Annotated in this window: 95 protein-coding genes, 1 tRNA gene and 4 pseudogenes (2 of these 100 only partly in view); 51 read left to right on the top strand and 49 right to left on the bottom strand. The window is 70.3% G+C overall.

Features of this window, described 5'->3' with window-relative positions; all coding sequences use genetic code 11:
- From ABIC30_RS12050 to ABIC30_RS12035, 4 genes are all read left to right on the top strand, one after another.
- A protein-coding gene (locus ABIC30_RS12050) for an ethylmalonyl-CoA mutase (protein WP_020092440.1) crosses the window boundary here: on the top strand, positions 1–844 show its 3' end. Its footprint begins 1,199 nt before the window's first position; the window shows 844 of its 2,043 coding nt (coding positions 1,200–2,043); its start codon lies beyond the left edge, outside the window; the stop codon is at positions 842–844.
- Positions 845–954: 110 nt separating this feature from the next.
- Positions 955–2,640, top strand: coding sequence for a methyl-accepting chemotaxis protein (locus tag ABIC30_RS12045; RefSeq protein WP_132368669.1), 1,686 nt, complete (start codon positions 955–957; stop codon positions 2,638–2,640).
- A gap of 40 nt (positions 2,641–2,680) precedes the next feature.
- Positions 2,681–3,775: an MraY family glycosyltransferase gene (locus ABIC30_RS12040; protein ID WP_354455174.1), complete on the top strand. Its 1,095-nt coding sequence runs from the start codon at positions 2,681–2,683 to the stop codon at positions 3,773–3,775.
- 16 nt (positions 3,776–3,791) lie between these two features.
- Positions 3,792–4,712, top strand: coding sequence for an NAD-dependent epimerase/dehydratase family protein (locus ABIC30_RS12035; protein WP_354455172.1), 921 nt, complete (start codon positions 3,792–3,794; stop codon positions 4,710–4,712).
- Positions 4,713–4,725: 13 nt separating this feature from the next.
- Here ABIC30_RS12035 and ABIC30_RS12030 read toward each other — a convergent pair whose 3' ends face one another.
- A complete protein-coding gene (locus ABIC30_RS12030; protein ID WP_020092444.1) occupies positions 4,726–5,649 on the bottom strand; it encodes a class I fructose-bisphosphate aldolase in 924 nt (307 codons plus the stop codon).
- Positions 5,650–5,863: 214 nt separating this feature from the next.
- On the opposite strand from ABIC30_RS12030, the gene ABIC30_RS12025 reads away from it, so the two are divergent.
- Positions 5,864–6,388 carry a SixA phosphatase family protein gene (locus tag ABIC30_RS12025; RefSeq protein ID WP_042674733.1) on the top strand — a complete coding sequence of 175 codons (525 nt, stop codon included), beginning with the start codon at positions 5,864–5,866 and terminating at the stop codon, positions 6,386–6,388.
- Positions 6,389–6,392: 4 nt separating this feature from the next.
- Here the strand turns inward: ABIC30_RS12025 and ABIC30_RS12020 are convergent, their stop codons facing one another.
- Positions 6,393–7,427: an alpha/beta fold hydrolase gene (locus tag ABIC30_RS12020; RefSeq protein WP_056523499.1), complete on the bottom strand. Its 1,035-nt coding sequence runs from the start codon at positions 7,425–7,427 to the stop codon at positions 6,393–6,395.
- 217 nt (positions 7,428–7,644) lie between these two features.
- Between ABIC30_RS12020 and ABIC30_RS12015 the strand changes: the two genes are divergently transcribed.
- Entirely contained in the window at positions 7,645–8,127 is a 483-nt protein-coding gene (locus ABIC30_RS12015) for an Hsp20 family protein (RefSeq protein WP_042673074.1), read from the top strand.
- Between the two features lie 172 nt (positions 8,128–8,299).
- Complete coding sequence (olsB, locus tag ABIC30_RS12010; protein WP_205833855.1) at positions 8,300–9,298, top strand: l-ornithine N(alpha)-acyltransferase; 999 nt, start codon at positions 8,300–8,302, stop codon at positions 9,296–9,298.
- Positions 9,299–9,434: 136 nt separating this feature from the next.
- On the opposite strand, the gene ABIC30_RS12005 is transcribed toward olsB, so the two are convergent.
- Positions 9,435–9,884: an RNA polymerase subunit sigma-70 gene (locus tag ABIC30_RS12005; RefSeq protein WP_100252838.1), complete on the bottom strand. Its 450-nt coding sequence runs from the start codon at positions 9,882–9,884 to the stop codon at positions 9,435–9,437.
- Positions 9,885–10,090: 206 nt separating this feature from the next.
- Between ABIC30_RS12005 and ABIC30_RS31810 the strand changes: the two are divergent.
- From ABIC30_RS31810 to ABIC30_RS11985, 5 genes and pseudogenes are all read left to right on the top strand, one after another.
- A pseudogene (locus ABIC30_RS31810) lies at positions 10,091–10,285 on the top strand (Kdo hydroxylase family protein); the annotation flags it as partial.
- Positions 10,286–10,379: 94 nt separating this feature from the next.
- Positions 10,380–10,511 carry a Kdo hydroxylase family protein gene (locus ABIC30_RS31805; RefSeq protein ID WP_502915839.1) on the top strand — a complete coding sequence of 44 codons (132 nt, stop codon included), beginning with the start codon at positions 10,380–10,382 and terminating at the stop codon, positions 10,509–10,511.
- 16 nt (positions 10,512–10,527) lie between these two features.
- Entirely contained in the window at positions 10,528–10,827 is a 300-nt protein-coding gene (locus tag ABIC30_RS11995; protein ID WP_042673072.1) for an antibiotic biosynthesis monooxygenase family protein, read from the top strand.
- A gap of 126 nt (positions 10,828–10,953) precedes the next feature.
- The gene (locus tag ABIC30_RS11990; protein WP_354455168.1) at positions 10,954–16,260 is read left to right on the top strand and encodes an alpha-2-macroglobulin family protein; all 5,307 of its coding nucleotides are present in this window, start codon (positions 10,954–10,956) and stop codon (positions 16,258–16,260) included.
- Between the two features lie 286 nt (positions 16,261–16,546).
- On the top strand, positions 16,547–17,671 hold the full coding sequence (locus ABIC30_RS11985) for a mechanosensitive ion channel family protein (protein WP_354455166.1): 1,125 nt from the start codon (positions 16,547–16,549) through the stop codon (positions 17,669–17,671).
- Between the two features lie 103 nt (positions 17,672–17,774).
- Here the strand turns inward: ABIC30_RS11985 and rlmN are convergent, their stop codons facing one another.
- Positions 17,775–19,049, bottom strand: a complete 1,275-nt coding sequence (gene rlmN, locus ABIC30_RS11980; protein WP_041372269.1) for a dual-specificity RNA methyltransferase RlmN — start codon at positions 19,047–19,049, stop codon at positions 17,775–17,777.
- A gap of 98 nt (positions 19,050–19,147) precedes the next feature.
- Here rlmN and ABIC30_RS11975 point away from each other — a divergent pair, with 98 nt between their 5' ends.
- Positions 19,148–19,804, top strand: a complete 657-nt coding sequence (locus ABIC30_RS11975; protein ID WP_100252835.1) for a class I SAM-dependent methyltransferase — start codon at positions 19,148–19,150, stop codon at positions 19,802–19,804.
- Between the two features lie 156 nt (positions 19,805–19,960).
- Here ABIC30_RS11975 and grxD read toward each other — a convergent pair whose 3' ends face one another.
- The 5 genes from grxD to recQ form a co-directional block, all read right to left on the bottom strand.
- Positions 19,961–20,299 (bottom strand): Grx4 family monothiol glutaredoxin, encoded by a 339-nt coding sequence (gene grxD, locus ABIC30_RS11970; RefSeq protein ID WP_012318124.1) that lies wholly within the window; start codon positions 20,297–20,299, stop codon positions 19,961–19,963.
- A 39-nt stretch (positions 20,300–20,338) separates the two neighbouring features.
- Positions 20,339–20,833 (bottom strand): DUF29 domain-containing protein, encoded by a 495-nt coding sequence (locus ABIC30_RS11965; RefSeq protein ID WP_354455164.1) that lies wholly within the window; start codon positions 20,831–20,833, stop codon positions 20,339–20,341.
- A gap of 23 nt (positions 20,834–20,856) precedes the next feature.
- Positions 20,857–21,093 carry a BolA family protein gene (locus ABIC30_RS11960; RefSeq protein WP_007568343.1) on the bottom strand — a complete coding sequence of 79 codons (237 nt, stop codon included), beginning with the start codon at positions 21,091–21,093 and terminating at the stop codon, positions 20,857–20,859.
- Between the two features lie 26 nt (positions 21,094–21,119).
- Positions 21,120–23,345, bottom strand: a complete 2,226-nt coding sequence (gene purL / locus ABIC30_RS11955; RefSeq protein ID WP_354455162.1) for a phosphoribosylformylglycinamidine synthase subunit PurL — start codon at positions 23,343–23,345, stop codon at positions 21,120–21,122.
- Positions 23,346–23,499: 154 nt separating this feature from the next.
- Positions 23,500–25,341 carry a DNA helicase RecQ gene (gene recQ, locus ABIC30_RS11950; protein WP_091927279.1) on the bottom strand — a complete coding sequence of 614 codons (1,842 nt, stop codon included), beginning with the start codon at positions 25,339–25,341 and terminating at the stop codon, positions 23,500–23,502.
- A gap of 83 nt (positions 25,342–25,424) precedes the next feature.
- Here recQ and ABIC30_RS11945 point away from each other — a divergent pair, with 83 nt between their 5' ends.
- Both ABIC30_RS11945 and ABIC30_RS11940 read left to right on the top strand, forming a co-directional pair.
- The gene (locus tag ABIC30_RS11945) at positions 25,425–25,652 is read left to right on the top strand and encodes a type II toxin-antitoxin system VapB family antitoxin (RefSeq protein WP_354455160.1); all 228 of its coding nucleotides are present in this window, start codon (positions 25,425–25,427) and stop codon (positions 25,650–25,652) included.
- Positions 25,652–26,053 carry a type II toxin-antitoxin system VapC family toxin gene (locus tag ABIC30_RS11940; RefSeq protein ID WP_354455158.1) on the top strand — a complete coding sequence of 134 codons (402 nt, stop codon included), beginning with the start codon at positions 25,652–25,654 and terminating at the stop codon, positions 26,051–26,053. Before ABIC30_RS11945 ends, ABIC30_RS11940 begins: the two co-directional genes overlap by 1 nt.
- A 4-nt stretch (positions 26,054–26,057) precedes the next feature.
- Here ABIC30_RS11940 and denD read toward each other — a convergent pair whose 3' ends face one another.
- The 5 genes from denD to ABIC30_RS11915 all read right to left on the bottom strand — a co-directional run bounded on the left by denD (position 26,058) and on the right by ABIC30_RS11915 (position 31,465).
- On the bottom strand, positions 26,058–27,035 hold the full coding sequence (gene denD / locus ABIC30_RS11935; protein ID WP_354455156.1) for a D-erythronate dehydrogenase: 978 nt from the start codon (positions 27,033–27,035) through the stop codon (positions 26,058–26,060).
- A 26-nt stretch (positions 27,036–27,061) separates the two neighbouring features.
- Positions 27,062–28,336 carry a 3-oxo-tetronate kinase gene (gene otnK, locus ABIC30_RS11930; RefSeq protein ID WP_354455154.1) on the bottom strand — a complete coding sequence of 425 codons (1,275 nt, stop codon included), beginning with the start codon at positions 28,334–28,336 and terminating at the stop codon, positions 27,062–27,064.
- Positions 28,333–29,115 (bottom strand): 2-oxo-tetronate isomerase, encoded by a 783-nt coding sequence (gene otnI, locus ABIC30_RS11925; RefSeq protein ID WP_354455152.1) that lies wholly within the window; start codon positions 29,113–29,115, stop codon positions 28,333–28,335. The genes otnK and otnI overlap by 4 nt, the downstream gene beginning before the upstream one ends.
- A gap of 12 nt (positions 29,116–29,127) precedes the next feature.
- Complete coding sequence (ltnD, locus tag ABIC30_RS11920; RefSeq protein WP_020092463.1) at positions 29,128–30,036, bottom strand: L-threonate dehydrogenase; 909 nt, start codon at positions 30,034–30,036, stop codon at positions 29,128–29,130.
- A gap of 106 nt (positions 30,037–30,142) precedes the next feature.
- A complete protein-coding gene (locus ABIC30_RS11915; protein WP_354455149.1) occupies positions 30,143–31,465 on the bottom strand; it encodes an MFS transporter in 1,323 nt (440 codons plus the stop codon).
- A 306-nt stretch (positions 31,466–31,771) separates the two neighbouring features.
- On the opposite strand from ABIC30_RS11915, the gene ABIC30_RS11910 reads away from it, so the two are divergent.
- Both ABIC30_RS11910 and otnC read left to right on the top strand, forming a co-directional pair.
- Entirely contained in the window at positions 31,772–32,779 is a 1,008-nt protein-coding gene (locus ABIC30_RS11910; protein WP_056523531.1) for a LacI family DNA-binding transcriptional regulator, read from the top strand.
- Positions 32,776–33,456: a 3-oxo-tetronate 4-phosphate decarboxylase gene (gene otnC / locus ABIC30_RS11905; RefSeq protein ID WP_091927287.1), complete on the top strand. Its 681-nt coding sequence runs from the start codon at positions 32,776–32,778 to the stop codon at positions 33,454–33,456. Before ABIC30_RS11910 ends, otnC begins: the two co-directional genes overlap by 4 nt.
- Positions 33,457–33,628: 172 nt before the next feature.
- Here otnC and glyS read toward each other — a convergent pair whose 3' ends face one another.
- The 3 genes from glyS to ABIC30_RS11890 form a co-directional block, all read right to left on the bottom strand.
- On the bottom strand, positions 33,629–35,728 hold the full coding sequence (glyS, locus tag ABIC30_RS11900; protein WP_354455147.1) for a glycine--tRNA ligase subunit beta: 2,100 nt from the start codon (positions 35,726–35,728) through the stop codon (positions 33,629–33,631).
- Positions 35,729–35,780: 52 nt separating this feature from the next.
- Positions 35,781–36,224: a DUF3828 domain-containing protein gene (locus ABIC30_RS11895; protein ID WP_042671538.1), complete on the bottom strand. Its 444-nt coding sequence runs from the start codon at positions 36,222–36,224 to the stop codon at positions 35,781–35,783.
- 253 nt (positions 36,225–36,477) lie between these two features.
- Positions 36,478–37,386 (bottom strand): glycine--tRNA ligase subunit alpha, encoded by a 909-nt coding sequence (locus tag ABIC30_RS11890; protein ID WP_042671539.1) that lies wholly within the window; start codon positions 37,384–37,386, stop codon positions 36,478–36,480.
- A 176-nt stretch (positions 37,387–37,562) separates the two neighbouring features.
- On the opposite strand from ABIC30_RS11890, the gene ABIC30_RS11885 reads away from it, so the two are divergent.
- Positions 37,563–38,012 (top strand): GNAT family N-acetyltransferase, encoded by a 450-nt coding sequence (locus ABIC30_RS11885; RefSeq protein ID WP_354455144.1) that lies wholly within the window; start codon positions 37,563–37,565, stop codon positions 38,010–38,012.
- Positions 38,013–38,161: 149 nt separating this feature from the next.
- A complete protein-coding gene (locus tag ABIC30_RS11880) occupies positions 38,162–38,440 on the top strand; it encodes a hypothetical protein (protein ID WP_042671541.1) in 279 nt (92 codons plus the stop codon).
- Between the two features lie 15 nt (positions 38,441–38,455).
- Here the strand turns inward: ABIC30_RS11880 and ABIC30_RS11875 are convergent, their stop codons facing one another.
- A complete protein-coding gene (locus ABIC30_RS11875) occupies positions 38,456–40,060 on the bottom strand; it encodes a Na+/H+ antiporter (RefSeq protein WP_354455142.1) in 1,605 nt (534 codons plus the stop codon).
- Positions 40,061–40,251: 191 nt separating this feature from the next.
- On the opposite strand from ABIC30_RS11875, the gene ABIC30_RS11870 reads away from it, so the two are divergent.
- A protein-coding gene (locus ABIC30_RS11870) for an IS5 family transposase (protein WP_354455140.1) occupies positions 40,252–41,006 on the top strand; the annotation gives its coding sequence in 2 pieces (ribosomal slippage) (positions 40,252–40,576 and positions 40,576–41,006; 756 coding nt in all).
- A 12-nt stretch (positions 41,007–41,018) separates the two neighbouring features.
- Here ABIC30_RS11870 and ABIC30_RS11865 read toward each other — a convergent pair.
- The 3 genes from ABIC30_RS11865 to ABIC30_RS11855 form a co-directional block, all read right to left on the bottom strand.
- On the bottom strand, positions 41,019–41,531 hold the full coding sequence (locus ABIC30_RS11865) for an MmcB family DNA repair protein (RefSeq protein ID WP_354455138.1): 513 nt from the start codon (positions 41,529–41,531) through the stop codon (positions 41,019–41,021).
- A 115-nt stretch (positions 41,532–41,646) separates the two neighbouring features.
- On the bottom strand, positions 41,647–42,423 hold the full coding sequence (locus tag ABIC30_RS11860) for a cobalamin-binding protein (RefSeq protein ID WP_354455136.1): 777 nt from the start codon (positions 42,421–42,423) through the stop codon (positions 41,647–41,649).
- A gap of 16 nt (positions 42,424–42,439) precedes the next feature.
- A complete protein-coding gene (locus ABIC30_RS11855) occupies positions 42,440–42,961 on the bottom strand; it encodes a DedA family protein (protein ID WP_056523547.1) in 522 nt (173 codons plus the stop codon).
- A gap of 136 nt (positions 42,962–43,097) precedes the next feature.
- On the opposite strand from ABIC30_RS11855, the gene pdxY reads away from it, so the two are divergent.
- From pdxY to ABIC30_RS11825, 6 genes are all read left to right on the top strand, one after another.
- Positions 43,098–43,946: a pyridoxal kinase PdxY gene (gene pdxY / locus ABIC30_RS11850; protein ID WP_354455133.1), complete on the top strand. Its 849-nt coding sequence runs from the start codon at positions 43,098–43,100 to the stop codon at positions 43,944–43,946.
- Positions 43,947–44,003: 57 nt separating this feature from the next.
- Positions 44,004–44,888, top strand: a complete 885-nt coding sequence (locus ABIC30_RS11845) for a PhzF family phenazine biosynthesis protein (RefSeq protein WP_354455131.1) — start codon at positions 44,004–44,006, stop codon at positions 44,886–44,888.
- The gene (locus tag ABIC30_RS11840; protein WP_354455129.1) at positions 44,881–45,615 is read left to right on the top strand and encodes an NUDIX hydrolase; all 735 of its coding nucleotides are present in this window, start codon (positions 44,881–44,883) and stop codon (positions 45,613–45,615) included. The genes ABIC30_RS11845 and ABIC30_RS11840 overlap by 8 nt, the downstream gene beginning before the upstream one ends.
- A 180-nt stretch (positions 45,616–45,795) precedes the next feature.
- Positions 45,796–46,794, top strand: coding sequence for an ABC transporter substrate-binding protein (locus ABIC30_RS11835; RefSeq protein ID WP_354455127.1), 999 nt, complete (start codon positions 45,796–45,798; stop codon positions 46,792–46,794).
- Positions 46,795–46,918: 124 nt separating this feature from the next.
- Positions 46,919–49,189 (top strand): glycogen debranching protein GlgX, encoded by a 2,271-nt coding sequence (gene glgX / locus ABIC30_RS11830; protein WP_354455125.1) that lies wholly within the window; start codon positions 46,919–46,921, stop codon positions 49,187–49,189.
- 141 nt (positions 49,190–49,330) lie between these two features.
- Positions 49,331–49,420 (top strand) — tRNA-Ser (locus tag ABIC30_RS11825).
- Between the two features lie 202 nt (positions 49,421–49,622).
- Here the strand turns inward: ABIC30_RS11825 and ABIC30_RS11820 are convergent.
- Positions 49,623–50,799, bottom strand: a pseudogene (locus ABIC30_RS11820) (IS3 family transposase).
- A 253-nt stretch (positions 50,800–51,052) separates the two neighbouring features.
- Here ABIC30_RS11820 and ABIC30_RS11815 point away from each other — a divergent pair.
- Positions 51,053–51,235, top strand: coding sequence for a hypothetical protein (locus ABIC30_RS11815; RefSeq protein ID WP_100253569.1), 183 nt, complete (start codon positions 51,053–51,055; stop codon positions 51,233–51,235).
- 401 nt (positions 51,236–51,636) lie between these two features.
- On the top strand, positions 51,637–52,002 hold the full coding sequence (locus ABIC30_RS11810) for a c-type cytochrome (protein ID WP_209650099.1): 366 nt from the start codon (positions 51,637–51,639) through the stop codon (positions 52,000–52,002).
- Between the two features lie 257 nt (positions 52,003–52,259).
- Here the strand turns inward: ABIC30_RS11810 and ABIC30_RS11805 are convergent, their stop codons facing one another.
- The 3 genes from ABIC30_RS11805 to ABIC30_RS11795 form a co-directional block, all read right to left on the bottom strand.
- The gene (locus ABIC30_RS11805; protein WP_244492064.1) at positions 52,260–52,613 is read right to left on the bottom strand and encodes a hypothetical protein; all 354 of its coding nucleotides are present in this window, start codon (positions 52,611–52,613) and stop codon (positions 52,260–52,262) included.
- 127 nt (positions 52,614–52,740) lie between these two features.
- The gene (locus tag ABIC30_RS11800; RefSeq protein ID WP_354455122.1) at positions 52,741–52,875 is read right to left on the bottom strand and encodes a hypothetical protein; all 135 of its coding nucleotides are present in this window, start codon (positions 52,873–52,875) and stop codon (positions 52,741–52,743) included.
- A gap of 69 nt (positions 52,876–52,944) precedes the next feature.
- Positions 52,945–53,211: a hypothetical protein gene (locus ABIC30_RS11795; RefSeq protein ID WP_091981712.1), complete on the bottom strand. Its 267-nt coding sequence runs from the start codon at positions 53,209–53,211 to the stop codon at positions 52,945–52,947.
- A gap of 220 nt (positions 53,212–53,431) precedes the next feature.
- On the opposite strand from ABIC30_RS11795, the gene ABIC30_RS11790 reads away from it, so the two are divergent.
- From ABIC30_RS11790 to ABIC30_RS11755, 8 genes are all read left to right on the top strand, one after another.
- On the top strand, positions 53,432–54,703 hold the full coding sequence (locus tag ABIC30_RS11790; protein WP_354455304.1) for a nucleotide sugar dehydrogenase: 1,272 nt from the start codon (positions 53,432–53,434) through the stop codon (positions 54,701–54,703).
- A gap of 115 nt (positions 54,704–54,818) precedes the next feature.
- On the top strand, positions 54,819–55,448 hold the full coding sequence (locus tag ABIC30_RS11785) for a CoA-binding protein (protein ID WP_354455120.1): 630 nt from the start codon (positions 54,819–54,821) through the stop codon (positions 55,446–55,448).
- 210 nt (positions 55,449–55,658) lie between these two features.
- The gene (rplM, locus tag ABIC30_RS11780; RefSeq protein ID WP_012318175.1) at positions 55,659–56,120 is read left to right on the top strand and encodes a 50S ribosomal protein L13; all 462 of its coding nucleotides are present in this window, start codon (positions 55,659–55,661) and stop codon (positions 56,118–56,120) included.
- A gap of 2 nt (positions 56,121–56,122) precedes the next feature.
- Positions 56,123–56,608, top strand: coding sequence for a 30S ribosomal protein S9 (gene rpsI / locus ABIC30_RS11775; RefSeq protein WP_273562947.1), 486 nt, complete (start codon positions 56,123–56,125; stop codon positions 56,606–56,608).
- Between the two features lie 170 nt (positions 56,609–56,778).
- Positions 56,779–57,729 carry an N-acetyl-gamma-glutamyl-phosphate reductase gene (gene argC / locus ABIC30_RS11770; protein ID WP_056529666.1) on the top strand — a complete coding sequence of 317 codons (951 nt, stop codon included), beginning with the start codon at positions 56,779–56,781 and terminating at the stop codon, positions 57,727–57,729.
- A gap of 133 nt (positions 57,730–57,862) precedes the next feature.
- A complete protein-coding gene (locus tag ABIC30_RS11765; RefSeq protein ID WP_354455117.1) occupies positions 57,863–59,197 on the top strand; it encodes a coagulation factor 5 8 type domain-containing protein in 1,335 nt (444 codons plus the stop codon).
- A 78-nt stretch (positions 59,198–59,275) separates the two neighbouring features.
- On the top strand, positions 59,276–60,520 hold the full coding sequence (locus ABIC30_RS11760) for a hypothetical protein (RefSeq protein WP_354455115.1): 1,245 nt from the start codon (positions 59,276–59,278) through the stop codon (positions 60,518–60,520).
- A gap of 22 nt (positions 60,521–60,542) precedes the next feature.
- A complete protein-coding gene (locus ABIC30_RS11755) occupies positions 60,543–62,201 on the top strand; it encodes an SGNH/GDSL hydrolase family protein (protein ID WP_354455113.1) in 1,659 nt (552 codons plus the stop codon).
- Positions 62,202–62,250: 49 nt separating this feature from the next.
- On the opposite strand, the gene ABIC30_RS11750 is transcribed toward ABIC30_RS11755, so the two are convergent.
- From ABIC30_RS11750 to ABIC30_RS11730, 5 genes and pseudogenes are all read right to left on the bottom strand, one after another.
- Positions 62,251–64,656, bottom strand: coding sequence for a glycosyltransferase family 2 protein (locus tag ABIC30_RS11750; RefSeq protein WP_354455111.1), 2,406 nt, complete (start codon positions 64,654–64,656; stop codon positions 62,251–62,253).
- 197 nt (positions 64,657–64,853) lie between these two features.
- Positions 64,854–65,270, bottom strand: coding sequence for a hypothetical protein (locus tag ABIC30_RS11745; RefSeq protein ID WP_354455109.1), 417 nt, complete (start codon positions 65,268–65,270; stop codon positions 64,854–64,856).
- A gap of 597 nt (positions 65,271–65,867) precedes the next feature.
- Positions 65,868–66,503, bottom strand: a pseudogene (locus tag ABIC30_RS11740) (DedA family protein); the annotation flags it as partial.
- A gap of 79 nt (positions 66,504–66,582) precedes the next feature.
- The gene (locus tag ABIC30_RS11735; protein WP_354455107.1) at positions 66,583–67,587 is read right to left on the bottom strand and encodes an NAD-dependent epimerase/dehydratase family protein; all 1,005 of its coding nucleotides are present in this window, start codon (positions 67,585–67,587) and stop codon (positions 66,583–66,585) included.
- Positions 67,584–68,345 (bottom strand): hypothetical protein, encoded by a 762-nt coding sequence (locus ABIC30_RS11730; protein WP_354455105.1) that lies wholly within the window; start codon positions 68,343–68,345, stop codon positions 67,584–67,586. The genes ABIC30_RS11735 and ABIC30_RS11730 overlap by 4 nt, the downstream gene beginning before the upstream one ends.
- A 230-nt stretch (positions 68,346–68,575) precedes the next feature.
- Here ABIC30_RS11730 and ABIC30_RS11725 point away from each other — a divergent pair, with 230 nt between their 5' ends.
- The 6 genes from ABIC30_RS11725 (at position 68,576) to ABIC30_RS11700 (ending at position 74,770) form a co-directional block, all read left to right on the top strand.
- Positions 68,576–70,447 carry a glycosyltransferase family 61 protein gene (locus ABIC30_RS11725; RefSeq protein ID WP_354455103.1) on the top strand — a complete coding sequence of 624 codons (1,872 nt, stop codon included), beginning with the start codon at positions 68,576–68,578 and terminating at the stop codon, positions 70,445–70,447.
- A gap of 190 nt (positions 70,448–70,637) precedes the next feature.
- Positions 70,638–71,042: a sugar 3,4-ketoisomerase gene (locus ABIC30_RS11720; RefSeq protein WP_056529697.1), complete on the top strand. Its 405-nt coding sequence runs from the start codon at positions 70,638–70,640 to the stop codon at positions 71,040–71,042.
- Positions 71,043–71,054: 12 nt separating this feature from the next.
- Complete coding sequence (locus ABIC30_RS11715) at positions 71,055–72,176, top strand: DegT/DnrJ/EryC1/StrS family aminotransferase (protein ID WP_354455101.1); 1,122 nt, start codon at positions 71,055–71,057, stop codon at positions 72,174–72,176.
- A gap of 153 nt (positions 72,177–72,329) precedes the next feature.
- On the top strand, positions 72,330–73,163 hold the full coding sequence (locus ABIC30_RS11710; protein WP_354455099.1) for a class I SAM-dependent methyltransferase: 834 nt from the start codon (positions 72,330–72,332) through the stop codon (positions 73,161–73,163).
- Between the two features lie 3 nt (positions 73,164–73,166).
- Positions 73,167–73,832 (top strand): acetyltransferase, encoded by a 666-nt coding sequence (locus tag ABIC30_RS11705; RefSeq protein WP_354455097.1) that lies wholly within the window; start codon positions 73,167–73,169, stop codon positions 73,830–73,832.
- Positions 73,833–73,834: 2 nt separating this feature from the next.
- Positions 73,835–74,770, top strand: coding sequence for a GNAT family N-acetyltransferase (locus tag ABIC30_RS11700; RefSeq protein ID WP_354455095.1), 936 nt, complete (start codon positions 73,835–73,837; stop codon positions 74,768–74,770).
- 162 nt (positions 74,771–74,932) lie between these two features.
- Here the strand turns inward: ABIC30_RS11700 and ABIC30_RS11695 are convergent, their stop codons facing one another.
- The 11 genes from ABIC30_RS11695 to ABIC30_RS11645 all read right to left on the bottom strand — a co-directional run bounded on the left by ABIC30_RS11695 (position 74,933) and on the right by ABIC30_RS11645 (position 85,805).
- A complete protein-coding gene (locus ABIC30_RS11695; protein ID WP_354455093.1) occupies positions 74,933–75,883 on the bottom strand; it encodes a hypothetical protein in 951 nt (316 codons plus the stop codon).
- 53 nt (positions 75,884–75,936) lie between these two features.
- On the bottom strand, positions 75,937–77,460 hold the full coding sequence (locus ABIC30_RS11690; protein WP_354455091.1) for a glycosyltransferase family 61 protein: 1,524 nt from the start codon (positions 77,458–77,460) through the stop codon (positions 75,937–75,939).
- An 82-nt stretch (positions 77,461–77,542) separates the two neighbouring features.
- Positions 77,543–78,136: a GNAT family N-acetyltransferase gene (locus ABIC30_RS11685; RefSeq protein WP_354455089.1), complete on the bottom strand. Its 594-nt coding sequence runs from the start codon at positions 78,134–78,136 to the stop codon at positions 77,543–77,545.
- 239 nt (positions 78,137–78,375) lie between these two features.
- Entirely contained in the window at positions 78,376–79,929 is a 1,554-nt protein-coding gene (locus ABIC30_RS11680; protein WP_354455087.1) for a glycosyltransferase family 61 protein, read from the bottom strand.
- A 72-nt stretch (positions 79,930–80,001) separates the two neighbouring features.
- The gene (locus ABIC30_RS11675) at positions 80,002–81,168 is read right to left on the bottom strand and encodes a DegT/DnrJ/EryC1/StrS family aminotransferase (protein ID WP_354455085.1); all 1,167 of its coding nucleotides are present in this window, start codon (positions 81,166–81,168) and stop codon (positions 80,002–80,004) included.
- Between the two features lie 99 nt (positions 81,169–81,267).
- The gene (locus ABIC30_RS11670) at positions 81,268–81,918 is read right to left on the bottom strand and encodes an LbetaH domain-containing protein (protein WP_354455083.1); all 651 of its coding nucleotides are present in this window, start codon (positions 81,916–81,918) and stop codon (positions 81,268–81,270) included.
- Positions 81,915–82,640, bottom strand: a complete 726-nt coding sequence (locus tag ABIC30_RS11665) for an SDR family NAD(P)-dependent oxidoreductase (protein ID WP_354455081.1) — start codon at positions 82,638–82,640, stop codon at positions 81,915–81,917. The genes ABIC30_RS11670 and ABIC30_RS11665 overlap by 4 nt, the downstream gene beginning before the upstream one ends.
- A 17-nt stretch (positions 82,641–82,657) precedes the next feature.
- Entirely contained in the window at positions 82,658–82,885 is a 228-nt protein-coding gene (locus ABIC30_RS11660; protein WP_010685059.1) for a hypothetical protein, read from the bottom strand.
- Positions 82,882–83,922 carry a ketoacyl-ACP synthase III gene (locus ABIC30_RS11655; protein WP_354455079.1) on the bottom strand — a complete coding sequence of 347 codons (1,041 nt, stop codon included), beginning with the start codon at positions 83,920–83,922 and terminating at the stop codon, positions 82,882–82,884. The genes ABIC30_RS11660 and ABIC30_RS11655 overlap by 4 nt, the downstream gene beginning before the upstream one ends.
- Positions 83,915–84,232 (bottom strand): hypothetical protein, encoded by a 318-nt coding sequence (locus ABIC30_RS11650; RefSeq protein ID WP_012318195.1) that lies wholly within the window; start codon positions 84,230–84,232, stop codon positions 83,915–83,917. Before ABIC30_RS11650 ends, ABIC30_RS11655 begins: the two co-directional genes overlap by 8 nt.
- Positions 84,198–85,805, bottom strand: coding sequence for an HAD-IIIC family phosphatase (locus tag ABIC30_RS11645; RefSeq protein WP_354455077.1), 1,608 nt, complete (start codon positions 85,803–85,805; stop codon positions 84,198–84,200). Before ABIC30_RS11645 ends, ABIC30_RS11650 begins: the two co-directional genes overlap by 35 nt.
- 190 nt (positions 85,806–85,995) lie before the next feature.
- Between ABIC30_RS11645 and ABIC30_RS11640 the strand changes: the two genes are divergently transcribed.
- On the top strand, positions 85,996–87,429 hold the full coding sequence (locus tag ABIC30_RS11640; RefSeq protein WP_354455076.1) for an SDR family NAD(P)-dependent oxidoreductase: 1,434 nt from the start codon (positions 85,996–85,998) through the stop codon (positions 87,427–87,429).
- Between the two features lie 61 nt (positions 87,430–87,490).
- On the opposite strand, the gene ABIC30_RS11635 is transcribed toward ABIC30_RS11640, so the two are convergent.
- Positions 87,491–88,021, bottom strand: coding sequence for a hypothetical protein (locus ABIC30_RS11635; protein ID WP_354455074.1), 531 nt, complete (start codon positions 88,019–88,021; stop codon positions 87,491–87,493).
- Between the two features lie 481 nt (positions 88,022–88,502).
- Between ABIC30_RS11635 and ABIC30_RS11630 the strand changes: the two genes are divergently transcribed.
- The 4 genes from ABIC30_RS11630 to ABIC30_RS11615 all read left to right on the top strand — a co-directional run bounded on the left by ABIC30_RS11630 (position 88,503) and on the right by ABIC30_RS11615 (position 95,322).
- A complete protein-coding gene (locus tag ABIC30_RS11630) occupies positions 88,503–88,976 on the top strand; it encodes an acyltransferase (protein WP_273562990.1) in 474 nt (157 codons plus the stop codon).
- Positions 88,977–89,213: 237 nt separating this feature from the next.
- Entirely contained in the window at positions 89,214–93,185 is a 3,972-nt protein-coding gene (locus ABIC30_RS11625; RefSeq protein WP_354455072.1) for a glycosyltransferase, read from the top strand.
- A gap of 81 nt (positions 93,186–93,266) precedes the next feature.
- Entirely contained in the window at positions 93,267–94,061 is a 795-nt protein-coding gene (locus ABIC30_RS11620) for an ABC transporter permease (RefSeq protein WP_354455070.1), read from the top strand.
- A gap of 607 nt (positions 94,062–94,668) precedes the next feature.
- A complete protein-coding gene (locus tag ABIC30_RS11615; protein ID WP_354455068.1) occupies positions 94,669–95,322 on the top strand; it encodes a hypothetical protein in 654 nt (217 codons plus the stop codon).
- Between the two features lie 302 nt (positions 95,323–95,624).
- Here the strand turns inward: ABIC30_RS11615 and ABIC30_RS11610 are convergent, their stop codons facing one another.
- The 3 genes and pseudogenes from ABIC30_RS11610 to ABIC30_RS31800 form a co-directional block, all read right to left on the bottom strand.
- On the bottom strand, positions 95,625–96,437 hold the full coding sequence (locus tag ABIC30_RS11610; RefSeq protein ID WP_354455066.1) for a hypothetical protein: 813 nt from the start codon (positions 96,435–96,437) through the stop codon (positions 95,625–95,627).
- A gap of 56 nt (positions 96,438–96,493) precedes the next feature.
- Complete coding sequence (locus ABIC30_RS11605) at positions 96,494–99,760, bottom strand: glycosyltransferase (RefSeq protein WP_354455064.1); 3,267 nt, start codon at positions 99,758–99,760, stop codon at positions 96,494–96,496.
- A gap of 317 nt (positions 99,761–100,077) precedes the next feature.
- A pseudogene (locus ABIC30_RS31800) lies at positions 100,078–101,257 on the bottom strand (IS3 family transposase); the annotation flags it as partial.
- Between the two features lie 348 nt (positions 101,258–101,605).
- Between ABIC30_RS31800 and ABIC30_RS11600 the strand changes: the two are divergent.
- Genes ABIC30_RS11600 through ABIC30_RS11585 form a run of 4 tightly spaced genes read left to right on the top strand, consistent with a single transcriptional unit; the run spans position 101,606 to position 107,124 of the window.
- The gene (locus ABIC30_RS11600; protein ID WP_354455062.1) at positions 101,606–102,295 is read left to right on the top strand and encodes a hypothetical protein; all 690 of its coding nucleotides are present in this window, start codon (positions 101,606–101,608) and stop codon (positions 102,293–102,295) included.
- 4 nt (positions 102,296–102,299) lie between these two features.
- Positions 102,300–104,207 carry a glycosyltransferase gene (locus tag ABIC30_RS11595; protein ID WP_354455060.1) on the top strand — a complete coding sequence of 636 codons (1,908 nt, stop codon included), beginning with the start codon at positions 102,300–102,302 and terminating at the stop codon, positions 104,205–104,207.
- Positions 104,207–106,252: a glycosyltransferase gene (locus tag ABIC30_RS11590; RefSeq protein WP_354455058.1), complete on the top strand. Its 2,046-nt coding sequence runs from the start codon at positions 104,207–104,209 to the stop codon at positions 106,250–106,252. The genes ABIC30_RS11595 and ABIC30_RS11590 overlap by 1 nt, the downstream gene beginning before the upstream one ends.
- On the top strand, positions 106,249–107,124 hold the full coding sequence (locus ABIC30_RS11585) for a hypothetical protein (RefSeq protein ID WP_354455056.1): 876 nt from the start codon (positions 106,249–106,251) through the stop codon (positions 107,122–107,124). Before ABIC30_RS11590 ends, ABIC30_RS11585 begins: the two co-directional genes overlap by 4 nt.
- Before the next feature lie 126 nt (positions 107,125–107,250).
- Here ABIC30_RS11585 and ABIC30_RS11580 read toward each other — a convergent pair whose 3' ends face one another.
- The 4 genes from ABIC30_RS11580 to ABIC30_RS11565 all read right to left on the bottom strand — a co-directional run.
- Positions 107,251–111,405: a glycosyltransferase gene (locus ABIC30_RS11580; protein ID WP_354455054.1), complete on the bottom strand. Its 4,155-nt coding sequence runs from the start codon at positions 111,403–111,405 to the stop codon at positions 107,251–107,253.
- A 132-nt stretch (positions 111,406–111,537) separates the two neighbouring features.
- Complete coding sequence (locus ABIC30_RS11575) at positions 111,538–112,308, bottom strand: SGNH/GDSL hydrolase family protein (RefSeq protein ID WP_354455052.1); 771 nt, start codon at positions 112,306–112,308, stop codon at positions 111,538–111,540.
- Positions 112,309–112,345: 37 nt separating this feature from the next.
- Positions 112,346–113,272 carry an NAD-dependent epimerase/dehydratase family protein gene (locus tag ABIC30_RS11570; RefSeq protein ID WP_354455050.1) on the bottom strand — a complete coding sequence of 309 codons (927 nt, stop codon included), beginning with the start codon at positions 113,270–113,272 and terminating at the stop codon, positions 112,346–112,348.
- Positions 113,259–113,902: the 3' portion of an NAD-dependent epimerase/dehydratase family protein gene (locus tag ABIC30_RS11565; protein ID WP_354455048.1), read on the bottom strand. It continues 310 nt past the right edge of the window; 644 of the gene's 954 nt are visible here — the last part of the coding sequence; its start codon lies beyond the right edge, outside the window; the stop codon is at positions 113,259–113,261. The genes ABIC30_RS11570 and ABIC30_RS11565 overlap by 14 nt, the downstream gene beginning before the upstream one ends.

Raw genomic sequence — 113,902 nt, 5'->3', positions numbered from 1 at the left:
CGAGGCCGGCGATCAGATCGTGGTCGGCGTCAACAAGTGGCAGCAGGGGGAGCCGTCGCCGCTCACGGCCGGGGAGGGGGCGATCTTCTCCGTCTCCGAGACCGTCGAGATGGAGGCGCAGAGCCGGATCCGCGAGTGGCGCGGCCGCCGCGACGAGAACGCCGTGGGCCAAGCCCTCGACGCCCTGGAGCAGGCGGCGCGCTCCGGCGCCAACATCATGCCGCCCTCGATCGAGGCGGCCAGGGCCGGCGTTACGACCGGCGAGTGGGGCGCGCGCCTGCGCGCGGTGTTCGGCGAGTACCGGGCGCCCACCGGCGTCACCGTGGAGACGGTCTCCAGCGGCGCGGCCGAGGAGGCCAAGCTCCTGATCGCCGATCTCGGCGAGCGGCTCGGCGAGACGCCGAAGCTCGTGGTCGGCAAGCCCGGCCTCGACGGCCACTCCAACGGCGCCGAGCAGATCGCGCTCCGTGCCCGCGACGTCGGCTTCGACGTCACCTACGACGGCATCCGCCAGACGCCGGCCGAGATCGTCGCGAAGGCCAAGGAGACCGGCGCCCACGTGGTCGGCCTGTCGATCCTGTCCGGCTCCCACGTGCCGCTGGTGCGGGAGGTCCGCGCCAAGATGCGCGAGGCCGGGCTCGACCACATCCCGGTGGTGGTCGGCGGCATCATCTCGCCGGAGGACGAGCTGGTCCTCAAGAACATGGGCGTGCGCGCCGTCTACACGCCGAAGGACTACGCCATCGACCAGATCATGGTCGGGCTCGCCAAGGTCGTGGAGAAGGGTCTTGATCGACGGGACGGCCCGGCGGATCCGCCGCGCGCCGAGGCCCAGGTCTACTAGCGGACCGAGCCTGCCCGGACCGCGCGCGGTCCGGGCAGGACCAAACAACCTTAATATTTCTCAGACAAGCATAGGCCCCGGTCCCACGTGCGGGACCGGGGACGAATCCTATGCGCGCCGGTATCTCCATCGCGGCCAAGCTCGGCCTGTGTCTCGCGGCCCTGGTACTGCTGATCGCCGCCACGAGCGGCCTCTCGCTGGCCGAGCTCGGCCGCATCGAGTCCGCCGCCGCGCAGCTGCGCGACACGCGCATCCCGGCCACCGACGCCCTCGGCCGGATCGGCATCAACTTCATGCGGCAGCGGGTCAACGCCGTCCGCCTGATCACCGCCGACACGCCCGCGCTGCGCGCCGAGGTCGCCGACCAGATCGCCAAGCGCGACGCGCTGCTCGCCGCCCAGTATGCCCGGTACGAGGCCCTGCCGCTGACCCAGCCCGAGCGCGAGGCCTACGCGGCCTTCCGCCAGCACGTGGCCACCTACGCCGAGCAGCAGCGGGAGGCGGTGGCCAAGGCCGAGGCGGGCGACGTCGCCGGCGGGCAGCGGATCTACAACACGACGATGTCGGACAGCATCCGCGCCATCATGGCCGACTGGGAGAAGCTCGTCGCCCTGAACGGCGACGGGTCGCAGGCGAGCGGCACGCTGATCGCGCAGACCTACGACGCCGCCAAGCGGAACGTGCTGGCGCTCGCCGGCCTCGCCCTCCTGGTGGCCCTCGGGGCCTTCGTGCTGGTGACCCGCGGCGTCAGCGGGCCGCTCCGCAAGATCGCCGCCGTCACGCAGCGCCTCGCGGCGGGCGACGCCGAGGTGGCGATCTCCGGGCAGGAGCGCCGCGACGAGATCGGGGCGCTCGCGGGCTCCGTGGTGGTGTTCCGCGACAACCTCGTCCGCGCGCGCGCCCTGGAGGCCGAGACGGCGCTGGCCCGCGCCGATGCCGAGACGCAGCGCCGGGCCGCGACCCGGGCCATGGCCGACGCCTTCGAGCAGGCGGTGGGCGGCATCGTCGGCGGCGTGTCGGCGGCCGCGACCGAGCTGGAGGCCACCGCCCGGACCCTGACCGGCAGCGCGACCGAGGCCGCCGGGCAGTCCGGCACCGTCGCGGGCGCCGCGAGCGACGCCGCCGCCAACGTCAACACCGTCGCGGCCGCCGCCGAGGAGCTCGGCTCCTCGGTGCAGGAGATCGGCCGGCAGGTCAGCAGCTCGGCGGAGCTCGCGCGGGTCGCCGTCGCCGAGGCGACCAACACGGTGGCGCTGGTCCAGGACCTGAGCGGCGCGGCCGCGAAGGTCGGCGACGTGGTGGCGCTGATCTCCGGGATCGCCGCCCAGACCAACCTGCTGGCGCTCAACGCCACGATCGAGGCGGCGCGCGCCGGCGCCGCGGGCCGCGGCTTCGCGGTGGTGGCCTCGGAGGTCAAGGCGCTCGCCGAGCAGACCGCCCGGGCCACCGAGGAGATCACCGGCCAGATCGGCCGGATCCAGTCCTCCACCGGGCAGGCCGCGTCGGCGATCGACGGGATCGGCCGGCGCATCCGCGAGATCGACGGCGTGGCCTCCAGCATCGCGGCCGCCGTGGAGCAGCAGGGCGCGGCCACGCAGGAGATCGTCCGCAACGTCGCCGAGGCGGCCGCCGGCACCGGCGCGGTCACCGGCACCATCGCGAGCCTCGCCCAGTCCGCCGAGGAGACCGGCGCCGCCGCCGCCCAGGTGCTCGGGGCCGCGAGCGAGATGTCGCGCCAGTCCGAGCATCTCGGGGCCGAGGTCGCGCGCTTCCTCGCCACGGTGCGGGCGGCGTAGCCCCCTCACGGTCGGGTGGCGGATCGCGTAGGACGGCGCCATGCCGCCCAACTTGCCGCCCGACGCGCCGCCCGCCCTGTCCGCCCTCCCGTCCGGCCTGCCGTCCGCCCTGACCGCGATCCTGCTCCTGGCGGTGCCCCTCGCCGCCGCGCTCTCGGCGGGCCTGATCCTGCGCCTGCGCCCGCTGCTGCAGCGCTACGCCCTGGCCCGGCCGAACGCCCGCTCCAGCCACACCGTGCCGACCCCGCAGGGGGGCGGGATCGCCGTGGTGACGGCGCTGGTCACGATCTCGGGCCTGCTGATCGCGGCGCCGGAGATCGGCGGCCGGCCGGACTGGATCTGGCTCGCCGGCGGCGCCCTGGCCCTGGCGGTCCTCGGCGCCGTGGACGACGTCCGGCCGCTGCCGGCCGCCCTGCGGCTCGCCGCGCAGGCCGTCGTGGTCGGCCTGCTGGTCTGGCACCTGGACGGGCGCCTGCTGCCCGGCCTGCCGCTCTGGCTGGAGCGCGGCCTCGCGCTGCTGGCGGGCCTGTGGTTCGTCAACCTGACGAACTTCATGGACGGGCTCGACTGGATGACGGTCGCGGAGATCGTCCCGGTGGCGGGCGCGCTCCTGCTCATCGGCCTCGCCGGGCACCTGCCGCCGCTGCCGACCCTGGTGGCGGCGAGCCTGCTGGGCGCGGTGCTGGGCTTCGCGCCGTTCAACCGGCCGGTCGCGCGGCTCTTCCTCGGGGATGTCGGCTCGCTGCCGGTCGGGCTCGTCACCGCGTGGCTGCTGTGCCAGCTCGCCCTGGCGGGCGGGCTCGCCGCCGCCCTGCTGCTGCCGCTCGTCTACCTCGCCGATGCCAGCCTGACCCTCGCCGCGCGGGCGGCGCGGGGCGAGCGGGTCTGGGAGGCGCATCGCGGGCACTATTACCAGCGGGCCACCGTCAACGGGCTCACCGTGCCCGGCGTGGTCGGACGGGTGTTCGCGGCCAATCTCGCCCTGGCGGCGCTCGCCGCCGCGACCTTGTTTTGGCCGTCCTGGCCGGTCACGCTCGCCGCATCGGTCGCCGGGCTCGCCCTGGTCGCCGCCCTGCTCCGCCGCTTCGCCCGCGCCCCGGCGCCGGCCCCCGCCGAAGGTGCCGCCCAGCCGTGACAGAGGCCGCCCAGCCGTGACCGGACTCATCGCGCTTACCGGGGCGACCGGCTTCATCGGCCGCCACCTGCTCGCCGACCTCACCGCGCGCGGCTACCGGGTCCGCGTGCTGCTGCGCCGGCCCACGACCGTGCCGGAGGGCGCGGCGAGCGCGGTCGTCGGCGACCTGACCCGCCCGATCAACATGGCGGCGGCCCTCAGCGGCGTCGACGCGGTGGTGCACTCGGCCGGCCTCGCCCATGCTATGTCGGGGGCACCGGAGGACGACTACCGCACGCTCAACACCGAGGCGACGCGCCGGCTGGCGGAGGCCGCGGCGCGTGCGAAGGTGCGCCGCTTCGTGTTCCTGTCGTCGATCCGCGCGCAGGTCGGGGCGAGCGCGCCGGGCGTGGTCGGGGAGGGCGATCCGCCCCGGCCCACCGACGCCTACGGCCGCTCCAAGCTGGAGGCCGAGGCGGCGCTCGCCGAGACCGGCCTGGACTGGGTCGCGCTGCGTCCGGTCCTCGTCTACGGCGCCGGCGTGAAGGGCAACATGGCCGCGCTCCTGCGGCTGGCGCGCAGTCCCTACCCGCTGCCGCTGGGCGGCCTCGCGGCGCGGCGCTCGCTGATCTCGCTGGAGAGCCTGTCGGGTGCCGTGGACGCGGTGCTGGCGGCGCCCGCCCCCCTGAACCGCGCCCTCGTGGCGGCCGATCCGGACCCGCTCAGCCTGCCCGAGATGATCGCGGCCCTCCGACAGGGTCTCGGCCGCGGCCCGGGCCTCGTCCCGGTCCCGGCTGGGCTCCTCCGGCTGGCCTGCCGGCTGACCGGCCGGGACGCGCAGTTCGCCCGCGTCGCCGAGGGTCTCGTCGCCCGCGCCGACGGGCTCGCGTCCCTCGGATGGCGACCGGCCGGGCCGACCCGCGACGGGCTCGCCCGGCTGGCCCGCGACGGCGGCTGAACGCAGGGCTGCCTCAGCGGCCCGCGTAGATGTCGGTGATCTTGCCGAGCAGCGACAGGGCGTCCGCCTTCGAGCGCTGGAACGCGTTGCGGCCCACGATCGAGCCGAAGCCGCCGCCCGCCTGGATGGCGCGGATCTCGTCGAGGAAGCTGGCCTCCTCGGCTTGGGCGCCGCCGGAGAAGATCACGATCCGCCGGCCGTTGAAGGCGCACTGCACCACGTGGCGGACGCGCTCGGCCGCCGTGCCGATCGGGATGCCGGTCGATTCGTAGACCTTCTTCGCCGCCGGCTGCTCGATATGGGCCGAGGGCAGCTTCACCTTGATGATGTGGGCGCCGAGCTGCGCGGCGATCTGGGCCGCGTAGCCGATCACGTCGATGGCGGTCTCGCCCTCCTTCGACAGGGCCGAGCCGCGGGCGTAGGACCAGATCACCACGGCGAGGCCGACGCTCTTGGCCTCCTCGGCGATCGCGCGGATCTGCCCGTACATGGCGTTGCGGTGGGCGGAGCCCGGGTAGATCGTGAAGCCGATGGCGCAGGCGCCGAGCCGCAGGGCGTCGGCCACCGAGCCGGTGATCGCCTGCTCGGGATCCTCCTCGTCGGCCAGGAGGTCGTGATCGTTGAGCTTCAGGATGAGCGGGATGCGCCCGGCATAGTCGCGCGCGCCCGCCTCCAGGAAGCCGAGCGGCGCCGCGTAGGCGTTGCACCCCGCCGCCAGGGCCAGCTCGAAATGGTAGTGCGGGTCGTAGGCCGGCGGGTTCGGGCCGAAGCTGCGGGCGGGCCCGTGCTCGAAGCCCTGGTCGACGGGCAGGATCAGCATCTTGCCGGTGCCGCCGAGCTTGCCGTGCTCCAGCATCCGGGCGAGGTTGGTGAGGGTCCCGGGGCTGTCGGCCCCGTACCACGACAGGATCTCGGTGACGCGGGCGGATCGGTCCATCGGGCAGCCTCCTGGCCAGAGACCGTCGCGCCGCGGATCGGGCCGCGGGCCGTGCTGCGGACGGCTCCCGGTCGGAACGGTGCGGGCAAAGCCGAGGTTCCCGCACGCGGCGCTTTCGGCTAACCGGGCGGGAGCGGGCGCCGCCCGGTCCGGCCGCGCGCGCCCGGACCGGCAGCCCCGAGACCGGCCCACGAGACGCGTCAGAGGTTCGCTCATGCGCAGGCTGATCCTGCTGCGGCACGCCAAGTCCGACCGTCCGCCGGGCGTGGCGGACCACGAGCGCCCGCTCAACGCGCGCGGGAAACGGGCCGCCCCGGCGGTGGGCGCCCACCTCGCGCGGGAGGGCCTGTGCCCGGACCTCGCCCTGGTCTCCACCGCCGCGCGGACCCGCGAGACCTGGGCCGCGATGGAGGCGGCCCTCGGCAGCCCCGAGACGCGCTGGCATTCCGAGATCTACGAGGCGCCGGCGGACCGGATCCTCGGGGTGATCCGGCAGGCGCCCGACGCGGCCGCCACGCTGATCGTCGTCGGCCACAATCCGGGCCTCGGCGACCTCGCCGCAATCCTCGCGGGCTCGGGACCGCGGGCGGCCCGGGACCGGCTGGCCCTGGAATTCCCGACCGCGGCCTTCGTGGTGATCGACTTCGACGGCGACCGCTGGGCGGAGATCGCGCCGGACCGCGGGCACCTCGACCGGTACGGGCGCCCGCGGGACATCGACCCGGATCTCGGCGGCTGACGCCTCAGGCGACCGGCACCGCGACGGCGTGCGCCTCGACCTCCGCGTGGGTCGGCAGGGGCGAGCCCGGCACGAAGGCTTCGAAGGCCGCCCAGAAATCCTGCCGGATCGCGTCGCGCTCGGTCAGGATCTCGTGCCGGGAATCCGGCAGGACCAGGATATGGCCGGCCTTCAGCCGGGCGGCGAAGCGCTCGGTTTCCGCCGTGCCGCAGACCGGGTCGGCGCCCGCCGCGACGATCAGGGTCGGCAGCCCGATCCGCGGCGCCGCCCGCGGGTCGCGCAGCCGCGCCATCGCGCGGAACGCCTCGGCGAGCCACGCGATCGTCGGGTCGCCGACCGCGCCGGCGCCGACCTGCCGCGCCGCCGCGGCGTTGCGGGCGTAGCGGATGGGATCGCGCGACAGGCGGTTGCCGGCGTACGGGTTGGTGGCGATCGAGACCGGCTTGCCGAACGGGATGTAGCGGCTCCCGAGGCCGAGCCGCTGCAGGCCCCGCGACAGGATCGCGGCGCCGGCCGGCCAGCGGACCATCCGGATCGAAAGCATCGGCGCCAGGGTCACCAGCCGCCGGAACGGCAGCGCGCCGTCGAGGGCCGCGAGGAGCGCGACGCATCCGCCCATGGAATGCGCGAGGCCGACATGGGGCTCGGGCATCAGCGGCACCAAGATCGTCTCGGCCACCGCCCGCAGGTCGAGCCGGTAATCGTCGAACCGGGCGACGTGGCCCTTGTGGGGGTCGTCGACCCGGCGGTCCGATTCGCCCTGGCCGCGCCAGTCGAACGCCACGACGGCGAAGCCCCGGGCGCGCAGCTCGTGGATCGTCTCGTAGTATTTCTCGATGAACTCGGCCCGGCCCTGGAGCAGGCAGACGGTGCCCCGGCAGGTGCGCGCCGTGGTCTGCCAGTAGGCCGCCCGCAGGGTGCAGTCGTCGCGCGTGCCGACGGCGATCAGCGTGCCGCCCGGCGGGACCGGGTTGTCGGGCGTGCTGCGCAGCGTCAGGAGCGGCGGCTCGCGCCCGGTGTCACCGTCGAAGCGTCTCACTGGCCTCACCTCAGCGCCTCCGCGCATCGTCCGATACACGCCCGGATGCACTCTGCGACCGTAGCGAAAAAATCTCGTTTCCGACCCTCGCCGGGGGTCTTGAAGCGCGATTTTCCCCCTCCGATATCTCGTCTGTGCCGGCCGTCAGGCGGCACGAGAGACGGGTCCGGCCCATCGGGCGGACCGGAATTGCATGTTGCTCAGACGAGGATATGTCATGCGTCAGTTCGATCTCGCTCCCCTGTACCGCTCCACCGTCGGCTTCGACCGCCTGTTCTCCGCCCTCGACCAGTTCGCGAGCGCCGAGGCGGCCCCGACCTACCCGCCCTACAACATCGAGCGGACCGGCGAGAACGCCTACCGCATCACCGTCGCGGTCGCCGGCTTCACCGAGTCCGACCTGTCGATCGAGGTGCGGGAGAACGCGCTCACGCTGAAGGGCGAGCGCAAGGCCGAGGGCAGGGCGGAGTTCCTGCACCAGGGCATCGCGGCCCGCGCCTTCGAGCGGCGGTTCCAGCTCGCCGACCACGTCCAGGTGACGGGTGCGGCGCTGGAGAACGGCCTCCTCCACATCGACCTCGTCCGCGAGGTTCCGGAGGCGAAGAAGCCCCGTCGCATCGAGATCGCCTCGGCGGCGCGCCCCAGCGCCCCGGTGATCGAGGGCGACGTCCGCAAGGACGCGGTCCAGCAGGCCGCCTGACCCCGCCCCGCGCGGGAACCGTCAGGTCCATATCAGGTACCGATCAGGTTCTTGGAGCGCCCCGGCCCCGGCCGGGGCGCTTTCTCGTGGCGGCTGTCATAATGGCGTGTGGCCGTCGTGCTCTCTGTCGGATTCGACGGTGCACGGATGCGCACCCGGAGTGAACCCGACGATGGTCGCCAATCTCGCCCGCGGAGCCTACAGCGCGCTCGGAGCCGGCTGGCACAGGGGCGTGCAGTGGGGCGTCGGCGCGCCGATCGCCAAGCTGCGCCGCCGGTCGGTCCCGCTGCCGGGCGTCGCGGGCGTGGGCGGAATCGACGACGTGCTCTCGGCCGAGCGGGCGATCCGCCTGCCCGAGCCGTTCGAGGGCCGCAGCCTCGGCCGCATCGGCAGCCTCGAGGTCCGGCTGGCGACGCGGAAATCGGAGATCCGGCGGGCCCAGCGGCTGCGCTACAAGGTCTTCTACGGGGAGATGTCGGCGGTGCCCTCCGGGCTCGCCGCCCTGTCCCGGCGCGACGTCGACGGCTACGACGCGGTCTGCGACCACCTCCTCGTCCTCGACCACGCGGCGCCGCGGCGGAAGAAGCCCTTCGTCGAGCCGCGCCCGAAGGTCGTCGGCACCTACCGGCTGCTGCGCGGCGAGGTGGCCGAGCGGCATACCGGCTTCTACTCGGAGAGCGAGTACGACCTCGCACCGCTTCTCGCCGCGCAGGGGCATCGGCGGCTCCTCGAGCTCGGCCGCTCCTGCGTGCTCAAGCCCTACCGGAGCAAGCGGACCGTCGAGCTGCTGTGGCAGGGGATCTACGCCTACGTCCTGCACCACCGGATCGACGCGCTGATCGGCTGCGCGAGCCTGGAGGGCACCGACCCGGACCGGCTGGCCCTGCCGCTCGCCTTCCTGCACCACCATGCCCGCGCGCCGGAGGGCTGGCGGGCCCGGGCGCTGCCGGAGCGGGCGGTGGCGATGGACCGGATGCCGCGCGAGGCGGTGGACGCCAAGGCGGCCCTGCAGGCGCTGCCGCCCCTGATCAAGGGCTACCTGCGCCTCGGCGCCACCTTCGGCGACGGCGCGGTGATCGACCGCCAGTTCGGAACGACGGACGTGTTCGTCGCGCTGCCGGTCGAGGTGATCGGGGCGCGCTACCGGGGCCATTTCGCGCCGGCCGGGTGAGAGCGCGGGGCATCCGAGGCGGGAGCCCGCACCGTCCTCGCGAGCGGAGCGGAGCGATCCAGCGTCGCCGCGCTTCGCAGAATCGCGCTGCCCTGGGTTGCCTCGCTCCGCGCGAGGACGACGGCGCGGCAGCCCCTCAGAGATCCCCCAGCGCCAGCTGACCCTGGTTGCGCGCCTTCGGCGGCGCGGTCTTGCGCTCCTTGGCCCGCCCGGAGGCGGGGCGCGCGGCGGCCGCCTTCCTGGGCTTCGGGTCGCCGCGCATCCGGGCCACCGCCTTGTCGCGGGCCACGGCCTCCGGGGCGTTCGGGTCGTCGCTCAGCCACTTGCCGCGCTTGATCACCTCGTTCACGCGGCCCTGGTTGACCCCGACCTTGAAGGCGATCTCCTGCTGGGTCATGCCCGTCGTGGCGTGCAGGTCCAGGATCGCCCGGGCGAGTTCCGGGGTCATCTTCTGTCCGGTCAGCCGCCGGGCGGGCTTCACCGTCCGGGTGGCGCGATCGCGCTCGCGCAGGCGCTCCAGCAGCGCCAGCGCCATGTTCATGCCGTGCTCGCGCAGGGCCTCCTCGAATTCCTTCAGGGTCGCCATCGGCGCCATCCTCCGCCGGGCTCTCGGGCCGGGTGCTGGCCGGGGAACGTGCCGGGAACGAAGCGGTTGCGCAAGCCGATCCGGCGGGTGCCCACCGCCGCGCCGGTGGATGACACCCGCCGTCCACCGGAAATGCGCGGCCCTGGCCTCCCCCCGGCGGCTCCGCTAGAGGGGGCCGGACCGTGACGGCCGCGGGCGCGCAGACGATGATCACCCCGATCCGCAGAATTGTCCCCGGCGAGGCGTCCGGCTCCCGGGCGCGGGGGCTGGAGGCCGCGGCGGTGCTGCTGTTCCCCGATCTGCCCTTCCCGTTCAGCGCGTTCGAGCGCCGGTTCACCGAGCGGCCCTTCGCGGACGGCAGGGCCGAGAACGTCTGCATCCGCGGCGCGGCCGCCGAACTGCGCGGCGCGGCCGGCACGCCGGAGGAGCGGGAGTCCCTGCGCCGGCTGCTGATCCGCGTCCGCGCCTTCACCCGGGACCCTCTCGGACCTCGTGATGCACGGCGCCATGGGCGGCCGCTACATGCTGGAGCAGACCGCCTACCTGCCGGTCGCCGCCCAGGCCGACCCCACCTTAAGCCCGCAGCGCATCCTCGCGGCCAAGCTCGGCCGCGCCCTTCACACCTGAGACAGGAACCGCACCGATGATCCTCGAAATCGCGCAGATCGAGATCAAGCCCGGCCTCGAGGCCGAGTTCGAGAAGGGCATCGCCGAGGCCTCGGCGATCTTCAAGCAGGCCAAGGGCTGCCGGCACTTCGAGGTCCGGCGCTCGATCGAGCATCCGCAGCGCTACCGCCTGCTGATCCACTGGGACACGCTGGAGGCCCACACCAAGGACTTCACCGGCTCGCAGCCCTGGCAGGATTACCGCGCCCTGGTCTCCCACTGCTTCGCCGGCCCCGTCGCCGTCGAGCATGCCGAGCAGGTGCTGAAGGCGTTCTGAGCCTCGGCGCGAGGCCGGGCAGGGCCTACAGCGATCCGAAGCGTTGCGAGCCCGACCGCCGGTGCTAGGCTCCGGCGCGACGGGACCCGGGACGAATCATCGGGATTGCGGGTGGGGAACAGGCTGATGGCGCGGCTCGGACGGCTCGCGGGTGCCCTGGCGCTCCTCGGAGGGATCGCCGGCAATCCGGCCCTCGCCCAGACCGCGCCAGCCCTGTCCCCACCTGCGGCCCGCACCGCGCCCCGCCCGGCGACGGCTGTCGCCGCGCCGTTCGCCAGGACCTTCGTCCGGGCCGACCTCGCCAGCGCGGCGGTCCGCCTGGAGACCGCGCTCAAGGCGGAGGCCGGCGGCCCGCTGCGGCCGGCCGGCCAGTCCCGCGCGGCCGGGCTGGCCCTGCTCGCCGCCGATAAGCCCGACGAGGCGCTGGCGCCTTTGACCGCCGCGGTGGCGGCCGATCCGGCCGACGCGCGCAACTGGCAGGCCTATGCCCGGGGGGCCGCGGCGGCCCTGGGTGCCCTCGAGGACAACGACTACCAGGGCCGGTCGCGCCTGCGCGGGCGGGTGACGGCCGCCGCCTACCGCGCCTACGAGCGCGCCGGCACGGCGGCCGACGCCGCGGCCGCGCTGGCGGCGCTCGGCGCCGCCGAGGCCGAGCAGGAATCCTGGCGCCCAGCGCTCGACGCCTACGCGGCGAGCCTCGCCCTGGCCGAGACCGGTTCGGTCCGGGAGACCTACGAGACCGTGCGGGCGCAACACGGCTTCCGCGTCCTCGACTACAAAGTCGATTCCGACGCGGCCGCTCCCCGGGCCTGCTTCACCTTCTCGGAGGCGATCCGCCCCAAGACCGACTACGCCCCCTTCGTGGCCGTCTCCGGCAGCAGCGCGGCCGCCGTGACCGGGGAGGGCTCCCAGGTCTGCGTCGACGGGCTCAAGCACGGCGGCCGCTACGCCATCGTGGTCCGCCAGGGCCTGCCCTCCGCGGTCGGCGAGAGCCTGCTCAAGGCCGCCGATTACGAGATCTACGTCCGCGACCGCGCCCCGCAGGTGCGCTTCACCGGGCGCAACTACGTCCTGCCCCGGACCGGCCAGGCGGGCGTGCCCCTGGTCTCGGTGAACGCGCCCAAGCTCGACGTCGAGGTGCTTCGGATCGGCGATCGCGGCCTGCTGCCGACCCTGCGGTCGGAGGATTTCCTGGGCCAGCTCAGCGGGTCCACCGCCCGGACGATCGCGTCCGAGAAGGGTCAGCGCGTCTGGAAGGGCACCCTCGACACCGCCAAGGCCGAGCTGAACCAGGAGGCCGTCACCGCCTTCCCGGTCCTCCAGGCCATGGGCAAGCTCGAGCCCGGCCTCTACGTGATGCTGGCCCGCCCCTCCGGCACGGCCGCCTCCGACGAGGAGTACGACACCCAGGCGACCCAGTGGTTCGTGGTCTCCGACCTGGGGCTCACCGCCACCAAGGGCCGGGACGGGGTCACCGTGGTCCTGCGCTCGCTCGCCTCCGCGCAGGTGATGCCGGGCGCCGAGATCCGGCTGGTCGCCCGCAACAACGAGGTGCTGGGCACCCGGACCACGGACGCGCAGGGCCACGTCGCCTTCGATCCCGGGCTCGCCCGCGGGGAGGGCGGTCTGGCGCCGAGCCTCGTGGTCGCCCAGGCGGGCGGCGATTACGGCTTCCTCGACCTCAACCTCGGCGCCTTCGACCTCACCGACCGCGGCGTGAAGGGACGGCCCGAGACCGGCGGCCTCGACGCCTACCTGTTCCCGGAGCGCGGGGTCTACCGCACGGGCGAGACCGTCCAGCTCACCGCCCTGCTGCGCGACCCCCGCGGCGCCGCCGTGCCGGACCTGCCGCTGACCCTGGTGGTCAAGCGGCCGGACGGCGTCGAGTACCGGCGCGTCTCGGTGCCCGACCAGGGGCTCGGCGGCCGGGCCCTGCCGCTGCCGCTCCTGTCGGGGGCGATGCACGGCACGTGGCGGGTCTCCGCCTACACGGACCCGAAGGCGCCCGCGATCGGCGAGACCAGCTTCCTCGTGGAGGATTACGTCCCCGAGCGGCTGGAGGTGACCCTCAAGGCCCGGCAGGCGGCCCTGAACCGGGGCGAGGCCGCCCAGGTCGACGTCGCCGCCCGCTACCTCTACGGCGCCCTGGGCTCCGATCTCGACGTGTCGGGCAGCGTGACCGTGCAGGCGGCGGCCAACAGCGGCATCAAGGGGCTGGAGAATTATTCCATCGGTCTCGACGACGAGGCCGTGGAGCCGACGACCCAGGAGTTGCAGGACCACGCCACCACGAACGCGCAGGGCGCCGCCACCGTCACGGTGCCGGTGCCCCAGGTCGCGGCGCCGCGGGCGCTGGAGGCGAAGATCACGCTGGCGGTCGGCGAGCCCGGCGGCCGGGCGCTGTCGCGCAGCCTGACCCTGCCGATCCTCCCGGCGAGCCCGGTCCTCGCCCTGCGCAAGGGCTTCACCGACCTCAAGGAGGGCGGGATCGCGGGCTTCGACGCGGTGTTCGCGCGCCCCGATGGGGCGCTCGTTGCCCGGCCGGGCGTGAGCTGGACCCTGTCGCGGATCGACTCCTCCTACCAGTGGTACCGGGCGGACGGGCGCTGGTCGTTCGAGGCGGTGAAGTCCGCCCGGCGCGTCGCCAGCGGCACCGTCGACCTCACGGCCGCCGGCCCGAGCCGGATCGAGGCGCCGGTCGGCCTCGGCCGCTACCGGCTGGAGGTCTCGACCGCGGGCGCCCCGGAGGCGGGTGCGAGCCTCGGCTTCGAGGTGGGCTGGGGCGGCTCCGAGACCGCGGAGGCGCCCGACCTGCTCGACCTGACCCTTGACAAGGCCGCCTACGCCGCCGGCGACACGCTGCGGGCCAAGCTCAGCCCGAAGTTCAAGGGTCAGGCCAGCCTGATGGTCGTCAGCGACCGCGTGCACCAGACCCTGGAGGTCAGCGTGCCGGAGGGCGGCACCACGGTCAGCATCCCGGTGAAGGCCGAGTGGGGCGCCGGCGCCTACCTGGTGGCCACCGCCTACCGGCCCCTCGACCAGGCGGCCAAGCGCCTGCCCGGCCGGGCGCTGGGTCTGGCGTGGTTCTCGGTGGACCGGGAGCGCCGCAGCCTCGGGGTCGCCCTGAAGGCGCCGGCGCGGGCGCGCCCGCGCCAGGACCTGACCCTGCCGGTCCAGCTCACCGGGCTGAAGGCCGGCGAGCCGGCGCGGATCACCGTGGCCCTCGTCGATGTCGGCATCCTCAACCTGACCCGCTACGCGGCGCCGGACCCGACCCAGTACTTCCTCGGCCAGCGGGCGCTCGGACCGGAGGTCCGCGACCTCTACGGCTACCTGATCGACGGCATGCAGGGCTCGGCCGGGGCGATCCGCTCCGGCGGCGACGCGGGCGGCGGCGAACTCGCCGATTCCCCGCCGACCCAGGCGCCGCTGGCGCTCTATTCCGGCGTGGTGACCGTGGGGTCGGACGGCGCGGCCAGCGTCACCTTCCCGATCCCGGCCTTCAACGGCACCGGCCGCGTCATGGTCACAGCCTGGAGCGGCGACCGGGTCGGGCAGGCGCAGGCCGACGTGATCATCCGCGACCCGGTCGTGCTCAGCGCCACGCTGCCGCGCTTCCTCGACACCGGCGACCGATCGCGCCTGTTCGTGGCCCTCGACAACGTCGAGGGGCAGGCGGGCGAGTACACGGTCGACCTGAGCCCGACCGGCCCGGTCGTGGTCGGCGCCAGCGCGCTGCGCCAGACGCTGCGGCTGGAGGCCGGCGCCAAGGGCCAGTTCGCGATCCCCCTCACCGCCGCCGGACCCGGCACGGCCCGGCTCGACCTCGCCCTGTCGGGGCCCGGCCTCCCGGCCGCCCTCAACCAGAGCTTCGCCCTCGGGATCTCGCCGGGGACGGGCGCCCTGCTGCGCCGCTCGGTGCGCAGCCTCGCCCCCGGGGCGAACCTGACGCTGACCTCGGACCTCCTCGCCGACCTGCAGCCCGGCACCGGCAGCGTCTCGCTCTCGGCCACGGCCCTCCCCGGGGTCGACGTGGCGGCCCTGCTCCGGGCGCTCGACCGCTACCCCTACGGCTGCTCCGAGCAGGTGGTGAGCCGGGCGATGCCGCTGCTCTACGTCAACAAGCTCGCGGCGCTGGAGAAGCTCGCCCTCGACAACGGCGCCGACGAAAGGGTGCGCGAGTCGATCGAGCGCCTGCTCGCCCGCCAGGATTCGAGCGGCGATTTCGGCCTGTGGTCGGCGCAGGGATCGAGCGACCTCTGGCTCGACGCCTACGTGACCGACTTCCTGACCCGCGCCCGCGAGCGCAACTTCGCGGTGCCGCAGAAGGCCTTCGCCCAGGCCCTCGACTACCTGCGCAACGCGGTGGCCAACGCCACCGAGGTGCGCAACGGCGGCGCCGACCTCGCCTACGCGGCCTACGTGCTCGCCCGGAACGGCCGGCCGGTGATGGGCGACCTGCGCTACCTCGCCGACACCAAGATCGGCGACTTCTCCTCCGCCCTCGGGCGCGCGCAGCTCGCCGCCGCCCTGGCGCTGCTCGGCGACCGCGGCCGGGCCGCCAAGACCATGGAATCGGCGCTCACGGTCCTGCGCGCCGAGCGCGACAAGGGTGTCTACCGCGCCGATTACGGCTCCCGCCTGCGCGACGGGGCCGGGCTCATCACCCTGGCCGCCGAGAGCGGGCTGGCGCAGGGGGCGCTGGGCCCCGCGGCTTCCGCGCTCGGCGAGGAGCAGCAATCCGAGCGCTCGACGAGCACGCAGGAGAATGCCTGGCTGGTGCTCGCCGCCGAGAGCCTGTCGAACGAGGCGGGCGCCCTCTCGTTCACCCTGGACGGCGCCCCGCAGACCGGGATGCTGGCGCGGGTCTATCGGGAGGCGGCCCTGGCCGACCGGGGCGTGCAGCTCACCAATACCGGCCGCGCGCCTGTGCAGGTGGCCGTGACCGTCAACGGCAGCCCCCTGGTGCCGGAGCCGGCGGCGCAGCAGGGCTACACGATCGAGCGCAGCTTCCGCCGCCTCGACGGCAGCGTCGTCGATCCGGCGAGCGGCCTGCGCCAGAACGACAGGCTGGTGGTGGTGCTCAAGGTCACCGAGGCCAAGGCGGAGGCGGCGCGGCTCCTGCTGGTCGATCCGCTGCCGGCGGGGCTGGAGATCGACAATCCGAAGCTCCTCGACGCCGACGCCCTCCAGGGGCTCGCCTTCGCCAAGTCCGACGTGCAGCCGGTCCACACCGAGTTCCGGGACGACCGCTTCGTAGCCGCCTACGACCGCGACCCGAGCCAGTCGGCCTTCTTCACGGTGGCCTACACGGTGCGTGCGGTCTCGCCGGGGACCTACGTCCATCCGGGCGCCACCGTGGAAGACATGTACCGGCCGGCGCGGTTCGGCCGGACCGCCTCGGGCAGCGTGACGGTCGGGGCCGCGAAGTAGGGCGGCGTTCGGACGCTTCGATCGGTGCTCCCGCCCGTCATCGCGAGCGGAGCGAAGCGACCCAGGGTAGCGCGCCATCGGTGAGCGTGGCGCTACCCTGGATTGCTTCGCTGCGCTCGCAAGGACGGTGGTGCGGAGGCCGTCGTCCGGATCCGACTAGGACGTCACGGCGCAACCCGCCGGGTCGGGCTGCTGCATTGCGGCGGGCACATGGTGCGCTGCGGAACCGCCGCGAGCGCCCACCCATTCCCACAGGTCCCGTTCGGAACCCGTGGAGCGATGCCCGATGCCGGACCTCGACGCGCTCGCCGGCTCCGCAGCCCGCGCGCTGGCCTACCTGCCGTGGTGGGCCGAGAGCCTGATCCTCATCGTCGCCTGCTGCGCCGTGGTGATGCCCCTGCACGGGGTGGTCTACCGGGCGATGAAGCGGGCGGTCGCGGGCAAGAGCCTGTTCTGGCGCTCGCTGGTCGCGCGCACCCGCGGGCCGAGCCGCCTCGGCCTGATCGTCGTGGCGATCAGCCTCGCCTCGACCACCGTGCACCTGTCCTGGGAGGTGCGGATCGCCCTCAACCAGATCCTGCTGGTGGCCTTCGTGACGCTGACCGGCTGGTGCTGCGCCACCGCGCTCCACATCGCCACGGTGATCTACCTGCGGCGGTTCAAGCTCGACGCCGAGGACAACCTCCTGGCGCGCAAGCACTTTACGCAGATGCGCATCCTGGAGCGGGCCGGCGTGACGCTGGTGGCGCTCGTCACCCTGTCGGTGGCGCTGATGACCTTCGAGCCGGTGCGCCAGTACGGCGTCAGCCTCCTGGCCTCGGCGGGCGCGGCGGGCCTCGTCCTGGGCCTCGCCATGCAGCCGGTCCTGTCGAACCTCGTGGCCGGTATCCAGATCGCCATCACCCAGCCGATCCGGATCGAGGACGCGATCATCGTCGAGAACGAGTGGGGCTGGGTCGAGGAGATCACCGCGACCTACGTGGTGGTCCGCCTCTGGGACTGGCGCCGGCTGGTCCTGCCCCTGACCTACTTCATCCAGAAGCCGTTCCAGAACTGGACCCGCGACGGCGCCTCGCTGATCGGCAGCGTGTTCGTCTACGTCGACCACCGGGCGCCGGTCGCGGCGATGCGCGGGAAGCTCGCCGAGATCGCCGGGGCCACGCCCCTGTGGGACGGCAAGGTGGTCAACCTTCAGGTCTCGGACGCGAAGGAAGCGACGATCGAGATCCGGATGCTGGTCAGCGCCCGCAACGCGCCCCAGGCCTGGGACCTGCGCTGCGTGGTCCGCGAGGCGATGATCACGTGGCTCCAGGCCGAGCACCCGGAGGCCCTGCCGCGGCACCGCACGGAATGGGTCGGGGCCGCGGAGATGCCGCTTCGCCGTGCGGAGGAGCGGCGGTTTGCGGCGTGAGCCACCTCGTCATCGCGAGCGCAGCGAAGCGACCCAGGGCTGCGCGCCATCTGTGCGCGTGGCGCTACTCTGGATTGCTTCGCTGCGCTCGCAAAGACGGGTGTCAGTCGTCGGCGCCGGCGTAAAAACTCTCCACGCCGATGCCTTCCTCCTGCATCAGCCGGGCGCGGGCGCGCAGCTTCTCGGTCTCGCTCTTGAGCTGGCCGCAGGCCGCCAGGATGTCCCGGCCCCGGGGCGTGCGCACCGGCGAGGCGTAGCCGGCGTTGAACACGATCTCGGAGAAGCGCTCGATCCGGTCCCAGTCCGAGCACTCGTAGCGGCTGCCCGGCCAGGGGTTGAACGGGATCAGGTTGATCTTGGCCGGTATGCCCTTGAGCAGGCGCACCAGCTCCCGCGCGTCCGCGTCCGAATCGTTGACGCCCTTCAGCATCACGTACTCGAAGGTGATCCGGCGGGCGTTGCTCAGGCCCGGATAGGCCCGGCAGGCCGCGAGCAGCTCGGCGATCGGGTATTTCCGGTTGAGCGGCACCAGCTCGTCGCGCAGGTCGTCGCGCACGGCGTGCAGCGAGATCGCTAGCATGGCGTTGGCCTGCTCGCCGAGCCGCGGGATCTGCGGCACGACCCCCGAGGTCGAGACCGTGATCCGGCGGCGCGAGAGGCCGAGGCCCTCCTGATCCGACATCACCCCGACCGCGTCGACCACGGCGTCGAGATTGTAGAGGGGCTCGCCCATGCCCATGAACACGATGTTGGTCACGAGCCGGCCGACCTCGCCGGAGCCGCCGGCGTCGCGGCTCGGCATCTGGCCGGGCCAGTCGCCGAGCTCGTCCCGGGCGGTGACGAGCTGCTGCACGATCTCGGCCGCCGAGAGGTTGCGCACGAGGCGCTGCGTGCCGGTGTGGCAGAACGAGCAGGTCAGCGTGCAGCCGACCTGGGAGGACACGCACAGCGTGCCGCGGTCGGGCCCCGGAATGTAGACGCACTCGATCTCGGCGCCGCGATTGTGCTCCTGCCGGTTGGTCGGCGCCATGCGCAGCAGCCACTTGCGGGTGCCGTCGCGCGAGACCTGCCGGCTCGCCACCTCCGGCCGCTCCAGGGTGAAGTGCTCGGCGAGCTGCGCCTTCAGCGCCTTGCCGACATTGGTCATCTCGGCGAAGTCGGACGCCCCGCGGAAATTGACCCAGTGCCAGACCTGGCCGGCGCGCATCCGGCTCTCGCGCTCGGGCACGCCCATGCCGATGAGCTGCGCCTTGAGGGCGTCGCGGGTCAGGCCGACCAGCGAGGGGCGGCGGCCGGGCAGCGCCTCGGGGAGGAGATCCGGCGCCTTCTCGATCGCGGCATCGGCCGCGCGGGCGCTGTCGAGCGACGGCGTCGCCATGGCGTTCAAACGATCCATACGTTGGAAAGGGTCTGATATACGCGATCGCGGCGGCGAAGGCGAATGCGCGCCGCCCACAGGGGGCCTGACGGAGAGCCATGGCGACCGACACCCGAGCCGGGCAGGCGATCTACAATCCGCGGACGCTACAGATCTACGACCTCGTGGTGCTGCGCCTGTCGAACCCCCTGATCTGGCGCTGCCCGACGGCGCGGATCCTGGATCTCTACGACCGGCACGCGGGCCTCGCGCATCTCGACGTCGGGGTCGGGACCGGCTGGTACCTCGACCGATGCCGGTTCCCGGCGCCCGCGCCGCGGGTCGGCCTGATGGACCTCAACGCCGACAGCCTCGCCTTCGCGGCCGACCGGATCGCGCGCTACCGGCCCGAGACATACCGGGTCGACGTGCTCGGTGCGCCGGCCAGCGGCATCGCGCCGTTCGACTCGATCGGGATGACCTACCTGCTGCACTGCCTGCCGGGCGACATCGCCGCCAAGGCGAAGGCCTTCGACACGGTGCGACCGTGCTTGGCCGACGACGGCGTGGTGTTCGGCGCCACGATCCTGTCGGGCGGCGTCCCGACCACGGGCGCGGCGCGGGCGCTGATGCGGGTCTACAACCGCAAGGGGGTGTTCTCGAACGCCGCCGACACGCTGCCGGCGCTGCGCGCGGCGCTGGACCGGCGGTTCCGGTCGGTCGAGATCACGGTCGTCGGCTGCGTGGCGCTGTTCGTGGCGCGGGAGCCGCGCTGAGTCGGTTGCCGTCTTTGCGAGCGGAGCGAAGCAATCCAGCGGCGCCACGCCCGCCGAGCTCGCGCTGCCCTGGGTTGCTTCGCTGCGCTCGCAAAGACGGGCACGAAAAAGGGCGCCCGCGGGCGCCCTCATCCAATGTGCCGAGTCTCAAAAGAGTCAGGCGGCGGCGGTCTTCACCGGCACGCCCTTCTCGGACAGGAAAGTCTGCAGCTCGCCCGACTGGAACATCTCGCGAGTGATGTCGCAGCCGCCGACGAACTCGCCCTTCACGTAGATCTGCGGGATGGTCGGCCAGTTCGAGAAGGCCTTGATGCCCTCCCGAATCTCCTGATCGGCCAGGACATTCACGCCCTTGAACGGCACGCCGAGGTAGTTGAGGATCTGCACCACCTGCCCCGAGAAGCCGCATTGCGGCATCTGCGGCGTGCCCTTCATGAACACCACCACGTCCTGGGAGGCGATCTCGTTCTGGATGGTCGTGTTGACGTCGGTCATCGCTCTGTCCTTGTTCGTCGGTCGTATGTGAGGTCTGAGTCAGCGGCGCGCAACCGAAGCGGCGATCGTACGAAGTGCGCGCTCAATATCGAAAGTCTCGGTCAGCAGATCCTCAGGACGGATCGGGCAGGCTTCCGGCAGCCCCGGGAGCAGCGCGTTCCCATAGGCGCTAAGACCAGCCTCGGCAGCCGTGACGGCCGATTTCCAGATCCTGCTCCAGTTCAGCCTTTGCCGCATCGACGCTTCGTAGGCGTTCCAGGCGGTGATCTGGAAGGTCGCGACCTCCTCCCGCCAATGCAGGCTGGCCGGCGCGAGCGGGGCGGACGCGCGCTTGAGGAGGTGGGCGAGCGTCTGGATCAGCAGACCTTCGACGGCCCGCAGATGCGAACGCCCCTTGCTCTCGATCTCCTCGGCAACGTTCTCCCAATCGACCGCGTTCGACAGCTCAGGCCGTTCGGCCAGCGCGCGCAGGGCCGCCGCCTGCTCCTCGGCCCAGGTCACGATGTCGTCGTCGTAGAGACTCGGTCGGTCCATCGGGAGCGCTCCCGCGAGAAGGCTCAATCCTGCGGGACGCCCGTGGTCAGCGCAAGGGCGTGGAGCACGCCGCCCATCCGGCCCTGGAGGGCGCCGTAGACCATCTGGTGCTGCGCCACCCGGGTCTTGCCCTTGAAGGCCGCCGACAGGACGGTGGCGGCGTAGTGGTCGCCGTCGCCCGCGAGGTCGCGGATCTCCACCTGCGCGTCCGGCAGGGCCTCGCGGATCATGCGCTCGATCTCGCCCGCATCCATCGGCATCGGGAAACTCCTCGTCAGAACGGGGCTCAGGCGGCCGGCGCGGCCGGTTGGCTCGCCATGTAGTCGGGCAGCCAGCCCTCGTGCGCCGCAGTCAGGTCGGCGAGCGATATGGTCTCGCCGCCCGGCAGGGTCAAACGGTCGGAGCCGGCGACGCCGACCGAGGCCGCGGCCACGCCCTGGGCGGCGGCGGCCGCTAGGAGATCGGTGGCCGTTTCCGGCCGCACCGCCAGCAGGTAGCGGCCCTGGTCCTCGCCGAACAGGTAGGTGTGGGCCGGCAGGTCCACCGGCACGTCGGAGAGCGCCGCGCCGATCCGGCCCGCCATGGCCATCTCGGCGAGCGCGACGGCGAGGCCGCCATCCGCGAGGTCGTGGACCGTGTCGACGGTGCCGGCCTGGATCAGGCCGCGGACGAAGTCGCCGTTGCGGCGCTCCAGGGCGAGGTCGACGGGCGGCGGCGCCCCCTCCTCGCGGCCCTCGATCACCGACAGGTAGGCCGACTGACCGAGCCAGCCCTCGCTCGCCCCGATCAGCACCAGCACGTCGCCTTCGCGCTTCAGGGCGATGGTTGCGTGGCGCGCCACGTCGTCGAGCACGCCGACGCCGCCGATGGTCGGGGTCGGCAGGATGCCGACGCCGTTGGTCTCGTTGTAGAGCGAGACGTTGCCCGACACGACCGGGAAGTCGAGCGCCCGGCAGGCCTCGCCGATGCCCTGGAGGCAGCCGACGAGCTGGCCCATCACCTCGGGCTTCTCCGGGTTGCCGAAGTTCAGGTTGTCGGTGATGGCGAGCGGCTTGGCGCCGACCGCCGTGATGTTGCGCCACGCTTCGGCCACGGCCTGCCGGCCGCCCTCGACCGGGTCGGCCTCGCAGTAGCGCGGGGTGACGTCGCAGGTGAGCGCGAGGCCCTTCGGTCCGTCCTCGACCCGCACGATGGCGGCGTCGCCGCCGGGCTTCTGGACGGTGTTGCCTAGGATGAAGTGGTCGTACTGCTCGAACACCCAGCGCTTGGAGGCGAGGTCGGGTGAGCCGACGAGGCGCTTCAGCGCGTCGGTGAGCGAGGCCGGGGCCGGGACCTCGGCGGCCGCGATCACCGGCTGGTGGGTGTTGGCCAGATGCGGCCGATCGTAGAGCGGGGCCTCGTCGCCCAGTTCCTTGATCGGCAGGTCGGCCACGGTCTCACCGTGCCACTTGATGACGAAGCGCAGCGTGTCGGTGGTCCGGCCGATCACCGCGAAGTCGAGCCCCCACTTCACGAAGATGGCTTCGGCCTCGGCCTCCATGCCGGGCTTGAGCACCATGAGCATGCGCTCCTGGCTCTCCGAGAGCATCATCTCGTAGGGGGTCATGCCCTCCTCGCGGGCCGGCACTTTGTCGATGTCGAGCTCGACGCCGAGGTCGCCCTTGGCGCCCATCTCGACCGCCGAGCAGGTTAGGCCGGCCGCGCCCATGTCCTGGATGGCGATGACCGCGCCCGAGGCCATCAGCTCCAGGCAGGCCTCCAGCAGCAGCTTCTCGGCGAAGGGGTCGCCGACCTGCACGGTCGGGCGCTTCGACTCGGATTCCTCGTCGAACTCGGCCGACGCCATGGTGGCGCCGTGGATGCCGTCGCGGCCGGTCTTGGAGCCGAGATAGACGATCGGGTTCCCGACGCCGGCGGCGGCCGCGTAGAAGATGCCGTCGGTGCGGGCGAGCCCCACCGCCATGGCGTTGACCAGGATGTTGCCGTCGTAGCGCTTGTGGAAGCCGGTCAGGCCGCCGACGGTCGGCACGCCGAAGGAGTTGCCGTAGCCGCCGACGCCCGCGACCACGCCCGAGACGAGGCTGCGGGTGCGCGGGTGGTCGGGGGAGCCGAAGCGCAGGGCGTTGAGCGCCGCGATCGGCCGCGCGCCCATGGTGAAGACGTCGCGCAGGATGCCGCCGACCCCGGTCGCCGCGCCCTGGTAGGGCTCGATGTAGCTCGGGTGGTTGTGGCTCTCCATCTTGAAGACGCAGGCGTGGCCGTCGCCGATGTCGATGACGCCCGCGTTCTCGCCCGGTCCCTGGATCACCCACGGCGCCGAGGTCGGCAGCCCGCGCAGATGCTTGCGGGAGGACTTGTAGGAACAGTGCTCGTTCCACATGGCCGAGACGATGCCGAGCTCGGTCAGCGTCGGGTCGCGCCCGATCAGGCCGCGGAAGCGTTCGTACTCGTCCGGCGTCAGGCCGTGCTGGGCCACGAGCTCGGGGGTGATCGGAACGTCGTTGCGGAACATGGGCGGTCTCGACGAGGGCGGTCCGGGAGCCCCGGCAGGGCCCTCGACCCGATGCGCGACCCGAACCGGGCCGCGCGCGGCGACGGTGACGGATTAGTGCGTTCCGCCACCGCGTTGCAATACGCCGGCCCTGCTGGCCGTGTATGGGTGCCGGTCACGCGGCCGGCGGATGGGCCAGAAAATCGGCGATTGCGGCCACGAACCTGTCGCCGTAGGCCTCGCGCTTGCGCTCGCCGACCCCGTGGACGGTGCGCAGCGCCCAGAGATCGACGGGCTTCTGACGGGCCATCTCGATGAGGGTCCGGTCCGGGAAGACCATGAAGGCCGCGATGCCCTCGGCCCGGGCGAGCGTGGCGCGCAGGCCGCGCAGGTGCTGGAACAGCGCCTCGTCGGTCTCCGAGAGGGCGATCTCGCCGTCCTCGCGGGCGGCGGCCCGGCGGCGCTCGCGGGACTCGGTCTTCGGCTCCGGATCGGGGCGGAGCTGGACCGGCTCCCGGCCGAACAGGATCGCCTCGCCCTTCTCGGTCATGGACAGGCCGCCGTAGCCGTCGGCGTTCTCGGCGATCGCCCCGGCGGCGAAGAGCTGGCGCAGGATCGCCCGCCACGCCGCCACCGGCTTGTCCGCCCCGACCCCGAAGGTCTTGAGGCTTGCGTGGCCGTTGCGGCGGATCTGGTCGCTCTCCTTCCCGTGGACCACGTCGCAGATATAGGCCGCGCCGAAGCGCTGGCCGGTGCGCACGATCGCCGACAGGATCTTCTGGGCCGGGACTGTCCCGTCCACGAGGGTGACGCCGCCGCGGCACAGGTCGCAGCGGCCGCAAGCACCGCTCGACTCGCCGAAATAGGCGAGCAGCGACTGGCGGCGGCAGGTGGCGCCCTCGCACAGGGTGATCATCGCCTCGAGCTTGCGCCGCTCGACCCGGCGGCGGTCGTCCGAGATCTCCTTCTCGTCGATCTGGCGGCGACGGAGCGCCATGTCGTCGAGGCCGTAGAGGGTCAGGGTGTCGGCGGGCAGCCCGTCGCGGCCGGCGCGGCCGATCTCCTGATAGTAGCCCTCGACGTTGTTGGGCATGTCGGCGTGGCAGACGAAGCGCACGTCCGGCTTGTTGATGCCCATGCCGAAGGCGACGGTGGCGGTCATCACCACCCCGTCCTCCTGCAGGAACCGGTCCTGGTTCGCCATCCGCGTCGCTTGGTCGAGACCGGCATGATAGGGCAGGGCGTCGAACCCGTCCTTCCGGAGGGTTTCGGCGAGCTGCTCGGTGCGCTTGCGCGACGAGCAGTAGATGATCCCGCTCTCCGCGCGCCGGTGCTTCAGGAACCGCTCGATCTGCCGGGCCGGGTTGTCCTTGGGCTGGAAGGTCAGCCGGATGTTCGGCCGGTCGAAGGAGTGGACGAAGATCTTCGGGGGCCGGTCCTGCGGGAACAGGCGCTCGGCGATCTCGGCGCGGGTCGCGGCGTCGGCGGTGGCGGTGAGCGCCAGGGTCTGGACGTTGCCCAGCGCCGTCCGGGCGCGGGCGATCTCCCGGTACTCGGGCCGGAAATCGTGCCCCCACTGCGAGACGCAGTGGGCCTCGTCGACGGCCAGCCGCCGGACGCCGGCGCCGCGCAGGGCGTCCATACAGCCGTCCATCAGCAGGCGCTCGGGGGAGACGAACAGCAGCCGCAGGTCGCCGGAGCGCAGGGCGCGCCACGTCTCGCGGGACTCGGATTCCCCGACCGTCGAGTTCAGGGTCGCGGCGCGGATGCCGACGCTGCGCATCTGCTGGACCTGATCGTGCATCAGCGCGATCAGCGGCGAGACCACCACGGTGAGCCCCGGATCGACCAGCGCCGGGAGCTGGTAGGTCATCGACTTGCCCGAGCCCGTGGGCATCACGGCGAACACGTCGGTCCCGTCGAGCACCGCGCCGATCACCTCGTCCTGGCCGGGGCGGAAATCCTCGTAGCCGAACGTCTTCTTCAGCGCGGCGCGGGCCTCGTCGAGGCGGGTCATCGGGATCCTTGATCGGGTGTCTGCACCGGGCTTGCGGCGCGGATGTGTAGACACTAGCCTCAGCTGTCTACACGGAGGCGATCGTGCCGCTCAACATCCGCAGCGAAGTGGTGAATCAGCTGGCCGAGAAGCTGGCATCGCGGGCCGGCGTGAGCAAGACCGAGGCGGTGCGGATCGCGCTCTCGAACGAGCTGGCGCGACGCGTGCCCCTCGCGGAACGGCTGAAGCCCCTCCTCGACAGGATGGATGCCGTACCGCGCACGGGCCTCGAGGCCGACAAGGCATTCTACGATAGTCTGAACGACGAGTGATGTTCGTCGACGCCTCGGCTCTCGTCGCGATCCTGACCGCGGAGCCGGAACGCCCCGTCCTGCTGGACTGCCTCGACGGCGCGGTGACGCCGCTCACCTCGGGCCTCGCCATCTTCGAGGCGGTGATCGCGGTGGCTCGCAAGAAGGCGATGTCGGTCGCGGATGCCGAAGCGGAAGTCGCGGAGCTCATCCGCATCGCCGGTCTGCGCATCGTTCCCATCGCCGAGGCCGTGAGCGCCCAGGCCGTCACGGCCCACGCCCGCTACGGCAAGGGCCGCCACCCGGCGCGCCTGAACCTCGGCGACTGCTTCGCCTATGCCTGCGCACAGGTGCACGGCGTGCCGCTGCTCTATGTCGGCGACGATTTCCCGCAGACCGACATCCGCTCCGCCCTCGCCTGAGGCTTCAGCCCCCGTGGAACTCGGCCACGTGCTGGGCCACGATCGCGTCGAAGGATTCATCCGCCCGGAAACCCAGGGCCAGGGCGGCCTCCGGCTCGAACGCCTCCGGCCAGGAGCCGACGATCCGCGCGATGGTGGCGTCGGGTTCGTGCCGGATCAGCGCCACGGCCTTGTCGCCCGCCGCGCGGCGCAGAGCCTCGATCTCCTCCGCCACCGTCGCCGAGACGCCCGGCATGGTCAGGCTGATCCGCGGGCCGATCGCCGCGAGGTCGAGCCCGGCCGCGTGCGTGAGGAAGCCCACCGCCGCCGCCGGGCTGGCGAACCAGTGCCGCACCGTGTCGGGCACCGGCAGGATCGCCTCCTGGCCGGCGAGCGGCTCGCGGATAATGCCCGAGAAGAAGCCCGAGGCCGCCTTGTTGGGCTTGCCCGGCCGTACGCAGATCGTCGGCAGCCGCAGGCCGATCCCGTCGAGGAAGCCGCGGCGCGCGTAGTCGGCGAGCATCAGCTCGCCCATGGCCTTCTGGACCCCGTAGGAGGAGGCCGGGCGCAGGATGTGGTCGTCCGGGATGACCTTGGGGAAGGGCGGCCCGAACACCGCGAGTGAGGAGGTGAAGACCAGCTTCGGCCGGTAGCCGTCCGCCGCGCTGGCCGCCCGGATCGCGTCGAGGAGCAGGCGGGTGCCGTCGAGGTTGACCCGGTAGCCCAGCTCGAGGTTCGCCTCGGCCTCGCCGGAGACCACGGCAGCGAGGTGGAAGATGACCCCCGGCCGCTCGGCGATGGCGGCCTCGGCGGCGCCGGGCGCCGTGAGGTCGGCGGCCTCGGCCCGCACCGGACCGGAGAAGCCCTCGGGCGCCGCGGGCGGGACCACGTCGAGGAGGGTGAGGGCGGTGAGCGGCACACCGCCGACCCGGCCATCCCTCACCAGGGCGTCCACGAGGCGGCGGCCGATCATGCCGGCGGCGCCGAGAATCAGGGCGTGCATGGAAAACCTCCCGTCGGGTTGTGGCGTCAGGCCATCATGTCGAGGGCGCGGCCGAAGAAATCGGCGCCGCCGAAATTGCCGGATTTGAGGGCGAGCAGCATCGGCTCGGGCCGGCCCGCCGTGCGCAGCACCGGCACACCCGCGGCGATCTCGGGGCCGAGCAGGAAGGCCGTGAGGCCCAGCCGGTCGACCACGGCGCCGGAGGTCTCGCCGCCGGCGACCACGAGCCGGCGCACCCCGCGGGCGACGAGGCCCTCGGCGATCGCTGCCAGCGCCGCCTCGATGGCGTGGCCGGCCGCGTCGACGCCGTGGGCGGCCTGGAGCGCGCGCACCGCCTCGGGCGGGGCCGAGGTGGCGATCAGTACCGGGCCCGAGGCCAAGTGCTTGTCCGCGAAGGCCAGGGCCTCGGCGACCACGTCGTCGCCCGCGAGCAGCCGCGCCGGGTCGAGGCGCAGCACCGGCATGATCGCCTCCGCGGCGGCGACCTGCTGGAGGGTCGCCTGCGAGCAGCTGCCGGCGAGGCAGGCGGAGGCGCCGCCCACCGGCTCGCCCACGGCCGCGCCGGCAGCGTCCTGGGTTCCCCGCCCGTCAGCCGCGAGCGCCCGGGCGAGGCCGAGGCCGAGGCCGGACGCGCCGACCGAGAACTTGCGGCCGACGATCGCCCGGCCGAGCACTTCGAGGTCGCTGTCGAAAATCGCGTCCGCGATGGCGGCGCCCTTGCCCTCCTGCGCGAGGGCGTCGAGGCGGGCGGCCACGGCCTCCGCGCCCCTCGACACCGTGGCGGTGTCGATCAGGCCGACGGGACTGCCGCTCTGGCGCCCGAGCACGCGCACGAGGTTGGCGTCGCGCATCGGGTTGAGCGGGTGGTCCTTGAGCGGGCTCTCGTTCAGCGGCACCGAACCGACGAACAGGTTGCCCTGGTAGACGCTCCGCCCCGTCTCGGGGAAAGCCGGGGTGACGAGGGCGACGGTCTCGCCGGCCTCGGCCCGCAGGGCGTCCATGACCGGGCCGATATTGCCCGCATCGGTGGAGTCGAAGGTCGAGCAGACCTTGAACATCACGTGGGCCGCGCCCCGAGCCCGCAGCCAGGCTTCCGCCTCGCGGGAGCGCGCCACGGCCTGGTCGGCGGGGATCGAGCGGCTCTTGAGGGCCACCACCACCGCGTCGGCCTCCGGCAGCGACCGGCCGTCCTCAGGCACGCCGATGGTCTGGATCGTGCGCAGGCCCGCCTTGGTCAGCGTGTTGGCGAGGTCCGAGGCGCCCGTGTAGTCGTCGGCGACGCATCCCAGCGCGAGGCTCATCGGGCGCTCCCCTTGTAGGCGGCGAGCCAGCCGAGGCCCGCGACGGTGTCGGCGGCCGGAATGTACTCGCAGCCGACGAAGCCGCGGTAGCCGAGCCGGTCCAGCTCGTCGAACAGGAAGAAGTCGGCCATCTCGCCGGTCCCGGGCTCATGCCGCTCGGGCACACTCGCGGTCTGGACGTGGCCGATGAGCGGCATCAGGGCGTGCAGTCGCACGGTCACGTCGCCGTGCAGGATCTGGCAATGGTAGAGGTCGAACTGGAGCTTCAGGTTCGGCAGGGCGAGCTCGCGGATCAGGTCGGCCGCGCGGCCGAAATCGTTGAGGAAGTAGCCCGGCATGTTGCGGCCGTTGATCGGCTCCAGGACGAGGTCGAGGCCGGCCGGCGCCAGCCGCTCCGCCGTCCAGGTCACCGCCCGGCGGTAGGATTCGACCGCCCTGGGATCGTCCCAGGGGGCGAGGCCCGCCATGAGGTGGAGCCGGCCGACGCCGGTCGCCTCGGCGTAGCGGAGCGCCGTGTCGACCCCCGCCTTCAGCTCGTCGAACCGCTCGGGAAAGGCGGCGATCCCGCGCTCCCCTTCGGCGAAGTCGCCCGGCGGCAGGTTGAACAGGGCCTGGGTCAGGCCGTTCGCCCGGAGCCGCGCGCCGATGTCGTCCGGCGCATGCTCGTAGGGGAACAGGAACTCGACGGCGTCGAACCCGGCCTTGGCGGCGGCCTCGAACCGGTCGAGGAACGGCACCTCGTTGAACATGAGGCTCAGGTTGGCGGCGAAGCGCGGCATGGTTCTGTCCCCTCAAGCTTTCTCGGGCAGCTTCGCCCCCGAGACCTGGGCGTAGAGCCGCGCCACCGAGGCGTCGTCGTCCCGGCCCATGCCGGCGCCCGACGCCATCAGGAACATTTGCAGGGCCGCCGCCGCCACCGGGACCGGGTACTTCTCGGCCCGGGCCATGTCCTGCACGATGCCGAGATCCTTGACGAAGATGTCGACCGCGCTCTTCGGGCTGTAGTCGGCGTCGAGGATGTGCGGCACCCGGTTCTCGAACATCCAGGAATTGCCGGCCGACTTGGTGATCACCTCGTAGACGCGCCGGAGGTCGAGCCCCTGCTTGGCCGCGAAGGCCATCGCCTCCGAGGCGGCGGCGATGTGCACGCCCGCGAGCAGCTGGTTGATCATCTTGAAGGCCGCGCCCTGGCCGGCCGCGTCGCCGAGCTCGTAGAGCGTGCCCGCCATGGCATCGAGGGCGGGCCGCGCCTTCGCGAAGGCCGCCGCCGAGCCCGAGGCCAGGAAGGTCAGGCCGCCCTCGGCCGCGCGGGCGGCGCCGCCGCTCATCGGGGCGTCGAGGTAGTGGCGGCCGGTGGCCTCCAACCGCGCCGCCAGCGCCCGAGCGACGGCCGGATCCATGGTGGCGGAGGAGACGAACACCGCGCCCTCCGGCATCGCGGCGGCGGCGCCGTCCTCGCCGAACAGGACCGCCTCGGTCTGGGCGGCGTTGACCACCACGCTCACCACCACGTCGGCGTCCCGCGCCGCTTCGGCGGGGTTCGCGGCGCCCCGGCCGCCGGCGGTCGCGAAGCGCGCCACCGCCTCCGGGTTCACGTCGCAGGCGGAGACCGCGAAGCCCGCCCGCAGGAGCGAGCCGGCCATCCCTGAGCCCATGGAGCCCAGGCCGATCACCGCGGCGCGGGGTGTTGCGTTGGTCATCGGGGACGGCTCCTGAAGCTGGGAAAGGGCGCCTCGGCGTCGCCGCTCGAAGCGCGGGTCCCCTCTCCCGTGCGGGAGAGGGGCCAGGTCGCGCCCGGATCAGAGGTCAGCGGTTGACCATCCGGGCGGGCGTCACGAACACGCAGACCGCGCCGACCACCAGCATGGCGGCCAGCGCGTAGAGGCCCGTGGCGGTGCTGCCGGTGGCATCACGCAGGGCGCCGATCACGTAGGGGCTGACGAAGCCCGCGAGGTTCCCAACCGAGTTGATCAGCGCGATGCCGGCCGCCGCGCCCGCGCCGCTGAGGAACGCCGTGGGCAGCGACCAGAACAGGGGCGAGCAGGTCAGCACGCCGGCCGCCGCCACCGACAGCGCCGCGATGGCGAGCGTCGTCGAGCCGGCATTGGCCGAGACCACGAAGGCGACCGCGCCGATCAGCGCCGGGATGATCAGGTGCCAGCGGCGCTCGCGCATCCGGTCGGCGGAGCGGCCGAGCAGGATCATCACGATCGCCGCGCAGACGAACGGGATCGCGCTGATCAGGCCGATGTTGAAGTTGCCCTGCACGCCCGACGCCTTGACGATCGTCGGCATCCAGAAGGTCAGCCCGTACTGGCCGGTGACGAGGGCGAAGTAGATCAGGCTCATGAACCACACGCGGCCGTTGCGGAACACGGTGGCGATGGAGTGCGGGCTCGATTCCTTGCCCTGGTTGTCGGCCGCAATGTCGCGCTCGAGGAGCTGCTTCTCGGCGTCGGTCAGCCACGTGGCCTCGGCGGGGCGGTTGTCGAGGTAGAAGAACACCGCGAGGCCGATCAGCACCGCCGGCACTGCCTCGATCAGGAACATCCACTGCCAGCCCGACAGGCCGTGGGCGCCGTTGAACGCGTCCATGATCCAGCCGGAGAGCGGGTTGCCGAAGATGCCGGAGATCGGGATCGCCGCCATGAACACGGCGATCACCCGGGCCCGGCGATGGGCCGGGAACCACGAGGTCGTGTAGAGGATGACGCCCGGGTAGAACCCGGCCTCGGCGAGACCGAGGAGGAAGCGCATCCCGTAGAAGCTCCACTCGGAGTTCACGAACAGGAACGCCCCGGAGATCACCCCCCAGGTGATCATGATCCGGGCGATCCACACCCGGGCGCCGACCCGGTGCAGGATCACGTTCGAGGGCACCTCGAACAGGAAGTAGCCGAGGAAGAAGATGCCGGCGCCGAGGCCGTAGACCGTCTCGGAGAATTTCAGCTCCTGGGACATCTGGAGCTTGGCGAAGCCGACATTCACCCGGTCGAGATATGCCACGACGTAGCAGAGCATCAGGAACGGCACGAGGCGCCAGAACACCTTCGCGTAGGTGCGGTCGGCGAAGGACTTCTCGTCCGCGGGTGCGGTGGCGCCCCCCAGCGGGGCGGCTTGAACCGACATGGCGTACTCCCTGGTCCGGGCCGCACGGCTGCCGGACATTGCTCTTCACCGCTCGTCGGGCGGCGCTGGGGCGGTGCCATATCGCCTTTTGGCAGCGCTGCCAATCCGGTTGTGCGAGATAATGCAGGCCGCTATGTCAGTCGTGGATCGACGCGGACGGTCTTCCCATTCCTGCCTTATGCCGAGGCGCTGCAGCGTGGCGGAGGCCTCCTTCGGGGCCCGCTTCGCAGTCGTCTCAGGATGAGGGAAGGACGCCGGAAGGTTCGACGGGCGTCGTGAAAAAAACCGCGCCGGGAGAGCGGGGCCATGGACGACATCCAGCCGCCGGGGCGGCTCGTCACCCTCACCGACGTCGCCCGTGAGGCCGGGGTCGGCGAGAGCACGGTCTCGCGGGTCCTGCGCAACCACGGCTCCTACTCCAAGCGCGCCGGCGAGCGGGTGGCGGAGGCGGTCGCCCGTCTCGGCTACGTGCCGAATCGCCTCGCCGGCAGCCTCGCCGGCCAGGGGGCGAGCGCGCGGCTCGTGGGGGTCGTCATCCCGTCGCTCGCCAACGTGGTCTTCCCCGACCTGCTGCGCGGCCTCACCGCCGCCCTCGACGCCGACGGCATCCCCTGCGTGATCGGGGTGAGCGACTACGACCCGGACCGGGAGGAGGCGCTGGCCGCCGCGCTCCTCTCCTGGCGGCCGGCGGCGCTGCTGCTCACCGGGCTGGAGCACAATCCCGGGACGGTGGCCCTGGCGAAGGCCGGGGGCGTGCGCGTGGTCGAGATGATCGACACGGACGGGGAGGGGATCGACGCCGTGGTCGGCTTCTCCAACCGCGCCGTCGGGGCGGCGAGCGCCCGCCACCTCGTGGCGCGCGGGTACCGGCGGATCGGCTATCTCGGCCACGACCTCGCGGTCGACCTGCGCGCGGGCAAGCGGCTCGCCGGGTTCGAGGCCGCGCTCGGGCAGGCGGGTTTGGCGCTCCACGGCAAGGAGATCCGGACGGGACCGTCCTCGCCGGCCTCGGGCCGAGCCGGGCTGGAGGCGCTGCTGGCGCGCGTGCCCGATCTCGACGCGGTCTACTTCTCCAACGACGACATGGCGCTCGGCGGCTACTTCGCCTGCCTGTCGGCGGGGCTGGCGGTGCCGGGACGGATCGCGCTGTTCGGCTTCAACGGGCTCGACTTCGCGGCGGCGATGCCGCAGCCCCTGTCGACGGTGCGCACGCCGCGCCTGGAGATCGGCCGGCAGGCCGCCGCCTGCCTGACCGGCGCAGGCCCGAGAAGAATCGATCTCGGATTCGAGCTGATCGAGGGAGCGACCGCATGAGCGACGAGAGCCGGCTGCGCGAGGAGATCTGCCGCTACGGCCGCTCGCTGTTCGAGCGCGGCCTGACGCCGGGCTCGTCCGGCAACATCTCGCTGCGCCTGCCCGACGGGGGCTGGCTGGTGACGCCGACCAACGCGTCGCTCGGGTTCCTCGACCCGGCGCGGATCTCGCGGCTGGACGATGCGGGGCGGCTGGTCTCCGGCGACAAGCCCACAAAGGAGATCCCGCTGCACAGCGCACTCTACGAGAGCCGGAACGAGGCGAAGGCCATCGTCCACCTGCACTCGACCCACGCGGTGGCAGTCTCGATGCTGCCGGAGGTCGACCCCAGGCAGGTGCTGCCGCCGCTGACGCCCTACTACCTGATGCGGACCGGCGGCACGGCGCTCGTGCCCTACTATCGCCCGGGCGACCCGGCCGTGGCGGACGCGATCCGGGGCCTAGCGGGGAAGTACAGTTCGGTGCTGCTCGCCAATCACGGACCGGTGGTGGCCGGCGACAGCCTGGAGGGCGCGGTCTTCGCCACCGAGGAGTTGGAGGAGACCGCCAAGCTCTACCTGCTGCTGCGCAACCTCAACCCGCGGCAGCTGAGCCCCGGGCAGGTGGCCGATCTGGTGAGCCATTTCGGCCTGACCCTGCCGGAGCCGGACGACCATGCCGGCCACGATCACGGGTGAGGGCGGGGGTCCGCTCTCCCATCAGACCCCCTCATCCTGAGATGCGAGCGCAGCGAGCCTCGAAGGAGGGCTCCAAGGATCGCACGGCTGGCTGGAGGTCTCCTTCGAGGCCTCCGCTACGCTCCGGCACCTCAGGATGAGAGCGCGAGTGGGATTGAGGACATCGTGCGCCTCACCCCTCGATCTTCGAGAAATCCGCCACCTCCCGCGTCGCGGCGCGGAGCGCGTTGAGCAGAGCCAAGCGGTTCTCGCGGAGCTTCGGATCGGGGGCGTTGACGGTCACGTCCTGAAAGAACGCGTCGACCGGCGCGCGCAGCGTCGAGAGCGCCTGCATGGCGCCGGCGAAATCCTCGCGGGCGACGGCCGCCGAGGCGGTCTCGCGCGCCTTCGCCAGGGCCTCGGCCAGGGCACGCTCGGCCGGCTCGCCCGCGGTGGCCAGCGCCGCGTCCGGCGCGGAATCGTAGGCGCGGCCGTCCTTCTTCTCCTCGATCCGCAGGATGTTGGCCGCGCGCTTGTAGCCCGCGAGCAGGTTCTTCCCATCCTCGGTGTCGAGGAACTGGCCGAGTGCCTCGACGCGGCGCACGACCATCAGCAGGTCGTCCTGGCCGGGGAGGGCGAAGACGGCGTCGATCAGGTCGTGGCGGGCGCCCTGGTCGCGGAGATAGACCTTCAGGCGGTCGGCGAGGAAGCCGAGGAGATCCCGCGCGTCGGCACCGGCCCGCCCGGCGAGGCCGCGATCCGCAGCGCCGACCTGCTCCAGCAGCCGCAGACGCAGGCCGCGGTCGAGGATCAGTCGGATCACGCCCAGCGCCGCTCGGCGCAGTGCGAACGGGTCCTTGCTGCCCGTGGGCTTCTCGTCGATCGCCCAGAAGCCCGCCAGCGTGTCGAGCTTGTCGGCGAGCGCCACCGCGATCGAGACCGGATCGGTCGGCACCCGGTCGGAGGGGCCGAGCGGCTTGTAGTGCTCCTCGATGGCCGCGCAGACGCTGTCGTGCTCGCCCTGGAGCGCCGCGTATTTGCGGCCCATCAACCCCTGAAGCTCGGGGAACTCGCCGACCATCTCTGTGACAAGGTCGGCCTTGGCGAGGCGCGCGGCGCGCTCGGCGAGCGCCGGGTCGGCCCCCACCAGCGGCGCGAGGTCCTTCGCCAGGGCGGCGATGCGGGCGATCCGCTCGCCCTGCGTCCCGAGCTTCTCATGGAAGACGATGCTGTCGAGCTTGGGCAGCCGGTCCTCCAGGCGGGTCGCCTTGTCGGTCTCCCAGAAGAACTTCGCGTCGGACAGGCGCGCCCGGACCACCCGCTCGTTGCCGGCAGTGATCGCTTGGCCACCGTCGGTGGCGACGAGGTTCGAGACCAGGATGAAGGCCGGCGCCAGGTCCTCCGAGCCGCCCTTGCGCAGAACGAAGCACTTCTGGTTCGCCCGGATGGTCGCCCGGATCGCCTCGGCGGGGATGTCGAGGAACGACGCGTCGAACGAGCCCATCAGCACGACCGGCCATTCCACGAGGCCTGACACCTCCTCCAGCAGGCCCTCGTCCTCCACGAGGTCGAGGCCGCGGGCGAAGGCGAGGTCGCGGGCGTCGTGCAGGACCACGTCCTTGCGCCGGTCGGCGTCGAGGATGACCTTCGCGCGCTCCAGCGCCTGGATGTAGTCGTCGAACCGGCGCACCTCGATCGCCTCGGGGGCGAGGAAGCGGTGGCCGTAGGTCACGGTGCCGGCCGCGATCCCGGCGACCGAGACGGGGACCACCTCCGGCGTCTCCGTCTCGGGCCCGAAGGTCGCGACGATCGACTGCAGCGGGCGCACCCAGCGCAGCGAGCCCGGCTCGGCCGAGGCCGCGCCCCAGCGCATGGATTTCGGCCAGGGGAAGCTCTTGACGATCTCGGGCAGGAGTTCGGCGAGCACGTCGAGCGTCTCGCGGCCGGGCCGCTCGATCACCGCGAGGTAGAACTCGCCCTTCTTCGGGTCGGTGACGGTCGTGGCCTGATCGAGGCTCGTCAGACCCGCGCCCTTCAGGAAGCCCTGGACGGCCGCTTCGGGCGCGCCGACCCGCGGGCCGCGGCGCTCCTCGCGCACGGCCTCGCCCCGGGCAGGCAGGCCGGCGATGTGGAGCGCCAAGCGGCGCGGCGTCGAGAACGCCCGGGCGCCCTCGTACAGAAAGCCGCGCGCCACGAGGGCGTCGGTGACGAGCTTCTTCAGATCCTCCGCCGCGCGCCGCTGCATGCGGGCGGGGATCTCTTCCGAGCGGAGTTCGAGCAGGAGGTCGGGCATGGGGCGGCCATATCGCCGCGCCGCACCCCTGTCGAGGGTTGGAGCGCGGGGCTCAGCGCGACTCGCCCTTGAGGATGGTCGAGAGCTGCCACTTGCGGTCGCCGATCGCGTGGGCGTCGGAGACCTTCCAGCCGCCGTCCTCGCGCACGAGGTCGTACACGATGACGTTGGCACCGTTGCCGCCCTTGCGCTCGACCGTGACCTTCGCCTGGTCCTTGCCCTCGGTGGCCTCCTTGAAGGTCAGGTTCTTCACCGTGTCGGGCTTCAGGGGCTCGCCGTTCAGGCGGTAGTCGAAATCGAGGTTGCCGGTGGCGCCGTTGGCCTGCTTCGCGTCGGCGTCGAACAGGCCCTGCAGGCGCTTCGAGTACACGGAGGAGTGATTCGGGTGCGGCTCGGCGTAGAGCTTCTTCACCGTGGCCTCAGGCCCGGGATCGGCCGCCAGCGCGGGGGCGAGGCCGAATCCGAGGAGGCTGAGGGCGAGGATCGTCTTCTTCATTGGGCATGTCCCGCGTCTGCGGACGCGCCGAGGCGCGCCGGTTGGCGGGGGTTGCAACGCGCGAGGGCTCAAGGGGCTCCGCGATGGGGCTCCCTCCGTCATCGCGAGCGCAGCGAAGCGACCCAGGGCGTCGGGACGTCTGGCAGCGAGGCGCGACCCTGGATTGCTTCGCTGCGCTCGCAAGGACGGCGGCGCATCTGGGCACTCCGGACTGCCTCTTCCGCAGCCGTCTGGTCGAGCGCCAGCGCCGACCTCACGCCCCGCCGGCGGCGGTCCTCAACCACGCCGCGCCGCAGGCCTTGGCCAGTTCGCGCACGCGGAGGATGTAGCTCTGGCGCTCCGTCACCGAGATCACGCCGCGCGCGTCGAGCAGGTTGAACACGTGGCTCGCCTTGATGCACTGGTCGTAGGCCGGCTGCGCCATGCGGTGGCGTTCACCCTCCGCGTCTGGCGCGCCGGCCGCGAGGTAGGATCGGCAGGCGGCCTCCGCGTCAGTGAACTGGCGGAACAGCATCGCGGTGTCGGCCGCCTCGAAGTTGTGGCGGGAGTACTCCTGCTCGGCCTGCAGGAACACGTCCCCGTAGGTGATCCGGTCGGCGCCCTCGGCGCCGTTGAAGTCCAGGTCGTAGACGTTCTCGACGCCCTGGACGTACATGGCGAGCCGCTCCAGCCCGTAGGTCAGCTCGCCCGCCACCGGCGCGCACTCGAAGCCCGCCACCTGCTGGAAATAGGTGAACTGGCTGACCTCCATCCCGTCGCACCAGCACTCCCAGCCGAGACCCCAGGCGCCCAGCGTCGGGCTCTCCCAGTCGTCCTCGACGAAGCGGATGTCGTGGAGCTTCAGGTCGACGCCGATGGCGGCGAGCGAGGCGAGGTAGAGCTCCTGCAGGTTCGGCGGGTTCGGCTTCAGGATGACCTGGAACTGGTAATAGTGCTGGAGCCGGTTCGGGTTCTCGCCGTAGCGGCCGTCCTTGGGCCGGCGCGAGGGCTGGACGTAGGCCGCTTTCCAGGGCTTCGGGCCGAGCGCCCGCAGGGTCGTGGCCGGATGGAACGTGCCGGCGCCGACCTCCATGTCGTAGGGCTGGAGGATCACGCAGCCCTGCGCCGCCCAGAATTCCTGAAGCGTCAGGATCAGACCCTGGAAGGATTTTTTCTCGGACATCGGTCTCGGCGGCTCGGGATCGCGCGGCGGCTGGGGCCGCCGGCGGGCCGGTTTAGGTGCGGGCGGCGAGGGGTGCAAGGCGGAGGGTGTCCACCGCGGGGGCGCGGCGCGGGCCGCCCGGGTTGCCTACGCGGTCCCGATGATGGTCCGCTGGCCGCGCACCCACGGAGCGAATCATGGATCCTGACCTCGCGATCCGCCCGATCGGCCCCGGCGACCGGGACGCCTGGCTGCCGCTCTGGCGGGGCTACCAGTCCTTCTACAAGGTCGACCTGTCGGACGCCGTCACCGACTCGACTTGGCAGCGGCTCAACGATCCGGCCGAGCCGGTGGACGGTGCCCTGGCGTGGCGCGGCGCCGAGGCGGTCGGCCTCGTCCACCACATCCGCCACCGCTCGGCCTGGACGGTCGGCGACTACTGCTACCTCCAAGACCTGTTCGTGGCGGACGGCACCCGCGGGCTCGGGATCGGCCGTCGGCTGATCGAGCACGTCTACGCGGCCGCGCAGGCCGCCGGCTGCTCGCGCGTCCACTGGCTGACGCACGAGACCAACGCGGACGCGATGCAGCTCTACGACCGGATCGCCGAGAAGTCGGGCTTCGTGCAGTACCGCAGGATCTTCTGAGCGCCGGCGCCCCACGTGCGCCGGGACACTCAAGCGTGGCGGTTTTTGGGCAATAAACCGGAACCGCCGAGCTGACGGCCAAGTTATCAGCGCAACAGGGGATCTCGGCACCTCAGCGCTGCCGAATATTAAACGTCGGACGACCCGTCATGTTCAATGCTCGCACCCGCACCAGCTTCGGCCGCAAGAACATCGCCGTCTTCGCCGCGCTCGCCATCTCGTCGCTGGCCGCCACGCCCTTCGTGATGAGCGCCACCCGCGCGCTCGCCACTTCCGAAGACCAGCCGGTGGCCGCGACCCTGCGGGTCGAGCCGGTGGAGGTCGCCCCCGTGGCGGCCGCGCCGAAGGCTGAGGGAAGCTGCCTGCGCAAGGTCCGGGTGGTCTACAGCGGCTACGGCCAGTCGGCGGACGGCTGCGCGGCCCACTGACGCCCGCGCCCCGACTCAGCCGTGGGCCGGTGCGGTCCCGGCCAGACGCTTGAGATGGAGTTCCTCCAGGTCGATCTCCGTCTCAAGCTGCCGCAGCACCGAGCTGTGGATCCGGTTCTGCCGGTGCAGGTCGATCAGGGCCGACCGGCCTGAGCGCACGGCGAGCAGGGCTGCGGCGAAGTGCTCGGTCTTCTCGGCCTCCAGCGCCGCCCGCTCGTCGCGGTCCCGCGAGGCCGCCCGCACCCGGCGGCGGTACTCCTCCACGAGGCGCGGGTGCTTCAGCGCCCCGGTCTCGGCGAACACCAGGCCCTGCAGGGCGGCGAGCCCGGCCTCGTTCACGACGACGCGGGCCATCGGCGCGTCGAGGTGGCCCTCGGGGAGGTGCGCCGCGGGGTCGAGGCGGAGGCTGCGGATCAGCGGCTCCAGGGTCGTGCCCTGCACGAGCACGGTGAACAGGATCACCGCGAAGGCCGCGACCAGGATCGCGTCGCGGCCGGGGTAATCCACCGGCAGCGCCAGGGCGGCCGCCAGGGTCACGACCCCGCGCATGCCGGCCCACCCGACGATCAGCGGCACGGCCGGGTTCGGGGCGGGCTCCTGCGCGCGGACCCGCGGCGACAGGAGCCGCCGCAGGTAGACGGCCGGGAACACCCAGAGCAGGCGGGCGACGACGCAGGTCGCCGTGACGGCGAGCGCCAGCGGCAGTTCCGCCGCGAGCCCGCCGATCTGGCCGCCGGTCCGGGCGAGCACGCCGCGGAGCGCCAACCCGATCAGCACGAAGACCAGGGCTTCCAGCACGAACACCACGAACTCCCACACCGCCACGGAATGGCGGCGGGCATGCGCGTCGAAGGTCTCGTGCTCCCGGCCGCCCATCATCACGCCGCAGGCGACCACGGCCAGGACGCCGGAGGCGTGGATCTCCTCGGCCGCGAGGTAGGCGACGTAGGCGGCGAGGAAGCTCAGCACCGTGATGGCGTTCGCGTCGTGCATCCGCCGCATCACCAGGGTCACCGCCACCCCGCACGCGATCCCGACCGCGACACCCGCCACCGCGAGCCACGCGAAGCTGCCGGCCGCCGCCCATGCGCTGAAGGTGCCGGTGAGCGCCGCCGCCACCGCGAAGCGGTAGAGCACGAGGCCCGAGGCGTCGTTCACGAGGCTCTCGCCCTCCAGGACCGTGATCATCCGGCGGGGCAGGGCGACGCGAGCCAGCACCGCCTTGGCGGCCACCGCGTCCGGCGGCGAGACGATGGCGCCGAGGGCGAAGCAGGCGGCCCATGGCAGGGACGGCACCACCGCGTGGGCGACGAGACCGACCACGAGGGTCGTGAACAGGACCGCGCCGAGGGACAGGGACAGGATCGGGCCGAGGCTCGCCCGGAAGTCGCGCCAGACGGTGAAGTAGGCGGATTCGAGCAGGAGCGGCGGCAGGAACAGGACCATGATCAGGTCCGGGTCCAGATCGAAGGCCGGCAGGCCCGGCACCACCGCCAGCGTCATGCCGCCGACGACGAGGGCGGCGGCCGGCGGGAAACCGAGGCGCCCGGCCGCCAGCGACAGCAGCAGGGCCGCGCCGAGGAGACCGAGGATCAGCTCGAACAGGGCGACGGATGTCATCGGTGGATCGGGCCCGGCGCCGGAGGCCCGGCAAGCGCGGCCGTTCTAGGACGTTTCCTTGTCGGATGAATACCGCGTCGGCCGAAGGTTCGCCGAGGGTCGCGGTGCGGGCCGCGCCCTAGGTCGCGAACCCATAACGGCTGGCACGGTTGAACCGCGGTGTCGTTAGCCCTCTGAGCAGGAGGGCCTTGATGGCGCGGTTTGATCTGACGGATGCGGAGTGGGCGGTGATCGAGCCGTTGTTGCCGACGGACGTGCGCGGCAAGGAGCGCGTGGATGATCGGCGGGTGCTGAATGGGATCTTCTGGCGGCTGCGCACGGGCGCGCCCTGGGCCGACATCCCGGCGCGCTACGGCCCACATACGACCTGCGGCAACCGTTTTCGGCGCTGGCGCAAGCGTGGCATCTGGGATCGGCTTCTGGACGCGGTGTCAAAAGCTTACGACGGCGACCTGCAGATGATCGACGCGACCAGCGTGCGGGTTCACCAGCATGCCGCCTGCGCCCAAAAAAAGATGGCCGATCCGGTGGCATGGGTCGCTCGCGCGGCGGCCTGACGAGCAAGATCCACGCGCTGGTGGATGCTGACGGCCGTCCGGTGGCGCTCAAGATCACCGCGGGTCAAGCGCACGATGGGCGCGCGGCGGCCGACATGCTGGGCAGTCTGGGCACGGGCCAGATCCTGCTGGGCGACCGAGCGTACGACAGCGACGCGTTACGCGCCCAGATGGCTGAGCAGGGCGCGTGGGCGAACGTCAGGCCGATGCCCAACCGCAAGAAGGTGTTGGCCTTCAGCCCGTTCCTGTACAAGTACCGCAATCTGGTCGAGCGCTTCTTCAGCAAGATCAAGCACTTCCGCGCCGTCGCCACGCGCTACGACAAGGATCCCGACAACTTCCTCGCCAGCGTCAAGCTCGCAGCCGTGCGGGTCTGGCTGCGAGCTTAATGAGTCCGCGACCTAGAGAGCCCCTTCCCGCACGGCGCCCGGGTCGGCCAGCGCGTGCAGGATGCGCGCGGCGCTGTGGGCGAAGCGCAGCGTCACGGCCTTGCGGCGGGCGCCGCTCAGCGGGTGCTCGGGCGGCTCGCGCAGGATCCCGGCCCCGTAGGCGTCGGCGACGATCAGGCCGCACTCTCCCGGGATCAGCGACTCGGGCAGGTCCTCGGGGATGGCGAAGAAGAACCGGTCGCAGAAGTCGCGGTAATCCGGCCATTTCCGGTCGGCGCGGAAATCGGCCACGCTCGACTTGATCTCCACGATGGTGAGCTTGCCGGCGCCGCAGAGCGCGATCACGTCGGCGCGGCGGCCGTTGACGAGGGAGAATTCCGGCAGCGTGACGCAGCCCATCTCGGAGAACAGCCGGCGCACGCCGCGCTGGATGCGCAGGGCCGTGGGCGATTGCCGCCGGTCGGGCGGCAGCAGCGCCTCGACGGCCGGGGGCGCGGAATCGGGAAGGCCGAGGGAAGCGGACATCGAGCTCGGGGGATGCGTCTGCGGGTGCGTCTGTACCGAATCGGGACATCCTGCCAAGTCGCGCCCGGTCCGTCACCTGCGGCGCGGCATCGCCCCACGCATCACCCCGGGGCGATCACCCAAGGCAGGCCCGGATCGCGTCGAACCCGTCGGTGAGGGCGGCCGGGCCGGGCTGCAGGATCAGCGGCGACTTGATCTCGTGGATGCGCCCGTCGCGCACCGCCGGGATCGCCGCCCAGCCGGGCCGGGACCGGATGCGCTCGGCGTTGACCCGCTTGCCGCACCACGAGGCGAGGATCACGTCGGGCGCGGCCGCGATCACCTGCTCGGCGGTGACGATCCGGTCCTTCGCGGCCGGCTGGCGGCTCAGCTCCGGGAAGACGTCCCGGCCGCCGGCGAGGCCGATCAGGTCCGAGACCCAGCCGATGCCGGAGATCATCGGCGCGTCCCACTCCTCGAAGTAGACGCGCGGGGGCGGCCGCTCCCGCACCTCTGCGGCGGCCGCGGCCAGCCGCGCCTCGAAGCCCGCCGCCAGGGTCTCGGCCCGCTCCGGCAGACCCACCAGGGCGCCGAGCGTGCGCACCATCGCGAGGCAGCCCGCCACGTCGCGCTGGTTGAAGAGGTGGACCGCCACGCCCGCGCGGGCGAGGTCGGCGACGATGCCGGCCTGGAGGTCCGAGAAGGCCAGGACGAGGTCCGGCGCCAGTGCCAGGATCTTCGGAATGTCCGCACTGGTGAAGGCGGAGACGCGCGGCTTCTCCCGGCGGACCCGGGGCGGGCGCACCGCGTAGCCCGAGACGCCGACGATCCTGTCCTCCGCGCCCAGGAGGTACAGGGTCTCGACCGTCTCCTCGGTGAGGCAGACGATCCGCTCGGGCGGGAAACGGCGCATCAGCGGTCGGGCCGCATCACCGGTCGAGCCACGTGAGCAGCCCGGCCCCGGGGGCCAGAAGGACGAAGGCCCAGACCAGCGCGGAGGCGACGTTGGCCAGCTGGAACGGCAGCCGCGCCAGGCCGAGGATCCCGGCGAAGAGCGGGACCAGAGCGCGGGCCGGCCCGAAGAAGCGCCCCAGGGCCACCGCGGCGATGCCCCACCGGCCGATGAAGGCCTCGGCCTTGGCCATGAGCTCGGGATAGCGCCGCAGCGGCCACTTGGTCTTCGCCCCCGGCCCGAGCCAGCGCCCGGCCTCGTAGGAGATCCAGTCGCCGAGGGCGGCCCCGAGCGCCGCGGCGATCACCACCGGCCAGAACGGGATGTCGGCGCCGCCGACGAGGGCCCCGATGCCGACCAGGATCACGGTCGCCGGGACGAACAGCGACAGGATCGCGATCGATTCGCAGAAGGCAAGGCCGCCCGCGATGACCGGCGTCCAGGCCTTGTGCGCCTCCACGAAGGCGAGGGTCGAGGTGCGCAGGGCTTCGATGTCCATGGGGCTCCGAACGGGGCTCGGGGGATGGGAGAAGGGTCGGTCCCATCTGAGGCGCGCGGGGGAGGGCGGCAAGGGACAGGGGTGCGGCCGGCGCGGGAACCGGCTAACCGTAGCGGGACAACGAGCGAGTCCCGCGTTGAACGTCCTGTCGATCCAGTCCCACGTCGCCTACGGCCATGTCGGCAACGCCTCGGCGGCGTTCCCGATGCAGCGGCTCGGGGTCGAGGTCTGGCCGGTCCACACGGTGCAGTTCTCAAACCACACCGGCTACGGCGCGTGGCGCGGCCCTGTCTTCGACGCGGCGATGATCCGCGAGGTGGTGCGCGGCATCGGCGAGCGCGGCGTCCTGGGCCGCTGCGACGCGGTCCTGTCGGGCTACATGGGCTCGGCGGAGATCGGCGCCGCGATCCTGGAGGCGGTGGACGCCGTGCGCGCGGCGAACCCGCGGGCGCTCTACTGCTGCGACCCGGTGATCGGCGACGTCGAGGAGGGCGTCTACGTGCGGCCCGGCATCGAGGCGTTCCTGCGCGAGCGCGCTGTCCCGGCCGCCGACATCCTTACCCCCAACCAGTTCGAGCTCGGCCTGCTCACCGGCCTGCCGAGCGGCACCCTGGCGGAGGCCGGGGCCGCGATCGCGGCGCTCCGGGCGCGCGGGCCGCGGGTGGTCCTGGTCACCTCGGCGCTCTGCGCCGACACGCCCGCCGACAGCATCGACCTGCTCGCGGGCGCGGAGGGGCGGGTGTTCCGGGTCCGGACGCCGCGGCTCGCCATCGCGGTGAACGGGGCCGGCGACTGCATCGCGGCGCTGTTCCTGGTGCATTACGCCCGGACCGGCTCGGCCGAGGCGGCGCTGGGCGCGGCGGCGGCCTCGATCTACGGGCTGCTCAAGCGCACCGCCGAGGCGGGATCGCGGGAGATCCTGACGGTCGCCGCGCAGGAGGAGTACGTGAACCCGAGCGCGCGGTTTCCGGTCGAGGCGGTCTGAGGCGCCCCCGGCAAACCGCTCCGCCCAAGTCCGCAGAGAGCAGGAAGGATCGACCCGATGGCGCGCCGCTTCGTCACCCTCGATGTGTTCACCGAGCGGAGGCTCGCCGGCAATCCACTCGCCGTGGTGCTCGACGCGGAGGGGCTCGACACCGCGGCCATGCAGGCCATCGCGCGGGAGTTCAACCTGTCGGAGACGGTCTTCGTCTTCCCGCCCGCGGAGGCCCGGCACCGGGCGTCGCTGCGCATCTTCACCCCCGCCCGGGAGCTTCCCTTCGCCGGGCACCCGACGGTGGGTACGGCCGTGCTGCTGGCGCTGCAGGACCCGACCCGGGGCGACGCCCGGGCCTTCGGCCTGGAGGAGGGGATCGGGATCGTCCCCTGCGTGGTCGAGACCCTGGCGGACGGGACCGGCGGACGGGCCCGGTTCCGCCTCCCGGTCCTGCCGGACTACCTCGGTCCCGGCCCCGATCCCGCCGCGCTGGCGCGGCTCCTGGGCCTCGAGCCCGGCGACATCGGCACCGGCCGGCACGCGCCGAGCCGCCACGGCGTGGGGCCGACCTTCACCTGCGTGCCGGTGGCGTCGGTCGCCGCCCTCGACGCCGCCCGGACGGCCCAGGCGCCCGATCCGGCCGACGGGCTCTACCTCTACGCCCCGGATCCCGAGGGCACCGGTCAGCGCTGGCGCGTCCGCATGTTCGCGCCGAATGTCGGCTTGCCGGAGGATCCCGCCACCGGCTCGGCGGCCTCCGCCTTCGCGGGGGTGCTGATGCAGTTCGAGGCGCTGGGCGACGGCACCCACGACGTGGCGATCCGCCAGGGCGAGGCGATGGGGCGGCCGAGCGACATCGCGCTCCAGCTCACGATCGCGGCCGGCGCCCTGCAGGGCGTCGAGATCGGCGGCGCCGCCGTGATCCTGTCGGACGGCAGCCTGCATGTCTGAAGGCTCCTCCGACGGCGTCTTCGACGGCTTCCGGATCACCCGCGTCGCGGAGGTGGTGGCGCGGTTCGTAGACCACGACTGGGCCTTCCCGCGCGTGCACGAAGCCGCCATCGCGGCCCACTGGCAGACCCGGCTGCGCCGCAGCCCCGGCATGTTCGACGGGACCGTCCTGCTGTGCTGCGACCACGCGGTCGCCGATGGGGTCGCCCGGCTCGACCTGTTCGCGACGCGCTACGCGACCTTCACCTACTACCGGGACAGGCCCCACCCCGAGGCGCGCATCGCCAACGCCTTCGCGGCGATCGTGCCCTGGACGGCGGACGGCGCCGTCCTGCTCGGCGAGATGGGCGCCCACACGGCCAATGCCGGCCAGCTCTACTTCCCCTGCGGCACCCCGGATCCGGACGACGTGCGCGGCGCGCGGGTCGATCTCACCGGCAGCGCCGCCCGGGAACTCGCCGAGGAGACCGGCCTCGCGCTGCCGACCGGGGCTGAGACGGACTGGGTGCTTCTTGAGGGGGAGGGCCAGCTCGCCTTCCTGCGGCCGGTGCGCTTCCCCGAGCCGGCCGCGAGGATCGTGGCGCGGATCGCCGACCATCTCGGCGCCGAGGCCGAGCCGGAGCTCGCCGGGATGCACGTGGTGCGGGGGCGTGAGGACATCGATCCCGCGCGGATGCCGGGCTTCGTGCGGGCCTACCTGGCGGACGCGTTCCCGCCCGCCCGCTGACCGGCGCGGCGCGTGGGGAAAGACATTCGTCTCCCCGCGGAGGCCAGCCGGATGTCGTCTCGTTTGCAGACCGCGGGCAATACAGATTTCCATTTCATTGACCGCCCTTTTATCAAGCATAAACTCGGCCTTCCACCGAACAGCCCCGCACGAAGCGGGCAGCGTATCCCGGCAGGCCCCATGTTCATCCGATCTCACTTGCGGCCCGGTGGCCGCCGGCTCGCCGGGGCGCGGCTCGCGACCGCACTGATGCTGGCCACGATGACCCTGGCCACCGTGACGCTGGGTCCGGTGGCCGCCCGCGCGGACGAGGTCGTCCTGCGGGTCGGCGACCAGAAGGGCGGGAACCGGTCGCTCCTCGAGATCGCCGGCTACGCGAAGGATCTGCCCTACCGGATCGCGTGGTCGGAATTCCCCGCCGCCGCGCCGATCCTGGAGGCGCTCAACGCCGGCGCCCTCGATGTCGGCTACACCGGCGACCTCTCCTTCCTCACCGTCGTCGCGGCCGGGGCACCGATCAAGGCGATCGGCGGCGCCAAGTCCGATCCCCGGACGCAGGCGATCCTGGTCCGCGCGGATTCGCCGATCCGCTCTGCCGCGGACCTGAAGGGAAAGCGGCTCACCGGCACCCGCGGCGGCTGGGGCCAGTTCCTGATCAGCGCGACGCTGGAGAAGGCCGGGATCGCGCCGTCCGAGGCCACGTTCGCGCCGCTCAACCCGGTCGACGCCAAGGTCGCGCTCATGGCCGGCTCGGTGGATGCCTGGGCAGTCTGGGAGCCCTACGTCGCGTTCGCGACGCTCAAGGACAGGGCCCGGCCGATCGCGGACGGCGCGGGCCTCACGCCGACCATCACCTTCGTCGTCGCCACGGACAGCGCCATCGCCACCAAGCGGGCGGCCCTCCAGGACTTCCTGAGCCGCCTGAACCGGGCGCGACTCTGGTCGCTGGACCATCTGGACGCCTACGCCCGGAACACGGCCGCGCTGACCAAGATGCCGGAGGACGTCCTGCGCGCGGCCTACACGGCGCAGCGGACGCGCCCGATCGCGCTCGACGAGGGCGTCGTGAAGGAGGTCCAGGACGCCTCGGACCGGGCGACGCGGTACGGCATCCTGTCGAAGACGCTCGACGTCGGCCGGGCCGTGGACCGGAGCTTCACGGAAGCGGCCTCGAACTGAGGGAGGCGCGGTCGTCACGCCCCGCGATTTTTGCGGCACTGCGGGAGCTTCGCTGTTTCCGGCACGTTCACCAGGGGCTCCCCGCAGCGGCACGTGGCCGGGCGGGTCGCGTTCCGGAGTGTCCATGTCCGATTCCCGTCGTCCCGCATCGCAGGCCCGCGCGACCCGCTCGCGCATCCAGGAAGGCCAACCCTATCCCCTCGGCGCCACCTGGGACGGGCTCGGGGTCAACTTCGCGCTGTTCTCGGCCCACGCCACCAAGGTCGAGCTCTGCCTGTTCGACGACCAGGGCGAGCAGGAGATCGAGCGCATCGAACTGCCCGAGTACACGGACGAGATCTGGCACGGCTACCTGCCCGACGCGCGCCCCGGCACGATCTACGGCTACCGCGTCCACGGCCCCTACGAGCCGAAGGCCGGCCACCGGTTCAACCCCAACAAGCTGCTGATCGACCCCTACGCCAAGGGGCTCGTCGGCTCGATCACCTGGAACCCGGCCCTGTTCGGCTACCAGATGGAGACGGGCGACGACCTGACCTTCGACGAGCGCGACAGCGCCCCCTACACGCGCCGCTCCCGCGTCATCGACCCGGCCTTCACCTGGGGGCGGCACCGCAAGCCGCTGATCCCCTGGGAGAAGACCATCGTGTACGAGGCCCACGTCAAGGGCATGACTAAGCTCGACCCGCGGGTTCCGGAGAAGCTGCGCGGCACCTATGCCGGCCTCGGCACAAGGGACGTGCTCGACTACATCAAGAGCCTCGGCGTCACCTCGGTTGAGCTGCTGCCGGTCCACGCCTTCGTGCAGGACGACTACCTGCAGCAGAAGGACCTGGTGAATTACTGGGGCTACAACACGATCTCGTTCTTCACCCCCGCACGGCGCTACGCCGCGGTGCCGGATTTCGCCTTCTCCGAGTTCAAGGAGATGGTCTCGCGCTTCCACGGCGCCGGCCTCGAGGTGATCCTCGACGTGGTCTACAACCACACCGCCGAGGGCAACGAGAAGGGCCCGACCCTGTCGTTCAAGGGCGTCGACAACGCCTCCTACTACCGGCTGCTGCCGAACGAACCGCGCTACTACATCAACGACACCGGCACCGGGAACACCTTCAACCTGTCGCACCCGCGGGTGCTGCAGCTCGTGACCGATTCCCTGCGCTACTGGGCGCAGGAGATGCAGGTCGACGGGTTCCGCTTCGACCTCGCGACGATCCTCGGCCGCGAGCCCTACGGCTTCGACGAGGGCGGCGGCTTCCTCGACACCTGCCGGCAGGACCCGGTGCTCAACAACGTCAAGCTGATCGCCGAGCCGTGGGATTGCGGCCCGGGCGGCTACCAGGTCGGCGGCTTCCCGCCCGGCTGGGCCGAGTGGAACGACCGGTTCCGCGACGACGTCCGCGCCTACTGGAAGGGCGACGGCGGACTGCTGCCGGACCTGGCGGCGCGGGTCTCGGGCTCGGCAGACAAGTTCAACAAGCGCGGGCGCAAGCCCTGGGCCTCGGTGAACTTCCTCACCGCCCACGACGGCTTCACCCTGCACGACACGGTCTCGTACAACGACAAGCACAACGAGGCGAACGGCGAGGGCAACCGCGACGGCCACTCGCACAACCTCTCGTACAATTACGGGGTAGAGGGCCCGACGGACGATCCCGAGATCCGGGCGGTGCGCCTGCGCCAGATGCGCAACATGCTGGCGACCCTGTTCCTGTCCCGCGGCACGCCGATGCTGCTCGCCGGCGACGAGTTCGCTCGGACCCAGAAGGGCAACAACAACGCCTACTGCCAGGACAACGAGGTCTCGTGGCTCGACTGGGGGGCGATCGGCGACGAGGAGCGGGATCTCGCCGAGTTCACCCAGCGCCTGATCATCCTGCGCAACGCCCTGCCGATCCTGAGCCGCGGGCGGTTCCTCACCGGCCAGTACGACGAGGAGTTCGGCGTCAAGGATGTGACGTGGCTGCGGCCGGACGGCAGCGAGATGGCCGGCGAGAACTGGTCGGACGGCGAGGCCCGGGCCTTCGCGGTCCAGCTCGACGGGCGCGCCCAGGCCACCGGCCTGCACCGCCGCGGCGGCGACGCGACGCTGCTGATCATGTTCAACGCCTACCACGACCTCGTGACGTTCACGCTGCCGGAATCGGTCGGCGGCGTGGCCTGGACGCGGCTCCTCGACACCAACCTGCCCGACAGCCAGGACGTGGAGAGCTTCAAGTTCGGCTCCGGCTACGACGTGACCGGGCGCTCGCTCCTGATGTTCGTGCTGAAGCCCGAGGACAGCCCCGGCGTCGAGGACAACGCCATGGAGCGCTCTTACCAGCATGTGATGCAGGCCTTCGAGCGGGCGAACGTGGAGCATGTCCGCTTCCACCTCGACGATGCCGAGGGGTGAGAGACGCGGCCGGGCGGTTTTCGCACCGCCCGGCCGTCTGCGCCTTGCGCCGGACGGCGCACCCGGCTAACAGCACGGCACCGCGCGGCCCAGGCCGCGCCCGGCACGCCGCGTGCGCGCCTGGGTGCCCGGTTCGCGGACGGAGGGGTGGCCGAGTGGTTGAAGGCGCACGCCTGGAAAGTGTGTATACCGGAAACGGTATCGCGGGTTCGAATCCCGCTCCCTCCGCCAACCTCCTATAAATCACTGTCAGTAACAGGTTTTTAGCTCTCGCTCCGAACCCGCGTGGTGACACAGTGTCACCATGGCTGTTTATGAGCGAGGCCAACGGTGCGCCGGGCGGAGTACCTACAATGTCGCCGCGGGCGCTGGTACGTGCGGCTTAGGGTTCAGCCTGACCTGACCGGTATTTTGGACCGAGCCGATTGAGAGACTACGGCATGGTGGCGGCCACGGGGAGCCGGAAGGCCAGATCTGGGAAGCTGACAGGCGCAGGTGGCCGATAGCCAATCGACGAATGCGGTCGGACGCGGTTGTAGGTAGATTGCCATCGACCAATCACGATCTGCGCCTCCTTCAGCGAGCAGAAGATCTCTTGGCGTAGGCACTCGTCGCGCAGCCTGCCGTTGAAGCTCTCACAGTACCCGTTCTCCCATGGCGAGCCGGGTGCGATGTACTGAATCTGTGGCCCCGTCTTGGCGACCCACTGGCGCAGCGCCTTCGAGATCATCTCGGGGCCGTTATCGCGGCGGATGTGCTCCGGGATGCCGTGCAGGCACATCGCATCGGCCAGCGTCTCGATCACACCTACGCTGTTGATCCGTCGGGCCACCTTCAGCGCCAGGCATGTCCGACTGTGCTCGTCGATCAGCGTCAGGACGCGCAAGCTGCGCCCGCCATGTGTCTGCGCCTGCACGAAGTCGAAGCTCCCCACATGGCTGCGGCGGAGCGGCCGTAGTTGCACGCATGAGCCGTCGGTCAGCCAGAGACGGCTGCGCGGCCGGTGCTCCTGGGGGACCTTCAGCCCCTCGCGAGGCCAGATGCCCTCGTCCTGAGGTTCTCGAAGGATGAACCCGATCCTTGCCCACCGGCCAGCCGTTTGCCTGCAGCAGCGCGGTGACACGGCGGTATCTGTCGCGCCGTACTCGGACGCCAGGGCAATGATGGCGCGGGTCAGCGCATCCGCGTCGACCGGCAGTGTGGGCACGTAGCGTGGGCACGTAGGGCTGCGTGCCCCGGTGCAGGCCGACGATCCGGCAGGCGTGACGTTCGGAAGAGGCCGTACTTCTCCCGGATGCCATCGACCGCCTGCCGGCGTCGCTCGGGGGCTACAAGTTTCCCGAGGCGACGTCCGCCAGTACCTGCTTTTCCAAAGACAGCTCCGCCACGAGCCGCCGTAACCGAGCGTTCTCGCGCTCCAACTGCTTCATTTTCCTGGCCTGGTCGACTTGGAGGCCGCCGTACTCCTTGCGCCAGCGGTCGTAGCTCTGCTCAGAGATCTCCGCCTCCTCGCACGCCAGCGCCAAGCTTTTGCCTTGTGCCGTCTGCACCTCGATCTGGCGTAGCTTCAGCACGACCTGCTCCCCGCTCGTCTTCTGACCTCGCCGCATGTCCAACGCCTTCGGTCCTGGCTGATCCTCTCAATCAGCCCGGTCCAAAGCCAACCGGTCAGGTCACTGCGCGGGCCGTCATGCATCTGGTCAGCGCGAAACCTCTCAGCAGGCGGATGAGGCCTACATCGAGACATGCGCCCTCCCAGACGCTCGCCGGCGCGCCGGCATCACAACCGCGCGCGCCGTCCTGGCGGAGACACGGCGGTAACCATTCGGGCGCATGGCCCTCGCAGGAAGCCGCGGAGCCGTCATGACCAGCCACCGACCAACGATGCCCCGCCCGCCGACAGCGTCGCCCCGCATCCTGGAGACGACGATCCTCGCCGCGCGGATCGCCGCACTCGTGGCCTGGGATGCCGGCGCGGCGATGACCAGGGCCGCCGCGGCGCCGGAGTCCCATCCGCCGGTGATCCGGATGCCGCTCGCCGCCTAGAACCGAGCGCGCCCATCGTCCTCCTTGCAGGGCTCGCCGCGGTGGGCCCTTTCTCGTGCATCCTCGGCCTCGACAGCGCGACAGATTTTCCGACGCGGGATGGATTATCGCGCCTCGGCGCACGTCAACATCCTGACATGCCAAACTTGGAAGAATTCTCAGGTTCGCCGGCTCCGACAACTTTGTGCCCCATCGCGGGCGTGACGAGCCGTGCACGGGCCTCGACTCGCCACCGGACGGCGACCGCCCGCCGAAGATCTGCCATCGCGGCCGGCACGGGCTCCGAGATGATGTGAGGCAGCGCACAATATAATCTGCGCTCAGGCTCAGATTTTTTCGCTTGCATCGCGCGCTTTTTCTGCCAGAAACGCGAAGCTTATCTTCTGGATTGGGGTTAATACATGCGTATGCTCGCAATCGGCGCAGTTCTCGCCGTTGTCATGCCTCTCGCCGCGCAGGCCCAGGACGCCGGCGACGCCGCGGCCGGCGAGAAGGCGTTCGCCCCCTGCAAGGCGTGCCACAACTTCCAGAAGAACGGCGTGGGTCCTGACCTGAAGGGCGTCGTCGGCCGCAAGGCGGGCACCTACGAGGGCTACAACTACTCCGCCGCCCTGAAGAACTCCGGCATCACCTGGGACGAGGCCAACCTGCACGAGTGGCTGAAGAACCCGAAGGCGAAGGTGCCCGGCAACAAGATGATCTTCCAGGGCATCGCGGACGACAAGAAGATCAACGACCTCATTGCTTATCTGAAGACCCAGTCCTAAGTCGGACAGGTCCCGGACCAAGGATCCGCGCGGTCTCTCGCCGCGCATCTGCTGCGATCGACCCCGCCCGGCCCGGCCGAGCGGGTATTTTCTCGTTGCTTCAGGAGCAGTCTGCAAAAATAGTCTTGGTTTTCCTTCGCGAGAGCTTCCCATCGAGCAGGATGATGTTACTCTAGGCGCAGTCGCTCGGCGTAACGCACCGGGCGTCCTCAACCTTCAGCCCCGCCGGCACCCGCCGCGCGGGGCTCTTTCGTGGCTCAGCGGCCGCTGCCTGAGGACAGGCTCGACCCGACGCTGCCGGAGAGCTGGCTCGGGGTGCCGAGCACGGTGCCGTTCGGATTGGTGTCCAGGTTGGGATCCTGCGTCGCGAGGCCACCGGGTGAGGGGTTCGTCGACTGGGCCGGCTCGAAGGCCTGACGGCCGCCGGCCAGCGGAACGATCACCCGCTCCGGCCGGATGGTGGTCTCGCAGATCCCCTGGCAGATCGGGACCGTAAGGTCGGTCTCCTGGCAGATCGCCCTCATCTCGCCCCGGACGCACGTGCAGCGGCACAGCGCCGAGGCGGGAGCGGGCAGCGCCAGCAGGGCGGCGGCGAGCATGAACAGGCGCATGATGATCGACCTCATTGCCCGCGACTGGGCGATCGGGGCTCGGCGGACCTCATAGCACGACGCGCCCCGGAGCCCGAACGCGCCGGCGCTCCGGTAGGCCAACTCGCGGGCCGGAAAGGCCCGTCGCTCAGCCGGCCGTGACGCGGCGGTAGCTCGCCGCGAAGGCCTCGGCGGCCTCACGCGTCAGATCGGTCACCACCAGTCCTGCGGTGTAGACGGTCCACCGCCCGCTCTGGTCTTCCGTGATGCAGATTTCGGCCATCGGGCGCCTCCACTCCACGCCACAACAAAGCCGAGCGAACCTGACGAGTTCCTGAACCGCGCCGGACGATCAGGCCTCCGGCGCGCCGTCCTCCCGGAGGATGCGGACGGGCCGGAAGGCGCGCGCCGACACCGCGGCCTCGACCCAGGCGCGGGCCGCCGCGGCCGCGGGGTGATCGGCGAAGGCGGCCGGGCGCGGCGGCCATTCCGACCCGGACTGGACGACGTAGCCGCGCGTGCCCGCGGCGCAGGGGCCGACGTAGCCGAAGACCTTGCCGGTCCCGTCGACGAGGTCGGTGCAGTGGACCGGCCCCTCGGTCCAGCGGAGATCGGGCATCCTCACCCCCTATGGTCTCGCCCCGTAAGCGGTCCCGGACCGCGCTCCGCCCGGGCCGAGGCGAGTCGACGCCGGCGCGGACCGCCCCTATACGCGCCCGGCGGCCGGATCGTCATCGGCGCCCTCCGAGCCCGCAGAGGGATCCGGCGTGGCTGACGGGGCGGCAGACGGGGCGGCAGACGGCTTAGGGGAAGACCCGGCAGACCGCTCGGCGGTGAGCGTGGCGATCGTCGGCCTGGGCTATGTCGGGCTCCCGCTCGCCCTGGCGTTCGGCCGGGGACGGGTCACGATCGGCTACGAGCGCGCCGCCGACAAGGTGGCGGCCTACCGGGCCGGGCACGACCCGGCCGGGGAGATCGACGCGGAGGCGTTCCGGGCCGCCGCGCACCTCGCAATTACCGACGACCCGACCGCGCTGGGCGCGGCGGACGTGATCGTCGTCACGGTCCCGACCCCGGTGGACGCGGCCCAGTGCCCCGATTTCGACCTGCTGATCCGAGCCTCAGACCTCGTCGGCCGGCACATGCGGCCGGGCGCGACCGTGGTGTTCGAGTCCACCGTCTATCCGGGGGCCACCGAAGAGGTCTGCATCCCGGTCCTGGAGCGGGCCTCGGGTCTGCGCTGGAAGACGGAATTCTTCGTCGGCTACTCGCCCGAGCGGATCAACCCGGGCGACCGGGAGCACAGCCTCGCCCGAGTGGTGAAGATCGTCGCCGGCGACACGCCCGAGACCCTGGAGCGGCTCAAGGCCCTCTACGGGTCGATCATTGAGGCGGGGCTCCACGCCGCCTCGTCCATCCGGGTGGCCGAGGCCGCCAAGGTCATCGAGAACACCCAGCGCGACCTGAACATCGCGCTCATGAACGAGCTGTCGCTGATCTTCGACAAGCTCGACCTCGATACGCAGGAGGTCCTCGCGGCGGCGGGGACCAAGTGGAACTTCCTGCCGTTCCGCCCCGGGCTGGTCGGCGGCCACTGCATCGGCGTCGACCCCTATTACCTGACCCACAAGGCCGCGATGATCGGCTACCACCCGCAAGTGATCCTGGCCGGGCGGCGGATCAACGACAGCATGGCGGCCCATGTCGCCCGCAGCACGGTGAAGCGGATCGTCCGGCGCGGCGGGACCGGGCGGCCGCGGGTGATCGTCCTCGGCCTGACCTTCAAGGAAAACTGCGCGGACCTGCGCAACTCGAAGGTCGCCGACCTCGTGCGGGAACTCGAGGAATTCGGCTGCGCCGTGTCGGTCCACGATCCCCGCGCCGGCGCGGCGGAGGCCCGGGCCGAGTACGGCATCGACCTCGTCGACTGGGCCGACCTACCCGCCGCCGCGGACGCCGCGGTGATCGCGGTCCCGCACCGCGACTACGCCCTGCTCGGTCCGGAGGCGATCGCCGCCCTGGTGAAGCCGGGCGGCCTTATCGTGGACGTGAAGGCACTCTTCGAGAAGGCGCTGTTCGCGCAGCTGGGCTACGAGGTCTGGCGGCTGTGACGGCGACCGCGTCGACGCCGGGACAGCGGCGAGACGCCGGGCCATAAACGCGTCGAGAGGCGCGGCGAGAAACGCCACACGACCCGCGATCATCGGGACGACGAGGGAACAGGCCATGGACGAGAAGGGGGCCGAGACGGGCCAGGAGAACCGGCCGGCCGCGCCCAGCGACGCGTCGGCGCTCGCGGAGCGGCACGCCCGCTACCCGGACGCGCAGATCCGCACGATCCTGAACGGCACGCGCACGATCGCGCTGGTGGGGGCCTCGGCCAACCCGGCGCGCCCGAGCTGGATCGTCCTGAAGTACCTGCTCGACCGGGGCTACGCGGTGACGCCGGTCAATCCCGGCCTCGCCGGCCAGGACCTGCTCGGGCGCCGGGTGGCCGCCTCCCTCGCCGAGGTCCAGGCCGGGCTGGGCGACCAGCCGATCGACATGGTCGAGATCTTCCGCAACTCCGCAGCCGCCGGGCCGCTGGTCGACGAGGCGCTGGCGCTGACGCCGCCGCCGAAGATGATCTGGATGCAGCTCGGCGTGCGCGACGACGCGGCCGCCGCCCGGGCCGAGGCGCGCGGCTTGACGGTGATCATGAACCGCTGCCCCAAGATCGAGTACGGCCGGCTCTCCGGCGAGATCGGCTGGACCGGCGTGAATTCCCGGATCCTCAGCGCCCGGAAACCGGTGCTGGCGGCCAAGGGCGTCCAGAAGCTGACCATCGCGGAGCGTGGCCGGCGCTCCGACGGATAGCGGTATTCTGATACCTCAACCATCAAACCATTGATCGGAAAAGATTTTCCGGGATCGCGCACTTCTCTGTTGACCCGGCATCCGGGGCGGTCTATGCACCCGGCACCGCCGCCGCGTGTGCTCCACGCGGCGGCTCGTTTTTCGGCACCCCGATGTCCGCGGATCCCGACGCGTCGGGGTCCGGTCCGTCGGAACCCCTGGGATTTGGCTATGAAGACCACCTCGCTGAAGCCCGCCGAGGTCGACAAGAAGTGGATCGTGATCGACGCGGAGGGCCTCGTCGTCGGCCGCCTCGCGTCGATCGTGGCGATGCGCCTGCGCGGCAAGCACAAGGCCGCCTACACGCCCCACGTCGATTGCGGCGACAACGTCATCGTCATCAACGCCGAGAAGGTGAAGTTCACCGGGCGTAAGTACAATCAGAAGAGCTATTTCTACCACACCGGCTATCCGGGCGGCATCAAGGAGCGGACTGCCAAGTTCATCCTCGAGGGCCGGTTCCCCGAGCGGGTGGTGGAGAAGGCCGTGGAGCGCATGCTGCCGCGCGGCCCGCTCTTCCGCCAGATCCTCGGCAATCTCCGCGTCTACAAGGGCACCGAGCACCCGCATGAGGCCCAGCAGCCGCAGGCGCTCGACGTCGGCGCCCTCAACCGCAAGAACGTGAGCGCTTGATCATGGCGACCCTGCAGTCCCTCGCCGACCTCAACCGGTCGAACACCGGCGCGGTCGACCCCGCCAACGAGGCCCCCGTTCACGTCCAGAAGCTGGACGCGCAGGGCCGCGCCTACGCCACCGGCAAGCGCAAGGACGCGGTCGCCCGCGTCTGGATCAAGCCCGGCAGCGGCACGGTGACGATCAACAAGCGCCCGGTGGAGACCTACTTCGCCCGTCCGGTGCTGCGCATGATCCTGCGCCAGCCGCTGGAGATCGCCGGCCGCGTCGACCAGTACGACATCACCGTCACGGTGGCGGGCGGCGGCCTCTCCGGCCAGGCCGGCGCGGTGCGCCACGGCCTGTCGAAGGCCCTGACCTACTACGAGCCGGAGCTGCGCGCCTCGCTGAAGCGTGAGGGCTTCCTCACCCGCGACGCCCGCGTGGTCGAGCGCAAGAAGTACGGCCGCAAGAAGGCCCGCCGCAGCTTCCAGTTCTCGAAGCGCTGATACCCGGTCACACCGGTGTCACGGAGAGGGCGGTTCCTGCGGGAGCCGCCCTTTCGCGTTTTCAGGCCGCTGCACGGTCGTTGACAGCCTGTCGCACCGCGCGCACCTGATTCCCGGCCGCAGTGCCCGACTCGGGCGGCGAGGCATTTTTCTAGAGAGCGAGACGAGCGATGTCTGGCGCAGGCGCGACGAAGCCCACCGTGTTCATCGACGGAGAGGCCGGCACGACCGGTCTCGGCATCCGCGAGCGCCTGGAGCGCGACGGGCGGGTCGCCCTGCGCAGCATCGCCCCGGAGCACCGCAAGGATCCGGCGGCCAAGCGCGCGCTGCTCGCCGAGGTCGACCTCGTCGTGCTCTGCCTGCCGGACGAGGCCGCCAAGGAGACCGTGGCTCTGGCCGACAGCCTGCCCGGCGGCGGCCCGCGCGTCCTCGATGCCAGCACCGCCCACCGGGTCGCGGAGGGCTGGACCTACGGCTTCCCGGAGCTGACCCGGGAGCAGGGCGCGGCGGTGGCCCGCGCCCGGCGGGTCGCCAATCCGGGCTGCTACCCGACCGGCGGCGTCGCGCTCCTGCGCCCGCTGGTGGAGGGCGGCCTGATCCCGGCCGACCACCCGATCAGCGTGAACGCGGTCAGCGGCTACAGCGGCGGCGGCAAGAGCATGATCGAGGCCTACGAGCAGGGCACGGCGCCGCCGTTCCAGCTCTACGGCCTCGGCTTCGCCCACAAGCACCTGCCGGAATTGCAGCGCTACAGCGGGCTCACCCGGCGGCCGATCTTCGTGCCGTCGGTGGGCAACTTCCGGCAGGGCATGCTGGTGAGCGTGCCGCTCCACCTCGAGACGCTGCCGGGCCGGCCCACGGCCTCCGACCTCGAGGCGGCCCTGCGCGACTGGTACGCCGGTCAGAGGCTGGTGGAGGTGGTGCCGGGCGCCGGAACCGGCGCGCACCGCGAGAAGATCGAGCCGGAGGATCTCAACGACACCGACCGGCTGGAGCTGCGCGTGTTCGGCTCGGCCGAGCACGGGCAGGCGGTGCTGGTGGCGCGCCTCGACAATCTCGGCAAGGGCGCCTCCGGGGCGGCCGTGCAGAATCTCGGGCTGATGCTCGGACTCGACGGCTAGCCGACGGGCACGCCCCATCGCCCTGCGACGGGGTCACGGGACACGCGTCCGCCTCGACAGAGTGGGCTCGGACGGCGAAGAGAGGGGCTCGGGGCGCGGGCCCCGGACCGCTCCCTGCGCAGCGCGAGACGCGATGAACGGCGACCTGATCGATGCGGCGTTCGGCCGGCCCTGGCACCGCGCGGCCGGCGCGACCGACCGCTTGGCCGGCCCACCGGGCTTCCAGGTCGATCTCGGCTTCCGCTGCCCGGTCCGCCGGGTCGAGCTCGCGGCGGCCTGCGCGGCGCCGCCGCGCCTCGCCCTCTCCGACGACGGGCAGGTCTGGCGCGAGCCCGATCTCGACGCGGCCCGGAGCGGGCCCGCGGCCCTGGTGCTCGCTACTGGGGAGGGCGCCTGGGCGCGCCATATCCGCGTCGCCCCGGACGGCGCCGCCGCAGGCGAGCCGCCGGCGGTGCAGGTGCTGTGCGACCGGGCGGATTTCGACCTCATCGCCCTGCGGCGCGTGCTCGACGTGCCCTTCGACGTGGCCGACGAGCGGCCCGGCGCGAACGTTTACGTCTCCTACCGCCTCGTCAGCGCCGAGCGGCCGCGCTCCCGCGCCCTGGTCGGGCTCGCGCTCTACGAGTGCGGCGCCTTCGGCAACTGCCTGATCCAGCTGCTGCTCGCCATCGGCATCGCCCGCAACCTGAACCTGAAATACATCAAACTCCCGGCCGCCGACCGGAGCGAGGTGATCGGCCTGACCGGCCCGCTGACCTGCGGAGGCCTCACCTTCATCCCCGGCTCGGAGCCGCTGCCGGAGGCGGGCGCCTTCCTGTCGGGGATGTATTTCGACCTCGGGATCCAGCAGCTCGCCGGCACCCTCGGCCCCGACGAGACCCGGGACATCGTGCGGACCTGCATCCGACCGCTGTTCAACCGGCTGCCGGCGGAGATCCCCGCCAAGCCCGACGACGAGTTGCTGATCCACATCCGCTCGGGGGACATCTTCAGCACCTGGGTGGCGCCGACCTACCCGCAGCCGCCGCTCGCCTTCTACCAGATGGTGATCCGGCGGCTCCTGGCGGAGGGCCGCATCGCCCGGATCAAGATGGTGTTCGAGAACCGGCTCAACCCGGTGATCCCGGCGCTGGAGGCGTGGATCGCCGAGATCGGCGTGCCGCTGACGACCCAGAGCGGCTCCCTCATCGACGACGTCGCGGCGCTGATGAACGGGCGCTACCTCATCTTCGGGCTCGGCACGTTCGGGCCGGGGGTGTGCCAGCTCTCCGAGCACGTCGAGCAGGTCTTCTACTTCGCCTCAGGCTGGCCGCAGCATTTCAAGAGCATCCCGACCATCGGACGGGTCGTGGAGGTGCTGGACGTCGCCGGCGGCTACACGAAGGTCGGAGAGTGGGACAACTCGCCCGAGCGCCGCGCGCTGATGCTCGCGTATCCGGCCGAGAACCTCGCGTTCGACGACGCCTGAGCCCGGCCCCGCCGCGGCCGCCTTGCCGAAGCCGGCAAAACCGGTGACAAGCCCTCGAGCCACCGCCGGAGGACAGACTTGGCCAGCGCTGACCCATCCCCCGAGGCCCTGCAGGTCAACGCCTTCGACATGCACCGGGCCGAGGTGCTGATGCGGCTGCGGCGCCGGCTCCGGCCGCGCCACACCACCCTGGTCAGCTTCGCCGCCAAGTACCACTACGTCGAGAGCCAGCGCCGGCTGGTGGCCTCGGCCGCCGCCACGGGCGATTTCGACACGATCGAGAGCTGGTCCCCCGACCGGCTGCGCGAGACGCCGTTCTACCGCGCGCACCGGGAGATCCTCGACCGGTCCCGGGGCGCCGGCAACTGGGCCTGGAAGCCCTACGTCATCGCCGAGGCGCTGGAGAAGCGCCGCGACGGCGACTTCATAGTCTTCAGCGACACCGGCATGCAGGCGGTCGGCGACGACCCGCTGCCGCCGGTGGCGCCGCTGCTCACCTGGCTCGACGGCTCGCAGCACCGGGTCGCGGTGGGCGTGCTGCACGGCAAGCCGCAGCGGGCCTGGACCAAGCGCGACTGCTTCGTGCTGATGGACTGCGACGCGGCGCGCTACTGGGACGCCGACCAGATCCAGGCCTCCTGGATCGCCTTCATGGTGAGCCCCGCCACCCGCCGGCTCGTGGCCGAGTGGCTGCGCTACGCGGGCGATCCGCGGGTCGTCACCGACATCCCGAACCAGATGGGGCTGCCGGATCTCGAGGGTTTCATCGACCACCGCTTCGACCAGAGCATCCTGTCGAACCTGATCTACAAGCTCGACCTGGAGATCCCGCCGCTACGCCAGCCGTCCAAGCAGATCCGGACGCTGATCGACGAGCTGGAGATGGACACGCTGGTGGCGATGCGGCCCTCCGAGAACATCGCGCTGGGCAAGACCTGGACGGCGAGCTCTGCCTCGCCCTGGTCGGGCACGACCGGCACCTACGGCGCGCGCACCACCGGCGACCCGTCGTTCTTCTTCCACACCGGGCTCGACCGGAACCCCTGGTTCGTCCTCGACCTCGACGCGGTCGAGCGGGTCTCAGAGATCCGGATCTACAACCGCTGGGGGCAGCTCAGCGAGCGGGCGCAGCTGATGCGGGTCTGGCTGGGCGAGACCGAGGGCGACTACCGCCTCGTCTTCGACGCCGTGGACGCCCACTGCCATCCCGGCCTGCCCCTCCACCTGCGGTTCGACAACGCGCGGTTCCGCTACCTCAAGATCGATCTCGACGAGGAGCAGCACCTGCATCTCGACGGGATCGAGGTCTTCGCGGCGCGCTGACGCCGCCCCGGATCGCGACGGCATGAGCACGCCGATGCAGGACAAGCCGCTGTTCCCGTTCGGGCCGATCCTCTTCTTCGGCGATTCGGTCACGGCGGAGCTGGTGGCCGAGACACCGCCGCTCTTCTCCGGACCCCAGACGGTCGCGCGCGGAATTGCCGGGCAGTCGACCAGGGACATGGGACGCCGGCTCCGCTCTGAGATCGCCCTCTACGGAGCCCGCGGCCTGCACCTCATCGGCGGCCGCGACGACATCCTCAGCGGCAAGACCGCGCCGTCGCTGGACAGCATCGTGGCCGACTTCACCGCGATGCTGCAGGACGCGCGCGACCTCTACGTGCGGACCTGGGTCGGCTCGATCCCGCCGGTGGATCCGGCCGCGCCGGCCGCGGCCGGCCTGCCCATCCCGCTCATCGGTCAGGTCAACGCGTGGCTGCGCGACCACGTGCAGGCGTACGGGGCGCAGTTCATCGATTACGACGCCGTCCTGGCCACCGGGACGGGCGCGCTCAGGCCCGGTCTCAGCGACGACGGCGTCCGGCTGAACGCCGCCGGCTACGCGGCGCTCAGGGACCTGATGATGGCGGCTCTGACCGCCCCGGGCGTCGAGCAGATCTGGGCCCCGCCGGAGAGCGAGGATGCGGCGCGCCGGCGCAAGTTCCTGCACCATTTCGGCTACCTCGACTCGAACACGCGCTATCCGAGCCCGTTCATCCAGTTCGCCGGCAAGCCGGGGGCGAGCCATTACGGCGTCCCGTTCGACGCGGACGGCTTCCTGAACGCCGCCCCGATCGGCGCGCGCAAGCCGGAGGGCGAGACCCGAATCCTGGTCGTCGGCGACTCGACCACGATCGACGGCGGCGACATCGCCAACACCCTGCCGGGCCGCATCGAGCGGATTCTGCGCGCCGACGGCCTGGAGAGCGCGAAGATCTACAATTTCGGAGTGATGTCGAGCTGCCTCACGCAGATGACGCACCTGATCTGGTCGCGCCTGGTGACCTACAGCCCCGACGCGATCCTCGTGCTGAGCGGCAGCACCGACCTGTTCCAGCCCTGGACCTACGATCCCCGGCCGGGCCACCCCTACAACGCCTTCATCACCCAGCGGCTCTACGACCACTTCTTCGACACGCACGATCCCCGCGCCCGCGAGGACGGCCTATCCTACGAGGCGCTGATCACGCTGATCTACGAGGAGCTGAAGCGGCTACGGGTCGAGGTGGGCTGGCAGAGCCCCGGCTGGGAGGACGCGATCGTCCACCATTACGAACTGGCAGCGCACCGGCTGACCAAGCTGTCGCACGACTACGGGGTGCCGATCGTCAGCGTCCTGCAGCCGACGATCCTGCGCAAGCGCCACCTCACCGAGGTGGAAAGCGGCGTCGCCTCGGGGGCGTTCCTGGCCTATCTCGACCGGCAATACGCCAAGCTGGAGGCGTTCACCGCGCAGCTCGCGGCGCGGCGCCCGTACCGGCGCACCTTCACGGCCCTCGACCTCAGCGGGATCTTCCGCGACCGGGAAGAGGGGACCTTCTACGACATCGTCCACTACGACGATCCCGCCCGCGAGATCGTCGCGACGCGGCTCGCCGCCGAGATCCGCGGGGCCCTGGACCGGGCCCGCGCCCGCACGCCGCTGGCCCGGGTGCGACACCTCCTCGCCGGTCGGCGGCGTTAGGGCCGGCTCGAAAGGCGCGGCCCCGCGTGTCGCGACGCCCAACCCGCGATCAGCCCTGCTCGACCGCCCGCTTGACCCGGTGGGTGAAGATAACCGAGAGCCAGGGCACGACCTCGTGCTCGACCTCGATGGAGAGCAGCACCTCGAGGTGGAGCGCGTAAGGCAGGGTGAAGCGGAAGCCGCAGCGGGCCTCCTCCATCGTGGTGGGCATGTCGCCGAGCACCGCCGCGATCACATCCGGCCGGTGGACGTCCGCGGGGATGCGCTGGACCTCGCCGTCGGCCTCCACGATCAGCGTCGCCTTGGCGCGGCTCGCCGAGACGACCCAGCCCGCCAGCACCACCTGCCCGTCCCGGATCTCGGCCCAGACCCGGTCCTGGGGGGCCTCCAGGTTCGCGCGGGCGAAGGAATCCGGCAGCTCGCCGTCGAGTTCGGCCACCGTGCAGCCGACCTCGTACTTCTCGAAGCCGCGCCCTTCGCCGAAGATGCCGGCGAACTCCTTCTGGTACTGGGCGATCCGGGCGTTCTTGATGTCCTCCGGCAGGCCCGACCACTGGCCCTTCTCCTGGACCGTGTAGACCGAGAGCAGTTCCCGCAGGAACGCGATCCGGCCCTTGTCGGCGACGTAGAGGTTCATCAGCCAGTCGGCCGCCGAGGCGTTCGCGTAGTAGGCCTCCGGAACCCGGCGCAGAGCCTCGGCGCGGTAGAAACAGCAGGAGAAGTTGGCGGTGAGCGGCGAGTTGGCCAGGACCGGGAAGCTGATCGGGCCGGTGGGATAGCGGCCCTGCTCGTCGTGCGGGACGTAGGAGCCGGTCGCCGGGTAGTGGAGCAGCACCCAGTTGAAGCACATGTCCAGCTTGCGGTCGTTGCGCAGCATCCGCATCTGCATCGCGATCTTGCGGTCCGACAGCCAGTAATCGTCCGCCTCGCAGAAGGCGATGTACCGGCCCGTGCAGGCTGCGAGGCAGTCCTGCATGTTGCGCAGCATGCCGAGATTGTGCGGCCGGGGCCGCACCGCGATCCGCTCCGGGTCGCGCGCCCGGTAGCGCTCGACGATCTCCGCGGTGCCGTCGGTGGACTTGTCGTCGCCGATCACGACCTGCAGCCGGAACAGCCCGCGCTGGCCCAGCACCGCGTCGAGGCAGCGGCCGATATCGGCGGCGTGGTTGTAGGCCGTGACGATGACGCTGACGGTCAGCTGCTCCAGCAGCGACGCGCGCAGGGCCTCCGGCTCTCCTGAAAGGTCATCCGGCGCGTCGAGGCCCATGTCGCTCAAGGCGTCCCGGGCGATGTCGGGGTTGGCCTCGATCAGGCGCCCGAGGCTCGGCACGTCCTCCTCGTCGAGGTAGGCCTCAGCCAGCCTCCGGAAGATCGACTTCTGCGCGGCCTCGTAGCCCGCCGCGTAGCGGCCGCCGAAATGGCCGCGCAGCTTGCGGAAGAACGCGATCTCGGAATTGCCGAGCTTCTTGTGGCGGGCGAGTTCGGTGGCGTAGGTCGCCCACATCCCGGCGGCGTGCTTGCGGTAGACCGCCATCACCTCCGGCAGGAAGCCGACGCGCCCGACCTCGGCGTGCATCAGGTGGACGTACCAATCGCCGGGGGCGATGCCCTCGTCGAACACGAACGCCTCCTCGCCGTGGTAGCGCCAGCGGTAGAGCACGCTGTTGGTCTGGACGAAGTTGTGCGCCACGAGGTCCGACAGCGACGGCTGCGGGCTGCACTGCTTCGGGTACAGCTCGTCGACCCCCGGCATGTCCTCGTAGACGACGCGCACCCGGTGGAAGCAGAGGGTGAATTCCGGGCGCGCCCGCAGGAAGTCGACCTGCCGCTGGAGCTTGCGCGGGTCGGTCCAGTAATCGTCGCCCTCGCAGATCGCCACGAACTCGCCGCGGGCACGGGCCGTGAGGTCGGCGAAGTTCCGGTTCGGCCCGAGATTCTCGCTGCGCAGGACCGCCACGAGGTTGGGGTGGCGCGCGGCGTACTCGGCGATGATCTCGGCGGTCCCGTCCGTGGAGCGGTCGTCGCCGACCAGCAGCTCGAAGGGGAAATCCGTGGCCTGGCCGAGGATGCTCTCCAGCGTCTGCCGGATGAAGGCCGCCTGGTTGTAGCTGATGCACAGGACCGAGACGACCGGCCGGTTCCAGGCTGGCGCGGGCTGGGTCTCGGCGCGCCCCCGGATCCAGGCCGAGAAGGGATTGACGAAGCTGCCGTCGAAGGTCTCGTCCGGCGGCGCACTGAAGTCGGCACGGGGCCGTCGCCCGAGCCGGGCACCGTACTTCACGTAGTGCTCGAGGGGCGACAGGTCGGTCAAGCCGACATCGGGGTAGCGGGTCGCGTAGCCGATATGGTCGAACAGGCCGCTGGCGTAGATCGTGGCGAAGTCGTCCTGCCACGGCTCGAGCGCGGGCGGAGCCGCGGTCGAGCCCGGCGCGCTCGCGCCTGCACCGTCCTGCATCGGTCTGATCCCTCGCACGCGCCCCGTCCGGCCGCTCCCTAGATCACGGGACGGGGAGGGTCAACGCGGCCGATAGAGACGATCGCGAAGTCTATCGGCCGTTCTTCTGATTTTATACTTGCCGCGATCGATCACGGAGCGGACAAAGACTTTCGAGACCCATCATCCCGCAATGCGCCCGCGCCGTCGACCGGCCCTCACAGCGTCGAGGGCAGGCGCGCCTCCTCCGATCCGTGATTGTAGTAGTGCATCATCGGATCGGCCCCCGCACTGGCGACGTCGTCGTTGCAAGCAAGGTAGAACTGGCGGTCGAACAGGCCGGATGTCTCCAGCCACGCGAGCATCGTCTGCTCGGGCACGACCGGGGCGCGGTCCGGGGAGGCCTCGGCGGCTTCCCGGTAGAGGTGAGCGAACCGGGCGATCCGGGCCGCGACCTCCTTGGCGGCGGGGCGGCGCACCGACGAGGCGACGACGCTCGACTGCTCGCCGGGACGCCGGCGCTGGAGATCCGCCTCGGCGAGACGCACCAGCCGGGCCAGCTCGCCCTGCGCTTCCTTGAGCCGCGCCTGGGTCTCGGCGAGTTCCGCCCGCAGCGCCTCTACGTCCTCGGCCAAGGTCGGCTCCGTGTCAGTCGCGGGGCCCGACGGGTCTCGGGCACGCGGCCGCCGGCGGGAGGCCGGCGCGACTGGGCGCCCCTGTCGGGTCGAGGCCGGCTGTACGATCGGCCCCCGGACCGGTCAACCCTGCAGCCCGAGCGCGAGGGCCGTCCGGCGCGGCGGTCACGCCGCCAGCCCGACGGCCTCCTCGGACTCCGCGTCGGCCTCGTCCTCAAGACGCGGGAGCCGCCGGCCGACCACCAGCAGGAGGAGGGCGGGGACGGCGACGATCAGGGCGATGCCGAGGATCCCGACATGCCCGATGAGCCGTCCGTAGAAGCCGCCGGTGACGCCGTCGTGCCAGGAGATCACCGCCATGCCGGCGCCGGCGGCGACGAGCAGCACGGGGATCTTGAACCACAGGGGCCAGGGCGCGCGCCGGGTCTGGGCGGCCGCGCGCGCGGTGGGCTGCGGTGCCGCGCGCTCCCGCTCCGCCAGGAGCGCTGCGATCTGATTCTGGAACTCCACCTGGACCCGGCTATCCGGGTCCACGCCGCCGTGCGCCGGGACAGGCCCCGGGACAGGCTCGGCCCGCGCCTCGCCGAGCCCCCCGCCGAGCGGCCCCGGGATCTCGGCCTCGGCGGCGACCATCAGGCGCGCCTCGTGCCGGCGCATGAACAGCCACAGGGCGACGGCGCCCAGCAGGACGAAGGCCAGCAGCCCGAGGCCGACGGGACCCATCACGTTCTCGATCGAGCGGCCGCACAGGTAGGCGCCGAACCCCATGATCGAGGCCCAGGCCACGCCGCCGAGGGCGTTGAAGGCCATGAAGCGGCGGGCGTCGAGCTTGTTCACCCCGGCCAGGACCGCCGCGTAGGCCCGGAGCATCGCGGTGAAGCGGCCGAAGAACACGATCTTCCCGCCATGCCGGCGGAACAGGTACTGGCCGAGCTTGAGCCGGCCGTGGTCGAGCCCGATCAGGTGGCCCTTGCGCAGGAGCAGGGGCAGGCCCCAGCGGCGGCCGACCCAGTAGCCGGCATTGTCGCCCAGGATGGCGGCGGTCGCGGCGATCGCCACGACGACGGCGATGTTGATGTTGCCGGTGCTGCCCGCGTAGGCCGCCGAGGTCAGCAGCACCGTCTCGCCGGGCAGGGGCAGTCCGGCGCTCTCGAGGGTGATGATGACGAAGATCGCCAGGTAGCCGTAATGCGCGATCAGGTCGGCGATCGGCAGATCGTGCAGGAAGGACATGGGGTCTCCTCGCGGATCGATGCCGCGCGCTGTCGCCGACAAACGTGGCCGCTCCGGGGCGGCGTGATCATCCGGCCGGTCAGCCGGCGCCGGAGGGCACGCCAGCCGCCCGCGACCGGGCCAGGTGGGCGCGCATCCAAGTGATGGTCCCGGTGAGACCAGCCTGCAGGGGGACGCGGGGCTGCCAGCCGAGTTCCGACCGGATCAGCGCGGTGTCGAGCACGTTGGCCGGCACGTCGGCGGCGCGGCTCGGCCGGTGCACGCAGGGGAGGTGGTCCCGCCCGAAGGCCACCTTCAGCTCGGCGATGACCTGGTTGACGCTCAGGCCCCGGCCGCTGCCGACATTCAGCACCTTGTGCGGCCCCTGATATGCCACGGCCCCCAGGAAGGCGTCGCTCACGTCGTCGATGTGGAGGAAGTCGCGCACCACCGCGCCGGTCCCCCAGACCTCCAGCGGCTGGTCGGTGAGGACGCGGTGAATGTAGCTGCCGATCAGGCCCTGGTGCTTGGTGCCGAGCTGGAAGCGTCCGTACGGGTTGGCGATCCGCAGGATCTGGTAGTCGATCCCGTGAAGGTGCCGGTAGAGGTGGAGCGACTTCTCGATCATCAGCTTGCTGATGCCGTAGGCCGAGATCGGGTCGGTCGGCGCCCGCTCGGGGATCGGGATGGCAGCCGGGATCCCGTAGATCGCGCCCCCGGAGGACGCGAACACGAGCTTCCCGATCCGGGCCGAGCGGCAGATCTCCAAGAGGTGCAGCGTGGCGATCGGCGCCGCCGAGAGCTCAGCCGACGGGTCGCGGTTGGAGCTCTCGGGGATCGAGCCGGCGATCAGGTGGAAGACGACGTCCTGGCGCTCCACCGCGTTGGCGAGGGCGAGGCGGTCGGAGAACTGGCCGGACACTCGGGCGACGCGCCGGTCCAGGGCCTCGGCCTGCGGGTGGCTGCGGCTGAAGCACGTGACCTCTGCGCCCGCAGCCGCGAGGCGGTTGCACAGGTTCAGCCCGAGGAACCCGCCGCCGCCCAGCACGAGGCAGCGGGCGCCCGCGAGCCCCGGCCCGGGCAGCTCGCCGGCGGCGCCGCTCATGGCCGCGGATCGGCGGCGAGGGCGCCGTCGGACCCGGCCTCGCCCGCCGCGATCAGGCGCTCGAGCAGCGTCCGGGCGGTGTCCTCCAGCGCGCGCCGGGTCGGCTCCAGGGGCGCCTTGCCGGAGGCGCGGGCCGCCGCGTAGGCCGCCGCGTAGGCGGTGTCCCAGGCGGCGGCGAGGATCGGGCCGCCGGCCGCTTCCAGGTCGTCGCGGATCGCCGTCCAGGCCGCCCGCTGGGCGGCGTCCCAGGCCGCCGCCCGCACGTAGGGGCCGGTCTGGCGCAGGGTGAGATTAGCGATCGCCGCCCGCTTGCGGGCGCGTCGGAGGTCGTCGCACAGCCCGGCGAGATCCCCCAGATCGCGGATCTCGGGCAAGCCGGCCAGCACGTCGGCCTCGACGTTCAGCTTGGCGAGGTGGAACCACGCCGGCAGATGTACGCGGACGAGCCAGTCGGCCACCATCCCGGCCCGGCGTCGCTCGACGGGTTCCGAACCGCGCGTCCCGACGAGGCGGGGAAGCAGCGGGAGGATGCGGCCGTCGCGCGCCGCCTGCGGCAGGCCGTCGCTCCACGTGCGGACGAAGGCGGCAATCACGGGCGACGCGCAGGCCGGCCGGTCCGAGAGCGGCTCCCCGGCGAGATGGGCGACCGCTTCCATGGCGCACAGCGCCCCGTCGCGCCCGGCCTGCCGGCCGGCCGCCAGCGTCCGGACCGACGCGATCCGGTCACCGCCGATCTCAAGGCTCCCCGATTCCGGCATCCGAAGGCTTTCCTCATCTCCCGCCCGTGCGCCGGCCCAACGCCGCGGGCGGCGGCCGGCGCGCGAAGCCACGGCCGACCCGTTCGGGACGGGGATTTACCAGTTCCGCGGCGGGACGCTAAGGGTGGGCTCCTGCCACGACGCCCGATGCGCGGCCCCGCTCCTGCCGGCGGCCGTCCGAGGTTGGCACCACGTCGAGGCCGGGAACGGGCCGGTCGAGCACGCGGAACATGTCACACTTCCTGGACCTGATCAGAGATCATCGCGGCGGCCAGGCCGACCTGATCGCGCGGCTCGGCGCGCTCGCGGCCGACCCGGCGGCGGCGGGGACCAGCCCCGGCACGATGATCCGCCATCTCGACGCCCTGGCGTTCCGGCTGGACGGGGGCGGCGCGCCCGATCTCGCGGCCCAGGCCTACGACCTCGCGGCCATCCTGGCAGGCCGCGATGGCGGCCGCTGGGCCCTGGCCGCCGCGGAGGCGCGCCTGCGCGACCTCTGCGCCCGCAGACGCTTCGCCGAGGCGGATCCGGTCGTCGCGCGCCTGCGCGCCGCGGATGCGAACCGGCTGCGCCCGCGGATCATGGAGGAGCTGATCGACAGGGCGTGGCTGCTGGAGCTGCGCGGCGAGGCCGAGGCGAGCGTCCAGTTCTATTGCCTCGCCCTGGACCTCAACGGTGGCGCGCCCGGCCTCGTCTCGCGGGACGGGGATCCGCTCGCCAAGAAGATCAAGAATCTGCGCCGGCTCCAGCTCGACGCGCTGATCGAGGCCGGGGACTTCGACGCGGCCGTCGCCCTGCACGAGACGACCCGCCGGCTGATCGGCGCCGGCCCCCTGGCCTGCTACGACATGGTCGCCGCCGCGTCCCTGGCCGGCCGGCCGGGCATCGACTACGCCGAGCTCCGGCCGCCCCGGCCGATCCAGGCACCGGAGCTCAAGTTCACCGAGCCGCCGCCGCCCCTCACCTCTGAGCCGGGGGATCTGGAGGCGCCGAGCCAGTACCTCGCGTTCGTCGACGGCTGCCACGCCTTCCCGCGCAGCAACCTCGTCGTGAAGGACAGCCACCTGATCTACGACCTCGCCGCCCATCCCCGCCGACGGGACGTGCTGCTCCAGGACGGGGTCAACCCGGACCAGATCGTGATGGCGGCCTTCGGGGGGAGGCGGGCCCTCGTCGAGGTTCCGGAGGACAGCCTGTCGATCGAGGCCGGCCTGTCGATGTTCGGGCTCCAGAGCCGGAATTACGGCCACTGGTTCTGCGAGTTCGTGCCGCGCATGCTCGCCTACAACGATCCTCGCTGCCCGGACGGTATTCCGCTCTGCATCGACGACCACATGCCGGCGACCCACGAGGAGGTGGTCCGGCTCCTCGACACGCGCGACCGCCCGATCATCAAGCTGCCGCCCCGGCCGGTGGCGTTCGGCCGGCTCGGCCTCGCGCCGGTGCCCGCCTTCTTCCCGTTCGAGATGCGGCCGGGGCAGCCGGTCTACGACACGATCTGGCCCGCCGACATCCTGGTGGATCTGCGCACCCGCATCCTCGACAGCGCCCGCGCGCGCGGGGCCCTGAGCGGCCGCACCGGCCGCCGGCTGTTCATCTCGCGCAAGGCCTTCGCGCAGCGCCAACTCGTCAACGAGGTCGAGATCGCCGAGGCGCTCCGGCCGCACGGCTTCGAGGTCATCACTCCGGAGACGATGACGTTCCTCGAACAGGTCGACGCGTTCCACGCCGCCGACATCATCGTCGGCTCGTCGAGTTCGGCGCTCACCAACGGACTGTTCTGCCGCCCGGATTGCCGGATCCTCGGCCTGATCCACGCCAACCTGAGCTTCAATTTCCGGGGCTATACGAGCTTCATCGAGGCCGGCGGCGCGCGGATCACGTTCTTGCGTGGCGCGACCACGAACGAGGACGGTCACGCCTTCCACGCCAGCTACCACGTCGCGCCGAGCGCGGTGGTCGCGGCCCTCGGATCTCTGGCGCAGCCAACCCCGGTGCTATCGCCGCAGGTGCCGCCCGTCGCGCCTGCGGTCGCCGGACGGTCGGTCGTGGGCCGACTGCTCGGCGCTCTTCCATTCCCGCGGCGAGCCGATGGACAATAGATCAGTAATTGCATTTGTTCGACAAGGCTCGCGGAAGTAGAGTCCGACCGTTGCGGATCGGTCGCGTTGCGCTTAGAGGGCTTCGCGACATCGGACCGCGCTCCGGACGCGAAGGGGCCTCGGCACGGTCCATGGTATGTTTCGCGGTCGAGGGTCGACGTCAGAGAGCCGGCATTTCGGCGGGGGAACGATGACTCAGCCACACCTGATCGAGTTTCGCCACATCCTCGATCACAGGGGAGCGCTGACGCCCATCGAGGCCGAGAAGGATGTGCCGTTCGACATCCGACGCGTCTATTTCATCTACGATGTCTCGCACGGCGCGGTGCGCGCGGGGCATAGCCACAAAGAGCTGCAGCAGGTCCTGATCGCAATCTCTGGCAGCTTCAAAGTCCACCTGGATGACGGCCGCACGCGCCAGACGTTTCTGCTCAATCGACCCAACATCGGCCTCTATGTCCCGCGCATGGTGTGGCGCGATATCGACGAGTTCTCCGGTGGGGCAGTGTGTCTCTCCCTGGCCTCGCAGCACTACGAGGAGAGCGACTATTACAGGGACTACGACACATTCTTGCGCGCCGTGGGAAGCCGGTAGGGGAGGCCCGCGATGAAGGTTCCGTTTCTCGATCTCGGCCGCACCCACGACACCGTCCGCGCCGACCTCGACGCCGCGTGGCACCGCGTCCTGGACCGTTCGCGATACATCCTGGGTGAGGAGGTCGAAGCTTTCGAATCGGAGTTCGCCGCCTATTGCGAGGCCGAGCATGCGGTCGGCGTCGCCAACGGCCTGGACGCCCTGATCCTGATCCTGCGCGCCTACGGGATCGGTCCCGGCGACGAGGTGCTCGTGCCGTCGAACACCTTCATCGCGACCTGGCTAGCGGTGAGCCAGGTCGGCGCGAAGCCGGTCTCCGTCGATCCGGATCCGTCGACCTACAACATGGACCCGGCCGGAGCCGCGCGGGCTGTCAGCAGCCGGACGAAGGCCATCATGCCGGTCCACCTCTACGGCCAGCCGGCCGACATGGAGGCGCTGCGCGCCCTCGCGCACCGGCATAATCTCGTCTGCATCGAGGATGCCGCGCAGGCCCACGGCGCGACCTTCGCCGGGCGGCGGACGGGCAGCCTCGGCGACGCCGCCGCTTTCAGCTTCTATCCGGGCAAGAATCTGGGCGCTCTGGGCGATGGCGGGGCCGTGACCACGTCCGACACCGCAGTCGCGCGCCGGATCCGCGAACTCGCCAATTACGGCTCGCGCGAGAAATACGTGCATCGGCAGCAGGGGGTGAACTCGCGGCTCGACGAGCTTCAGGCCGCGCTGCTTCGCATCAAGCTGCGCCATCTCGACGACTGGAACAGCCGGCGCCGCGCCGTCGCGGCCGCGTATCGGGACGGCCTCGCCGATACGGACCTCGCTCTTCCGCAGGTCGATCCGCGCACCGATCCCGTCTGGCACCTGTTCGTCGTCCGGTCCGGGCAGCGGGATGCGCTGGCGGCGCGGCTCGACGAGGCGGGGGTCGGCACGCAGATTCATTACCCGATCGCACCGGCAGATGCCGAAGCCTATGCGGGCGTCTCGATCGCGGGGGAGAGCCGTCTCGGCCGCGTCCTCGGGCGAGAGATCCTGAGCCTTCCCATCGGGCCCCATCTTCAGGAAGAGGAAATCCGGCACGTCGTGCTCGCCTGCCGTGCGGCCATGGCCTCGAACCAGCGCCACGGCCCGGCGTGAGATCTACAGCCTCGGACCGCTGAGCCCGGGGCCGTCAGCAGTCCTAAGATCCGCGGCCGGTTCCCCGCGCCGCGCAGTTCGGGCAGCTGGAGCGTCTCGGGACCGGGACCGCCCGGGCTCGGACGCCGATTCCAAACGGAACAGGAGGCCCCCGTGTCATCGTCACCCCTGAACGCTGCCGACGGTGGGCCTCCCAAGGACGGCCCGAGTTCCTTGGAGAACCTCCGGACCGGCCGCGACGTCGATCTCGCCAAGGTCGACCTCACGTTCGAGGGATTCCGCGCCCTCGCGCAGAATCCGCACCTCTCCGCCAACGAGCGGATCGGCTTCCCGGAGACGTATCGCGACGGCTTCGAGGAGGCGATCCTGCGCGACATCGCGGCCAAGCTCCCGGCCCTGCTCGGGACCGGCGCCACCATCGTGGATATCGGGCCCGGATGCGCCGGGCTGCCGCATCGCCTCATTGATCTGTGCCGCGAGCGGGACCACCGCCTGATCCTCGTCGATAGCGCGGAGATGCTCGAGCAACTGCCCGACGTCGCCGGCGTGACCTCGAAGATCGCCGGCGCGTTCCCGGCGAACCGGGACGCCGTCCGGAATGCGGTCGGCCAAGCCGACATCGTCCTCTGCTACAGCGTCTTCCATTACGTGTTCGCGGAGGGCAATCCCTTCACCTTCCTCGACAGCATCGTGGCGCTGCTCGCCGATGGCGGCCGTGCCCTGATCGGCGACATCCCGAACATCTCGAAGCGCCGCCGCTTCTTCGCGAGCGAGACCGGCCGGCGCTTTCATAAGGCCTTCACGCAGACCGATTCCGAGCCGGACGTCCGCTACAATGAGCCGAGCCCCGGCAAGATCGACGACGCCGTTCTCACGGCGCTCATCCAGCGGGCGCAGGCCGCCGGCGCGGACGCCTACGTCATGCCTCAGGCGCCGGATCTCCCCATGGCCAACCGGCGCGAAGATCTCCTCATCATGAAGGCGTAATCGATGAAACCGCTGATCATCTTCGGCAACGGCGAAATCGCCAGCATGGCCTATGAGTACTTCACCCACGACAGCGGCCATGAAGTGAAGGCTTTCTCGATCGGCGAGGCGTACATCACGCAGCCGCATCACCACGATCTGCCGGTGATCCCGCTCGCCCAGGTGCAGCAGGCCTACCCGCCCGAGGAGTACGACGCCTTCGTCGCCATCGGCGATTCGAAGCTCAACCGCGTCCGTGCCGATCTCTGCGCGCAGGTCAAATCCATGGGCTACAGGTTGACGTCGTATGTCAGCACGAAGGCCTTCGTCTGGCACAATGTCACGATCGGCGAGAACTGCTTTATCCTGGAGCACAACGTCGTCCAACCCTTCGTTGAGATTGGAAACAACGTCACACTCTGGAGCGGCAACCACATCGGCCACCGCTCGGTCATCGAGGACAATGTCTTCGTGAGTTCACACGTGGTGATCTCGGGCTTTTGCCGGATCGGGGCCTACAGCTTCCTCGGCGTCAACGCCGCCATCGGGCACGGTGTCACGATCGCGCCCGACAACTACATCAGCATGGCGTCGAGCCTCACGCAATCCACGGAGCCGGACAAGATCTACCAAGGCAATCCGGCAGAGCCGCGCAAGATCGCCGCAACGCGCTTCTGCCGAGCGCGCTAGCGATGACCGTGACGGTCCGGCGGTTCACCCAGGATCAAACCTCGGCCTGGAACGCGCACAATGGCACGGCTCTGAACGGACATTTCCTGTTCGATCGCGGCTTCATGGATTACCACGCCGACCGCTTCACGGACGCCTCGCTGCTCATCATCCGCGACGATACGCTGGTGGCGACGCTTCCCGCGAATGTCGACGGCGACACGATCCATTCCCATCAGGGCCTGACGTTCGGCGGACTCCTGACCGGCCGCCTGTCGACCGACGCCACCCTGACGCTGTTCGAGGATTGCCTCAACCATTACAGGCAGGCCGGCGCCAGGAAGCTGATCTACAAGCCGGTCCCGTCGATCTATCACCGCCGGCCCGCCGAGGCCGACCTCTACTGTTTGTTCCGTGTCGGCGCCCAGCTGGTCCGGAGGGACGTCACCACGACGATCGACTACCGGCTGCCCGGCGAACTCTCGTCCCGCCGCCGCCGGGGTGTCGGCAAGGCGCAGAAGGCCGGCCTCACCGTCCGCACCGACAGCCGCTGGCCAGAGTTCTGGGACATCCTCGCGCAGACGCTCCGGGAGCGCCACGGCGTCGCGCCGGTTCACACCCTGCCGGAGATCGAGATGCTGGCGGGGCGCTTTCCGGACAACATCAAACTGTTCACGGCCGAGCAGGCGGGCGAGACGGTGGGCGGCGTCGTGATCTTCGAGACCGCGGACGTCGCGCATGCGCAGTACATCGCGTCCAACCGGCAGGGCCGGGACGCGGGGGCGCTGGATCTCCTCTTCAGCACGCTGATCAAGACCTACCAGCCGACGAAGCGCTATTTCGACTTCGGCATCTCGACCGAGGAGGGCGGCCGCGTCCTGAATCAGGGCCTTCTCACCCAGAAGGAGGAGTTCGGCGGCAGCGCCGTGATGCACGACACCTACGCAATTGCATTGTAGCGAGGCGAATCGTCCGAGGTCCTGGCCAACCCGAGCCCCGCGGAGGCGGTGATCGCCCCGCCGACGCGTACGGCCTGGCCATCGGGGTCGGGGGCCCTGCACCGCTCCCGAAGCCGTTGTCGATCAGGTCGCGGCAGCGCCTGTCCCGACACGCGGCCGGGCTCACATCCTTCGAAATCCGTCCTCGGCCGCGGCCGGATCCCGGTAGGCCAGACCGAACCCAGTTCGTCCGAAGCCGTTGCCGTTGTAGAAGAGCAGGGTCCGCTCGCCGACTTGGCAGGTCGCACCGAAGCACGTCATCTCGGACGCCCATGCCTGTCCTGCGGTATCGATGACCGGAACGAGGCGGGACGGATCGACCGGGCCCTCGTCCCACGGGCACATCATCAGCCTGTAGCTCTGTTCGGTCCGAACCGAGACCATCAGGACAGGGTCCTGCCCGGGGAGCGTCTCGACGCGCGGACGGCCGAAGCCGATCTCGCCGCGCGCCTCATCCGGCAGCAGCACATCCTCCGCCGGGGCCGCCAAGTTAATCCCGTCCGCGGATCTCGACCGGCGGATGGCGTAACGCGGGAGCATCTTCCCGGAGGGGCTACGAACGAAGCGGTTGCCGCCGATATAGAGGATTTGGAAGCCTTCCCCCACCCGCCGGACAAACGGAGCAGTCCGGAAGTAGCCCTCGTCGGGCGTCGCCGGAAGGACAGGCTCCGTCTTCCACCGCCTGAAGGTTTTGCCGCGATCTTCGCTCACCGCGAGGCCGGCCAAGAGAGTATAGGGAACGTCCTCCGACAGCCTCTGCCAGCCGACGTAATACAGCCGCCAAATATCATCGACGCGTTCGAGATGACAGGGATTGACGCCGTCTGCGTCGAAACACCCCGCGGCTCCGAGATCGAGAACGAGTGCGGGATCGAAATGGATGACCGGGTGCGGATGGTCCAAGCTCAGGTCAACGGAGAAGATACGCCCGCGCAGATCGGCATCGCAGGACGAGAAATATACCCGGACACGGTCCGCCAGCACGATCGGCGTGGGCAGCATGGCGTGCGTCCGGAGCAGACCCGAGCCCGGCGCGGCGAACCGCAGGCCAAGATCGGTCCATTGCGTCTTCATGCTGTCATCCCTGTCGATCAGATCGCGACGACGTGCGCCGGCACAGCCAGATTTCAAACATTGGTCCGCAGCACGGTATCCAGGTAATCGAGATCGATGCGGTAATTGCCGTGCGTCAGCTCGAGCGAGCGGCGCCGCGTCTCGGCCCCGGGGCGATAGGCCCCGTGCTCACCGGGGACGGCCAAGTAGCGACACCCGGCAAACCTCGCGAGGCTGGCGAACGTCGAGAACTGCACGGCGAACGGCGACACGAGTCCCAGGACGAGGGTGCCCGGGGATGCGAAAACCAGATTGGCGAAGGCGGCGCCGATCGGCCCGGCGATGCAGCGCGCAGTCCTGAAAGCCTCGACCTGTTCCGCGAAGCTGAGCTGCCCCGGGTTCACGATCTCGAAACCGTGCCGGCGAAACACTGCCTCCACCTCGGCGGCGTTCGTGATGTTACGCCCCGCGGATCGCCCGAGATAGAGCTTCCGGACCGCCGGAGTACTGGGCGCTGGAACGGCCTCGATCACCCGCTCACGCAGCCAGGAGAGGCTCGCGTGATTGACAGCGGCGACCGTCCAGAACTCGACGTCGGGCGTATCCGGAATGAAGGTCATCAAGGACGGAACGTAGAGCGTCTTCACGTCCAGCCGCTGCCCGTGCTGCCGGACCGTGAATGGGCGGCCCGGGAAGAGCAGCTTCAGGGCGTCCATTTCCTGCGGAAACAGATCGTCGCTCAGGATGAGCGGCACATCCTGCGGTATCGACGCATTGTCGACGATGTAACCCTTCGTGGCGTACTCGATCAGGAAGTGAAAATAGTTCGCACCGCATCGCCCGATCAGAAGGATGCCCGCATCGATCGCCCGATCCGCCTCCTGCGGGACACGGGCCAGGACCCGGTCGCCCTTGGGGCCGAAACAGGTGATGACGAACTCGCACTGGCGGCTCGTGTAGCGGAACGCCGGGTCCGCCTCCGGCTCGTAGACCACGAAGGCGGAATGGGAAACGATCTGAGCGAAGCCGAAGAGCGACGCGTCCCGGATCGTCGCGCACCAGAGTTCCGGCCTGCGCAGTCGACGGGCGGTCGGCGGCTGCGCGGACAGGGCGACCTCTGGATCCGTGAAGTCGAACACGCCGGCTTCCGCGATTTCGCGGCAGTCGATCCAGGGCACCGCATCCTGCCCGATCCGCACCACCGGGTAGATCGAGCCGAGACCGGTGCCCGCTCCGCCGCTCGGACGTGCGTGCGATGCGGACCGCACGGCGAGGAAGCGCGCGAGCGCGAGGGCGAGCCGAAGCTGCAGGCCGAAACCGCGCCGGGTCGCGAGTTGGTTGATGCGGTAGCGGAAGCAGTCCGTGATGTCCTGACGGCTCTGCCCGAGCATCGCCAGAACGGCGACGAGCACGGGCGACCACGCGTAGATCCGCGCCTCCATGCGCGCGTTGGGCGCGCGCAATGGCGCCGCGGACCAGTGCCGCGCGAAATGGGCGACCGGATCGACGCCTGCCGCCGCCACGTCGGCATTTCGTGTCAGATAATAGTCACTGTCGACGATCCGGCGCGCGATCCGTAAGGCAAGCCACTCCAACATCGCTGAGATATCTATCCTCGACGTCGAACGGCGCATCGTGCAGCTGAGATCGGGTGCTCAGCACAGTCGCTCGCCGCTCCGATCAGGAGGCCTGTGACAAGGCGGAGTGGCGCTCGATGGTCGACGCGTGCGCCGACCTGAACGCGTCATATGCTTCGCGGCTGAAGTGAAAGAAATAATCTTGCTCGCCCTCGTCGACGATTTTCGCGCCCGAACGGAGGTGGAAATTGATCACGCTCTCATTCTCACGACGCACGTCGAAATGACAATGCTCGAAGCCGAGGTGCTCGAATCCCAGTTCGTAGATCGCGAGGGCGGAGTAACCTGCCAGGCCGACGACCGGAGGGGGGGCGATGATCCAGCTGCCCCAGCAGAACGACTTCAATCCGGCGATGATCCGAAAATCGTACATCCGGACCGTGCCGCGATCCTGGCCATCGGAAACGATGATGAAATAGTACTGTCTGCCCGCGGCCTCGTCGTTCTTGTATCGCGTGAGCCACGCTGCCTGCTCTTCCACCGTGGTGGGTGGCGCGTTGAGGAAACGGCTGAGACGGTTGTCGGAGCGCAACCGGTAGATCAGAGCCGCGTCGCTCGGCTCAGCCAGCCGCAGATTCGAGCGCCGCCGGCTGTCCAGCGGACGCGCTTCACGGATCCGGTCGATGGGCATGTGCATACGGGGTGGATACGTCTCAGTGGCTGGAACGCGACGAACGCACGGATCTCGGCAAGTCCTGCCACGCGCGAAGGCCCTTGTCACGCGACGCTCCGGGGCCGGTCTGCCGCGGTGCCGACACGTCGTGTGCCCGTCGGTCCGACGCGGAGAGGGTCACGCATCCCGGCATCAAACGACCCGGGCTGAGCCGGACCCGTACAGCGGGCGAAGCCACCTACCTTCCGCGGAAACCAACCGTCTCAGGCTGGCACGAGCCACGTCCTCAGCAAGCCGTCGAGGCGCCGCGTGTTGATGGCATAGCTTCCTTGCCGGAGCGAGATCTTGTTCGCGCTCAAGCGGACAAAGTCACGCTTTCGCTTGTCGCTCAGGAGATGGATGCAGTCGCAGCCCATCAATTCCGCCAGATTCTGGAACAGGGACGAGGTGACGGCGTAGCGTGATCCGAGGCCGAGCACGGATGTCCCGGGCCTGCAGAAGATCGTGTTCGAGAACGCGGCGCCCAGGGGACCGGCGACATGGGTCGCGGCAGCGAACAGTCTCACCTGCTCGATGAAGGACAGAGTGCTCGGATCCACGATCGCGAAGCCGTGCCGCGCGAAGACAGCCTCGACCTCGTCGGCGTTCACGATGTTTCTGCCGCGCCGCCGGGCCAGAAAGATCCGGGACGGCTGGGACGGTGCGTCGTCTTCGAGGTTCAGGGCCTCGTAGGCACGCCGCCGCAGCCAGTCCAGGCTCGCGAAGCGGAGCCCCTCCTTCTTCCAGTCGGTGACCTCAAGCGCGTCCGGGAGATACGTCATGAGGGACGGGATGTGGAGCCTTACGACGTCGAGCCGCTCCCGGCTGGACACCGCGACGAACTTCCGACCCGGAAAGAATAACTCGAGGGCCTCCATCTGCGATGGGAACAGATTGTCCGAGATGACCAGCGGGATGTCGTCGGGGAGACCCAGGCGATCGATCAGGTAGCCTCGGGAGAGATACTCGATGAGAAAGTGGAAATGGTTGTTGCTGCACCGGCCGCCCAGCAGGATCGCCTCGTCGAGGCGGCTTGTCGCGGCGTCGGGCAGGCGCGCCACGATCTTGTTGTCCTGTGCCGCGTAGCAGGCGATGACGTGCCGGAATTGGCCGGCCGCGAAGGACAGACTCGGATCGGCGGCGGGCTCGTAGCTCACGAAGTGGCCGCTCGCCGCGACCTGCATGGCTCCGAAGACGCTGGCGTTCTGGACGCTCGCGCACCAGAGCGGGGGTAGCGTGACTTCGCGCGCGACGAGCGCGCCGCGCCCTTCCCACACCCGCGGGGAGCTGAATCGATGCGTCTCCGGCGGGTCCATCCTCCGCAGCGTGAGCCAGGGATGCTCGTCGCCGATCCGGGCGATCGGGAGCGTGGTGCCGACGATCCGCTCCAGATTCGCAGCGTCGGGCCCGGACCCCATAGCCCGGGCCGCCAGGAGACGCGCAACCCAGCGGGCGAAGCGGAACTCTAGTCCCAGGTCGCCGCACCAGAGCTCTTGATAATGGGCGACGAAACACTGGACCCAGTCGTCGCGCCGGATCTGCAGGAGCACGGCCGCCAGCGCCAGGAAGGGCGAGAGCCTGATGATGGCCCGCTCCATGGACGGGTTCGCCGCGCGGATGGGGACGGCATAACCGCATTCGGCGAAGTGTCGAACCGGATCGACACCGGCCGCGCGGACGTCAGGATAGCGGTTCAGATAATACTCGGCATCGACCAGTTTCCCCGCGAGAAACAGGCTGACGCGCGCGCGCAAACTGGAGATGAGGACGGCACTCATACCAACCCCTCCGGGCATCGGGCGCTCAAGGGCCGGATCCAGAAACACTCATTGTCCGGACGCCGGCCGATCTCAGGCTGCGTGCACAGCGCCGACGGCGCCGTCCATCACGATGTGACGGAGGATCCGGCAGATCCGCTCCGCGTTGGCGGTCCCGAGCTCGCCGTAGAAGGGCAGGCAGAGGACTTGGTCGCCGACTCTGTTGGCGACCGGCAGATTGTCGATCGCGCTGTCGGGAAAGAGACGGTACGGCTCGTACTGGCTGCACAGCGGATAGAAATAGCGGCGCGCGAAGACATTGTAGTGCTTGAGGCGGTCGTAGACCTCGTCACGGCTCACGCCGGCGACGGCCCGGTCGATCCGAAGGCAGTAATACTGCAGGCTGTCGGTATCGAGGTCGAGAGGCCGCGAGGCGGTGATGCCGGGCACACCGCCGAGGTGATCCCGGTACACATGCGCGAGGTCGAGCCGCTTCGCCTTCTCGGCCGCGACCGCATCGACCAGGCACAGGCCCATGGCGGCCTGGATCTCGTTCATCTTGCTGTTGATGCCGACAGCCTTGACGGTCACCTCGTCGGCGATTCCGAAATTCTTCAGCAGCTCCATCCGCCGCTTCACGTCGCCGTCGTTGGTGACCACGGCCCCACCCTCCGCGGTGTGGAAGAGCTTCGTGGCGTGAAAGCTGAACATGGTCGCGTCGCCATAGCTCGCGATGGGCCGGCCGTTGACCCGGGTCCCGAAGGCGTGGGCGCCGTCGTACAGCACCTTGAGGCGGTGCTTGCGCGCGATCCGCTCGATCGCCTCGACGTCGCACGGGTTGCCGTAGACGTGAACCGCGAGGATTCCGGTGGTGCGCTCCGTGATCGCGGCCTCGATCCGGGCCGGATCGAGAGTCATCGAATGCTCCTCGATGTCGGCGAAGACCGGCCGGATGCCGTGCCAGGCGAGCACGTGCGGGGTCGCCGCGAAGGTGAAAGGTGTTGTGATGACCTCGCCCGAGAGATCGAGGGCCTTGACCGCCGTCATCAGGGCGTTGGTGCCGTTGTTGAACAGCGCGATGTGGCCGTCGCCCAGATGGGCGTGGAGCCGCTTCTCCAGCTCCACGTGCTGCGGTCCGCCATTCGAGAGAACGGCACACTGCCAGATCGCCTCCAGATGCTTCGTGAAGACCGCGAGTTCGGGCAGCATCGGACGGGTCACGTAGATCGGCTGCTCGAACGATCGCGGCTCAGCGCTCATGGAACCTCCTCGCGATGTTCGGACGCGAGGCCGACCATCTGGACACATCGAATTCGGGAAGACTGAAATGACGTAGCAATCGGGCGGACCTGAGGCCGATCAGGCCGGTTTCGGCGCCGGGGCGACGATGTCCGCCCGGGGCCAGATCGTCGCGTTGTCGGGCAGGGCGCGCAGGACATTGCAGCCCATGCCGACCGTGACGCCCTGACCGAGGGTGAGGCCCTGAAGGATCTTGGCGAGCGGCCCGACGAGGCTGTCGGCGCCGATCGCGCAGCGGCCGCCGACGAAGGCGCCCGGTGAGATCGTGGTGTTGTCGCCGACGACCGTGTCGTGGCCGACGATGGCCGCCGAGTTCAGCACGCAGAAGCGCCCGAGCTGGGCGTCGGCGTTGACGATCACGCCGTGCGCCACGAAGGCGCCGTCGCCGATTGCGACGTCCGAGCTCACAATCGCGCGGGGCGAGACGAGGGCGGGGCAGGGGAGGCCGTGGCGGTCGAGCCACGCGATCAGCTCGGCCCGCGCCCGGATCGCGCGCCGGCTCACGCCGCCGACCGCCAGGACGACGCCGTCATACTCCGCCCGGTCGGCGAGCAGCGCGTCGAGATAGCCGCGGTAGCGGCCAACCTGGACCTCCGGAGCGGTCGAGTAGGTATCCTCGACCGTGTGGCCGAGGGCGCGGGCGATCTCGGCGATCTCCTTGGAGAAGCCGCCGCCGCCGATCAGCGCGAGCCGCTGCGCCGTCCCGGTCACAGCACGGCCCCGCCGTCGACCCGCAGGATCTCGCCGGTGACGTGCCGGGCCTGCGGCGACATCAGGAACGCGATGGCGTCGACCACGGACTCGACCGTCGCGGCGCCCGCGGGGCTGCGCTTCTCCAGCGCCTCCTTGAACTCCGCGCCGTACAGGCGGGCATGGGCCTGGGTCATCTCGGTGTCGAGCCAGCCGGGGGCGACGCCGACGGCGCGCCGGGGGGCGAGTTCCCGGGCCAGCCCCTTGATCAGGGCGTCGAGCCCCGCCTTGGAGGCGGCGTAGGGCACGATCGCCGGCTCGGGCCGCTGGGCCGCGACGGACGAGACCGCGCAGAACACCGCGTCCCGTGTCGAGACGCGGGCGCTGCCGAAGGCGGCGGCGAACAGGGTCGGCGCGACGAGGTTGGTGCGGTAGAGGCGCTCGACCTCCTCCACGCCGAGGCTGCGCATCGGCTTGATGACCTGGACGCCCGCGCAGTACACGAGCCCGGTCAGGAGCCCCCGCTCGGCCACCGCCGCCTGCAGCACGCCGCCGATCGCCGGCAGGTCGGTGACGTCGGCCGCGACGGCGGCGCAGCCGAGGGCCTCCAGCTCGGCGAGCCGGTCCGCCCGCCGGGCGAGGGCGGTGATCCGCGCCCCGCCCGCGCGGAGGCGCTCGGCGACGGCGCGGCCGATGCCGCTGCTGGCCCCGACGACGAGGACGTGCCCTCCCGGCTCCGACATCGGCTCCGACATCGCGCTCAGGCCTGCAGCTTCGCGCCGGCCAGCGCGATCAGGTCGTCGGTGGTCGCCGCCCCGGCGATCCGCTGCGGATCCACCTCGAGGCCCAGCGTGTCGTAGAGCGCCATGATGTTGAGGATGCCGAGCGAGTCGAAGGTCTCGATCTCCCCGAGGCTCTGCCCGCGGGCGAGCGGCCCCGGCTGGTCGAGGATCGTGCCGAGCTCGTCCAGGAATGCGCCCTCGGTCATCGGGTGGTCTCCTCGTAGGTCATGACCGGGGGCGCGTAGATCCGGTCGGTGGTGATCGTGCAGGCTCCCCAGCTCAGGCCGACCCCGAAGCCGGCGAGCAGCGAGCGCACCTGCCGCCCCGCATAGGCCTCCGCGAGGAAGCCCGAGATCGTGCCGGGGATCGAGGCCGAGTTCTGGTTGCCGTAGACCGACTGGGTGCCGGTCGGGAGCTTGCTGTCGTCGAGCCCCAGGCGGCGCTGGAGGTTCTTGAGGATGTACTTGTTCGGCTGGTGCAGGACCAGGAAATCGACGTCCTCGGCGCGCGTGTCCGAGAAGGCCAGGATGCCCTCGATCAGCGGCGGGACGCGCTTGAGGGTGAAGTTGAAGACCTGCGCCCCGTCCATGTGCATGGTGCCTGGCTTGCCCGCATCCTCGGCGTCGGCCCGGAGGCCGCTGTGCGGGATGAACAGGGCCTTCTCGCCCGAGCCGTCGCTGTGGAGCTGGAAGAAGCTCTCGCTCGCGCGCCGCTCGATCAGCACCGCGGCGCCGGCGTCGCCCATGATCGGCGTGATCGACCGGTCCCCGGTCGCGACCATGCGGCTCGCGACGTCGCCGACGCAGAGGAGGACGCGCTCGAGGCCGGATTCGACCAAGCTGTAGGCGACCGACAAGCCGTAGACGAAGCCGCTGCAGCCGAGGCGGATGTCGAAGCAGAGCGTGTCGGTCCGCATGCCGAGTCGGTGCTGCATCCCGATCGACGTGGAGGGCGAGCTGTAATCCGGCGTCTGGGTGACCAGGATCAGCCCGTCGACGGCGTCGGGCTGCAGGTCGAGGCCGCGCAGGAGCTGGCGCGCCGAGTGCAGGCAGAGATCCGCCGTCGTGGTGCCGGGATCGGCGACGACGTGGCGGGTCGCGAAGCCCATGGCCCGCTTGAGGCGCTCCGCCTCCTCGGGGGCGAGCCCGAGGCCGGCCGCCTCGTCGTCGAAGGCCTGGACGCGCGCGCCGACCGTGGTGACGAGCCCCGCGAGGGTCGCGCGCGAGAACCGCAGGTCAGCCATGCTCGACCGTCTCGGCGACGTAGTCGATCCAGCCCTGGAAGCGGCGGAGCGGCGACTTCGTGCTGTCGAGGATGCTCTCGTTGGCGAGCGGCACGTAGCGGCCGACCGTCCGCTCGATCTCGGATTCCGTCTCGAGGAGGAGCTCGACCACCGCGAAGGAATCGAGCCGCTCGTAGACGTCGTCCTCGGGCCCGGGATTCTCCAGGTCCGGGCGCCCCCAGGTCTCGACGAGCCGCGCGAAGGTCGCGCGGGCAGCCGCCTCGACGGCGCCGCGGTCACTCCGCGACGATGTGGATGTAGGGGGTGTCATCCGGTCCTCGTGTCAGTCGGTACGTCTTGCCCTCGGGGCCAGCGCTCAAGGGTTCGAAGCCGTTGTCGTCGAGGAAGCTCTCGACCATCCGGTTCTTCGCGCTCGGGCGATACTGGGCCCTCAGGTCCCGATCGCCCTCCTGCTGGCAGACGTGGCGCAGAATTTGGGCCTCGATGCGGCGTCCAAGCGCCCGGCAGCTCATCAGGAACGTCTCGAGCTCGCCGCCCCGGACGATCGCGACCCCGACGATGCCCATGTCGCCGAACCGGTCGACCACCCGGGCCGCGTAGACGCCGCCCTCCCGCATGGCGGTGGCCACCTCGTCCTCGGTGTAGCGCCGCGTCGTCAGGTTGAACTGGTTGGTCTTGTTGATCAGCTGCGTGACCCGCCGCAGGGAGCCCGGGTTGTTGCGGGCGACGTGTACCCGGATCTCGAGGGAGGCGAGGTACTCGTCCATCGAGGCGGCGGAGCGCTGCAGCTCCTGGCGCTGGGCCTCGCCGCGGTACTGCTCGGTCTTGGCCAGGTCCTCGGCGGTGACGTTCCGGGCGCGCAGCGACGCGATCCCGTCGAGGAGGGTGAGCGCCTGCTCGGGGCGCGTCCGGTCGAACAGGTGGCACTCGACCCCGGGGAGCCGGGCGCGGACCTCCTCGATCTCGAACGGGTTGTCGTCGAGGAAGATGAAGCTGTCGAGGCCGAGGTTCAGGGCCGCGGCGAGGTCGCGGATGTTCTCGCTCTTCTCCGTCCAGTTGCTGCGGTAGGCCACGAAATCGTCGAGGCGGAGCGGCATCGCGCGCTGGGCGAAGACCGCGCGGAAATCCTCCTCGTTGTTCTTGGTCACCGCGCAGAGCAGGATCCCGAGGCCCTTCAGGCGCAGAAGCTGGCGCTGGAGCTGGGTGTGGACGATCCCCGGATAGTCGCTGTCGACCTCCAGGTTCTCGACGCCGTCCTCGCCGACGACGCCGCCCCAGAGGGTGTTGTCGGCGTCGACCACCACCACCTTGCGCCGCGCCCGCAGCCGCGCCGCGACGGCGTCGGCGTAGCGCTCGCTGAGCGCGTCCACGGCGGCCGGGGCGTAGGGCATCTGGTACATGTACCGGTTGCGCTCGCGGAAGGCGTTGGCGAAGCCGAGCAGCGCCAGCGCGCCGGCGGCGTCGACGACGCTGACCCGCTCCTGCGCCCGGGCGAGGTCGAACAGCACCGCGTTCACCCGCGCCAGTGCCTGAAGCTGGTCGTGGAGGTCGCTCTCGACGGAGGAGACCGGCACGAACGGAACGGTGTTGAGGATGATCGTCCCCGGCGCGCGGGCGAGACGCGCCGAGACCAAGTCGGCGAGGCCGCGCGCGCGGTCCACGGCCGCCTCGTCCGGGGCGACGTCGAAGAACCAGCGGTGGTCGAGATGCACGATCAGGACGTCGGCGGCGGCGGGTCCCGCCAGCACCTGCTCGATCTGTCCGATGGGGAGATGCTCGCACGAGACCGTGGCGAGATCCGCGAGGCGGCCCGCCACCTTCCCGAACGGGTTGGTGACGACGTTTCCGACGAAACCGATCGACAGGGCGCGAGCCGTGGTCATCCTCGATACCGGTCCCTGCGACACCCTGCGGATGCCTGCCCTCCGGCGATCGACCGGCCCCTTTCCGTGCGTGCGAGCGCCGCCCTCTTGCGAGATCGCGTGCCATAAAGCAAGGGGCCGGGCATCCGGCGGCCGGCCAGCCCGGCCGGGGCGGGGGCCGGGCAGGGACCGGCCGAGGAGGAGCTGCGCGATGAACGGATCCGGTTCGGACGAGGCCGCCGCGACGACGCGGACCTGGACCGAGGCCCATCAGGCCGCCTTCGCGCGGGCGACCGGCGACGTGAACCCGATGCACATGGACGCGCGGATGGCCCGGCGGACGCTGGCCGGCGAGCGCGCCGTCCACGGCGTCCACGCCGCCCTCTGGGCCCTCGATGCCTGCGCCGACGCCCAACCCCTCGACCGGCTCGCGACGCTGCAGATGCGGTTCGAGCGGTTCGTGCTGGTCGGGGACCGCACCGTCCTGACGGTCCACGAGGCGGACGCGCGGCAGCTGCGCCTGTCCCTGGCGGTGGACGGCGTCCGCACCCTGACGATCCAGGCGACCTTCGCGGCGGACCGGGCCCCGGCCCGACCGGTCGAGGCGGCGCCGACCGCGATCCCCGCGGAGCCGGTCGCCCGCGATCCGGCGGCGCTGCCGGGCCTCGCCGGGGCCTTCGCGCTGCCGGACCCGGCGGCGATCGCCGCGCTGGCGCCGCGCCTCGCCCGCGCCCTCGGTCCCGGCCGGGTCGCGGCCCTGGGCGGCCTCTCGACCCTCGTCGGCATGTTCGTGCCCGGCCTCCACTCGATCCTCTCGAAGATCGACGTGACCGTCACAGAGGGCGGCACCGGCTCGAGCCTCGGCTACGCGGTGAAGCGGTTCCAGCCGATGCTGCAATCGGTGACGCTGGACGCCGTCGGCCCCGGCCTCGTCGCCCGGGTCGAGGGCTTCGTCCGCCCGCGGCCGGTGGAGCAGGAGAGCCTGCGGGACCTCGCGGCGCTGGTGGAGCCGGACGCCTTCGCGGCGGTGTCGGCGCTGATCGTCGGCGGGTCGCGGGGCCTCGGCGCCGCGACCGCCAAGCTGATCGCCGCCGGCGGCGGGGCGGTCTGCATCACCTACGCGTCCGGCGCCGACGAGGCGGAGGCGATCGCCCGGGAGATCCGCGACGCCGGCGGCCGCTGCCAGGTCCTCCGCTACGACGCCGCCGAGCCGGCCACCCCGCAGCTGGCGGCGCTGGCGATGCGCCCGTCGCAGCTCTACCATTTCGCGACGCCCCGCATCTTCCGCCAGAAGCGCGCCCCCTTCGAGCCGGCCTGCCTGGACGAGATGATACGCGTCTACAACACCGCCTTCTACGAGCTGAGCCAGTTCTGCCTGGAGCGCGGCGACGCCGTGGCGGCCTTCTACCCGTCGACCAGCGCCATCGACGAGGCGCCCCGCGACACCCTGGAATACGTGATGGCCAAGATCGCCGGCGAGACCCTCGCCGCGACCCTGGCGCGCACGCTCCCGAACCTGCGCACCGTGATCGAGCGGCTGCCCCGGGTGAAGACGGACCAGACCGCCACGATCTTCCCCGTGCCGGCCGCCGCGCCGAGCGCGCTGATGCTGCCGATCATCCGGCGGATGTCGGCGGCCGCCTGACCCGGAGGCGTGCCGGGTGCGGGACCGTATCGGACGGCCCTGTCCGAGCCGGGCGCCGGGATCACTCCGCGGCGGCGTCGTGCCGGACCTCTTCGTCCGCGTCCGGATCGGCCTCGGCGTCGACCTCGGCGTCCCCGTCCTCGGTCCCGTCGGGCGCCGCGGCGGCGGTGAAGAAGTCGCCGTTCCGGATCGCCTCGCCGCCGGTCACCAGCATGCTGAGATAGGTGTTGAGGGTGTTGGGCGCGACGTCGGGCAGCCGCTCCGCGATCTCGGCGTGCGACAGGCCCTGCGGGCCGGCCGAGCCGAGCAGCGCCTTCAGCCGCCCCTTGGCCGAGTTGGCCCGGGGACCGCGGGCGCCCCGCCGTCCGCCGGAGGCGGGCGCGGCGCGGTCGGCCGCGGCGGCCCGTGGTCCCTCGGGTGCGTGGAGACCGGAGGCGTCCAGCGGGATCCCCTCGACGATGGAGGTCAGCGCCGCCTCCGCCGCCCGGAGCTTCGTCAGCTCGGCCGCGATCCGGTCGTAGTCGCTCTGCAGCGCGGCCCTGCGCGCCCGAACGTCCACCAGGGCCTTCGTCAGGGTGTTGTCCTCAGCCACCGGACGGCCTCATCCCATGTTTTCGCTGGCTGACGGCATACCTCACAGGTGCCTCCCGGCGTCAACAGCCGCGGAGAGGCGCGCCGACCGCGCCCGGCCACGGGCGCCCGATCCCCGCGCGAGTTGTGAGGACAGCGCCCGATGGCTTAGAGACATTCCTGAAACGCCGATGCCGGCTCGGAGGCATCGGCGCGACCGCCGAATGTCGACGGATCCCGATCTCGGCACGCCGATACCGTAATCGTCATGTCAGAAGGCGAGCTTCCTTCCGCGGGTTCGATGTGCGGCCGTCCGCTCCGGGGCGTCGGCCGCGCCGCACCCAGGGGCGTTCATAGATCCCGCAGAGCGAATTATGTCTTTGAATATCTTCGACAAAGGGGAGAATAATGTCATCGACATTGATTCGCGGGATCAGCACAGCCAAGCGGGAAAAATCTACGTCAACGGCGACAACAACTACATCCGCATAGGCAGGGGCTGCGTGTCCGACAAGGACATGCACATCGTCATCGAGTCGAATTGCCGATTCGATGTCGGCGAGGACGTGCGGCTGTCGATGGCCAACATCTATATCGGCCCCGGCTCGGTGCTGCGCATCGGCGACCGGACCGGCTTCACCGGGCTCGTCCATCTCAACCCCGTCGAGGGAAAGGCGATCGAGATCGGCACGGACTGCTCGATCGCGTCGGGCGTCTGGATGACGACGAGCGACTTCCACTCCATCGTCACCCGGGACACCGGCGCGCGGCTGAACCCGGCCAAGCCCGTCCGGGTCGGCAACCACGTCTGGATCGCCAATCAGGCCACGCTCCTCAAGGGCACGGTCATCGGCGACAACGCGATCGTCGGCGCGCACGCCGTCGTCACCGGGACGGTTCCGCCCCATTGCGTGGCCGCCGGCAACCCCGCGCGGATCGTGCGGGAGAACGTGACGTGGCGGTCCGACCTGATCTGACCGCGCTGGGGGCGCGCGGGACGTCGGGCAGGGCGTGCGGTTGTTTACCCCGCGCGCGCGTTCCGTTAGGGCGATGGGCCGGCGGCGCGGCACCCTGCCCGGCGCGCCGAGACGCCTTCGATCCAGCCCGCGCGAACACATGCTCACCCGAGCTCCAGGCCTCGAACCCAGCGCCGATTCCGACACGCCCTCCGACGGCGATCGGCGGCCGTCGCGCGACAGAACGGGCGCCGCGCGTTGAAGCAGATCCGCGGCCTGTACCATCGCTGGGCGCGCTCCGGCCCGGTCCGCGCGAGCGGCAACCCGCTGATCCGGCTGGCGGCCCGCCGCGGCCTGCCGGCGGCGGACGATCTCGTCACCGCGGACGCGCAGGTCGCCGCCCTGGCCCCGCACTTCGACACGGCGTTCTACGCGAGCTGGTACGGGATCGCGGCCGACCCGGTGCGCGACTACCTCGTCCACGGCTGGCGCGCGGGCCGCGACCCGCGCCCCGACTTCGACTCCGCCGCCTACCTCGCCGCCCATCCCCACCTCGCCCGCGCCGGCATCAACCCGCTCCTGCACGCCCTCGCGCGCCGCCGCGCCGGGCGTAGCGGGGCCGGCGGGGAGGGGGAGGCGGCCGCCCTGCCGAAGCCCGACACGGCCGAGGCCCACCGCCTCGCCCGCCGCCTCGTCGACGGCGCCTTCTACCTCGCCGTCAACCCCGACCTCGCCGCCGCCGGCGTCGACCCGGTCGACCACTACATGGCCTCCGGCTGGCGCGAGGGCCGCGAGCCGGCGCCGCACTTCGACACCCTGGCCTACTGCCTCAGCCGCGGGATCACCTTCGCCACCCGGAACCCGCTGGTCCACTACGTCCTCCACGGCGGACCGGCCCGGCCCGACCCGGACGCGGCGCTCGCGCTGCGGATCGAGACGCTCGCCCCCTACTTCGACGCCGCCCATTACCGGCAGCGCCTGCCCGGACCGCAGGCCGAGGCGCTGGCCGATGCCTCGGACGCGGCGCTGCTGCGCCACTACGTGGCGGAGGGCTGGCGGGCGCGGATCGGCCCGCGGCCGGACTTCGACCCGGCCGGCTACGTGCAGGCGCGGGCCGGCAGCCGGGCGGTCGCGGACGACCCGTTCTTCCGCTACGTCGCCGAGACCCGGCTGACGGGGGCCGAGCCGTTCGCGGGGCCGCACCGGCTGAACCTGCCGGCGGTGGACGCGGCGTGGTACCGGGCGACCTATCCGGACGTGGGCGGGCGCGAGCCGTTCCTGCACTTCGCCGAGGCGGGCTGGCGGGAGCTGCGCGATCCCGGCCCGGGGCGCTCGACGCTGGCGGCGCTGCTGCGGGTCTGCGGGCTGCGGCCGGCGCGGGCGCCGGTGGAGGACACGGGCTGGCTCGGGGCGATCGGGCAGGAGACCCTCGACCGGGACGCGTTCCTGGACCTGCAGGCGCGGCTGGTGGCGGGGCATTTCGACCACGGCTTCTACCGGGCGCGCTACGGCTTGTCGGAGGCGGAGGACGCGGTGCGCGACTACTGCGACACCGGCTGGAAGAAGGGCCGCAACCCCAGGCCCGATTTCAACGGCTGGGCCTACCGTGCCCACCACCCCTCCGCGGAGGCGACAGGCCTCGCGCCCTTCGTCCACCACCTCGCCCGGGCCCTGCTGCGCGGTGACGACCTCGCGGGCGAGGCCTTCGATCCGCGCTACGGCGCGCCGCCGGCCGAGGAGGACGCGGCGCTGTTCGAGCAGGCCCGCCTGATCGAGCCGCTCTTCGACGCGCCCTGGTACGTCAAGCGCTACCCCGACACGCGCGGCTTCGAGAACGGCCCGGCGATCCACTTCCTGTCCCACGGCCAGGAAGAGGACCGCGACCCGAGCAAGAACTTCTCGACCCGCTTCTACCGCCGGGCCTACGGGCACCTGCTGGGTCCCGGGGAGTCGCCGTTCCTGCACTACGTGCGCACCGGCCGGGCCGCCGGGCTGATGGCCTGCCCCGAGGATCTCGGCACCTACCCGCCCATGGAGGCCCCGGCCGCCGACGCGTGGGACCGCCTGCCCCGGGCCCTGCCCATCGCGCAGGCCCGCGTCGTCGTCATCGTCCCCGTCTACAAGGGCCGCGGCGAGACCCTGCGCGCCCTCCACGCCTGCCTGTCGGCGCCCCAGGCCACCCCCTTCACCCTGCTCGCCGTCAACGACCGCTCCCCCGACCCGCAGCTCACCGCGGAGCTCGCCGCCCTCGCCGGCCGCGGCCTGTTCCACCTCGTCGAGAACGAGCACAACCTCGGCTTCGTCCGCTCGGTCAACCGCGCCCTCGGCCTGCGCCAGGGCCGCGCCGTCGTCCTGCTCAACTCCGACGCTGAAGTCTTCGGCGACTGGCTCGACCGCCTCGTCGCCCACGCCGAACCGCAGGCAGACCCTCAGGCTGGGTCCGGCGGGGAGGCAGGCGCAGGAGTAGAGGCCGGGGCAGGGATGGGCGCGGGGCTGCCCGTGGGCAGCGTCACGCCCCTGTCCAACAACGCCACGATCTGCTCCTACCCGCGCTTCAACGCCAACAACACCATGCCGCTCGAGATCGCCCGGCCCGACCTCGACCGCGTGGCCGCGCAGGTCAATCGCGGCCGCGCCGTGCCCGTGCCCACCGGCGTCGGCTTCTGCATGTACATGACCGCCGCCGCCCTCGACGCCGTCGGCGACCTCGACGCCGAGGCCTTCGGCAAGGGCTACGGCGAGGAGAACGACTGGTGCCTGCGCGCCACCAAGGCCGGCTTCGTCAACCTGCTCGCCGAGGACGTGTTCGTCCACCACGCCGGCCAGATCTCGTTCGGGCTCGACGCGGGCGGCGAGTACGACCAGGGCCAGGCGGCGCTGCTCGCCAAGCATCCCGACTACCCGGCCCGGGTCGGCCAGTTCGTCCAGGCCGATCCCGGCCGGCGCGGGCGGGCGCGGCTCGACCGGGCGCGGCTCGCCCGGCACTTCTCGGGGCGGGCGCTGCTCTACGTGACGCACAGCTGGGGCGGGGGCATCCAGCGGCACATCGACGACATGGTCGCGCAGGCCCGGGCCGAGGGCCTGAGCGTGGTGCTGCTGCAGATCGACCGGACCCGCAACTTGGAGGTCCACGTCTCGTATCGCGGCCCCGAGTTCCTGTACCTGCCCAACCTCGACAGCCTGTACCTGCCGCGCGACGCGGCCGAGCTCGCGGAGTTCGTCGGGCAGCTGGCGCCGGTCCTGATCCACGTGCACTCGCTGGCGGGCTTGCGCTGGGGCGCGGCGCGGGCGCTGATGGCGGTGGTGGCGGGGTCGGGGCGTCCCTACGCGTGGACGCTGCACGACTACTCGCCGGTGTGCCACCGCAACCACCTGGTGCAGCCGGACGGGCGCTACTGCGGCCTGGCGCCGGTCACCGAGTGCCGGTCGTGCCTGGCGGTGGACGCGGACGGGTTCGAGGAGCCGGACCCGGGCGAGCGGCGGGCGGCGTTCGGGGCGTTCCTGGCCGGCGCCGCGCGGGTGTTCGCGCCGTCCTCCGACACGGCGGGCCGGATCCGGACGGTGTACCCGGACCTCGCGGTCACGGTGCGGCCGCATGTCGAGCCGGAGCGGTCGGTGCGCTCGACCGCCCTCCAGCGGCCCGGCCGAATCCGCCGCGTAGCCGTGCTCGGCGGCATCAGCCTCCCCGAAGGCGGACTGCTGCTGCAGGCGCTCGCCACCGACGCGCGGGACCGCGACCTGCCGCTGCACTTCGCGATCGTGGGCCACTCGGACCCGGCCCTGACGGGCGGCCTCGCGCGCGCCGGCGTCACCGAGACGGGTCGCTACTCCACGGACGATCCGACCCTCGACCGGGTCGCCCGGGCGGCCCTCCAGATCGCCGAGACCGGCCATCACGGGGAGGACGACGAGACCCTCGATCTCGTCACGCAGGTCTCGGCGGACCTGATCCTGCTGCCGTCGATCTGGCCCGAGACCTACGCGTACGCGCTGACCGTGGCGCTGCGCACCGGCCTGCCGGTGGCGGCCTTCGACCTCGGCGCGCCGGCCGAGCGGCTGCGCGGCCTGCCGAACGGCCATCTCCTGCCCCGCGCGCTCATGACCGATCCGGCCGCCTGCAACGACCGACTCGCGGCGATCGACATCGCGGAATCCGGGCTTGGGGCGCAACCGATCCCGGACGCCGCCTCCGCCGACCTCATGCGGGCCTACTACGGCCTGGCGGTCTGACGCGCCCGGGGGCGGGCCGGGTCAACGCACTTTGGCCCATTTTCTCGTCGAGACAGGCGCCGCAACGCAGAGGTCATGTCGATGCCCGCCCTCCCGAAGGCCGAGTCGCAGAAGGGCCCGGTCGAGTCCTACCTGCACGTGCTGCACGCGCTGATGCTGCGCGACATGCGCACGCGCTTCGGCGCATCGCTATGGGGCTATGGCGTGGTCGTGCTCTGGCCCTGCGTGCACGTTTTCATGCTGATCGCGATCTACACGTTCCAGAAGCTCGCGGCGCCGCTGGGCGACAATCGAGCCCTCTTTTTCGCGACAGGCGCGGTCCCGGTCCTGGTCTTCCAGTACATCTCTCGCGAAGTCATGAAGGCGGTGATCATGAACCGCCCGCTAACTTACTATCCACAGGTCAAGCTGTTCGATGTGATTTTGGCGCGCATTCTGGTCGAGATCGTGACTGGATTTTTAGCGCTGCTTGTCGTGAGCTCGATCCTCATCGTCATCGGATCGGATCCGATACCTGCTCAACCGTTTACAGCGATGTGCGGCTACATTGCCGCCATCATCCTGGGCATCGGAATTGGAACCATCAACGTTGCCATCATCGGGTTTTTCCCGGGCTGGCTCATCGGATATGCACTCTTTAGCATCATTCTGTACGTTTCCAGCGGCGTGATGTTTCTTCCGAGCTACATGCCGGACAAGATATATTATTGGATGAAATTCAATCCGGCCCTGCAGTTGGCGGAATGGGTGAGATCGGCGTATTATCCATATGCCGGCATCCAGGTCGACTATCTGTACGTCGTCATGTTCGGGCTGACCTCTGCAGCGATCGGCCTCTTTATCGTGAAGCACGTTGTCAGCAAACTGAATGCATAGGCGACCGGCCGACCGGCCTCGCTACACAAGGTCTGCGCAGAGACTCTGCATCGCACGATACGGCCCGTGCTCTCAGATCCGAATGAGGGCGACCGGCTGACGATGGGAGCATGATCTTCGGACCGCATGGCCGGAAGGATTCGTTCGAGAACCGCGAATGGGTGGACCATGCCCAACGGCGCCGCGCACGAGCGCGGCACGACCATCGTTGGTCGAACCCCGACCCTGAAATCCGAAGGATGTTGAACGAGCGAAGTCCAGCGACCGTCCGGTCTCGTCGACCGAGACGCGCTGGTCCGGCGTGATGACGCACCACGCGGCTCCCTTGACGGCACTGCAAGACACGGACGGCCGAGCAACCGCGACGCGGCACCATCTTGATCTAGGTCGAAGGTCGGTCTATTCGCTTGCGTCAAGTCGTTGTTCGGCCGCAAGCGCAGCTTTCGGTAGAGGGAGGAAGCCAGATCTGACGGCCCGGGAAGCACTACCGATGTCGGGCCAATTTGCCTAAATATGCAGCGTTACACCGCAAATTGCTACACTATAGCACCGAACGCAGCGTCGTCCTATCATTGCTAAAATACGCCCGAAGACGATGAGAATTCGAATGCGCAATCTTTTCCGGAGCGCCCTCAGAGAAGCCAAGCTCGGGCTACCTGGCTTCGATCCCGCGTACTACCTGACGTCCTATCCCGATGTCGAAGCTTCGGGGCAAGATCCGCTTCAGCACTATCTCGATCATGGCTGGAAGGAAAATCGCGATCCGAGCGCCGGCTTCAGCACCTCCGGCTATCTCAATGCCAATCCCGACGTATTGGCGGCTGGACAAAACCCGCTTCTGCACTTCCTGAACAATGGCCTGTCTGAGGGTCGAACGGGTTACGCGAGAAATCCGCAACCGCCGCCCTCACCTCAAGACGGGCCAGTTATACAATCCTCGGTTTCCGATCCGCGCGATCCTAACAAGAATGGCATCTGCCAGGGATACATCGATGGCGTGACCAACGAGTTCGTGCGCGGCTGGGCCTTCGATCCAGACCAAGGAGATCTACCGCTCAAAATCGAGATCTATGTCGATGGCGAGTCTTCTGCCGTCGTTGAAGCGAACATCTTCAGGCACGACCTGAAAGAAAACAAAATCGGCACGGGATGCCATGGTTTCATGCACATCTTCTCGCCACCTCTGGAAAAAACCTCAGATCATCTTATCATCGTTCGGCGCTTGCCTGATCACGTAGAGCTTTCTCGCGCATCCATGTAATGTTAACATTAATGATATCGATCAAATAACAGATTAGTACAAGGCAGAAATCTGAGCAAATTCCGATGCTCTGAAAATCGGCGCGGGCCTACGTACTTCCCATAGCGCTTCGTTTGGCCGAGCGGCTCCTTGCCTCCAGTCGAGCGCCGAATTGTCGTCAGCCCAATCAAGCAGTAAGATTGCGCCCCGAGTGCGACGTCTCGGTCGGCGGAGCCAAGGCCTCGATGTCGCCGGAGTCAGAGGGACGCCCCCGCTGCTCAACGCGATGGACGAGACTGTGCACATCGTCGCGATCAGGAAACTCATACGGCAAGCGGTTTGAGCAATCGAACTTGTGCGCGCCGTTCATCGACTTCGATATGGCCGTTATAGTGCAACCCATAGAACTTGCGATTCTCTTTATAGAAAAACAAATGGGAAATCATTTCCAGCAGAAGCGTGAGCGGCTTCTCTTCACGGAAGCCCCCCGTTTTATTGACAACATCATCATAGGAACGAACGAGTTCGAAATTCTGACCGACGAATGAGTTGATAAAAGGGAGATAAAACGACACGTACTGAATCAAATCCTCTCTGGAACGAAATCCTATATAGTTGCAGAAAAAATCAGAGAATAAATCGCACTCGTTCATAAAATCAACATCGTACAAATTATTGATGAATTCTATGCCGTCCTGTCTCATCCCGAGAACACCTGTTCTCATGTAATCTTTGTAACTAATGAAATTATCAGTCCGATTATAACTAGGAAGATAGCCGAAGCCATATTGATTCAGAAAATCGAACATGTCGTCGAAATGATTCGACAGATCGCCCCTCAGACACGCGTTCTTCTCGTAGAAGCGCGTCGATATCATAAAGAAAGGATACGTTGCAAAAGGCCTGTAAAACTCTGAAAGCAAGAAGGTCCATTCGGCCAAATGTCGCTTCCCGAGGTCGGACATCTCGGGAAAATGCCGTGCCTCCGAGAAGGTTTGACCGGGAAAATCGGAGGGCGCCCCTTCCTTGTCAACGAAGTAAAAGGTTGCCCTGTCACCGAGATTGAGGAGCCGCGCGTCGATCGGAACGTTGCGAGATAAGTGATTGAACCGATAGGCCGAAATAACGTATATCACAGCACCCTCACGGCTCGCATCTATGGAAATTCCTGGGCAGTCTCGCGCCCCGAAGATCAGATGTCTGTTATAATTTCAGAGACAATCTGCTCGACATTTCGGAGTAAATCAGCATCCGATGCGACCAGACGCAATGTCGGCGCTTGTGTGGGTACAACCCACGCCAATTCGGAACTAGCAACAACGGGCACTTCTCTGGCGATCAGCGCTCGGATCAATGCAAATACGGCGGGGCTGTAAGCTTGGTCAGAGTTCGCAACTCGAATTACGACGCAGGACAATATTTGTTTCTCGAAAATGTCCGAGACTGGATCCATGAGGTCAGCGACGGAGGTCAACGGCGGTTCGCGAAAGCTCGAAGGCACGAGCCCGCGAGACGCTGCAGTTTCGAAAAGCTGCGCCTTTAAAGACTGGCCCGATGCGCTGTCGATTTCGACGAACAGCAGGTGGCGGCTCTTCGTCCGGTCATCAGGCCTCCGTTCCGGGAAATCGAACTGGAAGGCGGTTTCGTACATACCCCGCAAGACATCTTGCCATGTATGCCAGATCTGATTGTCCTGAACAGGTCGCCTGAACCGCGCCTGTGACGTCTTGAGGATCGGGGCATTTTTTTCAATAAAAATGGACTCGATAAAATCCTCGAGAACATTAAATCTCGACGCGTCGCGACCGATGTGCGCGTACAGATCTTGCAGATGCTCAGCTAAGCGCGCATCCGTCTCAAGGAATGCAGAAATCGTGCGGTTGACAGTTGCCACCGTCTGCGACCACTCAAGGTACTGGTACTCGCTCTGACTCTCAATCGCATCGGCGCAGACGTGGGTATCGGCGCCAAGCGCGTGAACCATAACCTCATTCATCCGCTTATTGATCGAGAACACTCGACTCATCTCGGCGGCCGCCCTGCGATTCCGTAGCCCGACGGTGCGCCGGAGCTCTGGCTGATCCAGAAGTGTTTTCAACTCGTTGGCGAACCCGTCCGGGTTATCGTATCCACGAAGACCCAGACTGGCCGGGATGCCTCTCAGCGCGAAGGTGGTCGCCACCACGGGTTTTCCGTAGCTCAGGCTCTCGGTCACCTTGATATTAATTCCAGCGCCGTCCACGACAGGCAGGATAACAATCTTGGCCGCCGCGTAGAGCGGAGAAAGGTCGGCAACGCTGCCGGCCCAAAAGACATTATCGAGATGCGCGAAGCTGTCACGCTTATGCTCGATAGATCCTGCAATAACGATATTGACCCTTCTTTCTCTGACAATCTCGGGCAAAACAGCCTCACAGAACCATGTCAGCCCTGCGATGTTCGGCAACGTGTGCGCGCCGACAAACAATACGTCTACGCCGTCTTCCTCGAAGAGTTTTTTCAATTGCTGCAAGTTGTTAGACGCCCATGCGGAATCAAAATCGACGTAATGAGATTTCGATGAGCAGGAACTCAGCAGCTCGGCAATATCTTTGGGCCCTGCAAGTGATCTCCAACCGACCGAGGGCAACTCTACGGCCGGCGGGATAGTCCGAACGAACAGCGAGGGTAAAGCTTCTCGTACCTTGAGGCTCTCGATTTCGCTTAGCGAGACCACCGCGGAGAGATTCTCAAGCATCGACATCTCGATGTCGAGCTCTTGCAGATCCAGGGCGTCTCCCCTTGCGAGAGCGTACTGGACGGCCTGCAGATCGTGGATTTCACAGATGGAAGCGAGTGACCCGCACCCGAGCTTCTCCACGTAGCCTTTCCGAAAAATGTAATTGAAGAAAACGGCGTCCGGCTTGAATACATCCAGAACGGCCCGTAGATCGGTCGGAACCGTGAAATGCTGCGTACGATTGAGCTCGCCTTCAAGCGTCGTCCAAGCGTAATTCGTATCTTGACTTAGATAAGAAATGCACTTGAAGAAAATCTCGAGATGATTGTCTTCGAGTGCCCTCGAAAATTGATTGAAAGACTCGTGCACTTCGTGCGTCGAGCGCAACACTCGGTTGACCAAGCCAACACAGATCACGCGGTATCCGGCGTCTTGCAGGTATTTAAGCTGACGCCTTACGACAAATCCACTTCCGGACCGCTCCCAAAATGGAATAGCCTCGCATAGATAGAGGACGGTTTTGACGGCACGAGATGCGACGACGCTCGCGTTGCCCTTGGTCAGAGTATTCATCAAACCGTCTGCCGACGTCGCCTGCAGCCAATATTGGCTGTTCAGCTGCTGTTCCTCCTTGATCTGATCGAAGTTGCGAATAAGATTCTCTGCGGTTGCAACGAAACCTCTCTGCCGATCATAGACCTCGACCGAGTCGCGGGGCAACAACGACGCCATCTGCGTACCGGCAGGGGCAACCACGAGCTTACCGGCCGCCTTTGCTTGATAGAAGACGCCGCTGCTGCGCGCCTTGTACCGAGATACGTCATAGGGCAGGAGGATTATGTCCGATTCGGCAAGAACTCGATAGTACTCTTCTTCAGACAGACCGTCCCGAGAAACCAAACATAGCTCTGAGGGGAAGGTCTCAAGCTGATTCCTCGCCGCGCAAATACCGATCTCACCACCTGGGAGATTGAAATTGCCTTGTATCGTGAAGCGCGCGCGCGACAGGTCGGCGTTTGCGAAACAGGATCGGACGAGGCCGGGAAGGAGATTGAAACCCTTCTCCGCGCGAGCGTCGCCGAGGTACGCCAGCCGGATGAGAGCGTCGGATCGGACCCGGTTCCCAGCTTGCAAGAGGTCGTGCCGGAAAGGCACCGGCATGGTCGTAAATTCAATTCCGATGGCAGAGGAATATTGAGAGGAAAGCTGATCTGTATCGGTGTAAAATCGCACAGGCGGGTGCGGTGGACTTATCTGCGACAGGGTGCGGACGGCTGAGATGAAGGCTTTGAGTCGCGATTTGTCGCCCCTGATCTCGTCGAGATCTCTCCGTAGCAGAATATGCATCTGCGGCAGCGCGCCCGCTTTGGTCGTGACAGCCAATCTCAATAAATCTTCGATTTCATTAAATTCTATCGAATGAACAAACAGATGGTCTTCGCAGTTAGCCTCAAGTTTCGACAATCCATAATTCAGATCGGAGTAGAACGGCCACACTTGTGGCGTCGCGCCGAAACGAAAGACGTGATCGAGGTCGTATCTATAAGGCTCGCCGCGAGTGATGGTGAATATCGGCAGAAAATTTATCCGGTCCTGCGTCGGCCCACGATATCTAGAATTGCATAAAATATGAACATCCAGCCCGAGCCGGCACGCGGCCTGCGCGACAGCTAAATCGTACTCAGAATGATGCCCCTCAACACTTTGCAGCCATTGATCAACGATAATGAGTCGTGCCATCTGAACGCCTTGTGGCCGCCGTGCGGGTGCTTGAAATTTGGTTTCTTGATGCTGCAAACAGGGCAACGTCGTCCCGTCACCGCGTGAAACGAGAACGTGAGCAGGGCTGCGCGCGACGCCGAGGGCGCGGCGTTCTGATCGGCGGAGTGCTAAACAGAGATCGGTCCCAGATCAAGAGCTCACACCGGGCCGGTCGTGAAAGGCTTTTTCAACGAGGGGGTTAGGACAGAACGACGGTCTTCTCTCGATGTAGGCTCTCACCAACTTGAGCTCGAGCGTGTACTCTGCTTGGCCGGATGGGCGAGGACGCGGATTTCGGCACGGTGCCTGAGGAATTTCTCGGGACGAGAACATAGGCAGGTCGGCGAGCGGGGGACTGGTTTGTAGCCCGCAACCGCATTCGGCAGAAGCCTCGTGTCGGTCTCGGCGTCGTTCACGTATAGCGAGACGGGCGCAGTCGCGCTTGAGCGCCGTCCTGAACGCTTCCTCGATGCCGTCGCGCGCGCTGCTGCCATCGCCGGGACGCAAGCAGGGTTCCGTCGAGCGCCGCGACAGTCTGAGCAGTGTCTTCGGCGAGCCACGCCGGTGCGTCGTCGGATAGCCACTCGACCAATGTGGGGGGCTTTCGTCACGCCGAACCGGCGCTCGCTGCAGGCGATCATCGCGGCCCAGGCCGTCTCGGCCGATATGATCTCGCGGTCGCGGGCGTCGAGAGCAAACAGCACCCGCACGATCGCGCCGTCCCGACAGCGCAGTTCGAGAGGGTCCGATTGGCCCGCTCCGCGTTCACCCATAGCGGCACGACCATGCCCCCGCCGGTGCAGCCGAGACGTGGCGGGGGTCACGCGGCGCAAGGGTGACCCCGTTCGACCTCCGGAGGCGCCGCGCCTGCTTGGCGTTGACGCTTGCTTTATCGCGCGACCACAGCACTCGGCTCACCAGCGCGGTGACGCGGCGAGGGGCGCCGATCGTGCGGGCATCGACGATCGCACAGATTGTCGGCTGCAGTCGCGCAGCCTCCGGCCTGCGATCTGGGCCGGGCGGCCTAGCGGGTCGGCTCAGGCGCACGACGAGTCGGGAGCAGGCCACGCTGAGCTTGTCGTCGACCGCCCTCGCGCGCCCCTTCGAGAGGTGAGCCGCGAGATCGGCCTCTCAGGCGCCCGAGAGCTCGGGAAATAGAGGTCGGTACCTCGCGGAGGATTCGACGCCGCCGGTCCGGCGTCCGAAGTCGCGCACGCGCCGTACCGAATCTCAGGTCCCCAACGATCTCCTCGTCGGTCTGCACAGCCTCATGGCCGCCCTCCAGCAGACGCCGCTTCCATGAGAGCAGCAGACTGGGCCAGATGCCGTAGCGGTGAGCCACGACCGACACGGACGAACCCCGCTGGTTGCTTGCCTCACTGAGGCGACCCTTCTCAGTTGTGTCCCCCAACATCGGCGTTGAACGCCAAACAGAATCTCACCGTGCCCCCAAGGGGCGGTTGGATCGGATGACATGACCTTACCCGTAGGCCAACGCCGACGCCTTCCTGAGGTATGCCAGATGTCTGGCCGAGAGCGGAGCGGTTCAGGTGGGACACCTTCGAATCGAGACACACAGTCAGTTTGGAATTTGGCATTTGACACCACCTCCACCATCCCTCCATGGGCCTCGCGCACATCACGCGGCGCCAAGTAAAGGATTTTAACCCTATTGCCGTGGCCTCTCATTCTATGTGATACGCAGGCCGACACACATGGATGCCATGCCGCCCAGCGAGTTCCGGGGACAATCAATTCGGATCCTAACAAGTACAAACGCACTTCTACGAGAACCTTCCGTTAGACCGTGAGTCTGCTGCCGCGATGAAAGAGTCGGATATTGAGTCTTTCGAAACTATTATTTGCATTGCCCAGCAGATTGCCCTACTCAAAATTCCGATGAATGGGTCATGCGCAGTACCTCTCGGGATCGTAAATCCTAAGAACATCGACCTTATCGCTTGGTCATTCGTCGGCTTCTCCGACCAGATTGTGACAGATCCAAGCTGCTTCTTGGTCTTGGGTTGCCAAGACGAGGGCGCTTTACTCGACCTTTCTTCGATGACGCTCCGCACGCATATCGGCAACCGACGCATTGCTCTGTCGTCAAAGTCGGCGCCTCTATCGCGCGCTGATACGCTCATCATCGCCCGGGCCGTTGTCTCCACCCTAGGACGCGGGTGCCTCCCGCATTTCGGTGCCTTGATCCCGCTCCTGCGCGTGGGGCTGGACGATATCCTAGCGAACGGCACAGCGAGTGATCTGAGGGTCAAACGCGGCGATTCGGTTGACACGTGGCTGGCGCACAGGGTCGACTTCGTACCCGACTGTGTGATCGTGCGGTCGCCTGATGGCTACGCCTACAGCGACATCACTTCCGTCAGGCTCAATGATCCGCACAGAGCAGTCATGACGCTCGTGGCGGACATTCCGCTGAACACGCAGCGCGCCGACGGGGCCATCCTGAGCGGAAATGGCCGATACGTGGCGGCTCGCGTGATCGGAGCGTTGTGAGCGCATGGCGACCGAGGGGAAGCCGACCGTCCTGGTCGTGACACCCATGCCCGCGGCACCGACAAGCGCCGGCAACCGGCGGCGGCTCTCGGCGACCTGCGAGGCGCTCCGACGGGGCGGGTTCGCGATCGATCTCGCCTATCTCCAGCACGAAGACCAAGTCTATCGCCGCTTCGGGCAGCATCCACCGACCGATGCGGCCGCGATGGCGGCTGCCTTCGATCGCGTCTTCTCCATCCCCGCCGCGACGCCGATCCCGTTGAAGACCTGGACGGGCGGCTTCACGATCGACGCCTGGTGCCCGCCCGAACTCGACGCGTTCGTGGCCTGGTATTTCGAGAGGCATGCCGACACGTGCGCGATCGTCGTCAACTACGTGTTCCTGTCGCGGTGCCTCGACGCGGTTCCGGACGGGGTGCTGCGTATCATCGACACGCATGACCGTTTCGCGGACCGGCATCTCCAGTACCGGCCTTTCCGTGCCGAGCCGAATTTCTTCTATACGGACCGCGCGTCGGAAGCGGTCGGCCTGTCGCGCGCGGACATGGTTCTCGCGATCCAATCGGCGGAGGCGGACTATTTCCGCGGCCTCGTCGATCGGGACGTGTACCTGCTCCCGCCGGTCTTCGCCGAGCGCGCGAAGTTTCGGGCACCCGGCCGGCTGACCCGGTTCGGCTTCATCGGCCACGGGAACGATCCCAATCTCTTCTCGATCAGCAAGTTCGCCCACGGCTGGGCGGCGTCCTGGCGGCCGGACCTGCCCGTTCTCGTCATCGCCGGCGAGATCTGCGGGAGCCTGAACGGGCTGGACCTACCCGGCGTCCAGCTGGCGGGCTATGTCGACGCCGTCGAAACCTTCTACGCGGGCGTCGACGCGGTGGTCGCGCCGATGCTGATGGGAAGCGGTCTCAAGATGAAGGTCGCCGAAGCGCTGTCGCTGGGTCGGCCGGTGATCGGCACGCGAATCGCGTTCGAGGGATTCGACACCGACCATCCGGCTCACCGACTGGAGGGGGTGGCCGACACCGTCGCGGCGGTCCTGAGCCTTCACGACGACCCGGACGCCCTCGCGACCCTGACCGCGGCCTGCGCGGATCTGCTCGCGCGCTACAACGCCAGGGCCGCGACCTGCGAGGCCGCGTGGCTGGACGCGATCCCGCGCCGCTCGGCGCGACGCGCGAGTTCGCCCGCAGCGCGCGCGCCGGCCGTGTCGACCACGGTGGGGGCGGGAATCGTCGTCAGGGAGGAGCGCTCCCTGCGCTCCCTGCCGGTCGTGGACGAGGACGGCGGCATTCTCGTAGCGACCGAGAATCCCTCGCCCGCGACCGCCCGCGAGGCGGGCTACGCGCCGGAGCGGCGGCGCTGGTTCGTGAGCCCGGAGCCGGACGGGGGTGTGCCGCCTGCGGGCGCACGCCCGGCGCTGCACGGAGGTCCGGTCAGCCTCTCCCCGGAATGGATCCACCGCCGCGCTCTTCCGCGAGCGGCCCGGGAGGCGATCGCCGGGTCTCTCGGCGAGGCCCAGGCCGACTGGAGAGCGGACGGCCGCCTGATCGGGTACGAGGCCGATGGGCTGACGGTGGTGACCTGCGTCCCGAGTTTCCTCGTCGCGCGGACGCGGGCGACCGCGGCCTTCCTGCTCGGGGACGGGGAGGCGGCACGGGAGTTGCGGCTGACCGGTACGGCGGCTCTGGCGCGCTCTCCCGGCCTCGCCTTCGCCGCGACACGCGGCGAGCTGACCCCCGTGCCCGCCAGTCTCACCTTCGAGCCGCTGGAGATCGACGGATCCGCCGCACCGATCCCGGCAGCGCGCGAGACGCCGTCCCGGCCGAAGGCGGTGCTGTTTCTCAGCGATGACCTCGTGGGCCTGATCCGCCTCACCCCGGCGGGCAACACCCGCCTCGAAGTCCAGTGATGAAGAAGATCGAGGCGGTTGATCCACATTACGGGCGGCTCGCGGCGATCGCGGAGGCGCGCCTCATCGGGAACGCCATCGCGCGCAACGGGCTCCGGATCGCCTTCCCGGCGGTCGCGGCGCCGCTCGTCTCGATCGTCGTCGTCTCGCTCAATGCCCGCGATCTGCTGACGCTGACGCTCTATCGGCTCGCCACGCAGCAGGCTTTCGCGGGCGCGTCCTTCGAGGTGATCGTCGTCGACAACGCCTCCGACGCGGAGACCCTGACCGTCCTCGACCTGCTCGACGGGGCCACGGTCATCCGCAACACGGAGAATGTCGGGTATGGCCCGGCCTGCAACCAGGGGGCCGCGGCAGCCCGCGGACGCTACCTCCTGTTCCTCAACCCCGATGTGGAACTGATGCCCGGCGCGCTCGGCGCCCTGGTGGGCCCGTTCTCGGAGGCGACCGTCGGCATCGTCGGCGCCCACCTCGTCTTCCCCGGCGGCTACCTGCAGGAGAGCGGCGCGTTCTTCCGCGACGACGCGCAGATCACGCACCCCTACGGCCGGGGGAACGCGAACCCGCTCCAGGCGGAGGGCACGTTCCAGCGTGAGGTCGGCTACGTATCGGGTGCCGTGCTCATGATCGAGCGCGCGCTCTTCGAGGAGCTGGGCGGCTTCGACGACCTCTTCGCCCCGGCCTATTTCGAGGACACGGACCTGTGCGTCCGCTGTCACCAGGCCGGGCGGCGCGTCATCTATCAGCCGCGGGCGAGCGCGATCCACTTCGAGAACGCCACGACGCCGGTCCGGGCCGAGGTCGAGGCGCTGATCGACCGCAACCGGGTCCGCTTCCTCGAACGGCACCGGTCATGGCTGTTCCCGCATGCGGGACCGCGTTTCGGCGACCGCACACACAACGCCTGGGCGCTCAAGGTGCTCTACATCGACGACGGCGTGCCCCATATCGACCTCGGTGCGGGCATGCCGCGGGCGAACTTCATCGTCGCCACGCTGGCTCGGCTCGGCTATCAGGTGACCGTCTATCCGGTCTACCGCGCGGATCCGGAGATCGCGCAGCGGTACCGCGACCTCCCCGACACCGTCGAGATCCTCGATGCCGAGGAGGGAGCGGGACTCGCGCGGCTGATCGACGAGCGGCAGGACCACTACGACGTGCTCTGGGTCAGCCGCCCGCACAACATCGATCTGGTCTGCCAGATCTTCCAGAACCGGGACATGGCGCTGCGCGATTTCGCGCGGAGCCGCGTCATCTTCGATTCGGAGGCCCTGTTCTGCCTGCGGGCCTTCCTCGAGGGGACCCTGCGGGACGGTTACGGATTCGGCGCGCACCTGGCGGCCTCCGCACGACGGGAAACCCGCAACTTCGCGCAGGCCGACCATGTCGTCTGCGTCTCGGAGGCGGAAGCGCGCCTGCTTCAGTTCCACGGCGTGCGCAACACCGCGGTGCTCGGCCACGCCTTCGCGTCGCAGCCGGAAGGCGCGGCCGATCTGGACGGCCGCAGCGGCTTCGTGTTCATCGGGTCGCTGGAGCACGAGAACTCGCCGAACGTCGATTCGCTGATCTGGTTCCTCGAGACCGTCTGGCCGGAGGTCCATCGCGCCCTGCCGCGCGTGCCGTTCACCATTATCGGGCAGGTCACCCCGGATCTGCGCGCGCGCCTGTCGGCACCGAACGTCGCCGTGATGGGCCGGGTCCCGGACCCGACGCCGCTCCTCGACCGGGCGCGCGTCTTCGTCGCCCCCACACGCTTCGCCGCCGGGATGCCCCACAAGGTCCACGCCGCCGTCGCGCAGGGGCTCCCCTGCCTGCTCACGCCGATCCTGGCGGAGCAGCTCGGCTGGCCCGAGGGCTCCGGATACCTGACGCGGGACTGGCGCGACCCGGATGCCTTCATCGCCGGGCTGATCGAGCTCCACGAGGATGCCGAGGCCTGGCGGCGGCTGCAGCGCGCCGGGCTGGCGCAGGTGGCGCAGGATTGCTCGCCCGTGGCCTACGCGGAGAAGCTCCGGTCCCTCTGCGAGGCGCCGGTCTTCGCATGAGTCAGCCATCCCTCAAGCGGGCCGCGATCCGGACGATCTCGAAGGTGTTCCGGCGCGTCGTCATCGGGCGCGTGCCGGGATTGTTCGACGCGGCCTATTACCTGAGGCACAACGGCGACGTCGCGGCCTCGGGCATCGACCCCTATCTCCACTACGTCTGGCGCGGCGCCGCCGAGAATCGCGATCCCGCCGAGGATTTCGACACGGCCTTCTTCCGCAACCAGAGCGGCAAGACCCGCCTCGATCCGGTGCGGCATTACCTGCGGTTCGGGTCCGCCGCCGGGCTCGACCCGCATCCCGGCTTCAGCAGCACCTCCTACCTGATCCGCTACCCCGACGTGACGGCCTCGGGCGTCAACCCGCTGCTGCACTACCGGACGAACGGCCGGCGCGAGGGCCGCGTTGCCCAGCCGTCGGCGGCCAAGACCATGAACATCTCGGCCCTGCGCGCGGTGCCGTCCCGGCACCTGCGCAGCCTGCCGGAGGAGGGGCGTCCCTTCTCGATCACGCTGCTGCGCGCGTTCCCGGCCGGGGACACGTTCGAGTCGGTGAAGCGCTTCTGCTTCCTTCTCAAGCTGACCCATGACGAGATCGCTCTGCTCGTGAGCGCGTTCGACGCGATGCCCACCAGCGGCCACGCCGCGATCACGCTGGACGTCTCGGCCGACGCGGAGGCACGGGGCGAGGTGGAGCCCCGCGACGCGCGACCGAAGCTCGACACGGTGCTCTTCGCCTTCGAGCATTGCTACGTGGCCGCGCAGGGCGACAGCCTCCGGATCCGGTACGCCGAATTCCGGCTCTGGGACCTCCGCGAACAGGAAGCCCGGGTCGCGGAGATCTTCCCGGCCGGTGCCGTGGAGTTCCGGATCTAGGACAGGCACCGCGAGGCGGCCCGCGTCGCTGCCGTTGCGCGCAGGATGCGTCTCGGATGCCCGCACAGTGAGCGGGCCTGCGGGCGCGGGCGATCGCGCCCGTCATCGGGAGCGCGGCCGCGTCGATCAGGACGGACGATCGACCGCGGCGCTGAAGGGGTAGACGAAGCGCATCGATCCGAACGCGACGCCGAGCGTCCGGGTATCGCCCTCCGGATGGAAGCTCGTCCGCACGGCGACTTCGACACGCGTCGAGCCCGCATCCGACCGCGGCGGGATCGCGGCCGTGAGCGTGACGATTCCGTCGCGTTCGGCCCGCTCGATCGCGGCCGCCTCACCGCCGATCGCGACCGCCACGTCGTCCGGGTCCGTGTTGCGGCCCAGGGCGACGAGAACGACTTCCAGGCGGCCCGGCTGATCCGACCACACCGGCACGTCGATGACCGTGACCGGATCGGCCCCGGACCAGCGGTGCGAGATCCGGCCCTCGATGTATTCGGGCTCGTGCAGATTGGTCCGGGCGAAGCCGCGATCCCCGGTGACGGCGTCCCTCAGACCATCGAGCGTGAGCGTCACGGTGCCGGAATGGGGATCCCCGCCGGCGCCGACGAGCTGGATCCGCGGGCACCACGATCGCGGCTCGACGGAACCCGGCCTGAGGAAGGCGACCCGGTCCGCCGCACCGGTGCGCACCAGTTCGACGCCGTCCGCGAAGCAGCGCACCGGCGCCTTGTCGGCGCCGGGCGAAGGATCGACGGCGATCACGAGGCTCAGTTCCGGCGCGACGCAGAGCGGGCGCACGGTCCGCGGGCGCAGGGCTTGGCGCAGCGCGCCCGAGAAGAGCCTGGACAGGCCCGAACCGCCCGCCGCCGGGGCGACCTCGGCGGGCAGGGTAGGGACCTGCGGATCGCCCGCGAGGAAGGCCTCCAGGGCCTGAGACGACCAGCCGACGCTGACGTCGCGCACGAGCGCCGGATCCGAGACCCCGTGCAGGCGGATCGTCACCGGGGTGAAGGGACCGCCGCGATGCGCGGGCGGGATGGCCGCCCGGAGCCGCAGCCGACCGCCGATCCGAAGCCGGATCGTCGGGACCGCGCCGTCGTCGAGTCGGAGCGCCGCTTCGGCGGCGTCCCGCTCCGGAAGATCGATCTCGATCCACGCCGTGCCGGTCGCGCAGATCGGCGGCAGGAGCGTGATGGCGAGGCCCTCCGCGGCGGGCAGCGCCAGCACGGCGGCCGCGCGCTCGGCGGCCGACAGGGTCTGCGCGGCCGTCCAAGGGGCATCGTGCCGCGGCTCGAGGCTGAGGCCGAGATGCGGATGGGCCTCGGGATCCGGCCGATAGGTCCAGACGAGGCCGCCCTGCGGGTTCGGCTTCGCGCCGAGAGCATTCCGGCCCGCCCGGACCTGGGCCTGCCCGGCTCCGGCGCCGGGATTCGAGATGCGGATCGGGCTGCGCCCGTCGAAGAGAACCCGATGTGCCGCCTCGCTCGCCTGGCTGCCCAGCACGATCCGCGCGGCCGCGACGACCGTGTCGACGGGCTCGCGCATGGCGAAGCGCACGATCTCGGCCGCGATCGCATCGTCGGATCTCAGCAGGGAGACGGGCCGCTCTTCCAGGATCGTGCGCGCGACCGTCTCGACCAGGGCGAGGGCGGCCGCGGCGTCGAAGCCCGCGAGTTCGCTCCGCAGGACGGGATCGGGCGGGTACCCGGCGATCACGGCGCGGCAGAGACGGTTCACCGCCCCGAGCAGGGGGCTCCACTCGACGAGGTCCGCGTCGGCCCGGATCGGCTCGGGGGCCGGCGCGGGCCGGGCGCGCGATCCGAGGACGGCGCCGAACACCCCGTTCAGGGCCGCGCGGTAGCGCCCGACATCGCCGAGGCGGAGCGCGGCGGCGCGCGCCGCGGCGGCGTGGCTCGCGCGCAGGTCCGGCGCGGCGAGCAGGGCCTCGAGCGCGGCCGCGAAATCCTCGGGCTCGTCATGCGCGACCAGACCCTCGGCACCGTCGAGGCCGCGGAACGCCAGGGAGGTCGCGGCGATCGGCTTGCCGTGGGCGAGCGCCTCGTAGGTCTTGACGGCGCTGCCCGCCCCTTCCCGGATCGGCAGGACGACGATCCGGGCCGCGGCGTACAGGGGCGCGAGGTCGTCGAGCTGGCCCACGAAGTGCAGGCCGGGCTCGTCCGGCCACGGGCCGAGATCGCAGATGCTGCCGGCGACGACCACGCGGAGATCGGGGAGGTGGCGCGCGCGCACCGCGTCGAGAAACCAGCGCAGGCCCGAGACGTTCGACAGGTGCGCCGAGCTCACGAAGAGGACGTCGATGCCGGAGGCGTCGAAGAGGGCGACGCGCTCGGAGGCGGGCCTCCGGGCGGGACGCAGGGCGGGGCGTTGCGGGCCGCAGGCGGCGATCACGTCGGCGAGGTCGCGCAGGCCGGCGAGGTCGGCGAGGCGGGCGGGAGACGGCGCGATCTGCACACCAACCGTGGTGACCGGGACGCTCGGAAGGTTGTCCCGGACGAAGGCCGTCTCGCGCGGGTTGAGCGAGATGACGTGCTGGCAGCGTGCGAGATGCGTGGTCTCGAGGGCGAGCTCGTCCGGGTCGACCGGCCGGCGGGCGTAGATCGCCCGCTGCACGGCCTGGAGATCGTGCATCTCGCACACGATCGGCGCGTCGACCCCGAGCGCGTCGACCAGCGGCAGGGCGGTGATGTAGTTCAGGAGGATCAGATCCGGCGGCCTCGTCCGCAGGGCGCCGGCGAGGGATGCCGGAACCGCGTAGGCCGCCGCGGCCACGAACTCGTCCGCGAGCGTCGGGGTGCCGGCGGTCGGCGCGTCGCCCGCGGAGCGGCCGGGCGTCGCGACGAACACCCGCTCGAACGCGAAATCGTGCAGAACGCCGAGCAGCATCCCGTGCCAGTCACGATACGCGGCGCCGTCCAGCTGGCGATGGGACAGGAACAGGCCGGTGACCGCGTAGCCGGCAGCGGCGAGGTACTGCAGCTGCGACCGCGCGATCCGGCTTGAGCCGTTGCGCATGACCATGGCATCGCCGTTCATGACGAGCAGGACCGAGGGGCGCTCGGCCGCGACGGGCTCCGGCGTGGCCGCGACGATGTGCCGGATGAAGTTGCCGGGGGACGCGCGCTCCAGGGCCGCCGCCTGCCGGGCCTGTGCGCCCGCCCGCAGCCTCGGGTAATCCGCCACGGCGCGGCGCAGCGCGTCGGCGAGCGCGTCCGGCGCATCGAACAGGACGGCGTTGTCGGGGCCGACCTGCGTCTCCATCCATGATCCCGCGGACGTGACGACGGGGAGGCCCGCCGCCATCGCCTCGACCAGCACACCCGAGCTGCGCTCCCGGTAGCGCGCGGCATCGTAGGGGATCAGGGCAATGTCGGCCTCGGCGAGGTGGCGGTAATAGGCGGGGGCATCCAGGGCCTCGGGGAGCAGCCGGACGCGCCGATCGCCGTAGGCCGCGAGCTGCTGCTGGGCGGACAGGACGCCCGGCTCACCACCGGGGGTGTTGAAGTTCGACTGGATGACGAAGCGGATGCGGCCGGGCCCGACGAGGTCGGCCCAGAGGGAGGCCACGGCCGCCGGCAGGTCGGTGTAGCCCTTCTCCAGGCGGGCATCCCCGAGATACAGGACCCTCAGGGTATCGCCCGCGGGCGTTGTGGGGTCCGCCAGGGCCGCTCGCAGATGCGCCTGGTCGAACGGGATCGGCGCGTGCAGGAACGCGATCCCGGTCAGGTACGAGAAGGTCGCGGCGAGCCGCTCCGTGTCGGCGTGGAACCGGACGCTGCGGGCGAGCGTCGGCGACGTTCGGATCCGGTCGAAATACGGGCGATAGGTGCCGATCACGGCCGCGAGGGGGGCGGGATCGTAGCGCAGCAGCACGTGGAGAGTCGGGTGCGCCGCGTCGGGCTCCCGCGCGGAGACGAAGGCGAGGAGATCGAGCAGTTCCCGGAAGCCCAGCGTGTGCACGAGGACGATGTCGCGCGGACCCGCCCGCAGGTCCGCCAGGGCGCCCCTGAGTTCCCGGCCGAACTCGACCGGCGCACCGTCGGGCGTGCCGTACTCGGCCTCGCCCCAGGTCAGCGAGAAGGTCGGCCGGATCGCGAGATCGTCCGGGAACGCGTCAGGCTCGGCGCGCCGGTTGCTGAGGACCAGCGGCTCCAGGCCGGACTCCCGCGCGGCGCGCGCGATCGCCGTGGTGTACTGGCTGTAATGCCCGCCCACGGCCAGCGCGCTCTGCTCGACAACGATGAAGCGCTCACGCGTCATGGAACGTCGGTCTCCTGGACGGCAGGGTCGCGCGCGCAGGGCGACGCACCTCGCGCATGGTGGAGAGGCGCGGGGCGCGGCCGGTCGCCTCGGCGACGGATCGAGGCCGCGGCGCGCGCGGCGCGGCCCTGCTCACGCCGCCCCGCCGCTCAGCGGCGAGCGGGTCCAGGTCCCGCCCTGCGCCGCCAGGAGCAGGTCCGCGGCAACGCGCCGGCCCTCCGGTGTATAGGCGTGAATCCCGTCCGAGCCGCAAGCGGCCCGCATCAGCCCGTTCGGGTCGCGGAGCGCCGCGTGCAGGTCGATCAGCCCGAGACCGCGCGCTCGGACACCGGCCGCCAGCGTCTCGGCGAGGATCCGGGCGATGGCGATCCGGTCCGGAAGCGGCGCGAGATCGGGCGCCGCGTGCGGCGATCCCGCCGCGATCTCCTGCGGCGGCACCGCCGTCGCCACGAACACGCGCGCGCCCGGGCGGTCGCAGACGCGGTCGAGAGCATCGAGGTAGCGATCCACGAGGTCGGTGACCACCGCCTCGACGGGGATGGCCCGCGTCTCGGCCTGCCGCGCCACGTGGGCCCGCACGTCGATCTCGCCGAAGCAGAACACCACGTCGAGGCCGCGCTCGACCTGCAGCTCGCTGAGGGCGAGGAGGGCCGGACCGTCGCGGCCGACACGGTGCATGGTCACGGCGCCGAGCCAGACCGGCAGGACGTGCCCGGCCTCGAGGAACGTGAAGACGTGGCTGTCGCCGATCACGAGCGTGCCGACATCGGCGCTCCGCCACGCGGCCCCGTAATGCGCCTTCGCCGCCGCGAGGTCGCCGCCCTGCACGGCCGCGTTGGCGGCGTGGACGCTGCGCGCGTGGAGGGACGGCGTGTCCTCGAGGCTCTCGGCGGCATCCGTCATGGGGCGGTCAGGGGCACGGCGAGCGCGGGGGGTGGTCTCAACGGTCGGCGTACTCCGCCGTGACGAGCCTGCGCAGGCCCGCCTCGAGAGCGATGCGCGGCCGCCAGCCGGTCCGGTCGAGGAACCGCGACGAGTCGAGCATCTTGTAGGCCGCGCCCTGGAACGAGCCGGGCGGGCTGACCAGGGGGACGGACCAGTCGAGGGCCGCCAGGGCCGCCCGCGCCACCGCCTCGACGGTGACAGGCGTGTTGGCGGCGCAGTTGAGGATCTCGTTGTCGAACGCCCGGTCGGCCGCCAGGATCGCGTCGATCTGGTCGTCGACGTACAGCACCTCGCGGACGGTCTGCGGGTTGCCCCAGACCTCGAACTGCGCAGCGCCCGCCGCCTTCTCCCGCACGGCCCGGTCGAGCAGGGCGCCGACGAAGTGGCTGCGGTCGGAGGCCTTGTTGTCGTGCGGCCCGTACAGGGTCGCCAGCACGCAGTGCAGGAAACTCAGCCCGTACTGGTGCGCGTAGGCCGCCGAGCCCGTCGCCAGGACCTGCTTGGCGAGCCCGTAGCCGATCACCGAGGGATGCGTGGGTCCCTGCCCGAACCGCGCCTCAGGGAGCGGCTCCGCCGATTCCGGATAGGTACAGGACGAGCCCGTGGAGACGAGCTTGGCCTGCGGCTGGAACAGGCGCCACGCCTCGAGGACGTTCAGGTGGACCCGGGCGTTGATCGCCAGGAGCTCGCCCTGGATGTCGTACTGCACCGCGCCGGTGCGCTGGCGGGTCACCACGTGGAAGATCCGGCCGGCCGGCGGCGCCGCGCGCAGCGCCCGCTCGACGTTCGCCCAGTCGGAGAGGTCGCCCGCCGCCCGACCGATCTCGACGACCTCGCGGCCCTCGGCCCGGAGCCGCGGGACGAGGTTGCGCCCGAGGAAGCCGTTCGCCCCGATGACGATGTCGCGCTCAGGCCCCGGCATGGTGCGCCCCGTCGCGATAGGCCTCGCGATACCACGCGATCGTCGGCCGCAGCCCGTCCGTGAGTCCCGTGAAGGTCGACATCCCGAAGCGCTCGCGCAGCCGCCGGTTGGTCGAGCGGCGGGCGAGCACACCGTGGGTCGCCGTGTCGGGGGCGTGCACCGGCCGATTCTCGCCCGCCACCTCCAGGATGGTGCGGGCGAGGTCGAGCAGGGTCGTGGTCTCGCCGCGGCAGAGGTTGAGCGCGTCGCTCGTCTCCCGCATCTCCAGGGAGCGGGCGAACACGTCGACGACGTCGCCGACGTAGATGAAGTCGCGCTCGACCAGCGGGTTGCCCTTGATCTCGAAGCGCTCCCCCGGTGCGAGCGCGCGCATCACGAAGGCCGGCAGGACGTGCGCTTTGCGCGGATCCGTCGAGTCGTGGGGACCGTAGGGGTTGCTCAGGCGGAAGCTGATCGTGTGGATCCCGTAGCGCTCGGCGTGGAGGTCGGCGATCACCTCCGACCAGCGCTTCGACCAGGCGTAGAAGGCCTCGTTCCGGTTGGGCGGCGCGTTGAGGTCGACAGCCTGCGCGTCGTCGAGGGGATCGAGGGCCGCCGGGTAGACCGCGACGCTCGAGGCCGCGCGCACCT

The organism is Methylobacterium sp. 1030 (assembly GCF_040544715.1).
Lineage (GTDB): Bacteria > Pseudomonadota > Alphaproteobacteria > Rhizobiales > Beijerinckiaceae > Methylobacterium.
Note: the sequence above shows the minus strand (reverse complement) of the source record. Positions and strands in the feature narration are given on the sequence as shown.

What these genes read in the sequence shown, in the direction of transcription:
- denD (WP_354455156.1), bottom strand. Translation starts at nt 27,035, where the DNA reads ATGCACGCCCTGATTCTCGGCGCCGCCGGCATGATCGGCCGCCGCCTC.
- ABIC30_RS11575 (WP_354455052.1), bottom strand. Translation starts at nt 112,308, where the DNA reads ATGACGGATGCCGCCGAGAGCCTCGAGGACACGCCGTCCCTCCACGCG.
- ABIC30_RS11985 (WP_354455166.1), top strand. Translation starts at nt 16,547, where the DNA reads ATGCCGGACCTCGACGCGCTCGCCGGCTCCGCAGCCCGCGCGCTGGCC.
- ABIC30_RS11940 (WP_354455158.1), top strand. Translation starts at nt 25,652, where the DNA reads ATGTTCGTCGACGCCTCGGCTCTCGTCGCGATCCTGACCGCGGAGCCG.
- ABIC30_RS11875 (WP_354455142.1), bottom strand. Translation starts at nt 40,060, where the DNA reads ATGACATCCGTCGCCCTGTTCGAGCTGATCCTCGGTCTCCTCGGCGCG.
- ABIC30_RS11855 (WP_056523547.1), bottom strand. Translation starts at nt 42,961, where the DNA reads ATGGACATCGAAGCCCTGCGCACCTCGACCCTCGCCTTCGTGGAGGCG.
- ABIC30_RS11835 (WP_354455127.1), top strand. Translation starts at nt 45,796, where the DNA reads ATGTTCATCCGATCTCACTTGCGGCCCGGTGGCCGCCGGCTCGCCGGG.
- rpsI (WP_273562947.1), top strand. Translation starts at nt 56,123, where the DNA reads ATGGCGACCCTGCAGTCCCTCGCCGACCTCAACCGGTCGAACACCGGC.
- ABIC30_RS11860 (WP_354455136.1), bottom strand. Translation starts at nt 42,423, where the DNA reads ATGCGCCGTTTCCCGCCCGAGCGGATCGTCTGCCTCACCGAGGAGACG.
- argC (WP_056529666.1), top strand. Translation starts at nt 56,779, where the DNA reads ATGTCTGGCGCAGGCGCGACGAAGCCCACCGTGTTCATCGACGGAGAG.
- ABIC30_RS11675 (WP_354455085.1), bottom strand. Translation starts at nt 81,168, where the DNA reads ATGAGCGCTGAGCCGCGATCGTTCGAGCAGCCGATCTACGTGACCCGT.
- ABIC30_RS11585 (WP_354455056.1), top strand. Translation starts at nt 106,249, where the DNA reads ATGAGTCAGCCATCCCTCAAGCGGGCCGCGATCCGGACGATCTCGAAG.
- ABIC30_RS11680 (WP_354455087.1), bottom strand. Translation starts at nt 79,929, where the DNA reads ATGAGTGCCGTCCTCATCTCCAGTTTGCGCGCGCGCGTCAGCCTGTTT.
- ABIC30_RS11810 (WP_209650099.1), top strand. Translation starts at nt 51,637, where the DNA reads ATGCGTATGCTCGCAATCGGCGCAGTTCTCGCCGTTGTCATGCCTCTC.
- ABIC30_RS11645 (WP_354455077.1), bottom strand. Translation starts at nt 85,805, where the DNA reads ATGACCACGGCTCGCGCCCTGTCGATCGGTTTCGTCGGAAACGTCGTC.
- otnK (WP_354455154.1), bottom strand. Translation starts at nt 28,336, where the DNA reads ATGAGCCTCGCGCTGGGATGCGTCGCCGACGACTACACGGGCGCCTCG.
- ABIC30_RS11765 (WP_354455117.1), top strand. Translation starts at nt 57,863, where the DNA reads ATGAACGGCGACCTGATCGATGCGGCGTTCGGCCGGCCCTGGCACCGC.
- ABIC30_RS11785 (WP_354455120.1), top strand. Translation starts at nt 54,819, where the DNA reads ATGGACGAGAAGGGGGCCGAGACGGGCCAGGAGAACCGGCCGGCCGCG.
- rplM (WP_012318175.1), top strand. Translation starts at nt 55,659, where the DNA reads ATGAAGACCACCTCGCTGAAGCCCGCCGAGGTCGACAAGAAGTGGATC.
- glgX (WP_354455125.1), top strand. Translation starts at nt 46,919, where the DNA reads ATGTCCGATTCCCGTCGTCCCGCATCGCAGGCCCGCGCGACCCGCTCG.
- ABIC30_RS11605 (WP_354455064.1), bottom strand. Translation starts at nt 99,760, where the DNA reads ATGGCACGACTCATTATCGTTGATCAATGGCTGCAAAGTGTTGAGGGG.
- ABIC30_RS11655 (WP_354455079.1), bottom strand. Translation starts at nt 83,922, where the DNA reads ATGGCTGACCTGCGGTTCTCGCGCGCGACCCTCGCGGGGCTCGTCACC.
- ABIC30_RS11965 (WP_354455164.1), bottom strand. Translation starts at nt 20,833, where the DNA reads ATGGACCGACCGAGTCTCTACGACGACGACATCGTGACCTGGGCCGAG.
- ABIC30_RS11755 (WP_354455113.1), top strand. Translation starts at nt 60,543, where the DNA reads ATGAGCACGCCGATGCAGGACAAGCCGCTGTTCCCGTTCGGGCCGATC.
- ABIC30_RS11730 (WP_354455105.1), bottom strand. Translation starts at nt 68,345, where the DNA reads ATGCCGGAATCGGGGAGCCTTGAGATCGGCGGTGACCGGATCGCGTCG.
- ltnD (WP_020092463.1), bottom strand. Translation starts at nt 30,036, where the DNA reads ATGACCAACGCAACACCCCGCGCCGCGGTGATCGGCCTGGGCTCCATG.
- ABIC30_RS11800 (WP_354455122.1), bottom strand. Translation starts at nt 52,875, where the DNA reads ATGGCCGAAATCTGCATCACGGAAGACCAGAGCGGGCGGTGGACCGTC.
- ABIC30_RS11910 (WP_056523531.1), top strand. Translation starts at nt 31,772, where the DNA reads ATGGACGACATCCAGCCGCCGGGGCGGCTCGTCACCCTCACCGACGTC.
- ABIC30_RS11650 (WP_012318195.1), bottom strand. Translation starts at nt 84,232, where the DNA reads ATGACACCCCCTACATCCACATCGTCGCGGAGTGACCGCGGCGCCGTC.
- olsB (WP_205833855.1), top strand. Translation starts at nt 8,300, where the DNA reads ATGGTCGCCAATCTCGCCCGCGGAGCCTACAGCGCGCTCGGAGCCGGC.
- ABIC30_RS11660 (WP_010685059.1), bottom strand. Translation starts at nt 82,885, where the DNA reads ATGACCGAGGGCGCATTCCTGGACGAGCTCGGCACGATCCTCGACCAG.
- ABIC30_RS11640 (WP_354455076.1), top strand. Translation starts at nt 85,996, where the DNA reads ATGAACGGATCCGGTTCGGACGAGGCCGCCGCGACGACGCGGACCTGG.
- ABIC30_RS12025 (WP_042674733.1), top strand. Translation starts at nt 5,864, where the DNA reads ATGCGCAGGCTGATCCTGCTGCGGCACGCCAAGTCCGACCGTCCGCCG.
- ABIC30_RS11885 (WP_354455144.1), top strand. Translation starts at nt 37,563, where the DNA reads ATGGATCCTGACCTCGCGATCCGCCCGATCGGCCCCGGCGACCGGGAC.
- ABIC30_RS11795 (WP_091981712.1), bottom strand. Translation starts at nt 53,211, where the DNA reads ATGCCCGATCTCCGCTGGACCGAGGGGCCGGTCCACTGCACCGACCTC.
- ABIC30_RS11720 (WP_056529697.1), top strand. Translation starts at nt 70,638, where the DNA reads ATGACTCAGCCACACCTGATCGAGTTTCGCCACATCCTCGATCACAGG.
- otnI (WP_354455152.1), bottom strand. Translation starts at nt 29,115, where the DNA reads ATGCCGCGCTTCGCCGCCAACCTGAGCCTCATGTTCAACGAGGTGCCG.
- ABIC30_RS11735 (WP_354455107.1), bottom strand. Translation starts at nt 67,587, where the DNA reads ATGAGCGGCGCCGCCGGCGAGCTGCCCGGGCCGGGGCTCGCGGGCGCC.
- ABIC30_RS11895 (WP_042671538.1), bottom strand. Translation starts at nt 36,224, where the DNA reads ATGAAGAAGACGATCCTCGCCCTCAGCCTCCTCGGATTCGGCCTCGCC.
- ABIC30_RS11865 (WP_354455138.1), bottom strand. Translation starts at nt 41,531, where the DNA reads ATGTCCGCTTCCCTCGGCCTTCCCGATTCCGCGCCCCCGGCCGTCGAG.
- rlmN (WP_041372269.1), bottom strand. Translation starts at nt 19,049, where the DNA reads ATGGCGACGCCGTCGCTCGACAGCGCCCGCGCGGCCGATGCCGCGATC.
- grxD (WP_012318124.1), bottom strand. Translation starts at nt 20,299, where the DNA reads ATGACCGACGTCAACACGACCATCCAGAACGAGATCGCCTCCCAGGAC.
- ABIC30_RS11840 (WP_354455129.1), top strand. Translation starts at nt 44,881, where the DNA reads ATGTCTGAAGGCTCCTCCGACGGCGTCTTCGACGGCTTCCGGATCACC.
- ABIC30_RS12030 (WP_020092444.1), bottom strand. Translation starts at nt 5,649, where the DNA reads ATGGACCGATCCGCCCGCGTCACCGAGATCCTGTCGTGGTACGGGGCC.
- ABIC30_RS11995 (WP_042673072.1), top strand. Translation starts at nt 10,528, where the DNA reads ATGATCCTCGAAATCGCGCAGATCGAGATCAAGCCCGGCCTCGAGGCC.
- ABIC30_RS11705 (WP_354455097.1), top strand. Translation starts at nt 73,167, where the DNA reads ATGAAACCGCTGATCATCTTCGGCAACGGCGAAATCGCCAGCATGGCC.
- ABIC30_RS11915 (WP_354455149.1), bottom strand. Translation starts at nt 31,465, where the DNA reads ATGTCGGTTCAAGCCGCCCCGCTGGGGGGCGCCACCGCACCCGCGGAC.
- ABIC30_RS11815 (WP_100253569.1), top strand. Translation starts at nt 51,053, where the DNA reads ATGACCAGCCACCGACCAACGATGCCCCGCCCGCCGACAGCGTCGCCC.
- ABIC30_RS11960 (WP_007568343.1), bottom strand. Translation starts at nt 21,093, where the DNA reads ATGCCGATGGATGCGGGCGAGATCGAGCGCATGATCCGCGAGGCCCTG.
- ABIC30_RS11845 (WP_354455131.1), top strand. Translation starts at nt 44,004, where the DNA reads ATGGCGCGCCGCTTCGTCACCCTCGATGTGTTCACCGAGCGGAGGCTC.
- ABIC30_RS11590 (WP_354455058.1), top strand. Translation starts at nt 104,207, where the DNA reads ATGAAGAAGATCGAGGCGGTTGATCCACATTACGGGCGGCTCGCGGCG.
- ABIC30_RS11600 (WP_354455062.1), top strand. Translation starts at nt 101,606, where the DNA reads ATGAAAGAGTCGGATATTGAGTCTTTCGAAACTATTATTTGCATTGCC.
- ABIC30_RS11685 (WP_354455089.1), bottom strand. Translation starts at nt 78,136, where the DNA reads ATGCACATGCCCATCGACCGGATCCGTGAAGCGCGTCCGCTGGACAGC.
- ABIC30_RS12040 (WP_354455174.1), top strand. Translation starts at nt 2,681, where the DNA reads ATGCCGCCCAACTTGCCGCCCGACGCGCCGCCCGCCCTGTCCGCCCTC.
- ABIC30_RS11975 (WP_100252835.1), top strand. Translation starts at nt 19,148, where the DNA reads ATGGCGACCGACACCCGAGCCGGGCAGGCGATCTACAATCCGCGGACG.
- ABIC30_RS11990 (WP_354455168.1), top strand. Translation starts at nt 10,954, where the DNA reads ATGGCGCGGCTCGGACGGCTCGCGGGTGCCCTGGCGCTCCTCGGAGGG.
- ABIC30_RS11695 (WP_354455093.1), bottom strand. Translation starts at nt 75,883, where the DNA reads ATGAAGACGCAATGGACCGATCTTGGCCTGCGGTTCGCCGCGCCGGGC.
- ABIC30_RS11665 (WP_354455081.1), bottom strand. Translation starts at nt 82,640, where the DNA reads ATGTCGGAGCCGGGAGGGCACGTCCTCGTCGTCGGGGCCAGCAGCGGC.
- ABIC30_RS11570 (WP_354455050.1), bottom strand. Translation starts at nt 113,272, where the DNA reads ATGCCGGGGCCTGAGCGCGACATCGTCATCGGGGCGAACGGCTTCCTC.
- ABIC30_RS11805 (WP_244492064.1), bottom strand. Translation starts at nt 52,613, where the DNA reads ATGCGCCTGTTCATGCTCGCCGCCGCCCTGCTGGCGCTGCCCGCTCCC.
- ABIC30_RS11615 (WP_354455068.1), top strand. Translation starts at nt 94,669, where the DNA reads ATGCGCAATCTTTTCCGGAGCGCCCTCAGAGAAGCCAAGCTCGGGCTA.
- ABIC30_RS11690 (WP_354455091.1), bottom strand. Translation starts at nt 77,460, where the DNA reads ATGTTGGAGTGGCTTGCCTTACGGATCGCGCGCCGGATCGTCGACAGT.
- recQ (WP_091927279.1), bottom strand. Translation starts at nt 25,341, where the DNA reads ATGACCCGCCTCGACGAGGCCCGCGCCGCGCTGAAGAAGACGTTCGGC.
- otnC (WP_091927287.1), top strand. Translation starts at nt 32,776, where the DNA reads ATGAGCGACGAGAGCCGGCTGCGCGAGGAGATCTGCCGCTACGGCCGC.
- ABIC30_RS11620 (WP_354455070.1), top strand. Translation starts at nt 93,267, where the DNA reads ATGCCCGCCCTCCCGAAGGCCGAGTCGCAGAAGGGCCCGGTCGAGTCC.
- purL (WP_354455162.1), bottom strand. Translation starts at nt 23,345, where the DNA reads ATGTTCCGCAACGACGTTCCGATCACCCCCGAGCTCGTGGCCCAGCAC.
- ABIC30_RS11890 (WP_042671539.1), bottom strand. Translation starts at nt 37,386, where the DNA reads ATGTCCGAGAAAAAATCCTTCCAGGGTCTGATCCTGACGCTTCAGGAA.
- ABIC30_RS12015 (WP_042673074.1), top strand. Translation starts at nt 7,645, where the DNA reads ATGCGTCAGTTCGATCTCGCTCCCCTGTACCGCTCCACCGTCGGCTTC.
- ABIC30_RS11580 (WP_354455054.1), bottom strand. Translation starts at nt 111,405, where the DNA reads ATGACGCGTGAGCGCTTCATCGTTGTCGAGCAGAGCGCGCTGGCCGTG.
- ABIC30_RS11595 (WP_354455060.1), top strand. Translation starts at nt 102,300, where the DNA reads ATGGCGACCGAGGGGAAGCCGACCGTCCTGGTCGTGACACCCATGCCC.
- ABIC30_RS11750 (WP_354455111.1), bottom strand. Translation starts at nt 64,656, where the DNA reads ATGCAGGACGGTGCAGGCGCGAGCGCGCCGGGCTCGACCGCGGCTCCG.
- ABIC30_RS31805 (WP_502915839.1), top strand. Translation starts at nt 10,380, where the DNA reads ATGCACGGCGCCATGGGCGGCCGCTACATGCTGGAGCAGACCGCCTAC.
- ABIC30_RS12005 (WP_100252838.1), bottom strand. Translation starts at nt 9,884, where the DNA reads ATGGCGACCCTGAAGGAATTCGAGGAGGCCCTGCGCGAGCACGGCATG.
- ABIC30_RS11715 (WP_354455101.1), top strand. Translation starts at nt 71,055, where the DNA reads ATGAAGGTTCCGTTTCTCGATCTCGGCCGCACCCACGACACCGTCCGC.
- ABIC30_RS11725 (WP_354455103.1), top strand. Translation starts at nt 68,576, where the DNA reads ATGTCACACTTCCTGGACCTGATCAGAGATCATCGCGGCGGCCAGGCC.
- ABIC30_RS11700 (WP_354455095.1), top strand. Translation starts at nt 73,835, where the DNA reads ATGACCGTGACGGTCCGGCGGTTCACCCAGGATCAAACCTCGGCCTGG.
- ABIC30_RS11880 (WP_042671541.1), top strand. Translation starts at nt 38,162, where the DNA reads ATGTTCAATGCTCGCACCCGCACCAGCTTCGGCCGCAAGAACATCGCC.
- ABIC30_RS12045 (WP_132368669.1), top strand. Translation starts at nt 955, where the DNA reads ATGCGCGCCGGTATCTCCATCGCGGCCAAGCTCGGCCTGTGTCTCGCG.
- glyS (WP_354455147.1), bottom strand. Translation starts at nt 35,728, where the DNA reads ATGCCCGACCTCCTGCTCGAACTCCGCTCGGAAGAGATCCCCGCCCGC.